The sequence below is a fragment of the Roseibium salinum genome (assembly GCF_026240905.1).
In the GTDB taxonomy this organism is placed as follows: domain Bacteria; phylum Pseudomonadota; class Alphaproteobacteria; order Rhizobiales; family Stappiaceae; genus Roseibium; species Roseibium salinum.
The window spans coordinates 3,751,128-3,863,557 of sequence record NZ_JAPEVI010000003.1 but is presented as its reverse complement, the minus strand read 5'-3'; the positions used below and the strand labels follow the sequence as shown (position 1 = coordinate 3,863,557).

Annotated in this window: 110 protein-coding genes, 1 tRNA gene and 5 pseudogenes (2 of these 116 cut by a window edge); 62 read left to right on the top strand and 54 right to left on the bottom strand. The window is 62.7% G+C overall.

Annotation, left to right across the window (positions count from 1 at the left end; translation table 11 throughout):
• The 4 genes from ON753_RS22525 to ON753_RS22510 all read left to right on the top strand — a co-directional run.
• Window positions 1-453: the 3' portion of a TetR/AcrR family transcriptional regulator gene (locus ON753_RS22525; RefSeq protein ID WP_265965656.1), read on the top strand. Its footprint begins 165 nt before the window's first position; 453 of the gene's 618 nt are visible here — the last part of the coding sequence; its start codon lies beyond the left edge, outside the window; its stop codon occupies window positions 451-453.
• Between the two features lie 45 nt (window positions 454-498).
• Complete coding sequence (locus ON753_RS22520; protein ID WP_265965654.1) at window positions 499-1,161, top strand: hypothetical protein; 663 nt, start codon at window positions 499-501, stop codon at window positions 1,159-1,161.
• A 243-nt stretch (window positions 1,162-1,404) separates the two neighbouring features.
• Window positions 1,405-2,625, top strand: a complete 1,221-nt coding sequence (locus tag ON753_RS22515) for an argininosuccinate synthase (RefSeq protein WP_265965652.1) — start codon at window positions 1,405-1,407, stop codon at window positions 2,623-2,625.
• A 28-nt stretch (window positions 2,626-2,653) separates the two neighbouring features.
• Window positions 2,654-3,310, top strand: coding sequence for a hypothetical protein (locus ON753_RS22510; protein WP_265965650.1), 657 nt, complete (start codon window positions 2,654-2,656; stop codon window positions 3,308-3,310).
• Between the two features lie 38 nt (window positions 3,311-3,348).
• Here ON753_RS22510 and ON753_RS22505 read toward each other — a convergent pair whose 3' ends face one another.
• The 3 genes from ON753_RS22505 to folP all read right to left on the bottom strand — a co-directional run bounded on the left by ON753_RS22505 (window position 3,349) and on the right by folP (window position 6,252).
• Entirely contained in the window at window positions 3,349-4,614 is a 1,266-nt protein-coding gene (locus ON753_RS22505; RefSeq protein WP_265965647.1) for a sulfatase-like hydrolase/transferase, read from the bottom strand.
• Between the two features lie 242 nt (window positions 4,615-4,856).
• Window positions 4,857-5,378, bottom strand: coding sequence for a 2-amino-4-hydroxy-6-hydroxymethyldihydropteridine diphosphokinase (folK, locus tag ON753_RS22500; RefSeq protein WP_265967240.1), 522 nt, complete (start codon window positions 5,376-5,378; stop codon window positions 4,857-4,859).
• A gap of 37 nt (window positions 5,379-5,415) precedes the next feature.
• Window positions 5,416-6,252, bottom strand: a complete 837-nt coding sequence (gene folP / locus ON753_RS22495; protein ID WP_265965645.1) for a dihydropteroate synthase — start codon at window positions 6,250-6,252, stop codon at window positions 5,416-5,418.
• Window positions 6,253-6,487: 235 nt separating this feature from the next.
• Here folP and ON753_RS22490 point away from each other — a divergent pair, with 235 nt between their 5' ends.
• Window positions 6,488-8,062: an alkaline phosphatase D family protein gene (locus ON753_RS22490; RefSeq protein WP_265965642.1), complete on the top strand. Its 1,575-nt coding sequence runs from the start codon at window positions 6,488-6,490 to the stop codon at window positions 8,060-8,062.
• Window positions 8,063-8,105: 43 nt separating this feature from the next.
• Here ON753_RS22490 and ON753_RS22485 read toward each other — a convergent pair whose 3' ends face one another.
• Both ON753_RS22485 and ON753_RS22480 read right to left on the bottom strand, forming a co-directional pair.
• A complete protein-coding gene (locus tag ON753_RS22485) occupies window positions 8,106-9,320 on the bottom strand; it encodes a multidrug effflux MFS transporter (protein ID WP_265965641.1) in 1,215 nt (404 codons plus the stop codon).
• A complete protein-coding gene (locus ON753_RS22480; RefSeq protein WP_265965639.1) occupies window positions 9,317-9,778 on the bottom strand; it encodes a MarR family winged helix-turn-helix transcriptional regulator in 462 nt (153 codons plus the stop codon). Before ON753_RS22480 ends, ON753_RS22485 begins: the two co-directional genes overlap by 4 nt.
• 204 nt (window positions 9,779-9,982) lie before the next feature.
• Here ON753_RS22480 and typA point away from each other — a divergent pair, with 204 nt between their 5' ends.
• Together typA and ON753_RS22470 are read left to right on the top strand one after the other, a co-directional pair.
• Window positions 9,983-11,806 (top strand): translational GTPase TypA, encoded by a 1,824-nt coding sequence (gene typA / locus ON753_RS22475; protein ID WP_265965637.1) that lies wholly within the window; start codon window positions 9,983-9,985, stop codon window positions 11,804-11,806.
• 336 nt (window positions 11,807-12,142) lie between these two features.
• Complete coding sequence (locus tag ON753_RS22470) at window positions 12,143-13,195, top strand: MaoC family dehydratase (RefSeq protein ID WP_265965634.1); 1,053 nt, start codon at window positions 12,143-12,145, stop codon at window positions 13,193-13,195.
• Window positions 13,196-13,279: 84 nt separating this feature from the next.
• Here ON753_RS22470 and ON753_RS22465 read toward each other — a convergent pair whose 3' ends face one another.
• The 3 genes from ON753_RS22465 to ON753_RS22455 all read right to left on the bottom strand — a co-directional run bounded on the left by ON753_RS22465 (window position 13,280) and on the right by ON753_RS22455 (window position 16,904).
• Window positions 13,280-14,548: a L,D-transpeptidase family protein gene (locus ON753_RS22465; protein ID WP_265965631.1), complete on the bottom strand. Its 1,269-nt coding sequence runs from the start codon at window positions 14,546-14,548 to the stop codon at window positions 13,280-13,282.
• Between the two features lie 327 nt (window positions 14,549-14,875).
• On the bottom strand, window positions 14,876-15,829 hold the full coding sequence (locus ON753_RS22460; RefSeq protein WP_265965628.1) for an acetyl-CoA carboxylase carboxyltransferase subunit alpha: 954 nt from the start codon (window positions 15,827-15,829) through the stop codon (window positions 14,876-14,878).
• Between the two features lie 232 nt (window positions 15,830-16,061).
• Complete coding sequence (locus ON753_RS22455) at window positions 16,062-16,904, bottom strand: DUF3108 domain-containing protein (protein ID WP_265965626.1); 843 nt, start codon at window positions 16,902-16,904, stop codon at window positions 16,062-16,064.
• 344 nt (window positions 16,905-17,248) lie between these two features.
• On the opposite strand from ON753_RS22455, the gene rpmB reads away from it, so the two are divergent.
• Complete coding sequence (gene rpmB / locus ON753_RS22450; RefSeq protein ID WP_265965624.1) at window positions 17,249-17,548, top strand: 50S ribosomal protein L28; 300 nt, start codon at window positions 17,249-17,251, stop codon at window positions 17,546-17,548.
• An 87-nt stretch (window positions 17,549-17,635) separates the two neighbouring features.
• Window positions 17,636-18,301, top strand: coding sequence for a queuosine precursor transporter (locus tag ON753_RS22445; protein WP_265965621.1), 666 nt, complete (start codon window positions 17,636-17,638; stop codon window positions 18,299-18,301).
• A 106-nt stretch (window positions 18,302-18,407) separates the two neighbouring features.
• Here ON753_RS22445 and ON753_RS22440 read toward each other — a convergent pair whose 3' ends face one another.
• From ON753_RS22440 to ON753_RS22420, 5 genes and pseudogenes are all read right to left on the bottom strand, one after another.
• Complete coding sequence (locus ON753_RS22440) at window positions 18,408-18,803, bottom strand: hypothetical protein (protein ID WP_265965619.1); 396 nt, start codon at window positions 18,801-18,803, stop codon at window positions 18,408-18,410.
• 78 nt (window positions 18,804-18,881) lie between these two features.
• Window positions 18,882-19,841, bottom strand: a complete 960-nt coding sequence (locus ON753_RS22435) for an esterase-like activity of phytase family protein (RefSeq protein WP_265965616.1) — start codon at window positions 19,839-19,841, stop codon at window positions 18,882-18,884.
• Window positions 19,842-19,931: 90 nt separating this feature from the next.
• The gene (cobT, locus tag ON753_RS22430; protein WP_265965614.1) at window positions 19,932-21,839 is read right to left on the bottom strand and encodes a cobaltochelatase subunit CobT; all 1,908 of its coding nucleotides are present in this window, start codon (window positions 21,837-21,839) and stop codon (window positions 19,932-19,934) included.
• A 7-nt stretch (window positions 21,840-21,846) separates the two neighbouring features.
• Window positions 21,847-22,832: pseudogene (cobS, locus tag ON753_RS22425) on the bottom strand (cobaltochelatase subunit CobS).
• Between the two features lie 67 nt (window positions 22,833-22,899).
• Window positions 22,900-23,490, bottom strand: a complete 591-nt coding sequence (locus ON753_RS22420; protein WP_265967239.1) for a DnaJ domain-containing protein — start codon at window positions 23,488-23,490, stop codon at window positions 22,900-22,902.
• Window positions 23,491-23,819: 329 nt separating this feature from the next.
• Between ON753_RS22420 and ON753_RS22415 the strand changes: the two genes are divergently transcribed.
• Window positions 23,820-24,116: a BolA family protein gene (locus ON753_RS22415; RefSeq protein ID WP_265965612.1), complete on the top strand. Its 297-nt coding sequence runs from the start codon at window positions 23,820-23,822 to the stop codon at window positions 24,114-24,116.
• Window positions 24,117-24,231: 115 nt separating this feature from the next.
• Here the strand turns inward: ON753_RS22415 and ON753_RS22410 are convergent, their stop codons facing one another.
• The 3 genes from ON753_RS22410 to ON753_RS22400 are packed head-to-tail and all read right to left on the bottom strand — an operon-like array spanning window position 24,232 to window position 27,322.
• Window positions 24,232-25,563, bottom strand: a complete 1,332-nt coding sequence (locus ON753_RS22410) for an HlyC/CorC family transporter (protein WP_265965609.1) — start codon at window positions 25,561-25,563, stop codon at window positions 24,232-24,234.
• The gene (aroB, locus tag ON753_RS22405; protein ID WP_265967238.1) at window positions 25,560-26,708 is read right to left on the bottom strand and encodes a 3-dehydroquinate synthase; all 1,149 of its coding nucleotides are present in this window, start codon (window positions 26,706-26,708) and stop codon (window positions 25,560-25,562) included. Before aroB ends, ON753_RS22410 begins: the two co-directional genes overlap by 4 nt.
• Window positions 26,709-26,725: 17 nt before the next feature.
• Window positions 26,726-27,322, bottom strand: coding sequence for a shikimate kinase (locus ON753_RS22400; RefSeq protein ID WP_265965607.1), 597 nt, complete (start codon window positions 27,320-27,322; stop codon window positions 26,726-26,728).
• A 257-nt stretch (window positions 27,323-27,579) separates the two neighbouring features.
• On the opposite strand from ON753_RS22400, the gene ON753_RS22395 reads away from it, so the two are divergent.
• The 3 genes and pseudogenes from ON753_RS22395 (at window position 27,580) to ON753_RS22380 (ending at window position 30,399) form a co-directional block, all read left to right on the top strand.
• The gene (locus ON753_RS22395) at window positions 27,580-27,753 is read left to right on the top strand and encodes a hypothetical protein (protein WP_265967292.1); all 174 of its coding nucleotides are present in this window, start codon (window positions 27,580-27,582) and stop codon (window positions 27,751-27,753) included.
• Window positions 27,753-28,674 (top strand): annotated as a pseudogene (xerD, locus tag ON753_RS26765) (site-specific tyrosine recombinase XerD). The gene ON753_RS22395 and the pseudogene xerD overlap by 1 nt, the downstream one beginning before the upstream one ends.
• 78 nt (window positions 28,675-28,752) lie before the next feature.
• Window positions 28,753-30,399, top strand: a complete 1,647-nt coding sequence (locus ON753_RS22380) for an AMP-binding protein (RefSeq protein ID WP_265965603.1) — start codon at window positions 28,753-28,755, stop codon at window positions 30,397-30,399.
• On the opposite strand, the gene ON753_RS22375 is transcribed toward ON753_RS22380, so the two are convergent.
• The 3 genes from ON753_RS22375 to ON753_RS22365 all read right to left on the bottom strand — a co-directional run bounded on the left by ON753_RS22375 (window position 30,389) and on the right by ON753_RS22365 (window position 33,623).
• Window positions 30,389-31,516 (bottom strand): GNAT family N-acetyltransferase, encoded by a 1,128-nt coding sequence (locus ON753_RS22375; RefSeq protein ID WP_265965601.1) that lies wholly within the window; start codon window positions 31,514-31,516, stop codon window positions 30,389-30,391. The two genes, ON753_RS22380 and ON753_RS22375, sit on opposite strands and share 11 nt — an antisense overlap.
• Entirely contained in the window at window positions 31,506-32,894 is a 1,389-nt protein-coding gene (locus ON753_RS22370; protein WP_265965600.1) for a lipopolysaccharide biosynthesis protein, read from the bottom strand. The genes ON753_RS22375 and ON753_RS22370 overlap by 11 nt, the downstream gene beginning before the upstream one ends.
• Window positions 32,895-33,224: 330 nt before the next feature.
• Entirely contained in the window at window positions 33,225-33,623 is a 399-nt protein-coding gene (locus ON753_RS22365; protein ID WP_265965597.1) for a YchJ family protein, read from the bottom strand.
• 95 nt (window positions 33,624-33,718) lie between these two features.
• On the opposite strand from ON753_RS22365, the gene ON753_RS22360 reads away from it, so the two are divergent.
• Window positions 33,719-34,687, top strand: a complete 969-nt coding sequence (locus ON753_RS22360; protein WP_265965595.1) for an endonuclease/exonuclease/phosphatase family protein — start codon at window positions 33,719-33,721, stop codon at window positions 34,685-34,687.
• Between the two features lie 314 nt (window positions 34,688-35,001).
• Here the strand turns inward: ON753_RS22360 and ON753_RS22355 are convergent, their stop codons facing one another.
• Window positions 35,002-35,382 (bottom strand): c-type cytochrome, encoded by a 381-nt coding sequence (locus tag ON753_RS22355; RefSeq protein WP_265965593.1) that lies wholly within the window; start codon window positions 35,380-35,382, stop codon window positions 35,002-35,004.
• 193 nt (window positions 35,383-35,575) lie between these two features.
• On the opposite strand from ON753_RS22355, the gene ggt reads away from it, so the two are divergent.
• The 3 genes from ggt (at window position 35,576) to ON753_RS22340 (ending at window position 39,587) form a co-directional block, all read left to right on the top strand.
• Window positions 35,576-37,321, top strand: a complete 1,746-nt coding sequence (ggt, locus tag ON753_RS22350) for a gamma-glutamyltransferase (RefSeq protein WP_265965591.1) — start codon at window positions 35,576-35,578, stop codon at window positions 37,319-37,321.
• Window positions 37,322-37,663: 342 nt separating this feature from the next.
• A complete protein-coding gene (locus ON753_RS22345) occupies window positions 37,664-38,449 on the top strand; it encodes a ThuA domain-containing protein (protein ID WP_265965589.1) in 786 nt (261 codons plus the stop codon).
• 64 nt (window positions 38,450-38,513) lie between these two features.
• Window positions 38,514-39,587, top strand: a complete 1,074-nt coding sequence (locus ON753_RS22340) for a Gfo/Idh/MocA family protein (protein ID WP_265965587.1) — start codon at window positions 38,514-38,516, stop codon at window positions 39,585-39,587.
• Window positions 39,588-39,984: 397 nt separating this feature from the next.
• Here ON753_RS22340 and ON753_RS22335 read toward each other — a convergent pair whose 3' ends face one another.
• From ON753_RS22335 to ON753_RS22310, 6 genes and pseudogenes are all read right to left on the bottom strand, one after another.
• The gene (locus ON753_RS22335; protein ID WP_265965585.1) at window positions 39,985-41,433 is read right to left on the bottom strand and encodes an aldehyde dehydrogenase; all 1,449 of its coding nucleotides are present in this window, start codon (window positions 41,431-41,433) and stop codon (window positions 39,985-39,987) included.
• A gap of 19 nt (window positions 41,434-41,452) precedes the next feature.
• A complete protein-coding gene (locus ON753_RS22330) occupies window positions 41,453-42,181 on the bottom strand; it encodes an ABC transporter ATP-binding protein (protein ID WP_265965583.1) in 729 nt (242 codons plus the stop codon).
• Window positions 42,174-42,896: an ABC transporter ATP-binding protein gene (locus tag ON753_RS22325; RefSeq protein ID WP_265967237.1), complete on the bottom strand. Its 723-nt coding sequence runs from the start codon at window positions 42,894-42,896 to the stop codon at window positions 42,174-42,176. Before ON753_RS22325 ends, ON753_RS22330 begins: the two co-directional genes overlap by 8 nt.
• Before the next feature lie 2 nt (window positions 42,897-42,898).
• Window positions 42,899-43,814: pseudogene (locus tag ON753_RS22320) on the bottom strand (branched-chain amino acid ABC transporter permease).
• Window positions 43,811-44,674: a branched-chain amino acid ABC transporter permease gene (locus ON753_RS22315; protein WP_265965581.1), complete on the bottom strand. Its 864-nt coding sequence runs from the start codon at window positions 44,672-44,674 to the stop codon at window positions 43,811-43,813. The pseudogene ON753_RS22320 and the gene ON753_RS22315 overlap by 4 nt, the downstream one beginning before the upstream one ends.
• A 115-nt stretch (window positions 44,675-44,789) precedes the next feature.
• Entirely contained in the window at window positions 44,790-46,010 is a 1,221-nt protein-coding gene (locus ON753_RS22310; protein WP_377047062.1) for an amino acid ABC transporter substrate-binding protein, read from the bottom strand.
• A gap of 134 nt (window positions 46,011-46,144) precedes the next feature.
• On the opposite strand from ON753_RS22310, the gene ON753_RS22305 reads away from it, so the two are divergent.
• The gene (locus tag ON753_RS22305) at window positions 46,145-47,053 is read left to right on the top strand and encodes a helix-turn-helix domain-containing protein (protein WP_265965579.1); all 909 of its coding nucleotides are present in this window, start codon (window positions 46,145-46,147) and stop codon (window positions 47,051-47,053) included.
• A 132-nt stretch (window positions 47,054-47,185) separates the two neighbouring features.
• Here the strand turns inward: ON753_RS22305 and ON753_RS22300 are convergent.
• Window positions 47,186-47,260, bottom strand: a tRNA-Gly gene (locus ON753_RS22300).
• A gap of 348 nt (window positions 47,261-47,608) precedes the next feature.
• On the opposite strand from ON753_RS22300, the gene ON753_RS22295 reads away from it, so the two are divergent.
• The 4 genes from ON753_RS22295 to ON753_RS22280 all read left to right on the top strand — a co-directional run bounded on the left by ON753_RS22295 (window position 47,609) and on the right by ON753_RS22280 (window position 50,260).
• A complete protein-coding gene (locus ON753_RS22295) occupies window positions 47,609-48,130 on the top strand; it encodes a prolyl-tRNA synthetase associated domain-containing protein (RefSeq protein ID WP_265965577.1) in 522 nt (173 codons plus the stop codon).
• A 194-nt stretch (window positions 48,131-48,324) separates the two neighbouring features.
• On the top strand, window positions 48,325-49,263 hold the full coding sequence (gene trxA, locus ON753_RS22290; RefSeq protein ID WP_377047082.1) for a thioredoxin: 939 nt from the start codon (window positions 48,325-48,327) through the stop codon (window positions 49,261-49,263).
• 104 nt (window positions 49,264-49,367) lie between these two features.
• A complete protein-coding gene (locus ON753_RS22285) occupies window positions 49,368-50,045 on the top strand; it encodes an LON peptidase substrate-binding domain-containing protein (protein WP_265965575.1) in 678 nt (225 codons plus the stop codon).
• A gap of 23 nt (window positions 50,046-50,068) precedes the next feature.
• The gene (locus ON753_RS22280; protein WP_265965573.1) at window positions 50,069-50,260 is read left to right on the top strand and encodes a Trm112 family protein; all 192 of its coding nucleotides are present in this window, start codon (window positions 50,069-50,071) and stop codon (window positions 50,258-50,260) included.
• Window positions 50,261-50,338: 78 nt separating this feature from the next.
• Here the strand turns inward: ON753_RS22280 and ON753_RS22275 are convergent, their stop codons facing one another.
• Entirely contained in the window at window positions 50,339-50,635 is a 297-nt protein-coding gene (locus tag ON753_RS22275) for a YggT family protein (RefSeq protein WP_265965571.1), read from the bottom strand.
• 241 nt (window positions 50,636-50,876) lie between these two features.
• On the opposite strand from ON753_RS22275, the gene ON753_RS22270 reads away from it, so the two are divergent.
• Window positions 50,877-51,680, top strand: a complete 804-nt coding sequence (locus ON753_RS22270) for a MipA/OmpV family protein (RefSeq protein WP_265965569.1) — start codon at window positions 50,877-50,879, stop codon at window positions 51,678-51,680.
• 135 nt (window positions 51,681-51,815) lie between these two features.
• On the opposite strand, the gene ON753_RS22265 is transcribed toward ON753_RS22270, so the two are convergent.
• From ON753_RS22265 to ON753_RS22250, 4 genes are all read right to left on the bottom strand, one after another.
• Entirely contained in the window at window positions 51,816-52,646 is an 831-nt protein-coding gene (locus ON753_RS22265) for a pentapeptide repeat-containing protein (protein WP_265965567.1), read from the bottom strand.
• Window positions 52,647-53,123: 477 nt separating this feature from the next.
• On the bottom strand, window positions 53,124-54,068 hold the full coding sequence (locus tag ON753_RS22260) for a patatin-like phospholipase family protein (protein WP_323054771.1): 945 nt from the start codon (window positions 54,066-54,068) through the stop codon (window positions 53,124-53,126).
• Between the two features lie 270 nt (window positions 54,069-54,338).
• Window positions 54,339-55,121, bottom strand: a complete 783-nt coding sequence (locus tag ON753_RS22255) for a 3-hydroxybutyrate dehydrogenase (RefSeq protein WP_265965566.1) — start codon at window positions 55,119-55,121, stop codon at window positions 54,339-54,341.
• Between the two features lie 112 nt (window positions 55,122-55,233).
• Window positions 55,234-56,187, bottom strand: coding sequence for a 4-hydroxy-3-methylbut-2-en-1-yl diphosphate synthase (locus tag ON753_RS22250; protein ID WP_265965564.1), 954 nt, complete (start codon window positions 56,185-56,187; stop codon window positions 55,234-55,236).
• A gap of 592 nt (window positions 56,188-56,779) precedes the next feature.
• Between ON753_RS22250 and ispG the strand changes: the two are divergent.
• The 8 genes and pseudogenes from ispG to queF all read left to right on the top strand — a co-directional run bounded on the left by ispG (window position 56,780) and on the right by queF (window position 63,157).
• Window positions 56,780-58,040, top strand: a pseudogene (ispG, locus tag ON753_RS22245) (flavodoxin-dependent (E)-4-hydroxy-3-methylbut-2-enyl-diphosphate synthase).
• A gap of 123 nt (window positions 58,041-58,163) precedes the next feature.
• On the top strand, window positions 58,164-59,066 hold the full coding sequence (pdxY, locus tag ON753_RS22240) for a pyridoxal kinase (RefSeq protein WP_377047058.1): 903 nt from the start codon (window positions 58,164-58,166) through the stop codon (window positions 59,064-59,066).
• Entirely contained in the window at window positions 59,059-59,790 is a 732-nt protein-coding gene (locus ON753_RS22235; RefSeq protein WP_265965562.1) for a DUF429 domain-containing protein, read from the top strand. The genes pdxY and ON753_RS22235 overlap by 8 nt, the downstream gene beginning before the upstream one ends.
• 54 nt (window positions 59,791-59,844) lie before the next feature.
• On the top strand, window positions 59,845-60,600 hold the full coding sequence (locus ON753_RS22230; protein ID WP_265965560.1) for a hypothetical protein: 756 nt from the start codon (window positions 59,845-59,847) through the stop codon (window positions 60,598-60,600).
• Window positions 60,601-60,744: 144 nt separating this feature from the next.
• Window positions 60,745-61,434 (top strand): 7-cyano-7-deazaguanine synthase QueC, encoded by a 690-nt coding sequence (queC, locus tag ON753_RS22225; RefSeq protein ID WP_265965558.1) that lies wholly within the window; start codon window positions 60,745-60,747, stop codon window positions 61,432-61,434.
• Entirely contained in the window at window positions 61,427-61,804 is a 378-nt protein-coding gene (locus tag ON753_RS22220; RefSeq protein WP_265965556.1) for a 6-pyruvoyl trahydropterin synthase family protein, read from the top strand. Before queC ends, ON753_RS22220 begins: the two co-directional genes overlap by 8 nt.
• Entirely contained in the window at window positions 61,801-62,529 is a 729-nt protein-coding gene (queE, locus tag ON753_RS22215; RefSeq protein ID WP_265965554.1) for a 7-carboxy-7-deazaguanine synthase QueE, read from the top strand. The genes ON753_RS22220 and queE overlap by 4 nt, the downstream gene beginning before the upstream one ends.
• Window positions 62,530-62,689: 160 nt before the next feature.
• On the top strand, window positions 62,690-63,157 hold the full coding sequence (gene queF / locus ON753_RS22210) for a preQ(1) synthase (RefSeq protein ID WP_265965552.1): 468 nt from the start codon (window positions 62,690-62,692) through the stop codon (window positions 63,155-63,157).
• A gap of 108 nt (window positions 63,158-63,265) precedes the next feature.
• Here queF and ON753_RS22205 read toward each other — a convergent pair whose 3' ends face one another.
• The 3 genes from ON753_RS22205 to acnA form a co-directional block, all read right to left on the bottom strand.
• Window positions 63,266-65,113: a DUF1963 domain-containing protein gene (locus ON753_RS22205; protein ID WP_265965550.1), complete on the bottom strand. Its 1,848-nt coding sequence runs from the start codon at window positions 65,111-65,113 to the stop codon at window positions 63,266-63,268.
• A 168-nt stretch (window positions 65,114-65,281) separates the two neighbouring features.
• Window positions 65,282-65,494 (bottom strand): hypothetical protein, encoded by a 213-nt coding sequence (locus tag ON753_RS22200; RefSeq protein WP_265965548.1) that lies wholly within the window; start codon window positions 65,492-65,494, stop codon window positions 65,282-65,284.
• Window positions 65,495-65,692: 198 nt separating this feature from the next.
• Window positions 65,693-68,368 carry an aconitate hydratase AcnA gene (gene acnA, locus ON753_RS22195; RefSeq protein WP_265965546.1) on the bottom strand — a complete coding sequence of 892 codons (2,676 nt, stop codon included), beginning with the start codon at window positions 68,366-68,368 and terminating at the stop codon, window positions 65,693-65,695.
• A gap of 730 nt (window positions 68,369-69,098) precedes the next feature.
• Between acnA and ON753_RS22190 the strand changes: the two genes are divergently transcribed.
• The 18 genes and pseudogenes from ON753_RS22190 to ON753_RS22105 all read left to right on the top strand — a co-directional run bounded on the left by ON753_RS22190 (window position 69,099) and on the right by ON753_RS22105 (window position 85,004).
• Complete coding sequence (locus ON753_RS22190; RefSeq protein ID WP_265965544.1) at window positions 69,099-69,395, top strand: GIY-YIG nuclease family protein; 297 nt, start codon at window positions 69,099-69,101, stop codon at window positions 69,393-69,395.
• Window positions 69,396-69,986: 591 nt separating this feature from the next.
• Entirely contained in the window at window positions 69,987-70,646 is a 660-nt protein-coding gene (locus ON753_RS22185) for a DUF4129 domain-containing protein (RefSeq protein WP_265965542.1), read from the top strand.
• Complete coding sequence (locus tag ON753_RS22180; protein ID WP_265965540.1) at window positions 70,643-71,965, top strand: hypothetical protein; 1,323 nt, start codon at window positions 70,643-70,645, stop codon at window positions 71,963-71,965. The genes ON753_RS22185 and ON753_RS22180 overlap by 4 nt, the downstream gene beginning before the upstream one ends.
• Window positions 71,955-72,904, top strand: a pseudogene (locus ON753_RS22175) (AAA family ATPase); the annotation flags it as partial. The gene ON753_RS22180 and the pseudogene ON753_RS22175, both read left to right, overlap by 11 nt.
• Window positions 72,905-72,962: 58 nt before the next feature.
• A complete protein-coding gene (locus ON753_RS22170; protein WP_265965538.1) occupies window positions 72,963-74,204 on the top strand; it encodes a DUF58 domain-containing protein in 1,242 nt (413 codons plus the stop codon).
• A 1-nt stretch (window position 74,205) separates the two neighbouring features.
• Window positions 74,206-75,213, top strand: a complete 1,008-nt coding sequence (locus ON753_RS22165; protein WP_265965536.1) for a stage II sporulation protein M — start codon at window positions 74,206-74,208, stop codon at window positions 75,211-75,213.
• A complete protein-coding gene (locus ON753_RS22160; RefSeq protein WP_265965534.1) occupies window positions 75,210-76,133 on the top strand; it encodes an RDD family protein in 924 nt (307 codons plus the stop codon). The genes ON753_RS22165 and ON753_RS22160 overlap by 4 nt, the downstream gene beginning before the upstream one ends.
• Window positions 76,134-76,221: 88 nt before the next feature.
• The gene (locus ON753_RS22155; RefSeq protein WP_265965532.1) at window positions 76,222-77,109 is read left to right on the top strand and encodes a hypothetical protein; all 888 of its coding nucleotides are present in this window, start codon (window positions 76,222-76,224) and stop codon (window positions 77,107-77,109) included.
• A 185-nt stretch (window positions 77,110-77,294) separates the two neighbouring features.
• Window positions 77,295-78,071 (top strand): hypothetical protein, encoded by a 777-nt coding sequence (locus ON753_RS22150; protein WP_265965530.1) that lies wholly within the window; start codon window positions 77,295-77,297, stop codon window positions 78,069-78,071.
• Window positions 78,072-78,273: 202 nt separating this feature from the next.
• On the top strand, window positions 78,274-78,933 hold the full coding sequence (ccmA, locus tag ON753_RS22145; RefSeq protein WP_265967234.1) for a heme ABC exporter ATP-binding protein CcmA: 660 nt from the start codon (window positions 78,274-78,276) through the stop codon (window positions 78,931-78,933).
• Complete coding sequence (ccmB, locus tag ON753_RS22140; protein ID WP_265965528.1) at window positions 78,930-79,601, top strand: heme exporter protein CcmB; 672 nt, start codon at window positions 78,930-78,932, stop codon at window positions 79,599-79,601. Before ccmA ends, ccmB begins: the two co-directional genes overlap by 4 nt.
• A 132-nt stretch (window positions 79,602-79,733) precedes the next feature.
• Window positions 79,734-80,501, top strand: coding sequence for a heme ABC transporter permease (locus tag ON753_RS22135; RefSeq protein ID WP_265965525.1), 768 nt, complete (start codon window positions 79,734-79,736; stop codon window positions 80,499-80,501).
• Between the two features lie 5 nt (window positions 80,502-80,506).
• The gene (gene ccmD / locus ON753_RS22130; protein ID WP_265965522.1) at window positions 80,507-80,680 is read left to right on the top strand and encodes a heme exporter protein CcmD; all 174 of its coding nucleotides are present in this window, start codon (window positions 80,507-80,509) and stop codon (window positions 80,678-80,680) included.
• Window positions 80,681-80,686: 6 nt separating this feature from the next.
• Window positions 80,687-81,298, top strand: coding sequence for a DsbE family thiol:disulfide interchange protein (locus ON753_RS22125; protein ID WP_265965521.1), 612 nt, complete (start codon window positions 80,687-80,689; stop codon window positions 81,296-81,298).
• Between the two features lie 242 nt (window positions 81,299-81,540).
• Window positions 81,541-82,326: a DUF1223 domain-containing protein gene (locus ON753_RS22120; RefSeq protein WP_265965519.1), complete on the top strand. Its 786-nt coding sequence runs from the start codon at window positions 81,541-81,543 to the stop codon at window positions 82,324-82,326.
• Between the two features lie 182 nt (window positions 82,327-82,508).
• Window positions 82,509-83,402 (top strand): cation diffusion facilitator family transporter, encoded by an 894-nt coding sequence (locus ON753_RS22115; RefSeq protein WP_265965518.1) that lies wholly within the window; start codon window positions 82,509-82,511, stop codon window positions 83,400-83,402.
• Window positions 83,403-83,467: 65 nt separating this feature from the next.
• Window positions 83,468-84,274: an ABC transporter permease subunit gene (locus ON753_RS22110; RefSeq protein WP_265965516.1), complete on the top strand. Its 807-nt coding sequence runs from the start codon at window positions 83,468-83,470 to the stop codon at window positions 84,272-84,274.
• 52 nt (window positions 84,275-84,326) lie between these two features.
• The gene (locus ON753_RS22105; protein ID WP_265965515.1) at window positions 84,327-85,004 is read left to right on the top strand and encodes an HAD family hydrolase; all 678 of its coding nucleotides are present in this window, start codon (window positions 84,327-84,329) and stop codon (window positions 85,002-85,004) included.
• A gap of 183 nt (window positions 85,005-85,187) precedes the next feature.
• Here ON753_RS22105 and ON753_RS22100 read toward each other — a convergent pair whose 3' ends face one another.
• The 4 genes from ON753_RS22100 to ON753_RS22085 form a co-directional block, all read right to left on the bottom strand.
• Window positions 85,188-86,525, bottom strand: a complete 1,338-nt coding sequence (locus tag ON753_RS22100) for an ammonium transporter (protein WP_265965513.1) — start codon at window positions 86,523-86,525, stop codon at window positions 85,188-85,190.
• 19 nt (window positions 86,526-86,544) lie between these two features.
• Window positions 86,545-86,883 carry a P-II family nitrogen regulator gene (locus tag ON753_RS22095; RefSeq protein WP_265965511.1) on the bottom strand — a complete coding sequence of 113 codons (339 nt, stop codon included), beginning with the start codon at window positions 86,881-86,883 and terminating at the stop codon, window positions 86,545-86,547.
• A gap of 435 nt (window positions 86,884-87,318) precedes the next feature.
• On the bottom strand, window positions 87,319-87,870 hold the full coding sequence (locus ON753_RS22090) for a DUF924 family protein (protein WP_265965509.1): 552 nt from the start codon (window positions 87,868-87,870) through the stop codon (window positions 87,319-87,321).
• Between the two features lie 49 nt (window positions 87,871-87,919).
• Window positions 87,920-88,732, bottom strand: a complete 813-nt coding sequence (locus ON753_RS22085; protein ID WP_265965507.1) for a substrate-binding periplasmic protein — start codon at window positions 88,730-88,732, stop codon at window positions 87,920-87,922.
• Window positions 88,733-89,022: 290 nt separating this feature from the next.
• Here ON753_RS22085 and ON753_RS22080 point away from each other — a divergent pair, with 290 nt between their 5' ends.
• Window positions 89,023-89,259, top strand: coding sequence for a sulfurtransferase TusA family protein (locus tag ON753_RS22080; RefSeq protein WP_265965506.1), 237 nt, complete (start codon window positions 89,023-89,025; stop codon window positions 89,257-89,259).
• A gap of 13 nt (window positions 89,260-89,272) precedes the next feature.
• On the opposite strand, the gene ON753_RS22075 is transcribed toward ON753_RS22080, so the two are convergent.
• A complete protein-coding gene (locus tag ON753_RS22075; protein WP_265965504.1) occupies window positions 89,273-89,569 on the bottom strand; it encodes a 4a-hydroxytetrahydrobiopterin dehydratase in 297 nt (98 codons plus the stop codon).
• Window positions 89,570-89,724: 155 nt separating this feature from the next.
• Between ON753_RS22075 and ON753_RS22070 the strand changes: the two genes are divergently transcribed.
• Together ON753_RS22070 and ON753_RS22065 are read left to right on the top strand one after the other, a co-directional pair.
• Window positions 89,725-90,186, top strand: a complete 462-nt coding sequence (locus ON753_RS22070) for a low molecular weight protein-tyrosine-phosphatase (RefSeq protein WP_265965502.1) — start codon at window positions 89,725-89,727, stop codon at window positions 90,184-90,186.
• Window positions 90,187-90,279: 93 nt separating this feature from the next.
• A complete protein-coding gene (locus tag ON753_RS22065) occupies window positions 90,280-90,540 on the top strand; it encodes a hypothetical protein (protein ID WP_265965500.1) in 261 nt (86 codons plus the stop codon).
• A 5-nt stretch (window positions 90,541-90,545) separates the two neighbouring features.
• Here the strand turns inward: ON753_RS22065 and ON753_RS22060 are convergent, their stop codons facing one another.
• On the bottom strand, window positions 90,546-91,403 hold the full coding sequence (locus ON753_RS22060) for a phosphatase PAP2 family protein (RefSeq protein WP_265965499.1): 858 nt from the start codon (window positions 91,401-91,403) through the stop codon (window positions 90,546-90,548).
• Window positions 91,404-91,608: 205 nt separating this feature from the next.
• On the opposite strand from ON753_RS22060, the gene ON753_RS22055 reads away from it, so the two are divergent.
• A complete protein-coding gene (locus ON753_RS22055; protein ID WP_265967233.1) occupies window positions 91,609-92,151 on the top strand; it encodes a 2-hydroxychromene-2-carboxylate isomerase in 543 nt (180 codons plus the stop codon).
• A 58-nt stretch (window positions 92,152-92,209) separates the two neighbouring features.
• Here ON753_RS22055 and ON753_RS22050 read toward each other — a convergent pair whose 3' ends face one another.
• The gene (locus ON753_RS22050; protein ID WP_265965498.1) at window positions 92,210-93,358 is read right to left on the bottom strand and encodes a hybrid sensor histidine kinase/response regulator; all 1,149 of its coding nucleotides are present in this window, start codon (window positions 93,356-93,358) and stop codon (window positions 92,210-92,212) included.
• Between the two features lie 216 nt (window positions 93,359-93,574).
• On the opposite strand from ON753_RS22050, the gene ON753_RS22045 reads away from it, so the two are divergent.
• Window positions 93,575-94,549: an AEC family transporter gene (locus ON753_RS22045; RefSeq protein ID WP_265965496.1), complete on the top strand. Its 975-nt coding sequence runs from the start codon at window positions 93,575-93,577 to the stop codon at window positions 94,547-94,549.
• A gap of 1 nt (window position 94,550) precedes the next feature.
• Here the strand turns inward: ON753_RS22045 and gluQRS are convergent, their stop codons facing one another.
• Window positions 94,551-95,435: a tRNA glutamyl-Q(34) synthetase GluQRS gene (gene gluQRS / locus ON753_RS22040; protein ID WP_265965494.1), complete on the bottom strand. Its 885-nt coding sequence runs from the start codon at window positions 95,433-95,435 to the stop codon at window positions 94,551-94,553.
• Between the two features lie 103 nt (window positions 95,436-95,538).
• Between gluQRS and ON753_RS22035 the strand changes: the two genes are divergently transcribed.
• Window positions 95,539-96,180: a DNA-3-methyladenine glycosylase family protein gene (locus ON753_RS22035; protein WP_265965492.1), complete on the top strand. Its 642-nt coding sequence runs from the start codon at window positions 95,539-95,541 to the stop codon at window positions 96,178-96,180.
• On the opposite strand, the gene ON753_RS22030 is transcribed toward ON753_RS22035, so the two are convergent.
• Window positions 96,177-96,950, bottom strand: a complete 774-nt coding sequence (locus ON753_RS22030) for an alpha/beta hydrolase (RefSeq protein ID WP_265965490.1) — start codon at window positions 96,948-96,950, stop codon at window positions 96,177-96,179. The genes ON753_RS22035 and ON753_RS22030 overlap by 4 nt on opposite strands.
• An 84-nt stretch (window positions 96,951-97,034) precedes the next feature.
• Here ON753_RS22030 and ON753_RS22025 point away from each other — a divergent pair, with 84 nt between their 5' ends.
• Complete coding sequence (locus ON753_RS22025) at window positions 97,035-98,225, top strand: glycosyltransferase family 4 protein (protein ID WP_265965488.1); 1,191 nt, start codon at window positions 97,035-97,037, stop codon at window positions 98,223-98,225.
• Window positions 98,226-98,315: 90 nt separating this feature from the next.
• On the opposite strand, the gene ON753_RS22020 is transcribed toward ON753_RS22025, so the two are convergent.
• The 4 genes from ON753_RS22020 to ON753_RS22005 form a co-directional block, all read right to left on the bottom strand.
• Window positions 98,316-99,056 carry a carbonic anhydrase gene (locus ON753_RS22020; RefSeq protein ID WP_265965486.1) on the bottom strand — a complete coding sequence of 247 codons (741 nt, stop codon included), beginning with the start codon at window positions 99,054-99,056 and terminating at the stop codon, window positions 98,316-98,318.
• A gap of 472 nt (window positions 99,057-99,528) precedes the next feature.
• The gene (gene thpR, locus ON753_RS22015; RefSeq protein ID WP_265965484.1) at window positions 99,529-100,065 is read right to left on the bottom strand and encodes an RNA 2',3'-cyclic phosphodiesterase; all 537 of its coding nucleotides are present in this window, start codon (window positions 100,063-100,065) and stop codon (window positions 99,529-99,531) included.
• A gap of 191 nt (window positions 100,066-100,256) precedes the next feature.
• Window positions 100,257-101,309, bottom strand: coding sequence for an NADP(H)-dependent aldo-keto reductase (locus ON753_RS22010; protein WP_265965482.1), 1,053 nt, complete (start codon window positions 101,307-101,309; stop codon window positions 100,257-100,259).
• Between the two features lie 64 nt (window positions 101,310-101,373).
• On the bottom strand, window positions 101,374-101,994 hold the full coding sequence (locus ON753_RS22005) for an arylesterase (protein WP_265967232.1): 621 nt from the start codon (window positions 101,992-101,994) through the stop codon (window positions 101,374-101,376).
• A gap of 132 nt (window positions 101,995-102,126) precedes the next feature.
• Here ON753_RS22005 and ON753_RS22000 point away from each other — a divergent pair, with 132 nt between their 5' ends.
• The 4 genes from ON753_RS22000 to ON753_RS21985 all read left to right on the top strand — a co-directional run bounded on the left by ON753_RS22000 (window position 102,127) and on the right by ON753_RS21985 (window position 108,010).
• Window positions 102,127-102,843: an ABC transporter ATP-binding protein gene (locus tag ON753_RS22000; RefSeq protein ID WP_265965480.1), complete on the top strand. Its 717-nt coding sequence runs from the start codon at window positions 102,127-102,129 to the stop codon at window positions 102,841-102,843.
• Entirely contained in the window at window positions 102,840-105,422 is a 2,583-nt protein-coding gene (locus ON753_RS21995) for an ABC transporter permease (RefSeq protein ID WP_265965478.1), read from the top strand. Before ON753_RS22000 ends, ON753_RS21995 begins: the two co-directional genes overlap by 4 nt.
• Window positions 105,423-105,753: 331 nt before the next feature.
• Window positions 105,754-106,536 (top strand): Bax inhibitor-1/YccA family protein, encoded by a 783-nt coding sequence (locus tag ON753_RS21990; protein ID WP_265965477.1) that lies wholly within the window; start codon window positions 105,754-105,756, stop codon window positions 106,534-106,536.
• Between the two features lie 102 nt (window positions 106,537-106,638).
• Window positions 106,639-108,010, top strand: a protein-coding gene (locus tag ON753_RS21985) for an IS1182 family transposase (RefSeq protein WP_264417572.1) whose coding sequence is annotated in 2 segments (ribosomal slippage) — window positions 106,639-107,076 and window positions 107,078-108,010 — 1,371 coding nt in all. Because the reading frame shifts where the segments join, the coding sequence is not laid out codon by codon here.
• Between the two features lie 319 nt (window positions 108,011-108,329).
• Here the strand turns inward: ON753_RS21985 and ON753_RS21980 are convergent.
• Window positions 108,330-108,719 carry a DUF2794 domain-containing protein gene (locus ON753_RS21980; RefSeq protein WP_265965476.1) on the bottom strand — a complete coding sequence of 130 codons (390 nt, stop codon included), beginning with the start codon at window positions 108,717-108,719 and terminating at the stop codon, window positions 108,330-108,332.
• 552 nt (window positions 108,720-109,271) lie between these two features.
• Here ON753_RS21980 and ON753_RS21975 point away from each other — a divergent pair.
• Window positions 109,272-109,790 carry a GNAT family N-acetyltransferase gene (locus ON753_RS21975; RefSeq protein ID WP_265965474.1) on the top strand — a complete coding sequence of 173 codons (519 nt, stop codon included), beginning with the start codon at window positions 109,272-109,274 and terminating at the stop codon, window positions 109,788-109,790.
• Between the two features lie 18 nt (window positions 109,791-109,808).
• Here the strand turns inward: ON753_RS21975 and ON753_RS21970 are convergent, their stop codons facing one another.
• Entirely contained in the window at window positions 109,809-110,087 is a 279-nt protein-coding gene (locus tag ON753_RS21970) for a hypothetical protein (protein WP_265965472.1), read from the bottom strand.
• Between the two features lie 108 nt (window positions 110,088-110,195).
• On the opposite strand from ON753_RS21970, the gene ppa reads away from it, so the two are divergent.
• Window positions 110,196-110,735 carry an inorganic diphosphatase gene (gene ppa / locus ON753_RS21965; RefSeq protein ID WP_265965470.1) on the top strand — a complete coding sequence of 180 codons (540 nt, stop codon included), beginning with the start codon at window positions 110,196-110,198 and terminating at the stop codon, window positions 110,733-110,735.
• Window positions 110,736-110,777: 42 nt separating this feature from the next.
• Here the strand turns inward: ppa and ON753_RS21960 are convergent, their stop codons facing one another.
• The 4 genes in view from ON753_RS21960 to ON753_RS21945 are tightly spaced (at most 35 nt apart) and all read right to left on the bottom strand, a layout consistent with a single transcriptional unit that may run on beyond the window.
• The gene (locus ON753_RS21960) at window positions 110,778-111,212 is read right to left on the bottom strand and encodes a metallopeptidase family protein (RefSeq protein WP_265965468.1); all 435 of its coding nucleotides are present in this window, start codon (window positions 111,210-111,212) and stop codon (window positions 110,778-110,780) included.
• 35 nt (window positions 111,213-111,247) lie between these two features.
• The gene (locus tag ON753_RS21955; protein WP_265965466.1) at window positions 111,248-111,505 is read right to left on the bottom strand and encodes a hypothetical protein; all 258 of its coding nucleotides are present in this window, start codon (window positions 111,503-111,505) and stop codon (window positions 111,248-111,250) included.
• Window positions 111,502-112,026 carry a disulfide bond formation protein B gene (locus ON753_RS21950; protein ID WP_265965465.1) on the bottom strand — a complete coding sequence of 175 codons (525 nt, stop codon included), beginning with the start codon at window positions 112,024-112,026 and terminating at the stop codon, window positions 111,502-111,504. The genes ON753_RS21955 and ON753_RS21950 overlap by 4 nt, the downstream gene beginning before the upstream one ends.
• Window positions 112,027-112,041: 15 nt before the next feature.
• Window positions 112,042-112,430, bottom strand: partial view of a YqaA family protein gene (locus tag ON753_RS21945; protein WP_265965464.1) — the 3' portion only. Its footprint extends 190 nt past the window's final position; the window shows 389 of its 579 coding nt (coding positions 191-579); its start codon lies beyond the right edge, outside the window; its stop codon occupies window positions 112,042-112,044.

Here is a 112,430-nt window from a genome sequence, read left to right as displayed (position 1 = left end):
GCGATAAACCAGTGCCTCGCCGACCAGGTGAATTCGGCGCTGGAGATCCCTTACGATCCTGACCTGCCGATCCGCGACGCGCTGCTGCGCCTCGGCTGGGCGGAGGGCGAGCTCATGGTCAATCCCTGTTTCATGGGTCTGGCCCGCATGGTGATGAGCGAAACCATCCGCGACCCGGAACTTGCAGACGACATGGACAAGCGGATGACCAAGCTCTCCGTCTTCACCGAATTCATGGACCGCGCGACCCGCGAGGGCAAACTGGCGGCAGAGGATCCGGCGGTCGCCGCGCAGCAGTTTCTCGGCCTGATCAAGGCGCGCTGTTTTTTCCCGAACATCCATATCGGCCGCGTGCCCGAACGCGAGGAAGTCGCGAAGATTATCGACGAAACCGTCGACATGTTCCTGGCACGGTATGGCGTCTCCGCTACAGCAAAGAACGCGGCCGAATAACGCCGCAAGGACAAACACCGTATCCGCAGGCCAGCCACGTTTCTCATGTCGTCCAAAGCACTTGTCCTCACGCCCGACACCGCCAAACTCCATGTCATCACATTCGGGTTGTCCGCATTTTTCTCGCTTGGAGCGGCAGTGGTGGCGTTCCTGCTTCTGCAGAACGTCGATCCTGGCCTGGCGGGGGTTTTATCCGTCGCCGCAGGCATCGGAACGGGCGCTGCCGTGTTTCTGGCCTGGGGCAAGCCGCAGCATGAAACGCATATCGAACTCGATCGCAACGGCCTCAAACTCGTCGATGGACCCCGACAGGACTTTTACGAATGGCGGCACCTGTCGCGTTTCACATTGATGGAAGTTGTCTCGAAAGGTCGGAACGACCACGAGTCGTTCTCCCACCAGCTGACCGCCCGCCTCCTGGACACGAATTCCGGGGGCGAAGGTCCGGACGCTCCGACAGATGAATTCAGCGCGGACATCATTGTTCCGATCGACAATTATATCGCGCATCACACCTTCTCCGATCGCACGAAGGAACAGCAAGCCGCCTGCAGCTCTCCCGAGGATTTTGCGGACACTGTGAACGCCTGGAGGGATTTCGCGCTTGGTGTCGAGACTGGATCCATACCGACACCCAAAGTCCGGACCGAAAGCGACGCTGCCGACCAGCTGATGATGGATGCCTATTCCAGGCTGCAGCGTTTGTAGATCCGTCAGCAGGCTGCCTGAACCGCCAGGAGCCAGGTTTGCGCTCCGTCATAACGCTCGAGCACATCGGCCACTGGTGTGCATCATCTACGCGCCATATGCGGAACTTCCCGCCCCAGTCGCGCAAGGGAATCCATTGACCGCTATCCGGGGCTTGCGCTGTTCATGGAACCGGCTAAATTGCCGCAAATTTTCAACTGTGCGGTTGACCCGCCAAGAACAGCAAATTGGACCTTCCCTAAAATGGCGCATGGTGACATCAAGAAAGTCGTGCTGGCCTATTCCGGCGGCCTGGACACATCCATCATTTTGAAGTGGCTGCAGACCGAGCTCGGCTGCGAGGTGGTGACATTCACCGCCGATCTCGGCCAGGGCGAGGAACTGGAGCCGGCGCGCAAGAAGGCCGAGATGCTCGGCATCAAGGAAATCTATGTAGATGACCTGCGCGAAGAGTTCATGACGGATTTCGTCTTTCCGATGTTCCGCGCCAACGCCGTGTATGAAGGGGTCTATCTGCTGGGCACCTCCATCGCCCGCCCGCTGATTTCCAAGCGCCTCATCGAGATCGCCGAAGAAACCGGCGCCGACGCGATTGCCCATGGCGCAACCGGCAAGGGCAACGACCAGGTGCGTTTCGAGCTGTCCGCCTATGCGCTGAACCCGGATATCAAGGTGATCGCGCCCTGGCGCGACTGGAGCTTCAAGTCGAGGACCGACCTGCTCGAATTCGCGGAAAAGCATCAGATCCCGGTGCCGAAGGACAAGCGCGGCGAAGCCCCGTTCTCCGTCGACGCCAACATGCTGCACTCCTCCTCGGAAGGGAAGGTCCTGGAAGATCCGGCCGAGGAAGCACCCGCCTATGTCTACCAGCGAACCGTCGATCCGACCGAAGCGCCGGATGAGGTCACCTATATCGAGATCGGCTTCGAAAAGGGCGACCCGGTGTCGCTCAATGGCGAGAAGCTGTCTCCGGCAACCCTGTTCGCAAAGCTCAACGACTATGGCCGCGACAACGGCATCGGCCGCCTCGACCTGGTCGAGAACCGCTTTGTCGGCATGAAGAGCCGCGGCGTCTACGAGACCCCGGGCGGCACGATCCTCCTGACGGCGCACCGGGCCATGGAGTCCATCACGCTCGATCGCGGCGCGGCTCACCTCAAGGACGAGTTGATGCCGCGTTACGCCGAGCTGATCTATAACGGCTTCTGGTTCTCGCCGGAGCGCGACATGCTGCAGGCCCTGATCGACAAGAGCCAGGAACATGTCACCGGCACGGTTCGGCTGAAGCTCTACAAGGGCAACGTTATCCTGGTCGGCCGCGCCTCGCCCTATTCGCTCTATTCCGAAGAGCTGGTCACATTCGAGGACGACCAGGGCGCCTATGACCAGAAGGATGCGGCCGGCTTCATCAAGCTGAACGCCCTGCGCCTGCGCACGCTTGCCAAGCGCAACCGCCTCGGCTGACATGAGCGAACCGGCGGCAGCGAAACTGATGGACGACCTCGCTGCCGCCGGCTTTCTTTACCTCGGCGGCTTTGCCGTGGAGGGAGACAGCACTGTGCCTCGCCTTTCCGGCGGCAAGGCACCCGGAGCCCTTTTCCTGATCGGCAGCACCGGCCCTTCCCTGTGGCCCCACCTTACGCGCAGCCCGGAATTTCGGGACGGCGCCCCCGATCCGCTCGACCGCTACACCAAACGCATTCTCTCAGCGTCCGCCATTGACTACGGCTTTGAAGCGCTGTTTCCCTTCGAGGGACCGCCCTATCATCCGTTCCAGCAATGGGCGCTGCGATGCGGCGGCTTTTCCAGGAGCCCGCTCGGCGTGCTGGCTCATGCGGAATATGGCCCCTGGGCCGGCTTCCGCGCCGCTTTCCTCTCCGCTGGCCGCCTGATCGATGCTGCACCGGCACCCGAAAAAGGCCCCTGCGAAAGCTGCGCGGACAAACCCTGCCTGACTGTCTGTCCGGTAGAAGCGATTTCCTTGGAGGAAGGCTACAGGGCCGGCGATTGCCGAAGCCATCTGGCTGAGCATCGCGACCATGACTGCTGGACCGGCTGCCTTGCCCGGCGGGCCTGCCCCTTCGGCCGCGACCATCGGCAGAGCGCCGGCACGGCAAGGTTTCACATGGACAGGTTCGTCGGACCTTGAAACGCTTCTGCGTTGACCTCGTCCGGGGTGCCCGTACCTTAGTTTTCCGGGCGCTGCGCTGATGACCGCACTGCCGCCGTCCGGGCTTCATCATCCATCTTCGGCTTCAGGTGCAGCCATGCCACTTTCCCTGGCTGAAACTGACGCCGTCCGCTGCGCGTGAACAACGGCGGGTGATGATCGCCGACCAGAACAATTTCCGTTGGCCTCAGATTCTCGTTCAGCGCGATTGCTTTCACCAGATGGGACACGTTCAGCCACTGCTCGGCCATACGGCACAACTCCACATCATCAAAGACGCCGCCATTGTCACATGAAAGCCGGGCCGGAACCTCTCCCGGCATCACAGGCTTGTGCGAGTTCAAGGTCAGCCAATACGCGAATTTCGGGGCTTCTTCCGGGCCCGAGAGAAAGGCCTCGACCGACTTTGCGACATCGGCATCGCACAAGCCCCTGAAGGCGACACCGCAATGGGGAAGCGGCTTGACCGGATTCAGGCCGGCGTTGTTTTCGATGAAATTGAGTTCCTGAAATCCTATCTTGGGATACCAATCGAACCGCTCGAAGAATTCACCCGTAAATCCATGAAACGCCGCCGTCCTGTATCCGGCTTCCACTGCGCGCTTCGGAAGACAGTCGGCGCTGTCGCGCTCGCGAAAATCCCGGTAGTCCGCCATCACGTTGCACAGCTCGCGGGCCTCACCGGATGTCGTGGTTCCGAAATAGACGGCAGTGCCGCTTTCAGCGTCATAGCTTTCCTTCACCTCTTCGCCCAAAAGCGGTCCCCAGACCAGTTTCTGGTGGTCTTGCGAGGCAAACGCACCAAGCCCCTCAACCATGACGATGAGAATATTCCGCTCCCCGGAGGACACAAGATGCTGGTCGAGACCCGCGTGCGCACTTGCTGCGTCCCGAACGGGAGAGAACCTGTCGGCGAAATTGCTTTGTGCGGCAAGCGCGTCCTGCGGCGGCACGTTCACCCACCAGTCGAAAGCGGCGAAAGTGAACAGCACAAACAGGAATGGAACGAAGCTGAGACGATCCAGCTTGGTTTTGGTTGCGAGGACGACATAGTAGGTCAGTCCAAGAGAAACGAGCAGCAGCAGCAGGCCCGCCAGATAGACCGCTGAATCCGCAATGCTCAGATTTCCGGCAAAGCGGAGCGAGTCGAACATCATCGGCAGCGGCATCTGAAAAAACAGCGAGAGCAGCGCCAGTGCATCCACGGCCATCACGGAAAGCAGCAGGATCAGGAAAACGTATCTGTTGATTAGCACGCCGAGAAAACAGATCGTCCCCAGCAAGACGACGAAAACCGTCCTATTCGGACAGTAGAAGAGGCTCAATATAATATAGAGTAAATTAGGCAGAAGAACTGCCAGTACCGCAAATGACAAAGTCTCTCTGGACCGGTGCCGCTTGTCCTGTAAATAGGTGATGAAATTCTTGAAAAACATGTCAGCGACCTGATCGATTAGCCACCGGGAGTGTCCACCAGAAGTCTTAAATTAGCGTGTTTCCGATGTGACGGACACCATCACACTGCTCAGAGCCCGCGATCTTCCAACTTGACCACGCCCTCCTGATCCGGACAGGTTTCCAGCGCCTCGATGGCGGTGCGTCCGTCTCCCAGCGGCGCATCCGGCCAGATTTCGGCAAGAGGGATCAGCACGAAGGCCCGGTCGCCCATGCGCGGATGCGGGATTTCCAGATCCGCCTCCACAACCCTTTGCAATCCATAGATCAGGACATCAATGTCAAGTGTCCGCGGGCCCCAGCGTACATCGCGGACCCGGCCCAACTCCCTTTCGATCCGAAGACAAAGGCCGAGCAGGTCCTGCGGCGTGAGGGTCGTATCGATGACGATGCAGCAATTGCGGTAATCGTCCTGCGGCACCGGCCCCCACGGCGGCGCCCGGTAGTCGGACGACCTCGCGACAAGGGTGACACCTTCCGTCTGCTCCAGTCTGGAAATGGCGGTGTCCAGAGTGGCCCTGGTATCACCGACATTTGCGCCAAGCCCCAGTGCACAGCGGGTCGGGGCACGGCGGGTGGGCGCGTCCGGCATCGCGCGGGTCGCCGGCGTCCGGCTGGATGATGTCATGTCAGGTCGGGTTCCGTTCCAGAAAGGTTGCTTCCAGCATCCGCGCAGCTTCGGCATGCGGGCGTACGTCGTGAGCCCGGACGATGGCCGCCCCCTTCACCATGGCGGTTACGTGAACCGTCAATGAGCCATAAAGGCGCTCGCCCGCTTCCGCGTTGTTGAGCACAGAGGCGATCATCCGCTTGCGGGAAGCTCCGGCCAGAAGCGGCAGGCCGTGCTTCTTCAGTGTCTCGAACCGGTTCAGGATAACGAAATTCTGCTCGATGGTCTTGCCGAAACCGAATCCCGGATCAAGGATCTGCCTGTCTCTCGCAATTCCGGCCCTGTCGGCAAGGTCCATCGACACTTCGAAGAACCGGTCGATGTCGCTCATGATGTCGAGATCCCGGTCGGCCGCCAGCCGGTTGTGCATCATCACCACGGGCACGCCGGCCTCGGCCACCGCATCGGCCATGGCCGGGTCTTTCTGCAGCCCCCAGACATCGTTGACGAGCGCCGCGCCGGCCCGGCAGGCGCGCCTGGCGATTTCCGCCTTGTAGGTATCGATCGAGACGGGGACGCCCATTGCGATGACCTTGCCGAGGACCGGATCGAGCCGGGACCACTCCATCTCGAGAGACACGGGTTCCGAGCCGGGCCGCGTGCTCTCGCCGCCCACATCGAGAATGTCGGCTCCTTCGGCGATCATCTGCCTGGCATGCGCCAGGGCAGCCTCGGCGGCATGGAATTGTCCGCCGTCCGAAAAGGAATCCGGCGTGACATTCAGAATTCCCATGACATGCGGGCGGGCGCGCTTGCCATCGAAGTGGGGCGGTTCATAAGGTATCCGGGTCGGCATCATCGCGTCCTTCAGGCGATTCAGGGTCAGGGCTCATGACCGGGACTGAAATGGGTCTCCCCTAAAACAGCCCTGTGTTTGGCGCGTCCCGCACGGCCGGTCAAGCAGCACGGGAGGTGTTGTCATGAAAATTTCAGGGAACGGTCGTGGAATGGACATCCGCATGTCATGGCGCGCGCGCTCTTGATGTTTTGCCAAGGAACCTGCAACCGCAATCCTCAGCCAAGGAGCCAAGATGTCTTCCATTTTTTCCCGACGCAGTTTTCTGAAATCCTCCGTGGCGTCCGGCCTCGTGCTGGCCTCGCCGCTCGCCATGCCAAACCTGTCGAGGGCCGCCTCGCGCCCGGTTGTCACCCATGGACTTCAATCCGGTGACGTTGACGCCAACTCGGGCATGATCTGGGCCCGGGCCGACCGTCCGGCGAAAATGCTGGTCGAAATCGACACCACCGGCTCCTTCGAAACGCCCGTGCGGCTTGCGCCGATCGACGCGCTGCCGGAGACGGATTTCACGGCCAAGCGCCTGCTGGAGAACCTGCCTTCGGACCAGGAGATCTTCTACCGGGTCGCCTTCGCCGATCTCAATGACGTCAATGCCGTCTCAGACCCGGTGACCGGCCGCTTCCGCACGGCTCCGGCCTCGCGCCGGAACATCCGGTTTGCCTGGTCCGGTGACACCGCCGGCCAGGGCTGGGGGATCGACACCGACCGCGGCGGCATGAAGACCTATGCCACCATGACCGGCCATCAGCCGGATTTCTTCATCCATTCCGGCGACACGATCTACGCCGACGGACCGCTCAAGGAGACTGTGGAACTTAAGGACGGCACGATCTGGAAAAACATCGTCACCGAAGAAAAGGCCAAGGTGGCCGAAACCCTGGACGAGTACCGCGGCCAGTGGAAATACAACCTGCTCGATGAAAATCTGCGCGCCTTCAATGCCGAGGTTCCGACCTTCTTCCAGTGGGACGACCACGAAGTCGTCAACAACTGGTCTTCTGCCAAGGACCTCCTCTCCGACGATCGCTACAGCGAAAAGAATGTCCATGTGCTCGCCGCGCGCGCGGGCCGTGCATTCCACGAACTGACCCCCATCCGCTATACGCCGGCCGAGCCCGGCCGCGTCTACCGCAAGATCGCCTACGGTCCGCTGCTCGATGTCTTCTTCCTGGATCTGCGGTCCTACCGCGGCCCCAACGGCGCCTCGATGGAAGACGGCATGACCCTCGATACGCGGATCCTCGGTGCGGAACAGCTCGCCTGGCTGAAACGCGAGCTCCTCAACTCGCGCGCCACCTGGAAAGTCATCGCCTGCGACATGCCGATCGGGCTGATCGTCTGGGACAATTTCTCCGAACAGGCGGGCGCTGAGGCCGTCGCGAACGGCGACCATGGGGCACCGAAAGGGCGCGAACTCGAATTCGCCGCCCTGCTGCGGTTCATCAAGTCGGCCGACATCGACAACATCGTCTGGCTGACGGCGGACGTGCACTACACGGCGGCGCACTACTACAACCCGGACAAGGCGCAGTTCCAGGACTTCAAGCCGTTCTGGGAATTCGTCTCCGGGCCGATCCACGCAGGCACCTTCGGTCCCAACGATCTCGACATGACCTTTGGCCCCGAGGTGAAGTTCGTCAAGGCGCCGACGGCCGAGCAGGGCGCGAACCTGCCGCCCTCGATGGGCCTTCAGTTCTTCGGCCTGGTAGACATCGACGGGCAGAGCGAACAGCTTACCGTGCGCCTGATGGACCGGGACGACACGGAGTTGCACAAGGTCACGCTCGACCCGGTTCGCCAGGGCTAGGGTGCGGATCAGGAGCGGGCGGGCCGGAGCGGCCTGCCCGTTTTCACTCCGCCGGCGCAGGCCTGCGCGGGCCGAAACGATTGAGCAACAGGTAGCAGACAATTCCGGCAATGGGCATGCCCGGCAGGATGAAAGCCATACCAAGGACCGGATCGCTGAGCGCTGCGATCGCAAGACTTGCGACAATGCCCCCGCCGAACTGCAGGAACCCGAGCATGGAGGATGCGGCCCCGGCAATATACGGAAAGGGCGCCATCGCCTCGGTGAAACTTGCCGGCAGCACCAGCGCAAGGGCAAAGACGAACAGCGCCACCGGCCCCATGACCGAAAAGATCGACGGCTCCTGGGTCAGCGCGCTGAAGCACATCAGCGCCGCTGCAACGACCCAGAGCGCCAGGCCGTAGGGCACCAGTTTCTGCGCATCGACGATGCGCAGCAGCCGGCCGGTGAGAATCGTGCCCGCGATGAAGGAACCGGACTGGATGATCATGGTCAGGCCGAAGGCTGAGGGCGACAGGCCGACCTCGTAGATCAGGATAAACGGCAGGACCGTTGCCAGCGCGTAAAGATTGCCGAGCCCTGCGCCCACGAGAAGGCTCGGCGCCAGGAAGCGCGGGTCCCTCAGGAGCGTACCGTAATTCCTGGCAAGCTGCCTCGGATTGAGATGATGCATTCCGGGCCCGGGATTGGTTTCGACCTGAAACACGGCGACTGCGGTCATCAGCGCCGCGCCGTAGATGATCATGCACCAGAACACCTCCCGCCAACCGAACAGTTCAAGGACGACGCCGCCGATGGTCGGCGAGACCGCCGGTCCGAGCGCCAGCATCATGGCGATGGTGTTCATGATCTTCGCCGAGGCCTGCCCGGTGAACTGGTCGCGGACGATGGCCCGGGACACGGCAATTCCAACTGCCGCGCCGACACCTTGAAGCGCGCGCGCGACCACCATGAATTCGACCGTCGGCGCAAAGGTCGCCAGCACGCTGGAGACGAGATAGAGGGTCAGAAAGGCCTGGGTCACGGGCTTGCGGCCGAAGGCATCCGTCAGCGGGCCGCAGAAGAGCTGGGTGAGCGCGAACCCGGCAAAATAGGCCGTCAGGGTCAGCTTGACGGCGGCATCCGTCGTCCCGAAGGCTTCGACAAGCGCGGGCATGGCGGGCGTGTAGAGCGCCATCGAAATGGGGCCGATGGCGACAAGCCCCGCCCCGAGCAACGATGTGCGCCGCGCGCTCATGATCGATCTGTCGCCGTTCATTTGTGTTTCCCTCTGGGAACCTCCTGCAGCAGGCTGTCCTTCATCGTCTGCAGAAGCGATTCCAGTGTTTTCCGTTGGTCGTTCGGGATCTCTTCAAGTGCTTTCGCGCGCACGGATTGAAGAGCAATGCCGATATTTTCAAGGAGCGGATCGGCCTTTGGCGTCAGCTGGACCAGCTTCGCCCGCCTGTCGCTCTCGTCGGGACAACGCTTGATCAGGCCGACCCTTTCGAGTGAATCCAGATAGCCGACAAGGGTCATCGGTTCGACGAACATGGCTTCAGCCAGCACGGACTGCCGCTGCCCCGGATAGCGCCACACGTAAAACAGCGTACGGGCCTCACCGGCCGTCAATCCCGTCTCCACCTCCAGAAGGGCCGCCTCGAAGCGCCGCCGGAGCAACCGCGCCAGGTCCACGACCAGCATGGTGACTCCGACATTCGGCGGAGGAAGTGACATTGTCGCTCCAATATAGTAAGGTTACCTTACGAAATACGCCTTCACGTTCATCCTGTCAATGCGCAGCGATGACAGTGCGTTGCACAATCGTCCCGTGCCGCGTATAAAGGCGCCAAATTCGGCGAGGCTGCCGATTTGTAGAAATCTCACATCCAGACATGATGCGGGCCGCAAAGGGCCCGTTCTGTCTTTTGGAGCCCACTCATGAACCTGCGTAATATTGCCATTATCGCACACGTTGACCATGGCAAAACCACACTCATCGACGTTCTTCTGAAGCAATCGGGGGCGTTCCGCGACAACCAGCGCACCGAAGAACGCATGATGGACTCCAACGACATCGAGCGCGAGCGCGGAATCACCATTCTTGCCAAGGTGACGTCGCTGGTCTGGAAAGACACCCGTATCAACATCGTCGACACGCCGGGCCACGCGGATTTTGGCGGCGAGGTCGAGCGTATCCTGCACATGGTCGACGGGGTGATCCTGCTGGTGGATGCCGCCGAAGGCCCGATGCCGCAGACGAAATTCGTGCTCGGCAAGGCGCTCAAGCTCGGCCTGAAGCCGATCGTCGCCATCAACAAGATCGACAAGCCGGAGCAGCGTGCCGAAGAAGTGCTCGACGAGGTCTTCGATCTCTTCGCGGCGCTTGATGCCAATGAAGACCAGCTGGATTTCCCGGTCCTTTACGGCTCGGCCAAGCAGGAATGGATGGCGCTCGACCCGAACGGACCGAAGGACAGGATGGATCCGCTGTTCGACATGGTCATCGACAAGGTCGCCCCGCCGGAAGCCGATCGCGGCGAATTCCGGATGCTGGCGACCACCATTGAATCCGACCCGTTCCTGGGCCGTATCCTGACCGGCCGGATCGTTTCCGGCACGGCTCTCCCGAACATGGCCATCAAGGCGCTTTCCCGGGACGGCACCGTGGTCGAGACCGGCCGCATCTCCAAGCTCCTCGCCTTCCGCGGCCTCGAGCGCCAGCCGATCGAGCAGGGCGAGGCAGGCGACATCATCTCGATCGCCGGCCTCACCAGGGCGACGGTTGCCGACACGCTGTGCGCGCCGTCCGTGAGCGAACCGCTGCAGGCCCAGCCGATCGACCCGCCGACCCTATCCATGACGTTCCGCGTCAACGACAGTCCGCTGGCGGGCACCGAAGGCTCCAAGGTTCAGTCCCGCGTCATCCGCGAACGGCTGATGAAGGAGGCCGAAGGCAACGTCGCGCTGAAAATCGAGGACACGGCCGAAGCCGATGCCTTCGTGGTTTCCGGCCGCGGGGAACTGCTGCTGGCGATCCTGATCGAAAACATGCGCCGCGAGGGCTTCGAACTCGGCGTCGGCCGGCCCCGCGTCGTCTATCAGTACGACGCCGCGAACAACCGGCTGGAGCCGATCGAGGAAATCATCATCGACGTCGATGAGGAGCATTCCGGCGTGGTCGTCCAGAAACTGCAGGAACGCAAGGCCGATCTCCTGGAGATGAAGCCGTCCGGCGGCGGGCGCACCCGCCTGGTGTTCCATGCTCCGACGCGCGGCCTGATCGGTTACCAGTCCGAACTGCTGTCCGACACCCGCGGCACGGCGATCTTCAACCGCCTGTTCCACGGCTACGAGCCCTACAAGGGCCCGATCCAGGGCCGCCACACCGGCGTGCTGCTGTCGAACGGCATGGGCGAAGCGGTCGCCTACGCGCTCTTCAACCTGGAAGACCGCGGCCCGATGATGATCGACCCGGGGACCAAGGTCTATCCGGGCATGATCGTCGGCGAACACACCCGGGGCAACGACCTGGAAGTGAACGTCCTGAAAGGCAAGCAGCTTACCAACGTCCGCGCCTCCGGCAAGGACGATGCGGTGAAGCTCACCACGCCGAAAAAACTCACCCTGGAAGCGGCCCTGTCCTACATTGCCGATGACGAGCTGGTGGAAGTGACGCCCAAGTCCATCCGCCTGCGCAAGGCGATCCTGGACCCGCACGAGCGCAAGCGCCTCGACCGCGCGGCCAACAAGGCATCGGCGTAACCGAACGACGTATCAGCATCAGAAAGCCCGGGCATCGTCCCGGGCTTTTTGTATTTGGGGAGTGAAACGCCCAAAAACGTCATTCCAGACAAGTGCAGTGTAGCTGCACGCAGATCTGGAATCCAGAAATCAGCGTGAGCAGAGCGAACTCAAAAACTTCTTTAAAAAGGCTGCGCTTTCAGCGCGATATATGTCTGGTTTCCGGATCAGCGCTCGGTGTCGCCTCGTCCGTCTGGAATGACGGCCGGTTCATCACACTCCTCTAAAGGTTGATCTTGCTTGTGTGCGCTGCAATAGGCTTAACTCCTTTCCACAGACAGGAACCGGGAGGCAGTGGTGAGCAAGACCAGTCGCGGCAATTTCTTTGAGGATTTCGAGATCGGCCAGGTGATCCGTCACGCGACGCCGCGCACGGTCACCAGCGGCGACCATGGGCTCTACACCGCCCTTTACGGCTCCCGCTTCGCACTTCAGTCTTCCGACGCCTTTGCAAGGTCGCTCGGCTATGCCCACGCGCCGATCGACGACCTGCTCACCTTCCACATCGTCTTCGGCAAGACCGTGCCGGACATATCTCTCAATGCGGTGGCCAATCTCGGTTATGCCGGCGGGCGCTTTCTGGCGCCGGTCTTCCCGGGCGACACGCTCTCGACCGTATCGGAAGTGATCGGCAAGAAGGAGAATTCCAACGGCAAGACGGGCGTCGTCTATGTCCGCTCGACCGGCTATACCGATAGCGGCACCGAGGTTCTGGACTATGTCCGCTGGGTGATGGTCAACAAGCGCGATGCCGCCAGTCCGCCCCCCGAGCCGGTGGTGCCGGACCTGCCTGCCGCGCTGGACCCGCAATCCCTGGGCTCTGCGGTGCCCCTGCTCGACACCAGCAACTGGGATGATGATCTTGCCGGATCGCAGTTCCGCTTCGCCGATTACGCGGTCGGCGAGAAGATCGACCATGTCGATGGCATGACCGTGGAGGAGGCCGAGCACCAGATGGCGACACGGCTCTATCAGAACACGGCCAGGGTTCACTTCAACCAGCACACGCAGGCGCACAGCCGTTTCGGACATCGGCTGGTCTATGGCGGACACGTGATCTCGATTGCCCGCGCGCTTTCCTTCAACGGCCTCGGAAATGCCTTCCACATCGCCGGGATCAACGGCGGACGCCATGTGGGACCACTGGCAGCGGGGGACACCGTCTATGCCTGGTCGGAGGTTCTGGACAAGGTGGAAATGGAGGGGCGCACGGATGTCGGCGCCCTGCGCCTGCGCCTGACTGCAACCCGGAACCTGCCCTGCGCCGATTTCCCGTTGAAGGACGGCGAAGGCAAATACCTGGACGGGATCATCCTGGATTTCGACTACTGGGCCCTGATGCCGACATAGCGGACAGAACGACGGAAACGCTACCGGCCGCCCCGACCGGCGAAAGGTCCGCCCCAAGATAGGAGAGTGGTACGCCGCCGCAGATTACGGCTTGAGCTCCGGCACGACATCGGTGGTAATCGGAGCGCTGGCAGGCTCCTCGGCCGTGGCTTTCGACCCGAATGGCACCCAGCGTTTGAAGAAGCTGCCGACGGCGCCGCTGCCGCCTGCTTCATCCTGAGGGGCAAAGGCCGTTTCCACTGCGGTTTCCGGACGTTGCTGCGGAGCGGCTTCGGGCGCCGCGGCCGCGGCTGTCTGCTGCGGCTGATCCACCGGGCTTTGCGTGGTCGTTTCAGTGGTTGCGGTAATAGCTACGGCCTCCGCCGCATCCTCGCCACCGACAGGCGCCGTGGCGAAGAGGGTCGAACGGCTTTCCCAACGCTTCTGCCGCTCGTCGCGGGCTTCGAAACGCGCGGCCAGCTGCTGGAATTTTTCGTCGTCCTTGCGCTGCTTGGACGATACGGCGGACGCAATGCGCGGATTGACCTCGTAGGCCGGGCACTGCGCACTGGCGCGGAACGGAATGCCTTCCACCAGCGGCACCGCGTCAAAGACATATTTCTTCTCGCAGACCGAGATCTGCGGCGGGGTCTTGGCGATCTCGAAGTGATCATACCCGGTTTTCAGCATCTTCCAGAATTCCATATGCTCGCTGTCGCGGTGGCGCGCCATGTTTTCCGGGGTCATGCGAAACGGGAAAGCCTGGACCTGAAACGACCGCTGGCCGCCCTTGAAACTGTCGCGGGCAAGCGCATAGATGTCCTGGACCTGCTGGTCGGTCATTGCGTAGCAGCCGCGCGACGAGCACGCGCCATGGACCATCAGATGCGAGCCGGTACGCCCGTGGGCTTGATCGTAGTTGTTCGGGTACCCCAGATTGAAGGCCAGGTGATAACTGGAATTCGGGTTCATCAGCCCTGGCGTGATCTCATAGAAGCCTTCCGGGGCCTGACGGTCGCCTTCCTTGAATTTCGGTCCGAGCTCGCCGGACCATTTGCAGATCTCGAATTCCTCCAGGAGCGCGTATTTGCCCGTACGGGTTTGCTTCCACACTTCCAGCGCCGACTCTTCCTTGAAGATCCGGATCATGATCGGCGAGGTGACGCTCATATTGAGGTCGGTTATCTTGCGCTTGATGGAAGCGCTGACCGGGCGCTGGTGTTTGGGACCGTATCCGTATTCGTCCGCCTGACAGCCCACGAGAAGTCCAGCGGCAATGAAAACGGCACCCAGCTTTGCGGATCGGCGGACGCCCTGGCGTTTCAAACTCCGCACGAGACCGGCCTGCATCTGCAATAAGCGCCGAAAGACCATGATATTATCCCAAACTGATCGGAATGCGAGGCGCTGCTGTCCCGTGCCCGCACGGTCGGCCCGCATTTCCTGCGTCACGCCCCCTGCGCTAGGCTAGGGAATGATGGTTGACGATAAGTTACTGAAACCTGATCAATCTTACGATCAAATTTCCGGAGATAAGAACAAATTGTTGGATTGCCCGCTTCCATACCTCTCCCACAATCGCCTGAATGAGGGCAAATTCTGGCCAGACGATGGCAAAGGGGCCCTATTTGCTGTAACCCCCGCGTATTTCGGCAGTTTTTGCGGAGAAGTGACCTAGAGTACGACCACTGGGTCCGTACCCTAGAGGGTCCGGCCGATGGCGATGAACTTGTCACGCCGCTGCTTGCGCAGCTCCTCTGGGGTGAGGCCCTCCAGCTCCGTGAAGGCGGATTCGATCGCCTTTCCGGCGTTGTCGATCACGATCTCGCGGGCGCGGTGCGCCCCGCCCACCGGCTCCTCGATGATCGTGTCGATCACGCCGAGCTGTTTCAGATCCTGGGCAGTGATCTTCAGGGCGGTCGCTGCGTCCTGCGCCTTGGTGCTGTCGCGCCACAGGATCGAGGCGGCGCCTTCCGGCGAGATCACGGAATAGATCGCGTGCTCCATCATCATCACCTTGTTGGCGGTCGCGATGGCAATCGCACCGCCGGAGCCGCCCTCGCCGATGACGATGGAGACAGACGGCGTGCCAAGCCCAAGGCCGGCATCTGTGGACCGCGCAATGGCTTCCGACTGCCCGCGCTCCTCGGCGCCGCGGCCGGGATAGGCTCCGGACGTGTCGACAAAGCTGATCAGGGGCAGGCCGAAACGCTCCGCCATTTCCATGATCCGCACGGCCTTGCGGTAGCCTTCCGGACGGACCATGCCGAAATTGTGCTTCAGCCGCGTTTCGGTGTTGTGGCCCTTCTCCTGGGCGAGAATGGCGACGGACCGGCCGCGGAACCGGCCGATGCCGGCGATCATGGCATGGTCTTCGGCAAATTTCCGGTCGCCGGCAAGCGGCGTGAATTCGTCGACGAGGCCGGCAATGTAGTCCACTGCGTGCGGCCGGTCCGGATGACGGGCGACGAGCGTTTTCTGCCAGGGCGTCAGCTTGGAATAGAGTTCCAGCAGCGTTTGGGAGGATTTCGCTTTCAGCCGTTCGATCTCGTCATCGACATTGACGGCTTCTCCATCAGCGGCGAGCGCCCGCAGCTCCTGGATCTTACCTTCGATTTCCGCGACGGCCTTCTCGAATTCCAAATAGCTGTGCATTTACTCGGTTACCTGAAACAAGCCGGCACCGCCGGCGAAACAGCAGGGGCTCCGGAATGGAGTTACGTGGGCACGACCGTGCCCGAACGGCATAACGTGGAGGGCTGTATCAAGAGACGCAAGGAGGCGCAAGCCTCGGCTTCGTTCCGCCGGCCCCATTTCGGCCGCTTGGAGCATAAGGCGATAAACAGAGGCCGCAACACGCTTTTCCGCGACGGGACCTGAGAGGGCTTCAGCGGGAGGCCTGATCGCTTCCCCCGCCATCGATGTTGAGCTTTGAGGCCTCCACGACGAGGCGGCCGCTCTGCGTGGCGATCGAAATACGATACGGGATGAGCACGTTTTCACGGCCCATCGGCGCGATCCAGACCTCCATGTCGGCCTTGGCCATGTATTTGACCGAGTCCTTGGACGGCCTGTGTCCCGCCACCGGGACCCAGCGCGCCTTGCACACGACCACGGGCCCGTCATAGCCCCGGCCGGAGACTTCCTTGGTCCCCTCGTAGGTCAGTTTGATGTCGAACCGGGTCCAGCCGTCAAAGACCGGCAGATCGCGGGCGCAGGCCTTCGGCCCCAGCGTGTCACTCGACCGGCCGACGGGCATGAGCGCGGCACTCAGCGGATCGATCGCGTTGCGCGTATGACGGTTGGTGACCTTGATACGTTCCTCGTTCGGTTTGAACTTCGGCGCGACTTCCATGCTCCGGATACTGCCGGAGCCCTGAGCCAGGTTGACGTAGAAATCCAGGTTGGCCGCATGGGAAGCCATCCGGTACTTGGATGGCACCACCCGGGAGCCGATCAGCCAGCCGGAAGCCTCCGCACCGCCCTTGCCGGTGGAGAACAGTGTGCCGATTCCCGCCGGTTCCAGGCTCACTTTCGCAGAATAGGCATTGCCCTGCATGACAAGGGACAGCGTCCCCCGCCCGACCTTGAAGCCGGCAACGGAGATCGAATAAAGGCCGCCAACGTTGCTCTTCCCTGCTTCAGCCGGGGTCATCAGCAAAGCCACGGCAAGCATCGGCAGGGCGACCAGCCGCCCGAGCCCGGACCCAAGAGACGTCAAACCAAACACTTCAAACCTCCGCACTGCCGGACCGGCAGCGAACTGCGCCCCCGCGCCGTAAAGTGTTCCGCAACGAAAACAGTAGCATGAATTTCGCCCGCTGAACGCCCCCAATCATTCTAAATTATGGTAACTCAGTGGTTAACGCACCGCGCCTGGGCGAATAAAATCACAGAATCTTGACGAACGGGACGAGACGTCTTGACGTTGGCGCGTGCTGCCATTATAGCGGGGCAACTTTTTTCCGATAAATGCCGGAGGCGATGTCGCCGGGCCCAAGGTCCGCGCCGGTTCCGGTTTGGACTTGCTGGGTTTCAGGTAACGGCCCAGCCACGAAAACAAAAGGTGATATCATGGCACGCCGTTGCGAACTCTCCGGCAAAGATGTGATGACGGGCAACAACGTCTCTCACGCGAACAACAGATCCCGCCGCCGGTTCCTGCCGAACCTGTGCAACGTGTCCCTGATCAGCGACACGCTCGGCGAAACCTTCAAGCTGCGTGTGTGCGCACATGCGCTGCGCTCGGTCGAGCACCGTGGCGGCCTTGACGCGTATCTGCTGAAATCCGCTGACGGCGACCTTTCCGACGCCGCCCGGAAAATCAAGGTCAGCGTCAAGCGCAAGCAGGCCGAAGCCGCCGCTGCTGCCTGACCTGCCGGCGCGCTGCTCCGGTAACCGGTCAACCTTTCTGCATTCCTGCGGATCCGCAGGAATGCGGGCTGATCCAGGGTAACAAGCATGACAGAGACCCGGAGTTTCTCCGAGGGCCATCACGCCATCGCGATCCTCGCGATGGCGATTGTCGTCATGGCCTCCAATTACCTGGTTCAGTTTCCGGTTCAGCATTCCATCGCGGGAGTGAACCTGGCCGACACCCTCACCTGGGGCGCCTTCACCTATCCGATCGCATTTCTGGTCACGGATCTCACCAACCGGCGCTTCGGCCCGGCCGCCGCCCGCAAGGTGGTGATCGCCGGCTTCGTCATCGCCGTCGCCCTGTCGACCTGGCTGGCCAGCCCGCGCATCGCCATTGCCTCCGGCACCGCTTTTCTGGTCGCCCAGCTTCTCGACGTCACCATCTTCGACCGCCTGCGCCAGGCCACCTGGTGGAAGGCGCCCATCGTTTCCTCGCTGATCGGATCGGTGATCGACACGATCCTGTTCTTCGGCATCGCCTTTTCCGCAAGCTTTGCCTTTATCGATGCAATTTTCGGCATGGAAGACAGCTCGCTGGCTTTCCCGGTGCCCCTGCTGGGCATCGCAGAGAGCCTTGACGTACAGCTGTGGGTCTCGCTTGCCGCCGGCGATTTCCTGGTGAAGATCCTCGTCGCCATCGCCCTGCTGGCCCCCTACCGGATCGTCCTCAGCCTCTTCCGGCCGGCCGCCAACGGATCGGCGGCGTGACAAAGAGCGCCCGGAAGCAAGGCATCTGCTTCATTCGGCACCTTGTCCAGGTTCTCTTTAGGCATCACCAAATCTCCGGCGAGATCTGAACCGCTGTCCGACAACCCTAGCCGGCGAAAGTGCATACCCCGACGTCGCGCGGACGAACCCGACCCGCCTTCAGGTCGCTCATTTGCGGCGCGTCCGTTTTGCTGACCCCTTGATGCTTGTGATAAGTGGCACGGTCGACCTCAATAAGTCGTCCGGACGAGGTAAATATGCCCATCCCGGTCTCGCCGATATAGACCACGCCGACGTTCAACAGGCAGAAGTATTTCTTGCCTTCACCGGTCAGATACCATCCCATGGATCCAGAAGGACTTCTGGTGAGCTTGCTTATCTTGTAACCTTTGGAAGCCAAATTCTTGTAGCTTGCAGCCCAGGCTGTTTGGCCGGATACGCCTGTGAAAACAGCAAGGCTCAGGCTCAACAAGGCGAACCTTTTCAGAAATTCATTCTTCATGAACACTCCTCGGCAGTATTAACAGGGGAGCATCTAACACGAGAAAATTTTCGATAGCACCAGATTCTATTGGACGAACTACCGATCCAGCCGGAACCGCAGAAAAACCGTTCGCTGCAACAGCGACCGGTTGTCGTCCGACACGAGCGTCAGGATGGTTTCGCCGCCGGCGTTCCGGTGCACCGCCAGCGCTTCCATATTGTCGATCTGATAGCCGAAATCGGCCTCCAGGAGCAGTTCCCCGTCCAGTACCGCTCCTGGCGCAATCAAGCCGCCCGAAAAGCGGCGCAGGCGCAGGCCGATCAGGTCGCGCAGGTTGAACCGGCGCTCCATCAGCACAAGATCGCCATCGGGCAGAAACGCCGCATCCGTGGCGTCGAAGCGGTCGGTGCGGCGGATGCTGAAACGTTCGGAGCGGTTTTCGCCGATGATGTAGCCGGCCAGGTCGTGAGCGTCGCTCGGCGAGGATTCGCTCACCGCCACCAGCTTTCCGGCAAGTGCACCCTCTTCCGGCCCGCCGGCCAGGGATTCAAGGCCGGTGTTGCGGGGCAGCGCGCGGATTTCCTCAGGCAGGGACAACGCGCCGATCATCGGTTCCATGCCGGTTTCGAGCGGCCAGGGAAAACGGTAGATCGCATTTCGGGTTTCGGCCGTCACATAAAGGCCCGAGGGCGTCAAGGCCAACGCCTCGGTATCGTGTCCCCAGCGCGCCTTGAGGGTCTTGCCGTCGCTCCCGCGCAGCGGCGCATATCTGACCTCTGTGATGTCGAGCGGCGCCCCCTCGTCCGACTGCCCCACACTGCCGGCGACCCAGTTGCCATTGTCGGTGACCGCCAGGAACCGGCTGCCGCCGTCGAGGCTGAGAAGGCCCGACAGACCGCCAATGTTGCGGTCGGATGCCAGCAGTTCCAGTCCGCCGAGAAAGGTCAGCTTGCCGAACTGCCCCTCGTCATGGCCGATGCGGAAGAAGCCGATCGGCTTGGTCCGGACGGTGACCGGTTCTCCCCGGCTCAGAAGCTCCTGCGCGAGGCTGGGCACTGGCCACAGAAGCCCTGCGGCCATAACCGCCAGGACGACCGCGGCCCCGCACGCTCCCCGAAACCGCTGAGGTCTCACGAGCCGCGGCGCCTACCGGCGCCCGGCACGGCGCCGGCCGCGCGTCTGGAACGCGAACCCGGCTTCGTCATCGAAGAGATCGGCCAGCTGATCCGTCATGGCGCCGGCCAGTTCCTCCGCATCGACGATCGTCACGGCGCGGCGGTAGTAGCGGGTCACGTCATGGCCGATGCCGATGGCGATCAGTTCGACCGGCGACCTGGTCTCGATTTCCTCGATCACGTAGCGCAGATGACGTTCCAGATAGTTGCCCGGATTGACGGACAGCGTCGTGTCGTCCACCGGCGCGCCATCGGAAATCATCATCAGGATGCGCCGCTGTTCCGGCCGGGCCATCAGCCGGTCGTGGGCCCACAGCAGCGCTTCGCCGTCGATGTTCTCCTTCAGGAGGCCTTCGCGCATCATCAGGCCGAGATTGCGACGAGCCCGCCGCCAGGGCGCGTCCGCGGATTTGTAGATGATGTGGCGCAGATCGTTCAGCCGCCCCGGCGCCGGGGGCTTGCCGGCGCCGATCCAAGCCTCGCGCGACTGCCCGCCCTTCCAGGCCTTGGTCGTGAAGCCGAGAATCTCGACCTTCACGCCGCAGCGCTCCAGCGTGCGGGCCAGAATGTCGGCGCAGGTCGCCGCGACCGTGATGGGGCGTCCGCGCATGGAGCCGGAATTGTCGAGCAGCAGCGTGACGACCGTGTCGCGGAAATTGGTGTCCCGCTCCTGCTTGAAGGCCAGCGGCGCCATCGGGTCGGTGACGGCCCGGGTCAGCCGTGCCGTATCCAGAATGCCTTCCTCCAGGTCGAAGTCCCAGGCCCGGTTCTGCTGCGCCATCAGCTTGCGCTGCAGCCGGTTGGCGAGCCGGCCGACAGCGCCCTGCAGATGGGTAAGCTGCTTGTCCAGGAAGCCCCGCAGACGGTCGAGCTCGGCCATGTCGCACAGATCTTCCGCCGAGGTCGTCTCATCGAACTGATAGGTGAAGACGCGATAATCGGACTCCGGACGGTTGGTGAAGGGCGTGTTCCGGCGGTCGCTTTCCCCGGGCTCCTCGGTGTCCTCTGCCATGTCCTGGTCGGCAAAGTCTTCCATGTCCGCCTCGGCGGCCTCGGTCTCGCCGCTGTCCTGCTCTTCGCCGGAAAGCTCCATCTCCTGGGGAGCGGTTTCCTGCTCGCCGGTATCCTCCTGGCCGTCGTCGCCGGTTTCCGCTTCGTCGTTGTTGCCCTCGTCCTCGTTCTGGTCCGGATCCATGTCCTGGTCGTGGTCGCCGAGTTCATCGGCCATGTCCAGGGATTTCAGAACCTCCCGGAGCTGACGGCCGAACAGGTTCTGGTCCTCGACCTCCGCTTCCAGCTTGTCGAGCTCGCCTCCCGCCTTGTCCTCGATCCAGTCTCGCCACATGTCGACGAGCTTGGTCGCGCTTTCCGGCGGCCTTGCGCCGGTCAGGCGTTCGCGCACGATCAGCGACAGGGCGTCCTGGAGCGGGGCGTCCTCACGGCTGGTAATCTCGGCTGCACCGGATTTGCGGAACCGGTCGTCCAGCATGACCGCCAGGTTGTCGGCGACACCCTGCATGCGCCGCGCCCCCACCGCCTCGCAGCGCGCCTGTTCGAGGGCCTCGAATATGACCTTTGCTTCCGCACCCTGCGGCACGTTCCTGGCGTGCAGCGCCTTGTCGTGGCAGGCAAGGCGCAAGGCCATGGCATCCGACAGGCCGCGGGTCACCGAGATCTCGTGAATATTCACCTTGCGGGAAGGTTCCGGCAGACGGGCGGTCAGGCCGGACAGGCCCGGCCGGTCGCCGGAGAAGATCACCTCCAGTTCCGCTTCGCCGGCAATCGCCCGCATGGCGCCGCTCACCGATTGCTTGAACGGTTCGGTGCTCGGTGCGGGTTTGTTACCCGGAAGGGAATTGCTGCCTGGGCGTGGAGCCATGCTTACCTCAGCTCATCACGACATTGACGGAGGATTCCGGCAGGTCTTCTCCAAAGCAACGCTGGTAGAACTCGGCCACGAGGGACTGCTCCATGTCGTCACACTTGTTGAGGAAGGTCAGGCGGAAGGCGAAACCGATATCGCCGAAGATCTGCGTGTTTTCCCCCAGGTGATCACCGTACGCGGGCTCATGACCGTCGACAGGTCGCCGTTGATGAAGGCGTTCCGGGTCATGTCGGCCAGGCGCACCATCTTGGAGACGATGTTGCGGCCCTCGTCCGTCTGGAAATGCTTGACCTTGGCCAGGACGATGTCGACCTCGTTGTCATGGGGCAGGTAGTTCAGCGTGGTAACGATCGACCAGCGGTCCATCTGGGCCTGGTTGATCTGCTGCGTACCGTGATAGAGGCCGGACGTGTCGCCGAGACCGACGGTGTTCGCCGTCGCAAACAGCCGGAACGCCGGGTGCGGCCGGATGACGCGGCTCTGGTCGAGCAGGGTCAGGCGCCCGGAGGATTCCAGGATACGCTGGATCACGAACATCACGTCGGGACGGCCCGCGTCATATTCATCGAACACCAGCGCGACATTGTGCTGGTACGCCCAGGGCAGGATGCCGTCGCGGAATTCGGTCACCTGCTGGCCTTCGCGCAGCACGATCGCATCCTTGCCGACCAGGTCGATACGGGAAATGTGGCTGTCCAGGTTGACACGGACACAGGGCCAGTTGAGCCGGGAGGCAACCTGCTCGATATGGGTCGATTTGCCCGTACCGTGATAGCCGGTCACCATCACGCGCCGGTTATGCGCGAAACCGGCGAGGATCGCCAGCGTGGTCGCTTTATCGAACAGATAGTCGTCGTCCCGGTCGGGCACATGCTCGGACGGCGCGGAAAATGCTGGAACCTTGAGGCTGGACTTGAAGCCAAAAACCTCTTCAACGGAAATCTCAGTGTCCGGCATGGCCATAGCCGCAGTCGTCGTCTCAGTCATCAGTCCTCCGCAATCCCGGCAATCTCGGGAAGGGTCATTTGGGAAAAGCCGGCAGATGCCTGCAGGCTTAAAGGAAACCGGCTTTTTTCAGGACATTGTAGGCCTGAATGATCTCCCGCAGGCGGTCTTCAGAAGATCTGTCACCGCCATTGGCGTCCGGATGGTTCAATTTCACCAGCTCCTTATAGCGCGCTTTTATTTCCGCGCCACGGGCTGAGTAGGGCAGATTGAGCACATCCAGCGAACGTTTTTCAAGCGCCAGCAGCTTTCTTTCGCGCGGACGCCGAGCCTGCGCCGCCCGCCGCTGCGCATTTTCGCGCATGCCGGCGCGGGCATCATACCCGTCCGGACCGGCAGCCGCCTGCTTGTTCACGCCCATTTTCCAGGTTGGACGGTGGCCGGTCAGGCTGTCCTTCTGGTACGTGCGCACGTCGTCGTCGCCCATGCCGACGAAGTAATTGTAGGTCTTGTTGTATTCGCGCACGTGATCAATGCAGAAATGGAAGTACTGCCCTTCCCGGTCACGCCCTTTCGGCGCCCGGTGCATCCCCGGCCGCTTACACCCCGGATGCTCACAGGCAGGATGACGGTCCTGCTCGGTCCGCTCCTTGTCCGGCTTCACGCGGATGCTGTCGAAAAGTTTTGAGTCCAGTTTCATGCGGCTGAATATCAAGATCCATCATGCTGCGGACAAGCCGCAGGTCGTTGTAATGATCCGGTTTCCAAAGCTAAGTTGCGTGTTCCGGTTCCCGGAAGTGGAACAGCCCATCACTCTATCAGGCACGGTCATGTCAGCAAAGACTTGAACTTTTAAAACAGTGCATACACGTTAGCCCCGGGACTCGTTAACATGAGTGAAACGGTGCAAACGACGACGCGCTGCGGGGAGCGGCCCCGCGGTCCGGTCCTGGGGCTTTCACGCGGCAGTTCAAAGCCGTTTGCCCACTCTATTCCAACCGGTTTTGTGAATTTGCGGGCCAAAAGACCATGAACACCAGACAGACGATCGCCGACAAGCTCAGCGCGGCCTTTTCACCCTCGTTCCTGAATGTGATAGACGAGTCCGACAAGCACAAGGGCCACGGCGGCTGGCGCGAGGGCGGCCAGACCCATTTTCGGGTGCAAATTGCCGCAGCGGCCTTTGAAGGCATGAACCGTGTCGCCCGACACCGGGCCGTGAATGACGTGCTGGCACACGAGCTGGCAAACGGCGTTCACGCCCTCGCCCTGGAAATCCGCGCCGACAGCGAACCCGACCCCCGCGCCATCAAGGTGGCGGAATAGGTCGCCGGCATCGGGGCCAAGCCACCTCAGACTGACTGTTCGCACACATACTTCATTTCGGACATGCGTGGCGCAGGCTGCGCCCGCCCTTGCTGGCGCCTGAGGTCTGCGGCAGTTACGAAGAAGAAGGCGCCGCGGACGTCACGCGTTGCACCTCGCCGCCCGACAGCGGGCGGACCTGGCCAAGCGGCATGATTCTCAGCCGCGTGATCCGGTTCCTCTCCCGCCGGAGGACGGTGAACCGGAAACCGTGAAACGTGAAGATCTGCCGCTCTTCCGGGATCATGCGCGCTTCGTGGATCACGAGGCCGGCGATGGTCGTTGCCTCGTCATCGGGCAGGTTCCAGTCGGCCGCACGGTTGAGATCGCGAATCGGGACCGACCCGTCGACGATCACCGAACCGTCCGCCTGCGGACGCAGGCCTTCCAGTTCCACGTCATGCTCGTCCGCGATCTCGCCGACGATTTCCTCCAGGATGTCCTCCAGCGTCACGAGGCCCATCACTTCGCCATACTCGTCCACCACGAGGGCAAAATGGGATTTGTGGCGCAGAAAGGCGTTGAGCTGGTCCTGCAGGCTGGTGGTATCGGGCACGAACCAGGCCGGCGCCGCAATTTCCAGGATGTTGATCTTCGCCGCATCGCCGCCGGCCGCATGCAGCGCGCGCAACAGGTCCTTGGCGTGAAGCACGCCGACGAAATTGTCGCTCTCTCCCTGCCACAGCGGCAGGCGCGTATAGGGCGAGCCGAGCGCCGCATTGACCAGATTGCCCGGATCGTCATCGGCGTTCAGCGCAAGCATGTTGGTGCGGTGAACCATGACATCGGAGACTTCGAGTTCGGCCAGGTCGAGCAGACCGCCAAGCCGGTCGCGCTCGCCTTTTTCGAGGCCGCCTTCGATATGCTGCAGATCGACCGCGCCGCGCAGTTCCTCATGCGCGGACAGGATGAACGTGTCATCCCTGACGTTGACGCCGACAACCCGCAGGATGTTGCGGACGATCCATTCCACGCCGATCACGATCGGCGCGAATACCGCGACCACGATGCGCAAGGTCGGGGAAACGGCAATCGCGAAACGCTCCGGGGCGGAGATTGCCCAGGTCTTCGGCAGCACTTCTGAAAACACCAGCACAAGCGCCGTCATCACCAGGGTTGCGAGCGCAACGCCCGCTTCGCCGAAAACGGACAGGAACACGCTCGTTGCCAGAGCCGATGCCATGATGTTGACGAGGTTGTTGCCAAGCAGAAGCGCACCGATCAGCCGCTCGCGCGACGCAATCAGCCGGCTCGCCACCCCCGCGCGCCAGTCACCGTTCTTTTCGATCTGATGCAGCCGGGCGCGCGACGCTGCGGTGAGCGCCGTTTCCGAACCGGAAAAAAAGCCCGATAGCATCAGGAGCACCAGGATGGCCGCGAGCGCCAGCCAGAGAGCTGTTACCGTCATGCCTCAAGTTTCTCCTTCAGGAAGTCTGCAACGAGAGCCGGATCGACGCCTTTCTCGACGAAAGCCTCACCGATCCCCCGGGTGAGAATGAATGTCAGAGCGCCGCGGCTCACCTTCTTGTCCTGCGCAATGATGTCCAGGAACGTCTCTGCCGGCGGCAGTTGCCCGGGAATATCCCGCACACGAACCGGCAGGCCGACATCCGTCAGGTGCCTGCGAACGCGCAAGACCGTGTCTTCGCCGGTAAGGCCGAGCCGCTCGGAAAACTCATGGGCGAGCATCATGCCGATGGCGACACCTTCGCCGTGGACCAGACGCTCCGTCTCGTAGGACACGGCCGCTTCCAGAGCGTGACCGAAAGTGTGGCCCAGGTTGAGCAGTGCCCGCCGGCCCGATTCCAGTTCGTCCGCGGCGACCACCTCGGCCTTTGCCTGACAGGAGCGGGCCACGGCCTCGTCCCGTTCCGGCCCGCCCGCGAAAACCGCCTGCCAGTTGTCTTCAAGCCAGGCGAAGAACTCCGCATCGCCCAGAAGCCCGTATTTGGCGACTTCCGCGTAGCCGGAACGGAAATCGCGCGGGGCAAGCGTGTCCAGAACGGCCGTATCGGCCAGCACGAGGACGGGCTGGTGAAACGCGCCGATCAGGTTCTTGCCGTGCCTGGAATTGATGCCGGTCTTGCCGCCGACGGAGCTGTCCACCTGGGCCAGCAATGTCGTCGGCACCTGGATGAAGGCCATGCCCCGGCGCACGGCCGAAGCGGCAAAGCCGGTCAGGTCGCCGACCACTCCGCCGCCAAGCGCGACGACCGCATCGCCGCGCTCCAGGCGGGCGGCGAGGATTTCATCGCACAGCCGCTCGAATTCCCGGAAACACTTGGTGCTTTCTCCGGCGGGAACCGTAATTGCCCTATGGTCCAGCCCCGCCGCCGTCAGGCTTTGCGAAAAGGCCTTCAGATGCAGGCGTGCGACGGTCTCGTCGGCAACGACTGCCAGACGCGCTCCGGGCAGCACGGCGGCAATCTCCGCCCCCGCGCTCGCCAGCAGACCGCGCCCGATCCTGATGTCGTAACCGCGCGTGCCCAGGTCCACCCGGACCACATTCGCGTCCCCTCCGGATCCGTTTTCCGCCACTGCCGTCTCTGCCATGTTGCACGCTTCGAATGTCATGTTGAACTCTGCGGGACGTTGCCGTCCTCGCCCTGGAACAGGTGGTCCGCCAGCGCATCGATGATCTGGTTCACCACCGCTTCATGCGGAACGTCCCGCGATGTCACCGTCAGGGACGCTCTGGCATAGACCGGTTCACGCTCCGACAGAAGATTGCGCATCGTGCCTTCGGGATCGGGATTTTGCAGGAGCGGACGGGTCGCGCGCCGGCGCACCCTGGCCATGACGGTGTCGAAATCCACCTTCAGCCATATGGACACACCGTGTTCGGCAATTTCCTCGCGGGTTGCCGCACTCATGAAAGCACCGCCGCCGGTGGCCAGAACCTGGGGCCCTTCCCGCAACAGCCTGGCAATCACCCGCTCCTCGCCGCTGCGGAAATAGCGTTCGCCGTGCTCCGCGAAAATCTCGGATACCGTCATGTTGGCGGCCCGTTCGATTTCCGAATCCGCATCGACGAACTCAAGGCCGAGCCGATGCGCGAGGCGTTTTCCGACCGTCGACTTGCCGCAACCCATGATGCCGACGAGCACGATCGACCGGCTCCCGAGGACTTCCACCAGGCGGCCCAGGTCGACGGTTTTCGCTGTCATGTCCGCGTCGCCTGCATCCGGGCGCCGCATCTTGTCGTAGTCCTTCATGGCGGCGTTTTAGCATATTCGTCGAAAAAGACACGGGGGAAGTCATGCCGGGACTGCTTGAATATCAGCTGCCCCAGCCTTGCGCCCGCCCCGCGCTTGCTGGAACAATCCAACATCCGATCTCGCCGGAGCATCTTGCGTTCGGATCAACGCAAGATGCTCCGGAACTTTGAGCGATCAACTTTCTGCCTTCAGGAAGCTTAACCTGAATGCAGGTTGATCTAGTCTGGAGACCCGACGTGCCGACCCTGACCCGCCTGCTGCTTGTGCTTTTGTTGCTGGGCGCTCTCGGCTACGGCGCGATCTACGCTCTGGCGAATTTTGTCGACCCGCGTGAACGGGAGATCACGGTGCGGGTGAAGAAGGACGGGTTCGGCCGCTGATGGCAACTGGCTTCGACCTGGAGAATTTCCTGGAAATGCTCGCGGCGGAACGCGGCGCGGCCGACAACACGCTTGCCGGCTACCGGCGGGACCTGGAGGACTTTGCCGGTTTTCTGGGACGCAAGACGCTGGCCGCCGCCCAGCCGGAAGACATCTCCGCCTATATGGGCGACCTGACGCGGCGCGGCTTTGCGAAAAGCTCGCAGGCCAGGCGCCTCTCCGCCCTGAAGCAGTTCTACAAGTTTCTTTATGCCGAAGGCAGCCGGGAGGACGACCCGACCCGCACCCTCTCGGCGCCGAAAAAAGCGGCAGCCTGCCCAAGGTGCTGTCGATCGAAGAGGTCGACACGCTGATCGAAACGGCGCGGGCCGAGAGCGAAAAACCGCAAAAGAGTGCCGCGGCCCGGCTGCGTGCCCAGCGCATGTACACGCTGATCGAGGTGCTCTATGCCACCGGCCTGCGCGTTTCCGAACTCGTCGCCCTTCCGGTCACGGCGGCGTTGCGCGATGCCCGGCTCATCGAGATCAAGGGTAAGGGCGGCAAGGAGCGCCTGGTGCCGCTCTCCCGGGCCGCGCAGGCGGCCATGAAGGACTATGTCGGCCTGCGCGCCGCGGAAGGCGCTTATGAAAAAGCCCCTGGCTTTTCCCGTCCCGTGGCGACAGCGGCCATCTGACCCGACAGCATTTTGCGCGCGACCTGAAAGACCTGGCCATATCCGCCGGCCTCGACGCCTCGAAGGTTTCGCCGCACGTCCTGCGTCACGCCTTTGCCTCTCACCTTCTGCAGAACGGTGCCGACCTGCGCGTGGTCCAGCAACTGCTCGGCCATGCCGACATTTCCACCACGCAGATCTATACCCACGTTCTGGACGAACGCCTGCGCGAACTGGTGGAAACGGCGCATCCGCTCGCCAAGAGATGAAATCCGGGGCTCTATTGCGCTGCAGCAATTCACACCCTAAACTCCGCTGCCTAAATTTTTCGCACCGGAACCGTCCCTATGCTGCACCCTGCCAGCGACTATGACACGCTGAAAGCCCGCTTCGAGTGGTCCGTGCCGAATATCTACAACATGGCAGGCGCGGTCAGCGACCGGTGGGCGGTCCAGGATCCGGACCGCCTTGCCATCCGGCATGTGCTGGCCGACGGGTCCCATCGGGACTGGAGCCACAAGGCCCTCAACGACGCCGCCAACCGGTTCGCCAACGTCCTGTGCGCCAAGGGCGTGCAGCAAGGCGACAGGGTCGCCCTGCTGCTGCCGCAGATCCCGCAGACGGCGATCGCCCATCTCGGCGCCTACAAGATGGGCGCCGTCGCCGTGCCGCTCGCGGCGCTTTTCGGCCTGGACGCCCTGCGCTACCGGCTGTCGGATTCGGGAGCCAGGGTTCTTGTGACGGATACGGCAGGCCTTTCGAAACTCGCGGAGATCCGTAACGACCTTGCCGATCTGGAATTGCTGATCTCGGTCGACGGCCCGGAAACCGGGACGGAATCCTTTGACAGGCTCTTGTCCGGAGCCTCGGGCCGTTTCGAGACGCTGAAGACGTCGCCGGACGATCCGGCCCTGATGATCTACACGTCCGGAACGACCGGCCAGCCCAAGGGTGTCCTGCACGGGCACCGGGTCCTGCCCGGTCACATGCCGGGCATTTCGCTGTCGCAGAATTTTCTCGGCCGGGACGGCGACATGCTGTGGACGCCGGCCGACTGGGCCTGGGCGGGCGGGCTCTTGAACGCGCTGTTTCCCGCGCTCGCGCTCGGCGTCCCCGTGGTCTCCCATGCCTTCAGGAAATTCGACCCGGAATTCGCCTTTCATCTGCTGGAGCGCCAGGAGATCCGCAACGCCTTTATTCCGCCGACCGCCCTCAAGATGCTGCGGGCGGTCGAGCGGCCGGGCAAGCGGTTCAGGCTCAACTGGCGCAGCGTCGGTTCGGCGGGCGAATCCCTCGGGCGCGAAACCTATGACTGGTTCGCCGACGAGTTCGGCTTTCCGGTGAACGAGTTCTACGGCCAGACCGAATGCAACGCCGTCCTCGGCTCAGCCGCGGAAATCGGCGTCACCCGGTCCGGCGCCATCGGCAAGGCCATTCCCGGTCATGAGGTCGCCATCATCGACGCTGCCGGCAATCCCCTGCCTGCGGAATCGCTCGGGCAGATCGCCATCCGCCGGCCCGATCCGGTCATGTTCCTGAGGTACTGGAACAAGCCGGAGGCGACAGAAGAAAAATTCATCGGCGAATGGATGGTCACCGGCGACCAGGGCGTGATCGACGAGGACGGCTATATCCATTTCATCGGCCGCGACGACGACATCATTACCTCCGCCAGCTACCGCATCGGTCCGGGCGAAATCGAGGATTGCCTGATCAGGCACCCCGCCGTGGCCCTGTCAGCGGCCGTCGGCAAACCCGACCCGCTGCGCACGGAAGTCGTCAAGGCCTATGTGGTCCTGAAGTCCGGGCAGGAGCCCGGCAAGGCGCTGGAAGACGACATACGAACCTTTGTCCGCGAGCGCCTGTCGGCACACGAATACCCGCGCGAGATCGAGTTCGTGGAGTCGCTGCCCATGACCACGACCGGCAAGGTCATCCGCCGTAAACTGCGCGAGCTGGCGCGCGAAGAAGCCTCGCGCGGCTCTACCTCTTGAGCCTTTGCCTTACCGAGCGGGCCAGCCGCCGCAGGGCCTGTTCGGCGGCAAGATCCGCGGTCGCCAGACGCAGCTTCAGGCTGCCGGCGGCGCCTTGGGCAAGGACCATCGTGCCGGTCTCCAACCGTCCGCGCCACAGCGGTTCGATCATCGAATGGCCCGGAACGGCGAGGGAATCGGCGCCCATGAAGCCGGGCAGCGCCAGGTTCTGCCGGAAGGTGTAGAGCGCGATCTGCGCGCCGGGCGAATAGCGCCCGTAAGCCTCGTCGAAGGCGATCTTCCAGGAGAACACCTGCCCGCCCGCCTCTATCAGCACAAGCGAGGCGATGAGCCTGTCACCGGACCAGAACTGATCGATACGCACACGGCCAAGACGGGCGAGACCGGCGATCGCCTCGAGGGAAAAAGCCGCCGTTTGCGGCTTGCTGATCAGCGCCGTGCCCGACCGGCCCTTCCACCCGGAGGCTTCCAGGGCCAGAAATTCCTCAAAACCGCGGGATGCATCGGACTCCGTGAGGCTCTCGAACCGGCTCGCGCCATCTTCATCCAGGCGGCGGAGAAGGCGGCGCATTTCCTTGCGCCGCTTGCCGCTGAAGGCAGCCTCGAGTTGCGCCTCACCCGCAGCGCCGGCATCGTGACCGGCACGCTTCTCCCGGGCCGCAATGGCAAGCGGCCCGATATCGGCGCCGGTGAGCCGGCTCGCCGTCTGCGAGGCCAGCGGCAAATAGGGAATGGCAAGCAGCCCGCCGGGGCCGGCCGCGCCGTCAAAAAAGCAGCGCACGACCTCCGCATCCGTGCCCGGATGCATCAGCGGTGTGCCGAGCGGGGAATAATCGGTTGCCCAGAGGGTCGCAACCGGCACGGCGAGGCCGATGCGACGCCTCGCCACCGGCGCTGCCATCAGCCAGGTTCCTGTGTCCCGCTCCCGTACCACTGCGAGGCGGACAGCCGCTCCGGCCATGTTCTTCACATAAGGGCGCAGAAAAGCCGGGCCGAAAAAGGGATTGGGGTCGAGAGCGCCGTCGCACAATTGCTGCCAGTCGCCTGCGGCAGGCAGATCGCCCAGCGGGTCGAGGTCGGCAAACTCCAGGCGGGAGGAGACGTTCTCACTGATCAACCGGCCGGTCCTTCCGTGCAAGAAGCAATGGCAGAACGAACGTGGTGATATTGAGCTTCTGTTTCGCGACAAGGGCGAGCGCCGTTGCCTCGAACAGGATGGCGCAGCTCGTGGCAATGGCTGCTCCGGCGAGGCCCAGCAGCGGGATCAGGATGAGATTGAAGGCGACATTCAGCATGAATGTCGTGGCATAAATGCCCGCACAGGCATTCTGGTGTCCCGTCATGGACAAGAGCGCATCGGCCGGTCCGACCGAGGCCCGGGCGAGAACGCCGATCATCAGCAGGGCGATCAGCACGTAGCCGCTTTCAAATCCGCTCCCGAAGAGCCTCAGCAGCAAGGGTGCGATCACCAACAGGCCCGCCCCGGCCAGAAGCGACGGCCAGAACGTCCAATGGGTCATCCGGCGCATGTAATCGGCAAGTCCGGCTTCATCCCGGCTGTGGGTGAAGCTTGAGATCCGGTGGGCCGAAGCGGCCCGAACGGCAAAATAGACGAAGTGGACGAGCGCCAGCGTCTTGGAGGCGGCGAAATAGACCGCGACCTCATCCGGGTTCCGGAAAAAGCTGACCATGATGACGTCCGCGCTGGTGATCAGCTGCAGGAACCCTTCCACCAGAAGCATCGGCATGGAAACCGCCAGCCACGACGTCATTTCGATCCGGTACGGCCCGGCGGGGATCTGCGGCGCCAGCCGCCTGCTCAGATGAACATACTGGTAGAGCGCGACGATCATGGTGGCCGCGACCGCCACGGCCGCCGTCGTCCGCGCGTCCGTCTGGCCACCTGCGAGCGCCACCGCGACCAGAAGGACGAGGATCGCCAGCGGCCGCCAGATATAGGTCGGCAGCATGGCAAGGGAAGACCAGTCGTAGCTGCGGGCGATACCGTCCTGGATCAGGGCGAAGGCGAAGAACGGCAGGGCGAGGAGTGCGATCAGGAGGGGAGCAACGTAATACGGCTCGATGACCGGTCCGAGCAGGTAGATCACCGCGCTCGCCGCCGCGGCTGCCGCCGCGCCGATCAGGAACGCGGTCCAGCGTGCCGCACGCATGAAGCCGCGCAGCCGTTCGTAATCCCGGGCCTGCAGATACTGAGGAACGAACCGGGTGGCCGACGTCGAAAAGCCGCCACAGGACATGGCGCCGAGAACGATCACCACGGTCCAGGCGACCGAATAGATCCCGTAGTCATGCGCGCCCATGAGGCGCGCCAGGACGATTTGTGACAGATAGGCAAGCGCCGCGCCCGCGATGCGGACGAAGAACGTGGAGATGGCCATCCGGCCGGACGCTTCCTCAAGGATCTGCGCGCCCAATGCCTGAACCCGGGCCGGGCTGAGAAAACGCCTTGTGCGGGAAACAGCGGAAAATCGCACGAACGGGCCCCTTTATGAACACCACTCGGCATTTGTGACATGAGGGACTTAATATTCCGTCGCCGTGCTCCCGCTTCCGCAGCGCCACCCGCGCAAATTAGGGCTTGACCGGAATCACGGTCTCGGTCACAAGTAGGAACATAACGGGAACACATTCGCATCGATACCGAATTTGTTCCCGTTCCCGACGACAACGGAAAGCCTGTTCCATGTGCCGGTTGTCGTCCCCTTGTTGCGGATGTTGAGGGCTGCCTCCCTTCGCTCCGCAGTTTGGTCCGGTCCCTGCTATCGCCGCCATCCGCAGGGGCCGGACACCCCCTTTTCGCTCCGCTATTCCTCGATCGCTTCGACGTAGTACCAGCGCCCGGCCTTTTTGCGGAAACGGCTGAGCTCCCGGTGCGTGGTCAGCCGGCCGCCGGACAGATACTTCGCCTCGAACAGCACCGTCCCTTCCCGCTCGCCCTCACCGCCCTTTTCGGTTTTCAGCACGGTCAGGCCGGCCCAGTGGTTTTCCGCCGCCCACCGGGCGGTGGCCGCCGGGTCGAAACCGTCCTGATGTTTCGGCCAGAGCGTGTCTTTCAGATAGGAAATCCGCTGACGGACATAGGCGGAATAACGCGAGCGCATCAGCGCCTCGGCCGTTTCCGGCACGGCCAGTCCGTCGAGAAAAGGACCGCAGCACTGGTCGAACGTCCTGCCGCTGCCGCAGCAACAAAGATCCGCCGCCATCTTCATCTCCTCAAATCAAACGTCCCGGCTGTCTACCACTTGGCCTTTCGCGCCGCTATGGTGCCGGGACATTCGCCGCCAACGGGCCCCCTGCAATGAAGCTTGCAACCTTCAACCTGGAATCCTTCGGCTCCAACCGTTTCGAGACGGACGAGCTGAAACCGCGCCTGGAGGCGTTGCGGCCGAAGATCCTGGAACTCGACGCCGATATTCTCTGTCTTCAGGAGGTAAACGCACAGAAGATCAAAGGCGCTCCGCACAGGCAGTTCAAGGCGCTCGACTTATTGCTGCGCGGCACCCCCTATGCCGACTATCACCGCGCATTCAGCGAAAGGGCCCCGGGCAAGGGACCGGGCCAGAGGCACAACCTGGTGGTCCTGTCCCGCTACCCGGTCCTCTCCTCCGGCAGTCTCTTCCAGACCCACTCGCATCCCCCCTACTGGAACCCGAAAACGGCGGTGCCGCCCTACGACGAGCCGCAGAAGGTGGTGTTCGAAAGACCCATCCTGACGGCGGTGATCGACATCGGCACGGAGCGGCCGCTGCATCTCTTCGTGGTGCACCTGCGCGCCCCGATTGCCGCTGCGATCCGCGGCGGCAAGTCAGATGCCGGCACCTGGAAAGGCGTCGCAACCTGGGCGGAAGGTTATCAGCTCTCGGTGCTGAAACAGGCCGCCCAGGCCCTGGAGCTGCGCCTTGCGGTCGAGGAAGTGTTTGACGGCGATGAGCAGGCGCAGATCATTCTGGCAGGCGATTTCAACGCGACAAGCGAAACCGGAACCCTGCGCATGCTGCTGGCCGACCCGGACGACACCGGCGCGCCCGACCTTGTCTCGCGCAGGCTATACCTGCTCGACGCCGCCCTGCCGCGGACCCAGCGGCAAACAGTCCTGCACAAGGGCAGGGGCCAGGCCCTCGATCATATCCTCGCAAGCGCGGAAATGACCGGCCGGACCACCGATGTGAGGGTCTACAACGCCAACCTTCTCGACGAGGTCTTCGATGCCGGCAACGAATTCGCCGGCTCGTTTCACGCCGCCATGCGCGCCGAGTTCGAGCTTTAGAACACATCGGGCCGAGGTTCAGGGGCCGGTGATGACAACGGTGCCCTCGGGCCGTTACGACGTTTGCCGGCAGTTTCCAATCTGTACGTGGCGATGACAAGAGCAGTGGGGCCCTTCCCCGAAGCGGCATCCCCGACTCGATCGGGGCTCTATTGGCTTCTCAACAGGTTATGAAATCGCAGCTGGATCGCTGTCTGTGCAGCACGAGCCAGTTCGAACGCAGCCCCTCTGGACATGATTAGATCCCCGATCAAGTCGGGGACGACTTCAGAGTGAGAGGCCCGCGAAGGCGCTGCTCAGAGCAGGCGGACCGACTATTTGCTGTCGCCGTCACCCTCAGGCGAAAGCGAGGTGATATAGGCGGCAAGATTGGCGATTTCGACGTTGCGCAGGCTCATGTCCGGCATTTTTGGATGCGGGTCCACAAGGAAAGTCGCCAGCGCTTCTTCCGTCCAACCCGGACTTTCCGCGATGTCATAGAAGCTCGGCAGGGCAACCAGCGCTACCCTTTCCTGGTCTTCGGCAACAAGGTGACAGGCAGCGCACCAGCGCAGTGCCAGTACCTTGCCCGCGGCAGGATCGCCCGCGTGGGCCGCAGCCGTTCCGGCAGCAAGATACAGTCCGGCAACGGCGACCTGAAGGCGGAGCATCTTCCACCCCGGGGCGGTATTCACTTTGCTGGGCACGCTGTTCATGGAACCTTTCCCCCGGAACTCCCGGCTCACCTGGATCAGCTTACGACAATTCTCAGAGATTTACGCATCCGCGCTCCCTCCGCCTTGCGTTGGATCAAGCCCCGCGCGGAAACGCAACCTTTAGGCGATTTCCTGTTGCCTCTCCCGCGAGGCTTTTGCAAACTCCAGGTTCAATCAGATCCCGGAGAGAAAGATGGCCCGCACCCTGAAGTTCGTTCTTTGCGCCGTTTCCGTTGCAGTAGCGCTGATTGTCCCTCCGGGGCAGTCTCCGCAGGCGCAGGAATCTCCCATCTATTCGCTTCGCGACCGCTTCCAGCCGGTAACGGCTGAAAACGGCATGGTCGCAAGCCAGGAGGCGGTGGCGACCGGGGTCGGCGTCGACATCCTGCAAAAGGGCGGCAATGCGGTCGATGCCGCAATCGCGACGGGATTCGCTCTCGCCGTCACCTTGCCCCGGGCCGGCAATCTCGGCGGCGGCGGTTTCATGCTCATCCATATGGCCGAAAGCGGCGAGACCAAAGCGCTGGATTACCGCGAAAAGGCGCCGGCAGCCGCCTTCAAGGACATGTTCCTCGGAGAGGATGGCCAACCGGACACGGAAAAATCGCGCTTTTCGGGCCTCGCCATCGGCGTTCCGGGTACGGTTGCCGGATTTGGGGAAGCCTTCGACAAGTACGGCAGCGGCAACCTGACCTGGGAGGAGCTGGTTGCCCCGGCAATCGAGCTGGCGGAATCCGGCATCACCGTCACGCCGGGCCTTTCCGCGGCGCTGACCGCGGCAGCGCCGCGCCTGACCAAGGATCCGGCAAGCGCGGCCATTTTCTACAAGGAGAATTCCGTTGCCTATGAACCGGGCGAAACCCTCAGACAGACCGATCTCGCCGGAACCCTGCAGTTGATCGCCGAACAGGGCCCGGAAGGCTTCTACCAGGGCGCGGTGGCGGAATACATCGCCGCCAAGGTCCAGGCGGCCGGCGGCGGCATGACCGTTGAGGACCTGGCCGCCTATCAGCCGGTCTGGCGCGACCCGGTCACCGGCTCTTATCGCGGCTACGAAATCGCCTCCATGCCGCCGCCCTCGTCCGGCGGCGTGCACATCGTTGAAATCCTCAACATGCTGGAAGCCTATCCGGTCAGTGAATACGGCCCGAACTCCGCCGATACCATCCACGTCATGGCCGAGGCCATGCGCCGGGCCTATGCGGACCGGTCGAAATATCTGGGCGATCCGGACTTTGTCAGCGTTCCCGTCAAGGGCCTGACCTCTCCCGCTTACGCAGCCGAACTGATCAAGACCATCAAGATGGATGCGGCGACCTCCTCCGCCGATGTGAAGCCGGGCGACCCGTTCCCGTATGAAAGCAACGAGACCACCCATTTTTCGGTCGTCGACAAGGACGGCAACGCGGTGTCCAACACCTACACGCTGAACTTTTCCTACGGCGTCGGCCTCACCGCCGACGGCACCGGCGTTCTCCTCAACAACGAGCTCGACGACTTTTCCGCCAAGCCCGGCGTTCCCAACGCCTACGGCCTGATCGGCGGCACGGCCAACGCGGTCGAGGGTGAAAAGCGGCCGCTGTCTTCCATGAGCCCGACGCTGGTGTTCAAGGACGGGGACCTTTATCTGGCGACCGGCTCGCCGGGTGGCAGCCGCATCATCACCACGACGCTGCAGATCATCATGAACGTCATCGATCATGAGATGAACATCGCCGAAGCCACGGCGGCGCCGCGCATCCACCATCAGTGGCTGCCGGACGAAATCCGCATCGAGGAAGGCCTGTCGCCGGACACGATCCGGCTTCTGGAAGCGCGCGGCCACCAGGTGGAGGTCAAGAACGCCATGGGCTCCACTCAATCGATCATGAAGGCGGACGGCGTCCTTGCCGGGGCCTCCGACCCGCGGCGCGTGGGAGCGCTGACCGCGGGCTACTGAGAGCCACGCACCGCGATTGGTCGGATGATACGTCCCTTGCACGCACGGGGATGACCACCGGGGGCTCCTGCTCTGCTCCCCGACAACAAGCGCACATGTTGCTTGATGTGCCACCGTTCCCGCGGTGGCACGTCCAACGGCCTCGGATCTGCTGCATTGCAATAGCCGCCGCCAAACGGAAGGCGTCGCCGGAGTTCCCGGGGAAGCACCGCGGCCGTGCACCGTAAAGCCACGCGATTGACAGTCTCGCGGACCGGTGATAGCGCTAATCCAAAGCGCTTTGGGAAAACCGACCCCTTACATCAATCCACACGGAAATCCGCGAAACCGAAGGAGTCTGTCATGGCAATCAGAACCGTTGTCTGGGGCGAGAATGTCCATGAGCATCACAACGAGATCGTTGCCGGTCTCTATCCCGACGGCATGCATCAGTGCATCGCGGACACGCTGAACACCGACCCGGAAATCAGCGCGACGACGGCAACGCTTCAGGAACCCGAGCATGGCCTGACGGAGAAACGGCTTGCGGAAACGGATGTGCTGGTCTGGTGGGGCCATGCCGCCCATGGCGATGTTGCCGATGAGGTCGTGGAGCGGGTCTGCGATGCCGTCTGGTCCGGCATGGGCATGGTCTTCCTCCATTCGGCCCATTTTGCCAAGCCGTTCAAGCGACTGATGGGCGCCCCCTGCAATCTCACATGGCGCGAGGCCGGGGAACGCGAGCGGCTCTGGATCACCAGCCGCAACCATCCGATCACCCGGGGACTGCCGGACAGTTTCGAACTGGAAATGGAAGAAATGTACGGCGAACCCTTTGGCGTGCCGGAACCGCTTGAAACCGTGTTCATCAGCTGGTTCCAGGGCGGCGAGGTCTTCCGCTCCGGCCTCACCTACAAGCGCGGTGCCGGCAATGTCTTTTATTTCCGCCCCGGCCACGAGACCTATCCGACCTATCACAATGTCAACGTGCAGACCGTCCTGAAGAACGGCGTCAAATGGGCCTTCAACCCGATGGAGCGCGTTGCCAATCCCGGCGCCGCGCCCAACATGCCGGTGGACGCCGCCCACGAGCAGTTAGAGGAACGCGGACCGAAGCTTCACACGGCCGGTGAAGAAGGCTACCGCTGACCTTCCTGCCTTTGGTTCGGAATGCCGTCCCGCGTGACAAGCCTTCCGTGAATGGAGAAAGACCATGACTGCAGCCGCAAATCCCGTCCGGATCCTGATCCTTGGCACCGGCAACATGGCCGCCAGCCACGTCGCCGCCTATCAGAAGATCCCCGGCGTCCAGGTCGTTGCAGGCGTCGACCGGCGCACCGACATTCTCGCCGGCTTCTGCGGGAAGTTCGGCATTCCCGACACGTTCGCAACGCTGGAAGAGGCCGTTGCCTGGGGTGAATTCGACGCGATTTCGAATGTCACCCCCGATGCCGCCCACCATCCCACAACGCTGCTGCTCTTGAACGCCGGCAAGCATGTCCTGTGCGAAAAGCCGCTTGCCACCAATGCCGCCGACGCCCTTGAAATGGCGGAGCTCGCGCGGGCAAAGGGCCTGATCGGCATGGTCAATCTGACCTACCGCAATGTCGCGGTGCTGCAGAAGGCTGCCGAACTGGTGGAGGAAGGCGCGATCGGCGCCCTGAAGCACTTCGAAGCCTCGTATCTGCAAAGCTGGCTCAGCCAGCCGGCCTGGGGAGACTGGCGCACGGAAAGCCAGTGGCTCTGGCGCCTGTCGAGCCAGCACGGCTCCAAGGGCGTTCTTGGCGATGTCGGCATCCACATCCTGGATTTCGTCACCTTCGCCGCCCGCAGCGAGGTGGGCGGCCTGTCCTGCCGGCTGAAAACCTTCGACAAGGCGGAAGGCGGCCGGATCGGCGAGTACACGCTGGACGCCAACGACAGTTTCACGCTTCAGGCCGAACTTGAAAACGGCGCCCTCGGTACGATCAGCGCCACCAGATATGCCTCGGGCCACCTCAACGACCTGCGCCTGCGTCTTTATGGCGACAACGGCGGCCTGGAAGTGATCTTCGAAAAGCAGGTGGAACGCTTGCGGATCTGCCGAGATCCCGACCTGGAGGCGGCCGAGTGGCGCGAGGTGACCGCGGAGCCTGTGCCCACGGTCTATGAGCGGTTCGTGAATTCAGTCCGCGAAGGCACGCCCACCGAACCGGGATTTGACCATGGCGCCAGGCTGCAGCAGGCCCTCGATGCCGCGGAACGGTCCAACGCCGACCAAAGCCGGTTTCTCAATGTCGGCCCGTGAGCCTGGCGGTTGTTGATTGCGCCGACCGGCGCGGGGACGATGACGCGCGCCTTCGCGCCGCCGCAGCGGGCAGCTGAACGGGTGCCTTCAGAGCGATACCCGGAGCTGCAGCGGAGCCCGAGGGCTCCGCTGCAGTAGTGGGTACTTGAGGCAATGCAAGGGACGGATGAAACCGGTCTCCGGCGCCACCCGCCCGTTTGCCCAATCACACTACTCTAGGTCTTCCTGACGCTTCGTTCAGCACACCGAACGGGTTTTCGTTAATTTTTAGACGATGCGGGTTTTATCGCGCGCAAACGGCACAAACGCGGGAGAAACGTGCGGACAAAAACTGCCCCCGCATGTGCCGTCTGCCGTCGATAACGCGCATGTGCTCGGTACCGCCTCGGCGGCGATCTCAGATCGGATAGTGCAGCGCACCGTCCTGCAGGGTGATCCAGCGCAACTCGGTGAATTCCGCAATGCCCCAGTTTCCGCCGAAACGCCCGTAGCCCGATGCCTTCACGCCGCCGAAGGGCATCTGTGCCTCGTCATGGACGGTCGGTCCGTTGACGTGGCAGATGCCTGCTTCGATGCGGCGGGCCACCGACATGGCACGCATGACATCCCGGCCGAAGACCGCCGAGGAGAGACCGAACTCGCTGTCATTGGCGATGCGGACGGCTTCATCGATCGACCCGGCCCGGATGACGACCGAAACCGGCCCGAAGCTCTCTTCCCGGTAGAGCCGCATGTCCGGCGTCACATGATCGAGCGCGGCGGCGTTCATGATCGTCTCGTCGCCGCCTCCGCCGATCAGCCGCGCGCCCTTGGAGACGGCGTCGGAGACCAGTTCCCGGACCCGGTCGGCGGCAGCGGGATTGACCAGCGACCCGAGCGGCGCGGCCCCCTTGCGCGGGTCGCCCGCGGTCAGGGAGGCGACCTTTTGCGCATAGGCTTCGACGAAGGCATCGCCGACCTCGCCGACCGTGATGATCCGCTCAGTCGACATGCAGATCTGGCCCTGGTTCATGTAGGCACCGAAACCGGCGGCCGCGACGGCCGCCTCGATATCGGCATCCTCCAGCACGATCATCGGCGCCTTGCCGCCGAGTTCCAGCAGCGCGGGCTTCAGGTTGCGTCCGGCAATCTCGCCGATCACCTTTCCGACGCGCGTCGACCCGGTAAAGTTCACGCGGCGGACGGCGGGCGCCTCGATGAGGGCTTCCACCAGCTTCGGTGCGTCGTCGGGATGGTTGGAAATGGTGTTCAGAACGCCGTCCGGAAAGCCGCCTTTGGCGACCGCCTCAACGACCAGCGCGTGCGTTCGCGGGCACAGTTCGGATGTCTTCATGACCACCGTGTTGCCGCAGGCAAGCGGCGTGGCGATCGACCGCACGCCGAGGATCACCGGCGCATTCCAGGGCGCCATGGCCAGCACGACGCCCGCCGGCTGACGGATGGCGAAGGCGGTGGTGCCGGGACGGTTGGAAGGGATGATCTCGCCCTTGATCTGGGTGGTGAGCGAAGCCGCTTCCACCAGCATGTCGGCGGCCAGCATGACGTTGAAGCGGCCCCAGCCTTCCGTCGCGCCGATTTCGTCCTTCATTGCCTGAACGATGTCGTCAGCGCTGGCGCGAAGTGATTCCGCCGCATCGAGAAGCGCCTTGCGCCGCGCACCCGGGCTCGTTTCCGACCATGCGGGGAAGGCCTGCGCCGCCGCATCGACCGCCTTTTGCGCATCATTGATCGAAGCAGCCGCGGCCCGGGTCACGGTTTCGCCGGTGACCGGGTTTTCGCGCAGGAACGTGCGTCCGTCTTCTGCCGGAACGTGCTTTCCGCCGATATAGAGATCGAGGCTTTGCATGGTGTCTTCCTTGTCCTGACTATGTGTTCGTCTCTCGGGCGCTCGCGCCACCCAGGAATGCGTTAATCACGGCCGGATCGTCGCGCAGGTCGGCCGCGCGGCCGCTCCCGGCGATCCGGCCCGCCTCGATGAGGTAGGCCCGGTCCGCGATGGCGAGCGTTGCGCGGGCGTTCTGTTCCACCAGCATGATCGTCAGTCCGCCGGCGCGAATGCCTTCAAGCGCGCGGAAGACATCCTGTGCGACGATGGGCGCAAGGCCGAGCGAGGGTTCGTCCAGGAGCAGCACGGCCGGATTGGACATCAACGCCCGCGCGATGGCGACCATCTGCTGTTCCCCGCCGGACATGGTGCCGGCGATCTGGCGACTGCGCTCGGTGAGCCTGGGGAACAGCGCATGGACCTTGTCGCGCTGTGCCTTGGCGCCGACTCTTGCACGCGCCGGCAACGCGCCAAGGGCAAGGTTTTCCTCCACCGACAGCCGCGGAAAGATGCCGCGGCCCTCCGGCACGAGAGCCAGGCCGCGTTCGACCAGTTCATGCTGGGGAACATTCGCAAGATCCTGCCCGGCGAAGACCACCCTGCCGGACGCCGGCTTCACCCGGCCGGCAATGGCATTGAGCAGCGAGGACTTTCCCGCGCCGTTGGCCCCCAGGATGGCGACCATCTTTCCTTCCCCGACCGACAGGTTCGCGTTTTCCAGCGCGGCATGTTTGCCATAGGCGACGGACAGGCCGATGACCTCAAGCATCTTCGACCTCACCAAGGTAAGCGGCGATGACGTGCGGATCGGCAAGCACCTCCCCGGTCGGACCGTCGGCGATCAATGCGCCGGAATTCATGACGAGGCACCGCGGGCAGAGCGCGCGCACCGCCTCCATGATGTGCTCGACCATGAGGATTGTGATGCCGGTTTCCGAGAAGCTGCGGATCAGGGCAATGCCCTCCTTGAGCTCCGTCGGGTTCAGCCCCGCCAGCCATTCGTCGAGCAGCAGCAGTTTCGGCTCGGCAGCCAGCGCCCGGGCAAGCTCGAGGCGTTTCTGATCCAGATAGGTGAGGTCTCCCGCCGCCCGGGCATGGTGCCCGTCCAGGCCGACACGGGCGAGGGCGGCGCGCGCGATCTCCCGTGCCTTTTCGCCCCAGTGGGGAACAGCCCCGAAGACCGCCGACACCATGACATTCTCTTCCGGAGTGAGCGAGGGCAGGATCCGCACGAGCTGGAACGTGCGCGCAACGCCCGCCCGCGCGATCAGGTCGGCGCGCTTACCGGTCATGTCCCTGCCGGCGATGAGGATCCGCCCGCCCGAGGGCGGCAGGGCGCCGGAGACGAGATTCAGGAGGGTCGTCTTGCCCGATCCGTTCGGCCCCAGCAGACCGGCGACTTCGCCCTGCTGAATGCTGAAGGAGACGCGGTCGACGGCAGCGAGGCCCCCGAATGTCTTCGTCGCATTGCGGATCTCCAGCATGCTCATGCCGGCACCTTTTTCGTTGACCGGCGCCACTTGTCGAGCGTGCCCAGCATGCCATCCGGCAGGAGAAACACGACGCCGATGAAGAGCAGGCCAAGAAGCACCGGATAGGTGTCGGGAAAGCTGACGGACAGCCATTCGAACAGCAGGAACAACGGCACGGCGCCCATCATCGGGCCCCAGACCCGATCTCGCCCCGCCAAGCAGCGCCATGATCACGGTCAGGAAGCTGACGGTCGGGTTGAAGACGATGACGGGTTCCACATAGGTCCAGCGCGGCGATGCGATCGCCCCGGCGAGCGTGATGATCGTTGCCGACAGCGTGAAGGCGACGAGTTTGGTGCGGGCGAGATTGATGCCTGAATGGGCGGCGACCGTCTCGTCATCGCCGATCACCTTCAGCGCCAGGCCCAGCCGGTGCCGTCGGATGAAGGCCGTGAGTGCGATCGTGACGGCGGCGAGCGCCAGCATCTGCCAATAGATGCCTCGGGCCGTGATATCCAGGAAGATGTAGCGGCCGAGCGTGCCGGTGATGTTCACCTCGTACCAGGTGATCACCTGCCGGACGAGCTCGGCCAGACCGAAGGTGAAAATGACGAAATAGATGCCGGCGAGGCGGAGCGTCGACAGGCCGACGACAAGCGCCAGGCCCGCACCGATCGCCGCGGCACAGGTGAGCACGGCCGGATAGGGCATCATTTCGTTCAGGACCGCGACCGTGTAGGCCCCCGTTCCGTAGAAGGCGACGGTCGCCAGCGAAATGTAGCGCGTGTGGCCGGAAAACAGCGCCCAGGCGGAAGCGAGCGTGACGTAGCCTGTCATGCCGATCATCAGGCCGAGACTGTAGTCGGAGACGAAGAACGGCAAGGCGGCCAGCCCGGCGGCGACCGCTGCCGCAATGGCGGGGCCGATCATGCGCGCCTCCCGAACAGCCCCTGCGGCCGCCACAGCAGCACCGCCAGAAAGATCGCAAAGGTCGCGGCGAGCGTGAGCCCCGGATCGATCATCACGGAAACGAAGGTTTCCACGAGGCCGAGCGCGAAACCTGCGGCCAGGGCGCCGGGCACGTTGCCGACACCGCCCATGATGACGATGACGAGCGCCTTCATCGTGAAGACGACGCCATCGGTTGCCGAAAATGTCTGGTACATGGCAACGCTCGTGCCGCCGACGGCCGCCAGCGCGGAGCCGAGCGCGAAGGCCTGGCGCGCAACCTTGTTGACGTCGATGCCGACCAGGGGCGCCGAGCCGGGCGTCAGCGCGACCGCGCGCATGATCAGCCCCCATCGGCTTGCCGACAGCGCCAGCGCCAGCCCGCCGCCGGCCACGACGCAGATTGCGAACGCGATCAGGCGGTTGAGCGCGATGGTGACACCGAAGACGGGAATGCCGCGGTCGAGATAGGAGATCGAGGTGAAATTGGCGCCGAAGACCAGCAGCATGACACCCTGGAGCACGAACAGCAGCCCGAACGTCGCCAGGATCGAGTCGACCTCAAGCTTGCCGGGATTTGCCGCCCGGTCGACGAGCGGGCGCATCATCACCGTGTAGAGGACCCAGCCGAGCAGATAGCCGGCCGGAGCCACGAGCAGGATGGAGACCAGCGGCGGCAGGCCCAGCTTCTGGAAGAGAAAGACCAGGCAGAACGCGCTGACCAGGGTCATCTCGCCATAGGCGAGGTTCATGATCCGCGCGATGCCGTACTGGATCGTAAGTCCCAGCGCCAGCAGCGCGTAAGTTCCTCCGAGCACGAGACCCAGAACGAGCGTCGTCATCGATTTCCTCCGGCTTGGAATGCCCGCATGAAAAATGCCTGGCGACCGTCTGCGGCCGTGCCGGAGGACATACCGTCCGGCACGTGCCTTTGACCAAGACAGGTCTCGCTTCAGCTCACCATTCTGGCTTCGGAATGATCGGTTCGGCCGCGCCATCCTTGCCCGCTGGATCGATGCCGCGGAAGGAACCGTCCTGCCACTGGCCGACCCACCAGAGATCGCGAAGCTGATTGTCCTCCAACTTCACCTCACCGATCAGCGTGTCGAATGTCCCGCTCGACAGTTCTCCGGCCAGCTTCTCATGATCGAGACCGACGCGTTCGACCGCCTGCTCCAGCATCTGCAGGGAAACGTAGGTGATGGCCGAGGCCCAGCTGTCCGGCGGTGCACCGGCGCTTTCCATGTGACGCTCGAAATAGGCCTGGATTTCCGGGGATGCGGCGTTCACGCCGCCGATCGACATCACGCCCGCCGGCTTGTCGTTGGCAATGCCCGGATAGATCGGAAAGGCCCCGCCGACGCCAATATAGAAGACTTTCGGATTGTATCCGGCCGACTGCGCCGTCTTGGTCATGCCGAAGGAACCGGGCGGATAGGAAAAGGCGACGAAGCTGTCCGCGCCGGTTTCCTTCGCCTCGTTCATCAGGGCGGCGAAATCGGACGTGCCGAGCGGATAGGACTTGTCGTAGGCGATCTCGAAGCCGGCTTCCTCGAAGGCGGGGCGGGCGCCGTTGACCAGGTCGATGCCAAAGCCGTCCGCGACGGAAACCATGGCGATCTTGCCGTTGATGTGCCCGGCATCGCGCGCACTCTTCAGGACGGCCGCAAGGCCCTCGGCATAATCATGCCCACCCCCGAGCATCCAGAAGCTGCGCTTCCAGCGGGCGGCGAATTCCGGGGCCTTGTCCGTTACCGCGGTGACCGCGAGCTGAGGATATCCGAACCGGTCCATCAGCGGCGCAATGGCAAGGTTCGGGCCCGTCCCCCAGGGCGGCAGGATGAGGTCCACCTCGTCCTGGGTCGCAAGCCGTTCGATGGCCCGCACGAGGTCCTCGTTCGACGACCGGTCGTCATATTCGATGACCTCGATCATGCGTTTCGAGCCGTCCGGCAGGGACAGGCCGCCGGCGGCATTCACCTCTTCGACCCACATCTTGTAATTCGGAAGGGTGGTTATGCCGGCCCCCGTGGCATTGGGTCCGGTCTTGGCAATCGCGTAACCGATCTTGACCGTCTGCTCCTGAGCCCAGGACACGGATGCGGCGGCCAGCGTCAGGCTTGCAGCCGTGGCGGCGAGCAGCGCTCCCATCGCCCGGCGGCGTGTGAATGCTATCATGATTTCCTCCCATCGGCCCGCCTCCCCGCGGGCCGTCCACTGCGGCCGGAACCGTTCCCCTAGCCGGCCTGGACAATGAGGATAGCAGCGGCCTGGCGGCTGAAAATGGACTATTGCGGCCAAGAATTGCACTTTTGCTTGAAGTTGCCCGGAAATTCCTGAAGATCCTTGCCATGCAGCAGGCAACCTCGCAGCACTACAGTCCGCTCTCGCTTCAGCGCGTCCTGAGCCCCCTGGTCCGGTCCGGTTACGGCATTCCGGCACAGGACGCCGTGCTCATGATCCTGCTGACGGGCACGGTCCTGATGGTCCCGCGGGACAGGTCCGGCGAAATGACGGAAATCCGGGGACCGCGCCTCGTCTGGCTGCCGCCGGGAGAAACCGGAGAAATCAAGGCAGGCGCCGGCACCCGCGCCGAGCTGTTGTTCCTGCGCGGCACCACGATGATGAACTATCTGCCCGCCAGTCCGCTCGGCGAACAGATCCACCGGTCACTGGAAAAGCCGATGTCCCTGCCGCTCGAGCGGCCCGCCCCGTTCATCGCGCTGCTCGAGGGCCTTGCCGGGGAACGGCAAAACACGCCCCCCGGCAGCGAACTTGCACAGGTTCATTACGTCGGCCTGCTGCTGCTGCAGGTCTGGCGCGTGCTGCGTCTGGACCTGATCGCCCACGGCCGGGCGCCGCAGGGTCTGGCCGAGCGGTTCATCGCCCTTGCCGGCCAGCATGTGCGCGAGCATTGGTCCGTCGGCAGATACGCGGGCGCGTTGCGCGTGACCCGTGACCGCCTGGGCTCGGCGGTCCGGCGGGCGACGGGCCTTTCCCCACAGGCCTATCTGCACCAGGGGCTGATACGCGAGGCCTGCGAACTGCTTGCCAATACCGGAATGCCGGTCGCACAGGTCGCCTTTCGGCTGGGCTTCTCGGATGCGGCCTATTTCAACCGCTTCTTTTCGGCCAAGACCGGACACTCGCCGGGCCGCTACCGCCGCCAGGCCCGCGAACGCCGGCTGAAAGGCGATACATCCTATGCGGCCTGGCCTTAAGATTCGGCACGTTGCTGCGAGCCGGAGCAAAGCTTTGGGCCGGGCATCGGCTCGGCTGGACGTCAGCATGATGAGAGTGTCTTGCGCAAACGAAAAAGGGCCCAAGATTTCTCCTGGACCCTTTTTGAATTCTGGAGCGGGCGAAGGGATTCGAACCCTCGACCCCAACCTTGGCAAGGTTGTGCTCTACCCCTGAGCTACACCCGCATAGTGTCCCGAGCACCCGGCGATGGCCGCCCCGGCGTCGGTGGCGCTGTATATGAACCATGCTGAGACGGATTGCAACAAGGAATTTTCAGAAATTATTCTGAGCCCGCTTCTGTGGATTTCCTGTGCAGACTGTTCTGGAAAACCGAGGAAAACAGCGGCATTTTCACATAAGTTTTCCCTTGTGATCACCGGCCAAAACACGCTAGATCAAGCTGCTTGCATGTGAAATCGCATGAAAGCGGAAAACTGATCGATTCTAATGCGTTAGAGCAAACGGCCCGTATCGTGACGCATGCGGGCAGGATGTTCTCACCAGCACCACTGCTGGAAAACACGGGAAAAGACATGCCGGCGAGCCGCGACGACCTGATGGCCTTTTTCAAGGATCTCGACATCGAAACCACGACGTTCGACCACGAACCGGTCTTCACCGTCGCGCAATCCGGCGATCTGCACGAGCGCATTCCCGGCGGCCACACGAAGAACCTCTTCGTGAAGGACAAGAAGGGCCGCCTCTTTCTGATCGTGGCCCTTCATGATGCGGAGATCGACCTGAAGAAGGTGCATCAGGTCATCGGCGCGCAAGGGCGGGTTTCCTTCGGCAACGCGGATCTGCTGATGGAGGTTCTGGGGGTCGAGCCCGGCTCGGTAACGCCCTTTTCCCTGATCAACGACCGGGACGCGCAGCGGGTCACGCCCGTGTTTGACGCGGCCATGATGCGGCACGATGTATTGAACTATCATCCGTTGAAAAACGATGCGACGACGTCCATTGGCGCGGACGACCTGATGAAATTCGCCAGGGCCTGCGGCCACGAGCCGCAAATCCTGGCGGTCAGCGAAGAGGCGGACGGCGCGGGCTCCTGAAACCGGAGACCCGATGTTTGTAATTCCGGGGCTGCGGCGCCATGTTAGGGGCCGAATCGACCAGAGGGTCCGGACCCTGGGTAAGGAAAACACGAGGCCGGATCAGCGCGTACCGGCCGGAAAAGACGAGGCGGTACATGAGCAACGGCAACTTCAGCGTGGGCGGCCAGGTTGGCGGCGGCTTCGGCGCCAGCATGGGCGGCGGCTACGGCGGTCAGAGCGGCGGTTTCGGCGGAGATGGCGGCGGAGACGGCCCATCCGGCGGCGATCTGATCTTTGACGTCACGACGCAGACCTTCATGGCGGATGTCATGGAGGCTTCGCGTCATCAGCCGGTGCTCGTCGATTTCTGGGCTCCCTGGTGCGGCCCCTGCAAGCAGCTGACGCCGATCATCGAGGCCGCGGTGAAGGCCGCCGGCGGCCGGGTCAAGCTCGCCAAGATGAATATCGACGAACATCCCGAAGTTGCCGGCCAGATGGGCATCCAGTCCATCCCGGCGGTCGTCGCCTTCAAGGACGGCCAGCCGGTTGACGGTTTCATGGGCGCGCAGCAGGAAAGCCAGGTCAAGGCTTTCATCGAAAAGCTCGCCGGGCCCGCCCCGGTAAGCCAGACGGACACGTTCCTGGAACAGGCCGAGGAACTTCTCGCCGCCAAGGACTACGGCCAGGCGGCGCAGCTTTACGGCGGTGTCCTGCAGATGGAACCGGACAATGTGAAGGCCATTGCTGGCCTGGCCCAGTGTTACCTGGGGGCGGACGACCTCGAGCGTGCCAGGCAGGCGCTCGAACTCGTGCCGGAGGACAAGCACTCCGACGAGGCATACGCCGCGGCCAAGGCGGCGCTTGACCTGGCGGAGCAGGCCGCATCTCTCGGCGATCTCACCGAGCTTCAGGAACGGGTCGAGAAGGACCCGCTCGATCACCAGGCCCGCTTCGACCTGGCTCTGGGACTGAACGGCAGGGGCGACAAGAACGGCGCCGTCGACCAGCTCATCGAAATCATCCGCCGGGACCGGGAATGGAACGAGGACGGGGCCCGCAAGCAGCTGCTGCAGTTCTTCGAGGCCTGGGGCTTCAAGGACCCGGCAAGTGCCTATGGGCGCCGGAAGTTGTCGTCGGTTCTGTTTTCTTGACGAAAGCAAGTTCTGACACACATTAAACTGGAGACTTTGGAACGTTTTCACGCGGTTTGCTCTGCGTGAAAACGGGCCCGATAAAAAAACCAGGCAGGCCGGAAATGCAGGCAGGAAATGCCATCTACGAAACGATCGCGGATCTGCCGCCGGTTCTGCCCGTTTTCCCTTTGTCCGGCGCCCTTCTCCTGCCCCGCACCCAGTTGCCGCTGAACATCTTCGAGCAGCGCTATATCGACATGGTGGACGCCGCCCTTTCGGGCAACCGGCTGATCGGCATGGTGCAGCCGTCCCCGGACAGGATCTCCGACGATCCGGATCATCCTGTCTTGGCGAGCGTGGGATGCGTCGGGCGGCTGACCAGCTTCCAGGAGACCGGTGACGGCCGCTACCTGATCACCCTGCAGGGCATCACGCGCTTCGCCCTGGCGCGGGAAGTGACCCCGTTCGCGGAATTCCGCCAGGTGGAATGCGATTTCGCCGCCTTCGCCCATGATCTCAAATGCGGCAACGGCGAAGACGACGTGGACCGGAACGGGCTTTTGAAGACGCTGCGGGCCTACCTAGACGCCAACAACCTGGAAGCCGACTGGCAAAGCGTCTCGGAAGCCGAGACGGAAGTGCTCGTCAACGCTCTTTGCATGATGTGCCCCTACGGGCCGCAGGAAAAGCAGGCGCTGCTGGAGGCCCGCGATTTGAAAACCCGCGCGGAAACGCTTATCGCCATTACCGAGATGGATCTCGCCAGATCCCAGAACGATGGCGGCACCACGCTGCAATGATCCCAGGACGGAAAGACGACATCATGAGTGAACCCGCGGAACGTCCGGTCGACCGCAAGCTTCTGGAGTTGCTTGTGTGCCCGCTCACCAAGGCAACGCTTGAATATGACGCGCAGGCCCATGAGCTGATTTCCCGCAGCGCCAAGCTCGCCTACCCGATCCGCAATGGCATCCCGATCATGCTGCCCGAAGAGGCGCGCAAGCTGGAAGACTGACCCGGCCGGACGACAGAAAACCAGAAGCCCGGGCGGTGCGCGCCCGGGCTTCTGGTTTCATCGCCAGTCGAAGCGAGTTCAGTATCCCCTGAACATCGGCATCAGGTTGATGATGATGATCTGGCGGAGGAAGATGATGGCGAGCAGCAGGATCACCGGGGAGATGTCGATCCCGCCGAGGTCGGGCATGAACCGCCGGATGGGCCGCAAGGCGGGCTCCGTGAGATTGTACAGGACACGGCCGATCGTGTTGATGAACTCATTGTTCGAATTGACGATGTTGAAGGCAAAGAGCCAGGAGAAAATCGCGCTGGCAATGATCACGTATGTGTAAAGTTCCAGTGCGATAAGAATGACGTTGAAAAGTGCGGTCATGGTCTGGTCCGTTGCCCTTCTAACTCTGTCCCGGTCCTCATGTAGCTTTCTGACGGAGAAGCTGCAAGGCGGCACATGTTTTTTGATCGAATTGCCTGCCCGGAACGATCGTTGGCCGCTGCGACGAGGCGGCTCAGATGCTCAAATGCAACACTTCCCCAAAACCCGGTTTCCTTAGGCTTTGAGTAAGGCTTACTCGTGCTATCTTCGCGCAACGAGATTCCCTCATGGATTGATTTTTATGAACAAGCTGTTGTCGCGTGCCGTACTCGCCCTCGCCCTGGGCACTGTCTCCGGAGCTGCTCTTGCGGAAAGCGGTCGGATTTCCAACCAGGACGCCAGCCGGCAGTTCGTGGTCGATCTCGGCGTCGGGGCGGTCCTCAAGCCGCGCTATGAAGCCGCCGATTCCTACCTGGTCTATCCCTTCCCGATCGTGTCGGTCGGGCGTTTCTATCTGCCGGGCCTGGGCCAGGTGGTGGAAGGCAATCGCCGCTCCGGCGTGTTCTTCTATCCCTCCTTCAATTTCATCGGTGAACGCAAGGCCAGCGACAGCACGGACCTGACAGGAACGGAAACCATCGACTGGGCATTCGAGCTCGGCCTTGGCGGCGGGTTCCGGACGCATCATTTCCGCACGTTTGCGGAAGTGCGCCAGGGCTTCAACGGTCACACCGGCCAGGTCGGCCAGATCGGCATCGACGGCATCGTCTATCCGCATGAAAAATGGGAACTCAGCTTCGGGCCGCGCGCCGATTTCGCCACGGACGAATACATGGACACCTATTTCGGCGTCACGGCGTCGGAAGCGGCCAATAGCGGCGGACGTCTTGCCGCTTACGATCCGAGCGGCGGTTTCAAGAGCATCGGTGTCGCCGCGCGGGCGAGCTATGACTGGAACGACGACTTCCGCCTGCACATCCAGGGCGACTACGACCGGCTCATCGGCGAGGCGGCCGACAGCCCGATCGCCAACGACGGCGGCAAGAACCAGTTCAGCGTCGGCGTCGGCGTCACCTACCGCTTCGCGTTCGACCTGTTCAACTGACGCTTTGGCGCGCCTGGTGCCCAGGCACCGGGCCTCGTCGTAAACGCGCAGGCGCAGAGCCCGCTCACCACTTCGGCAGTTCTGTCGGAACAGACGGCAAAAGCCCCCCTGTCCTCGTGGCGCTTCCGGTCGCCCTCAGTCGTCACATTTGCCCAGCCTGATGCCCTTCGGCAGCTTCGTGGTCTCGTCGCCGCAGGCGCCGAGGATGCGGCTCTGGTCCATGTTGCGGGCGCCCGTCAGGTCGGCGCCGACAAGGCGGGTCCGGCGCAGCAGCGCGCCGTCGAAATCGACATCGGTCAGGTTGGCGCCGGTCAGGTCCGCGCTGACCAGCCGCACGCCGCTGAGGTCGGCCCCGGCGAAATTGGCATTATGCGCCGCAATCCTGTCCAGCTTGCCCTGCCGGAGGCGGGCATTGCGGAAATCCGCGCCCTTGAGATCCATCCGCTCCAGGTTGGCCGCGTCCATTTTGGCATCCCGGAACGAAGCGTTGTCCGCTACGGCGCGTACCAGCAGCGCGTTTCTGAGATCGGTGTCCGCGAAATTCGCGCCCGTGGCGATCACCCCATTGAGATCGGCTTCCCGAAGGTCGGCACCCTGGAAGTTGGCTTTGGTCAGATCCGATTTCTCCAAGTCGACCGATCGCATGCTGGAATAGGAGAAATCACCGCCGGAAAAATCGGCTCGTTCGGCTTCCGTGCGCCGGAAATCGGACTTCTGAAAACGGCCGTTCGGCAAAACGGCTTCCTTCAGATCCACTTCGCGCAGTTTTGCCCCTTTGAAATCGGCATTCTCGAGCTTGAGGGCCCTCAATTCGGCGAGTTCCAGATCGCAGCCGGGGCATCCGCCGTTTTTGGTGATCTCTGCCATACGCCCTTTGTCGCTGCCCGCACCGGCACCGCCGGCCAGGACAAGGACCGTGAAGGCGCCGAAGCAGCCTGCCAAAAACCGGGTGAAGCCATCGCTCATCGCACATTCCTTTTGAGGTAAGTCTCTATCCAAAAGATAGGGCACCAAAACGGCTCTTTAACGACCGTTACCACCCGGCGGTTCGAAATTGTATGAAAAAAGCGTGAGGGCGGCTGCGCAGCAAAACGGGACTGGCCGCTGACGGAAAGTGGAGGGAAGAAGCAGGCGGGGTCGCGATTGCCGGCTTCTTCCTCCATTCAAGCGCTGACGACGCACTACCTGACAATCAGCGTGCCAATTCAATCGCAAAAGCCTTGCCAATTTGTTTTCGGCGGAATTTCTCCAGATGTGGGCTTTCTGGAAGCCGAAGCCACAACATGCTGATTTTGTTTAGAAAAATTTAACCTCTCCTGCATTGCAATCTGCAATGCCACTTGCGAGCATGGCTAAGAAAAGGTTAACGGGAAAGGAGGGCGCCGGCCGCCATCCGCCGGGACGTCTTCGCCCTTTGCGGGCGAGTGGGGAAAGCCGTCGAACTCACAAGAACTCCTCCCTGAGATCGATCGTCGACCGGTTGCCGATGTCCTCAAAGCGCGTGTCGAGCCACGCCTCGGCGGTTCTGCGGCCGATGTCGCGCAGCTCCGTCAGGAAACTCCATTCCGCATTCATCTTGGAAGAGGCCTGCAGCGGCACCAGTTCGGCGGCGGAGATCCGGTGCATATGCACCTTCATGTAATCCTGCCGCGACAGCTTTCCCTCTTCGATCAGCCGGCTGACGAAGTCGATGGCTCTCAGCTCCCGCATCAGCGTGGAATTGAAAGTGATTTCATTCATGCGATTGAGGATTTCCCGCGCCGTCTTCGGCACGACCCTGCGCTCCAGCGGATTGATCTGGATGAGGACGACATCGGGCGTGTCGGTCTCGTAGAAGAGCGGATAGAGCGGCGGATTGCCCATGTATCCTCCGTCCCAGTACGGCTCGCCGTCGATTTCGACGGCCTGGTGGAGCTGCGGCAGGCAGGCGGAGGCCATGACGGCATCCAGCGTCACTTCCTTGTTGCTGAACACCCGGATCTTGCCGGTGAAGACGTTGGTTGCGGCGACGAAGAGCTTTATGCAGTCGCAGGCATGAACCTTTTCGAAGTCGACGGCCCGCTCGACCGCATCGCGCAACGGGTTGATGTTCAGCGGGTTGAACTCGTACGGCGAGGCGAAGCGCGACACCACGTCGAAATAGAGATAGCTCAGCGAGTTGTCGAGGCTCCACCGGCCCAGAAGCACATCGAGCGGCGAGCGCCTGATCGGGCTGTAACGCGCGTGATCGCTGACACTGCGCCAGAAGTCCTCCAGCTGCCGGCGGGCGCCTTTTTCGCCGTCCGCCTCCATGCCGCTGGCAAGAACCACCGCGTTCATGGCCCCCGCGGAGGTTCCCGTGATGGCATCGATCTTGAGCCGTTTGTCTTCCAGGAACCGGTCCAGCACCCCCAGGTGAAGGCGCCATGGGCGCCGCCACCCTGAAGGGCGAGGTTTATCTTCTTGGGGTCCGCCACTGCGGCCCTCCTTCCTGGTTGGTGTGAAGGCCGCAGAAAGACCAGGGTGCGGACCCACAAATGAGGACGAAATGGCATGAGAAATGGCGAAACGCCGTTAGAAAGGGTGCGCAGAGCGGGCCGTGTGCCCGGTCAAGCGCGCTGACGAAGCGGGGTGAAGCCATTTCTCATGCCATTTCGTCCTCATTTGTGGGTCCGTACCCTAGTGCGCGGTCCAGCCGCCGTCGATGGGCAGGATCGATCCGGTGATCGAGGCCGCCGTGTCGGAGCACAGGAACACGGCATATCCGGCGACCTGTTCGATGGTGACGAATTTCTTGGTCGGCTGCGCGGCCAGCATGACGTCGTTCTTGACCTGCTCCTCGGTCATGTTGCGCGCCTTCATCGTGTCGGGGATCTGCGCTTCCACCAGCGGCGTCCAGACATAGCCCGGGCAGATCGCGTTGACGGTGATGCCCTGTTGAGCCACCTCCAGCGCCACCGTCTTGGTGAGGCCCGCAATGCCGTGCTTGGCCGCCACGTAGGCGGATTTGTAGGGTGAGGCGACCAGCGCGTGCGCCGAGGCGGTGTTGACGATCCGGCCCCAGCCCCGTTTTTTCATGCCCGGCAGCACGGCCCGGATGGCATGGAAGGCGGAGGTGAGGTTGATCGCGATGATGGCATCCCACTTGTCGATCGGAAACTCGTCGACCGGAGAGACGAACTGGATGCCGGCATTGTTGACCAGGATGTCGACGGCGCCGAATTCCTTTTCGGCATCGGCGATCATGCCGGCGATCTCCTCGCCGTTCAGCATGTTGGCGGGCGAATAGATGCAGCGGACGCCGAAATCCGCCTCGATGGCCACCCGGGTCTTTTCGATCTCGTCCGCATCGCCCAGGCCGTTGATGACGACGTTGGCGCCTTTTTCCGCAAAGGCACGGGCGCAGCCGAGCCCGATCCCGGAGGTGGACCCGGTGATGACGGCGGTCTTGTTGGCAAGCATGAACGATCTCCCGATGACTGAACCAAATTCCGGCCCATCATTTCACCAGTTCTCGCCGCACCGCAACATCGGATTGATTAAATCCAGGACAGGTTCCGCTGCACGGGAGCGATCAGCGGCGGTTCAGGCGCTGCGCCCCGTGCAGCGCCTTGAGGGCACGCGCCCTTGCGGCCGTCCGCCGTTCGTCGGCCTTCGCATAGTCAGAAGAGCGCAAACCCAGTTGCCGCGCGAAACGTTCCCGGATGAGGCCGTAGAAGGTCGCGTGCAGGCTGGCGAAAATCCAGGTCAGGATCAGCATGGTCCCCATCGGCAGGACCGCCGAGTGGATCTGCTGCCAGAGATCGTTTGCCGGCAGCAGGCGGTCGCTGATGTTCAGCGTGACCACCCAGACCAACACGAGAAATCCCGCAAGCAGGCTCATCACCAGCGCAGAGAAGGCCATGGCCCAGCCGAGACCGGACGTCGCCCGCCAGCTTTCCTTCAAACCCAGCGGATCGTCGACCGCGGCCGCGGGCAGAATGACCGAGAAGCGCTGGACCACCATCAGCGCGATGAACGGGGCCAGGACGAAAAGCAGCAGGCCGACACCCGCCGTCATGGCCGCAACGATCAGCGCCACGATCGCCAGCGGCACCAGGGACAGGGCACCGATCAGGGCGAGGATCACCTGGTTGAGGATCACCCTGAGAGTGCGGGTTTCGAAAGTCAGCGGAAAGTCGCGGGCATCGATCAGGATCCTCCGCACATAGGCGATGGCGATCGAAAAGCCGACCAGCAGATTGGCGATGATCGCCAGCCCCCGCAGTGCCCCTTCATCAACGGCCGCGACGGGCTCGGTCATGTAGGACACCGTCGTGAAGCCGCTTTCCGGCATCATCGCCGCGCCGATCGCGAAATTCAGCGCAATGAGCACCAGGATATAGGCCCAGCCGGTCCGCAGCAGCGTGCCGATATTGTGCTGCGCAAGCGACAGCGAGCGTTCCAGAACGGTGATGAACATGTGCTGCTCCAGGGGTTTCGATCCCGCGTCCGGCAGGATACCGATTTGACGGTACGATGCCAGCATCCCCTCTTGCCCATCAACTCTGCTCTGCGAGCCCGGGGCTGCGGCGATACCTCCGCGAGACGATGTACCGACCGACTGCCGCCCCTGCCCGCAGCCATCCTGCCACAACCGAAACACACAGGGATCCAGATATCAGGGCGAGCGGCCGCGAGCACTTCTTCCAATCATAGCCCGGCAAACCTGCATGAGAACAAGTTCGCCTCTTAAAGGCCTCGTTTCCTTAAGCCAGATGAGAAAGCCGCGCCTGCGACGCGAAATATGTCTGGATTCCGGATCTGCGCGCAGCTGACGCTGCACTTGTCCAGGATAACGGGCAGGTGCGGCACGCTGCGTACCAGCATATCACCTCGGGCGAAGGTAGTCAGCGGAGCCATAATTGACACGTCGGGCATGAGTTTCCTCGCAGGAGGCGGTCATGCCGTGGCAGGAGACGTCGACCATGTGAAAGAGGTCCGCAATTTGACCGCCGAATGTGTCCGGCCACGCCCGCCCCATTGCCCTTTTCGCCCGCAACCCCTAATCATGCGCTGGAAAGTCGGCCCAAGATCCCTCATATGGGGGTCATACGCTCAAAGACCTGCTGGTTCCTGTGATGATTGATGATTTTGCAAAAGCCCTGCCCCGCCGCAAATCCGTCGGCGTGAGGGTCGGCAATGTGCTGGTCGGCGGCGACGCCCCGGTCGTCGTGCAATCCATGACCAACACGGACACCGCCGACGCCGACGCAACCGTTGCGCAGGTCGCCGCGCTGGCCCGCGCGGGTTCCGAAATCGTGCGCATCACCGTGGACCGTCCGGAGGCGGCCGCCGAGGTGCCCCGGATCCGGGAACGGCTGGACCGTATCGGCGTCACCGTGCCGCTGGTCGGTGACTTCCACTATATCGGCCACAAGCTCTTGAGCGACTATCCCGACTGCGCGGCCGCCCTCGACAAATACCGCATCAACCCGGGCAATGTCGGCTTCAAGGCCAAGCGCGACACACAGTTCTCGCAGATCATCGACATCGCGCTGAAGCACGACAAGCCGGTCCGCATCGGCGTCAACTGGGGCTCGCTCGACCAGGAACTGCTGACGAAACTGATGGACGAGAACGCGGCAAGCGCCAATCCGGTCTCCGCCGCCGCCGTGATGCGCGAAGCGATCATCCAGTCGGGCCTCCTGTCGGCCGAGCGCGCCGAAGCCCTCGGCATGGGACGGGACAAGATCATCCTGTCGGCCAAGGTCAGCCAGGTTCAGGACCTGATCGCCGTCTATGCCGACCTCGCCCGCCGCTGCGACTACGCGCTGCATCTGGGCCTGACGGAAGCCGGCATGGGCACCAAGGGGATCGTCTCCTCAGCCGCATCCATGGGCATCCTGCTGCAGCAGGGCATCGGCGACACCATCCGCGTCTCGCTGACGCCGGAGCCGGGCGGCGACCGCACGCGGGAGGTGCAGGTGGCGCAGGAACTCCTGCAGGTGATGGGCTTCCGCGCCTTCATTCCCATCGTTGCCGCCTGCCCGGGCTGCGGCCGGACCACCTCGACCGTTTTCCAGGAGCTGGCCGGCGATATCCAGGACCATATCCGCGAGTCCATGCCCAAATGGCGGGAACAGTATCCGGGCGTCGAGAACCTCAACGTCGCGGTGATGGGCTGCATCGTCAACGGGCCGGGCGAGATCCAAGCATGCCGATATCGGCATTTCCCTGCCCGGCACGGGCGAAACCCCGTCCGCGCCGGTGTTCGTCGACGGCGAAAAGGTCGCGACGCTGCGTGGGCCGGGCATTGCCGACGAATTCAAGCGGATGGTTCTGAACTATATTGAAAAGCGTTACGGCACAGGCGCAAAATCCTCTTCCGATGCCGCCTAGAGCAACCTTCGTCCGGTCGGACGAAGACAAGTTGCTCTAGCACTTTAAAGGCGATCAACTTTTCTGCATTCACGTCGATCCACCTGAATGCAGGTTGATCTGATCCAACAAGGATTTAGTCACATGATGCAGCCGCCGGGGGCGCCCGCGCCACACAAGAATCCGATCCTGGTGATCACGTCCCAGGTGGTGAAGGGTGGCATCAGCGGGCGCGGACTGACCTTTGCCCTGGAACGGCTTGGCCATGAGGTCTGGTTCCTGCCGACCATCCTGCTGCCCTGGCATCCGGGCCACGGCATGGGCACGCGCATCGTGCCGCCATCGGAAAGCTTCGCGGCGATTGCGGAGGAACTGGCGGGGACGCCCCACCTGAACCGGATCGGCGCGGTCGTCTCCGGCTATCTCGGCAGCACCAAACAGGCCGGCGCCATCGCGGGCATCGTCAAGGCGGTCAAGAAGGCCAATCCGCAGGCCCTTTACCTGTGCGATCCGATCATCGGCGATTATCCGAGTGGCGGTCACGGCGGGCTCTATGTGCCCGAAGAAACGGCAGAGGCGATCCGCGACCAGCTCGTGCCGCTTGCCGATATCGTGACGCCCAACTGCTTCGAGCTCGGCTGGCTGACGGGCAGCACCATCGAAACCGAAACGCAGGCCCTGTCGGCCGCGCGCTTCCTCGGCAACGAGCGGGTTCTGGTGACCTCGTCCCCCGCCCTGCGCCGCAATGCGATCGCCAATCTCCTTGCCGGGCCGCGCGGCGCCGTTGCCGCCGAACACGCCGTCATCACCGATCCGCCGAAAGGCACGGGCGACCTGATCGCGGGGCTGTTCCTGGCCAATCTGCTCGCCGGGCTCGACGACGAGGAAGCCCTGAAACGGGCGTCCGCCTCGGTTTTCGAACTGGTGGCCAGGAGTGTCAAGAAAGGCGCGGACGAGCTGCTGTTTGCGGAGGAGCAGCAATCGGTGGTCCGGGCCATGGCGCTGGTGACCTCCCGGCGCGTTCTGGAAGCAAAGGCCCGTGCCTGACGGGCCCGACATCCGGGTTGCCGGCGTCGATGGCTGCAAGGCGGGCTGGGTCGCCGTCCTGCGAAATCTCAACAGGCCGCAGGACCTGCGGCTCGAAATCTTCCCGGCCTTCGCCGCCCTTGTGAAATCCACCGCGGCCGTCATCGCCGTCGATATGCCGATCGGCCTGCCAGACCGGATCCTTGCCGGCGGCCGCGGCCCGGAAAAAGCCGCCCGCAGGCATCTGGGCATGCGGCAGTCCTCCGTCTTCACCGTGCCCTCCCGGGCAGCGGTTTACGAGGACGACTACCTTGCCGCCTGCGAAACGGCGCTGAAGACGTCGGAGCCGCCGAAGAAGGTCTCCAAACAGTGCTTCCACCTCTTCCCGAAAATCCGGGAAATAGACGCGCTGATGACGCCGGAACTGGAAGCCCGCGTCTTCGAAGTCCATCCGGAACTCGCCTTCTGGCGCCTCAACGGCGAGAAGGAGATGAGCCTGCCGAAAAAGATCAAAAGCCGCGCCAACGCGGAAGGCCTGGATCAGCGCCGGGATCTTCTCGTCTCCCTTGGCCTTCCAAAGAACTTCCTGGATCAGGCACCACCGCGCGGCTGCGGGCGGGACGATCTCCTGGATGCTGCGGCAAACAGCGTGATTGCCGAGCGGATCCACCTGGGACGAGCCGAACCGTTCCCGAAGGATTTCCGCCGGGACGGCAGGGGCTTACGGATGGCGATCTGGGCTTAGCTCGACCGTAGGACGACGGCCGGGTTGCTTTAAGGGAAATCGGGGGATTGGTCGTTGAACCGTTTCGTGAAAATTGTGCTGCATGGATCTTTGATCGTCTTTCTCACGCTGTTGACGCAAATCGGTGGGCTGGCTTGGATGGTCGCGTTGTTCTCCAGGTGGCGCACCCTTACATTTTTCGCCGTTTACATTTGCCTGAGTGTTTCGGCAATTTGGCTGGCACCATCCATAAGCGGCAGAGTCGCCCTGTCTTGTTTTGCCGATGAAACTTTGAAGGTTCAGTCGTGGCTCTATTGCGGCCTTAACCGAAATTACGTCTCTCGGGAGCTTAAAGCGGTCCTGGATGACCTAGCGGCAGAAACGAGTGAGGCGTTCCCCGAAACCCAAACGCTCGTCCTCGATGGAAGCTTTCCCTTCCTCGATGGTTTCCCTTTGCTTCCGCACTTGTCCCATGACGACGGCGACAAGGCGGACTTGGCGCTGTACTATATGGACGGCTCCGGTTACCTCCCGGGCGCGACGCGATCGCCCATCGGTTACTTCGCATTCGAGCAAGGGCCGACGGACTGCCCACAAAACATCCTAACATTGCGATGGGACTTCGAACTGTTGCAGCCCTGGTGGCGTGATCTGAAGCTCGAACCCGCAAGATCACGGTTTGTCTTGAATTGGCTGGCATCAAACGCGCGTGTCGGAAAGATATTTCTGGAACCACACCTGAAATCCCGTCTCGGGACAACGGGATCTAAAATACGCTTCCAGGGCTGCCGGGCCGCGCGCCACGACGATCATATTCATTTCCAGCTCTGACGAAGGCGATCTGGGCGTAAATGAACCGGAAAATCCGGGCTTCCCTTCCCTTTTTTCCAATTTCTGCTAAAAGGCCCGCGTTCCCGATAAGGGGACCACCGGTCGCAGCCTACCCGGTGCCAGCGAAAACAAGGGACCAAATCGTTGAAAACACTCGTCATCTGTTCCGGCGGAATGGATTCCGTCACGCTTGCGCACAAGGTTGCGCGCGAGCATGAACTGATCGGCCTCGTTTCTTTCGACTATGGGCAGCGCCACAAGAAGGAGCTGGACTTTGCGAAAGCGTGCGCCGATGAGCTCAACACCGAACATATCCTGATCGACATTTCCAATATCGGCCGCCAGCTGACCGGCTCGGCGCTGACCGATGACGTGGACGTGCCGGACGGGCACTATGCCGAAGACACCATGAAGATCACCGTTGTGCCGAACCGCAACGCGATCATGCTGACCATCGCCTACGGCATTGCCGCAGCGCGCGGCGCACAGGCCGTTGCGACGGCCGTTCATGGCGGCGACCACTTCATCTATCCGGACTGCCGCCCGGCCTTTACCGAAAGCTTCGAGACCATGCAGCGCCATGCGCTGGAAGGCCTGGGCGAGATCAGCCTCTTCACGCCCTATGTCCGCACGTCCAAGGCGGATATCGCGGCGGAGGGTCTGGGCCTCGGTGTCGACTATCGCAGGACCTGGTCCTGCTACAAGGGCGGCGAAGTCCATTGCGGGCGCTGCGGCACCTGCGTGGAACGGCGCGAGGCCTTTCACCTGGCCGGCGGCAGCGACCCGACCGAATACGCGGACCCGGAGTTCTGGAAGGCGGCCTGCCATGTTTAGGATCACCAAGGAATTTCACTTCTCCGCCAGCCATCGGATCCTGGGACTTGGCGAGGATCACCCCTGCGCCCGCCTGCACGGCCACAATTACGTAGTCGAGGTGGAGCTGATGTCGGATGTGCTGAATTCGATCGGCTTCGTGCGCGACTACCGTGAACTGGGCGAATTCAAGCGCTATCTCGACGAGACGCTGGACCACCGTCACCTGAACGACGTCCTGGGCGACGACTGCGTGACCGCCGAGACCCTTGCACGGTTCTTTTTTGACTGGTGCAGGCAGCGCTGGCCGGAAACCTCGGCCGTGCGCGTCAAGGAAACCCCGAAAACCTGCGCCGAATACCGGCCACATCCCGGAGTGAAGGCGGCATGAGCGGCGACCTGATCCGGGTCAGCGAGATTTTCGGCCCCACCATCCAGGGCGAAGGCGCCCTGATCGGCCAGCCGACCGTGTTCGTGCGCACCGGCGGCTGCGATTACCGCTGCAAGTGGTGCGACACGCTGCATGCTGTCGACAGCGCCTACCGGGACCAATGGTGCCCGATGACGCCGGAAGCGGTCATGATGCAGGTGGAAATCCTCTCCGGCGGCCAACCTCTGACGGTTTCCCTGTCCGGCGGCAATCCGGCGATCCAGCCGCTTGGCGACCTGATCGACCTAGGCCACGCGGAAGGCTACCGCTTCGCGCTGGAAACCCAGGGCAGCATCGCCAGGGACTGGTTTTCCACGCTCGACGTCCTGACGCTCAGCCCGAAGCCGCCCTCCAGCGGCATGGCAATCGACTGGCAGAAACTCGCCGAATGTGTCGAGGCGGCCGGCCCGGGCACGCAGGTGGTGCTGAAGGTGGTGATCTTCGATGAGGCCGACTACGCCTTCGCCCGCGACGCTGCCGCCCGCTATCCGGACCTGATGCTCTATCTCCAGCCCGGCAACCACACGCCGCCCGCGCCCGAGGACGCCAACGGCGCCATCGACATGGCCGGCATCATGGACCGCATGCGCTGGCTGGTGGACAAGGTCAGCTCCGACCGCTGGTACACCGCCACGGTCCTGCCCCAGCTGCACACGCTGATCTGGGGCAATCTGAGAGGCGTTTAGCAGGTATCTGGCCGAGCCTCGCAACACTCAACAGCCTCATCCTGAGGAGCGAGCCTGCTCGCGTCTCGAAGGATGGCGGCACACGAAAGAGCAAGCGGCCCATCCTTCGAGACGGACCTGACGGTCCTCCTCAGGATGAGGTCTGTTTGAGGAAAACCTCATGACCGACAAGAGCATTTACGAAAACCTGACCCAGCTCGGCGCATCGACCGAGCTGCCGGACGATCCGGAAAAAGCCGTCCTGGAAAAGGTGCCGAACCCGCAGGCGGGGACAAAATACATGGTCCGCTTCGTCGCCCCGGAATTCACCTCGCTCTGCCCGATCACCGGCCAGCCGGACTTCGCCCATCTGGTGATCGACTACGTGCCGAAGGATTTCCTGGTGGAAAGCAAATCGCTGAAACTCTTCCTCGGCGCCTTCCGCAACCACGGCGCGTTCCACGAGGACTGCACGGTCTCCATCGCGAAACGCCTGGTCGACCTGCTCGACCCGGAGTGGCTGCGCATCGGCGGCTACTGGTACCCGCGCGGCGGCATCCCGATCGACGTCTTCTACCAGACCGGCCCGGCCCCTGAGGGCGTCTGGATCCCGGACCAGGGTGTGGCGCCGTACAGAGGGCGCGGGTGAGGGCTGGTGCCGGCCCGGCAAAGCTGGCGTTCGAACCCTGCGTCGGCCTCACGCAATTCCCGAGAGTGGACAAGCCACAAACGAGAGCCATGCAATGTCAAAGCTTCGTCAGTGACATTCCAGAATCGCAATAGCCTTATCAAACCGTCCTTCAGCGAGGTTTTTCGTGGTTAATTCAAAATAGACGATCCCGGAATCGCCCCATGCCCAATTCATGGCATTGTCGGATGCCAGATGGAGCAGCGTCAGACTACCCGTAGGCCCTATGCGCGGCGTGGACTGGAGGGCATCGAACTCTCCTCCCACGCGGTGGGGCCGATTGTCATAGAGTTGCCGCCACCAGGGTTCGAATTGCGCCAGAACTGCCGCCGGAATGAGAGATCGGCGATGCGGGTCGACATAATAATCCGACACAAATTCATGCAGTCCAATCGCTTTCGCGTCGTATAGCGACAACAATGAAACTTCGCGCTCATGGCCTGCGAAACGCCTGGAAATATCCTTCGCCTCTCCCCGGAAAGTGAAGTCGAAATAGCTGGTTCGCGTCCGTTTCAGCCAAGCTTCCACACGGTCCCATTCGCCTACGGGCAGCTGAGTATCCGGGTCCTGCGCAAGATATCCATCAAGCATATCCTGCAGTTTTTGAAGAGCTTCGGCCCGCCATCGTGCATTGGCATGAATTATGTCACGTCGATAGTCTTCTAGCGCAGCACCTGAGGGATAGCGCCCCAGCAGAGCTGAGAGGCGAGTTTGGGAGTCAAGGTATTTCTCTGTCTTGCTGAGACGGTGCGATATTTTTTGGGCTTCATCGCTTTGAGTATCTTCAATTGCCTCTGCTTCCCTGCGCCGATCTTCAGCCCGCTGCTTCAGCGCCCTGAGGTCTGGAATAAGCGAGATAAATGCATCCGGATCGTTCAGGCCTTGCAAGACACTGTCCGGCAACTCCGGGCCTATCGTCTGCCGCTTTAAGCGACGTGCGATATGGCTGAGTGCAGCAATAGCCATGGTCGAGGTAAAAGGATTGACCGGCTGAAAACGATCGTCGGACACTTCCTGGCCGCGGTAGAGCTCTGATGCAAAGTTCGCTGGCGCAACTGTAAGCAAGCCATCGACGTCATTAACCTTATTGGCAACGGTCACAAGTTCGACCGGCCAACGGCGCCAAGATTTCGGAACTTCACCAACATCTTCGACATAGTCATAGCTCGGCCCTGCATAAACGCCGTCATGCACAGGCCCGATTTCGGCGGGCGGCTGCCTCTCCACACCAGGCTCGAGTGTGTGCAGGACCTTGCAGCCTTCGTCTCCGGTTGGTTCACACGTGTTCGGATCTATGAAGAACAGCAGCCAACCTACCCGTGGGCCAAGGCCACCCCACACTTCTTCCGGAAGATCCGCACAGCAGATCTGGGCGAGGAAATGCAATGGCATCGGGTCCCTGCCCGGATAATCGCGCGAGGTCGACTTGGGCCAGGACACGTTCTCGGGCATCATCGGCAGGCCACCCAGCCATGAGCGTGGCGGCTCGTCGTCCCGGATCGGCACCTGCCGGCGCAGGATCACAGAAATCGTTTCCTGCACTGTATCCGGAACTTCCGTCCGACCGGCGGCGATTTCGAACGGGTCGGCGCGAGCGTCCGCCGCGTTGTTGCGCCGCCCAAAGGAACCGCTGGCTTCGTGCAGAACGGATGAAGGTGAAGGATCATGATAGGCCGGTTCTGGCCGAGACTGCTCGCCATGCCGATTGGCCCGATTGCCAATCTCCTCCAGGACCTGATGCACGCGGTCGATGTCGATCGTCGCCGCATCAGCCTGCTTCGCCCTTCTTTGTTTTCCTCGAAAGATCGAGAAAACAAGCTTTATTAGCATCCCGATCATTAGCAGCATGATGATCAGGAAAAGCGTTGTCCCGGCTATGAATACGATGACGGCTTCGCTGAAAATTGCTTCAAACATTCCAGACCCCGAAAAAGCCAATGACGGCTTGCCACCATTGTCTAGCACCGGCCTCCTAATTGCAGGTGAACACTGCCTGAAGAAGCAACCCTGGCGAGAACGGAAGACGGGCCCGGCAGGGATACTGTAAATCTTCGGCTGTTAGCTGAGCGTGCCCGCTGAAGCGTCTCAAACGCGCGGCTGATCCGGTGAGGCCGCTCTCCTCGAGCGATTCCGCATGGAAAAATCGGCCTTCGGGGCAAGGATCTTCTGCTGGCGCTCCTCGGACACGGACAGCTTCCTGACCTTTGTCTGCGTCCACATGGAATTTCGCCAGGAAATTGCGGCCAGGACGAGAGCTCCGAACACGGCGAGGCCGGTGAGTGTCAACAGCATAAACATGGTGCCAAGGTCCCCGACTGACTCAATCATCTGAAAACCGGGGCGGTTCGCGCGCCCCTGAAGGGAGGTTTTACAAGCAGGGTTGGCATATTCCGGTAAAGAACCGGGTAAGAATTTCGAGACAATTGTCGGAACCGGATCCACAAAAAACGGGCCCCGAAGGGCCCGCTCATTCAACTCAAATCCGGCTGACCGAAATCAGCTCGTCACCAGGTTCCTGAGCACGTAGTGCAGGATGCCGCCGGCCTTGATGTATTCCAGCTCGTCCAGCGTATCGACGCGGCACAGGCACTCGATGGTCTTCGTTGTGCCGTCCTCGTAGGTGACCTCCACATCCATCATCTGGCGCGGCTGGATGTCGGCGATGCCCTTGATGGTCACGCGTTCCTTGCCGGTGATGTTGTGGGACTGCCAGCTTTCGCCTTCCTTGAAGGTGAGCGGGACAACGCCCATGCCGACCAGGTTGGAGCGGTGGATGCGCTCGAAGGACTGGGCGATCACGGCGCGCACGCCGAGGAGGTTGGTGCCCTTGGCGGCCCAGTCACGGGAGGAACCGGTGCCGTATTCCTTGCCCGCAAAGACGACCAGCGGCACACCGGCTTCCTTGTACTCCATGCAGGCGTCGTAGATCCACTTGGTCTCCCCGTCCTTCTGGGTCACGCCGCCCTCGACACCCGGAACCATCTGGTTCTTGATGCGGATATTGGCAAACGTGCCGCGCATCATGACCTGGTGGTTGCCGCGGCGCGCGCCGTAGGAGTTGAAGTCCTTCTGGGCGACCTGATGCTCGGACAGGTACTTGCCTGCCGGGCTGTCCAGCTTGATGTTGCCGGCCGGGGAGATGTGGTCGGTGGTGATCGAGTCCAGGAACAGACCCATGACCGCCGCATTCTCGATGTCCTGGAGCGGTTTCGGCTCCATTGTCATGCCTTCGAAATAGGGCGGGTTCTGGACGTAGGTGGAGGAGACCGGCCAGGAGTAGGTCAGGCCGCCTTCCACCTTGATCGCCTGCCAGTGCTCGTCGCCCTTGAAGACGTCCGAATAGCGCTCGCGGAACATTTCCTCGTTGATGGAGGAGCGGATGAGGTCGGTGATCTCTTCCGTGGTCGGCCAGATGTCCTTGAGGTAGACCGGATTGCCGTCCTGGTCTTCACCCAGCGGGTCTTCGGTGATGTTGACGTTCAGGTTGCCGGCCAGCGCATAGGCGACGACCAGCGGCGGCGAAGCCAGGTAGTTGGCGCGCACATCGGGGTTCACGCGGCCTTCGAAGTTGCGGTTGCCGGAGAGCACCGAGCAGGCGACCAGGTCGTTGTCGCTGATCGCCTTGGAAATTGCCGTGTCGAGAGGACCGGAATTGCCGATACAGGTCGTGCAGCCGTAACCGGCCAGCGTGAAGCCGAGGGCGTCGAGATCGTCCTGAACACCGGCCTTTTCCAGATAGTCGGTCACGACCTGGGAGCCGGGCGCCAGTGAGGTCTTCACCCACGGCTTGACCTTCAGGCCCTTCTTCAGAGCGTTGCGGGCGACAAGACCGGCGCCGATCAGGACCGTCGGGTTGGACGTGTTGGTGCACGAGGTGATCGCGGCGATGACCACGTCACCGTGTCCGAGATCGTAATCCTTGCCGTCGACGGCAACGCGCCTGGACACATCGCCTGCCATCTTGAACTCGTCCGCCATGGTCTTGGCGAAGCCGGTGGCGGCATCGGAAAGGTTGATGCGGTCCTGCGGGCGCTTCGGACCGGAGATGGCCGGGACGACGGTGGAGATGTCGAGCTCCAGCGTGTCGGTGAACACCGGCTCTTCGGTTCCCAGGCGGAACATGCCCTGGGCCTTGGCGTATTCCTCGACGAGGGCGACGCGGCCCTTGTCGCGGCCGGTGGCCTCCAGGTATTTCAGCGTGTCGGCATCGACCGGGAAGAAGCCGCAGGTCGCACCATATTCCGGCGCCATGTTGGCGATGGTGGCCGCGTCTTCCAGGGTCAGGTTGTCGAGGCCGGGGCCGTAGAATTCGACGAACTTGCCGACAACGCCCTTCTGGCGGAGCATTTCGACGACGCGCAGAACCAGGTCGGTCGCGGTGATGCCCTCGTTCAGCTTGCCCGTCAGCTTGAAGCCGACGACTTCCGGGATCAGCATGGAAATCGGCTGGCCGAGCATGGCCGCCTCCGCCTCGATGCCGCCGACGCCCCAGCCCAGAACCGCAAGGCCGTTGACCATGGTCGTGTGGCTGTCGGTGCCCACCAGCGTGTCCGGATAGGCGACGGTTTCGCCATCCTCTTCCTTGGACCAGACGGTCTGGGCCAGGTATTCCAGGTTCACCTGGTGGCAGATGCCGGTTCCGGGAGGCACGGCGCGGAAATTGTCAAACGCGGACTGGCCCCAGCGCAGGAACTCGTAGCGCTCCTTGTTGCGCTCATATTCCAGTTCGACGTTCTGCTTGAAGGAGTCCCTGGTGCCGAAATAGTCCACCATCACCGAGTGGTCGATAACGAGATCGACCGGCACCAGCGGGTTGACCTTTTTCGGGTCGCCTCCGAGCTTCACGGCCGCATCGCGCATGGCGGCAAGATCGACAACGGCGGGAACGCCGGTGAAATCCTGCATCAGGACGCGCGCCGGACGGTAGGAAATCTCGTGGGAGGACTTGCGGGTCTTCAGCCATTCGGCGCAGGCGAGAATATCTTCCTTCGTCACCGTGCGCCCGTCTTCGAAGCGCAGCAGGTTTTCCAGGACGACCTTGAGCGAAAACGGCAGCCTGGATACACCTTCCAGGCCGTTTTTCTCCGCTTCGGGAATGGAGAAGTAGGTGTAGGTCTTGCCGCCGGCGGTCAGCGTCTTCTTGCATTTGAAACTATCGAGGGACTGGGTCACGACGTGCGATCTCCTTAAAGGTCCGTGGCAGCCGTGCCGCGTCTGACTGGCTGCCGGTCATAAATCTCTGGCGGGTTCCGATGGAACCGAACATGCCCTTTTGGGCTTATTTCGCGCTGCATCTCTCACCGGCAAGGGGGCCGGACAGGAAAGCACAGCACTGCTTCGCCGCCCCTATACAAAACTTTGGCCGCGATCACCAGCAGTCAGGCGCGGAAGACTTCACTCCCGCAAGCCTCATCCGATGCCGAAATGTGACCGGCGCAAAGCCCGATGGGGCCGCTGGCGCGTTTTATATACAAGCGTATACAAAAATAAAGCCCCTCTTTTGGTGAGTTCCGAATATTGGGGAGGGGCGAGGGGCCACGACCTGCGAACTTCCTCCCGATGAACGCGAAACCGGTCTTGCAGGTCGTGTCGCTTGTTCCGAATATGCCGCCCATGCTTCGAGACGGGCCTAATGGCCCTCGTCAGCATGAGGGAGGGGGAGGCAAGTCAGTGGTTGTTCACCGAGCGGCGGAGGTGAGATTTGCAAGCCTGTCTCCAAGTACGACCTCTTCCTGACGAGCGAGCTTGCTCGCGTCTCGAAGGATCGGCCCTTGCTCGGAGTATGTCGCTCACGCTTCGAGACAGGCCTAACGGCACTCCTCAGCATGAGGGAGCGGGTGGCAGGAAACGGGGAAGATGTGTCCCGCATGACAACATGACCTTCTCCTGCTAGAGGACGTTCATGGGGGCAACAGTCTACATTCTCAGGTGCTCAAACGGCAGGTATTACACGGGGATCCCCCGGAAGGATCTGGAAACCCGTGTGAGCGCACACCAGCAAGGCATCCTTGGCGGGTATACGGCGCGCTACAGGCCGGTCACGCTCGTATTCGATTGCCACTTCGACCGGATAACCGACGCAATCGCGTGCGAACGGCAGATCAAAGGCTGGAGACGGGAAAAGAAAGAAGCCCTTATTCGCGGGGATTTTGAAATGCTTCCCGCTCTTTCCGGACGTGGAACGAAAGCCTCCAAATAGCCGCACAGAGGACCCGGGCGAGGCGCGATGCCACGTCCCGGTCTGCTCGCGGCACTTTCCGAACAAGTGGCACATCCTTCGAGACAGCGCTTCGCGCTTCCTCAGGATGAGGACTCAGAACGGGGACGGACTTGTGCTTGGGCACCGAGAAGTTCACCGCCGCCCCTTGCTCAACAACCACAGACTTGTCTCCTCTCTCCCTCATGCTGAGGAGGGCCGTAAGGCCCGTCTCGAAGCATGGGCGGCATACTCCGAGCAAGCGGCGCATCCTTCGAGACAGCGCTTCGCGCTTCCTCAGGATGAGGACTCAGAACGGGGGACGGACTTGTGCTTGGGCACCGAGAAGTTCACCGCCGCCCCTTGCTCAACAACCACAGACTTACCTTCCCCTCCCTCATGCTGAGGAGGGCCGTAAGGCCCGTCTCGAAGCGTGGGCGGCATACTCCTCGCTCTTCAGGATGAGGATGTGCCTCCAGACGCGCTTGCAAGGAGCAACAGCTGTCTATTGCACCACCTCGGGCTTGCCAGTAATAAATCGGTATGCATCGGTTTTTGTTAAGTCTTGTTTTGTTGATTTTATCCGCATCTTTCATGCCGCCGCATGCGCAGGAGGCCGTGCGGGCGCCTGTGGAGATCGGCGAAGCCGGCCGGGAGTATCTGCGCTCGACCCGTCTGCGCGGCATCGACCCGGAAGTTGCCTATTTCGATCCGTCCGCGCCCGCGCCGGACCTGGACACGCGGCAGGAGCCGGAACGCCCGGCCGCCCGGGAAGAACCGGACGGCAGCACCGAGGAAAAGTGGCTCATAGGCCTGATTGCCGGCGGCATACTGGCCGCGATCGCCTATGCTTTCCTGCGTTTCGGCGGCGGTCTGGCCGTCTCGCTGAAGGACAACGCGGTCAATCCGGGCAGCAGACGCCTGAAGGGCCAGCCCAACGCCCCTGCCTGGGCCGAAAAGCTCGGCACGTTCGAGGAAATCCTGCGCATGAAGGACCGGCGTCGGGCGCTCGTCCTGATGACGCAGAAGGTGCTGACGACGATCGTGGCCGCGAACGGCATATTGATGCAGCGAAGCTGGACCGCGCGCGACACCCTGCGCCACATCCCGGACAGGCAGGGGCAGCTCGACACCTTGCGCAACCTGGTCATGGCAAGCGAACGCGTGCAGTTCGGCGGGCGTGACGTCAGCGAGGAACAGTTCCAGTCGCACGTTGCCACCGTCCGGCGATTGCTGGGGGCCGGCACATCATGAGCGAAACGGCAGCGACATCGGCCCCGCGCCCGCTGCGTCCGGAGACGGTCGTCATCGCGCTCGTCTGCGCGATCGTGCTGGCCGCCGGCTGGTACGTCATGTCCCAGCGCCAACAGGCGCTGCGCAGCTCGCCCGCCGGGCTCGACGGATTGCAGGTCTGGCTGACCTCGAAAGGCGTCAGCGCGCAGAACTTTGCCGGCGGCTGGCTGATGGACCAGACCTCGATCGGGCTCCTGGTCCTGCCGGTCTATGACACCGCGCTGGACGAGGAGCGCGAGCGGCCGACGACCAAGGAAGAGCTTCTGCTGCAGCAGGACGAATATGATCTGAATTTCCCGACTGTCGCCGACAAGGCGCTGCGGGTGCCGACCCTGGTGGTCCTGCCGAAATGGCGCAGCGGCATGCGTCTGACCGGGCTTGCCCATCCCATTCTGAACGTGGAGCAGGAGCGGCTGCAGGCGACCTTGCGCAAAGTGACCGGAGACCGCACGGCCGCGCCCGTCCTTGCCGAAACCGCCTTCACCGACTTATCCTATCGCTCGTCGGACGGGCAAGACCTGCGCGCCACCATCTATGCCGCCCAGATGTTCGCGAGCGACGCCTGCACGCCGATCATCGGACGCGAAGATGCCATGCTGCTTGCCGATTGCTCCCTTGGCGTGTCTGACAAAGGCAGCGGCGGACGGGTTCTGGTGCTCTCCGATCCGGATCTTCTCAACAATCACGGCCTGCGCCTCGGCGACAACGCGACGATCGCGCTGGACTTCATTCGCTCGAGAGCCGAAGACCGCAATGTGGTGATCGACTACAGCCGCTCCACATGGCTGCGCAATCCCGAGACCGACCCCGTCCGCGAGCGGACCTGGGCCGATCTCGCGCGGTTTTTCGGCCCGCCTTTCCTGACGCTTTGGCTCGGCGCTGCATTGACCCTGGCGCTGTTCTTGTGGCGTGCGGCGCTCAGATACGGGCCGGCCCTGCCGGATCTGGCCGCGCCGGGCGCCAGCAAGCTGCTCGCGGTGCGCGCAAGAGCGCGGCTGATGCGGCTTTCCGGCCAGGACGGCGCCCTGGTCCACGACTATGCGGCCGCACGCATCGCGGCAACGGCCGCCGCGCTCTTCGGCCCCGCCCACGCGCGCCATTATGCCGGCGAAGGGGCCTTCCTGAACTACACCGAGCGCCGGCATCCGGCCGAGGCCCCGCGCCTGCGCGGGGTGCTGGGTAGAATCCGGCAACTTCCCGCCCGCCTGCCGGCAGCGGCAGCCATCCAGCTTATCGACGAATTGGAACAGGTTTTGGAGAACATAATCAATGACGCTTGAAGCCCTGCGCGAACGTACGGACGCCTTGAGGGCGGAGATCGGGCGCACCGTTCTCGGCCAGGACGAAGTCATCGAACTGCTGCTGGTCGCGCTGCTCGCGCGCGGCCACATCCTGCTCGAAGGCCCCCCGGAACCGCCAAGACTCTGCTCGCCCGCAGCTTTGCCGCCGCGCTGGAGCTTGACTTCGGCCGCATTCAGTTCACGCCTGACCTCATGCCCGGCGACGTCCTCGGCACGTCGATCTTCGACTTCCGCACCAACGCCTTCGTGCTGACCAAGGGCCCGGTCTTCTCCCAGGTCCTGCTGGCCGACGAAATCAACCGGGCGCCGCCCAAGACCCAGGCGGCCCTCCTGCAGGCCATGAGCGAGCGGATGGTCACCATCGACGGGACCGACCATGCGCTTGGCAAGGAATTTCTCGTGGTGGCGACCCAGAACCCGATCGAGCAGCAGGGCACCTATCCTCTGCCCGAGGCGCAGCTCGACCGGTTCCTGTTCAAGCTGGTGATCGATTTCCCGCCGGAGGATATCGAAATGGCGATCCTCAGCCAGCATGCCGCCAAACCGCTGGAAGCCGGCATGGAAACGGCGGCACTCTCCAAGGTGCTGGACGCCGCCGCCCTGGCGGAAACCCGTGAGCTGGTCGACAGCATCATCCTCAAGGACGACATTCTGGCCTATGTTCTGCGCCTGGTGCGGGCCACGCGGCAGAGCTCGGAGATCGCTTTCGGCGCCTCCACCCGCGCCGCCGACGCGCTTGCTAGCGCGGCGCGGGCGATGGCGGCCCTGAACGGGCGGGACTTCGCGATCCCCGACGATGTCAAGCGGTTGTTCATCCCGGCGATGCGCCACCGGATCGTGCTGGGCCCGGCGGCAGAGATCGAGGGACGCAGTCCCGAGCAGGTCCTGGAGAACATTCTCAACCAGATCGAGGCCCCCGCTGATCCGGCCATCCAAACGACTGCTCGCACTCGGCGCGGGTGCGCTTGTCATCTCGGTGATCGCGGTCGTCGCCGGCGGCGCCCTGCGTGATATCGCGTGGCTGCCCTGGGCGGTTCTTGCCCTGCTGACCGTCATCGACCTGGCGCTCTCTTTCGGGCGGCCGAAGGCGGTGGCCTTTGAAGCGCCGCCGGAGGTCTTCGTCGGCGAGACCGCCACCTTGCGCCTGACCATCGACCGTGCGCCGCACCGCCTCATGGCGAAGCTCGACTGGCCGGACGGACTGGCCGGCGGCGGCGAAATCCCGTTTCAGCCCGGCCCCGGCGGATCCGCCACGGCCGAGGTCCGTTGCCGGGCCGTGCGCCGGGGCATCTGGCGCTTCGAGCACCCGTGGCTCTTGTGGATGTCGCAGCTCAAGCTGCTGGAGTTCGTGCCGCGCCTCGCTCTGGGAGCCGAGCTCCGCGTGGTGCCGAATATCCGGCTCGTGCAGTCCGGCCAGATCACCACGACGGTGCTCTCCACCCTTTACGGCGTCAAGGAAAACCGCGCCATTGGCGAAGGCTCGGAATTTCAGCAGCTGCGCGACTTCGTTCCCGGCATGGACATCAAGACCATCGACTGGAAACGCTCCGCGCGCCGCCGCTCGCTGGTGGCCAAGGAATTGAGGGCCGAGCGCAATCACCACGTCATCGTCGCGCTCGACAACGGCTACCTGATGCGCGAGGAGATCGGCGGCCTGCCGAAGATCGACCATGCCGTCACGGCGGCGCTCGCCACCGCCTGGGCGGCGGCCATCGGCGGAGACCTGGTCGGGTATTATTCCTATGACGTGCGACCGCGCACCTTCGCCGCCCCGGCCGCCGGCCGCAACGCCTTTGCGCGGCTGCGCAACTGGACGGCGGAACTCTCCTATGTCAGCCGCGAGACCAACCACACCCTGGCGCTGACCGAACTGAACGCCCGGACGCCGAAGCGCAGCCTGATCATCATCTTCACCGATTTCGTGGACACGACCTCCGCCGAACTGCTGATCGAGAATATCGGCATTCTCGCCAAGCGCCACCTGCTGATCTTCGTGACCATCCGCGATCCCGACCTGGAAACCCTCGTTGAAACCGCCCCCGGCGACCTGGACGGCGCGGCCGCGCTGGTCGCCGCCAACCAGGCGATCAACGAACGGCGACTGGTCCTCGAACGGCTCACCCGCATGGGCGTCACGATTGTCGATGCCAAACCGAATGCGGTGACCGCGCGGCTCATTTCAGCCTATCTTGAAATCAAGGCAAGGGAGCTGATCTAGCATGGCGCTTGTGGACGGACAGGACCTGATGCGCTCCGCGCGGTTCCGCAAGGAGCGGGAGGCGGACTGGCGGCATCTGGAACAGCTGGTGCTGCTGGCGGAAAGCCGGGGCCTGCAGCGCATGGATTTCGCCCAGGCGCGCGACCTGGCGTCCCTCTACCGGCAGGCCACCACATCGCTGGCCATCGCCCGGGAAATCTCCCTCGACAAGGCGCTCCTGGGATATCTGGAGGCCCTGACCGCCCGCGCCTATCTGTGTGTCTATGCCCCGCAGCAGCGGCTCGGCGGACTGGTGAGCCGGTTCCTGACCCATGGCGCACCGCGGGCCATGCGCCGGTCCTGGCCGTTTCTCCTGCTGGGTTTCCTGTGCCTGGCGCTCGGCGTGCTGACGGGCTACCTGCTCTACCTTGAAAACAGCGACTGGTACTACGTGCTGATGCCGACGGAGCTGGCCGGCGGCCGCGGGCCGGACGCGACGACCGAGTCCCTGCGCGAAGTGATCTATGGACACGACACGGGCAGCCACGGGCTTGGCGCGTTCGCGTCCTATCTCTTTTCGCACAACACGCGGATCGCGATCTTCGTTTTCGGGCTCGGCGTCTTCGCCTGCGCGCCGGCCATCCTGCTGACCTTCTACAACGGCCTGTCGCTCGGCGCCTTCTACGCACTCCACGTCGACCGGGGTCTGGGGCTGGATCTCGGCGGCTGGCTGTCGATACACGGCGTGACCGAGCTTTCGGCGATCTGCGTCGCCTGCGCCGGCGGGCTGAAGCTTGGAACGGCGGTGCTCTTTCCCGGCGATAGAACGCGGGTCGGCGCCCTGCGCCATGCGGGTCGTGACGCGGTCAAGCTCGCCATCGTGGCGGCGATCATGCTCGTTGCCGCCGCCGTCCTGGAAGCTTTCGGCCGGCAACTGGTCCAGGACCGTTCCCTGCGCTTCATCATCGGCTGGGGCGCAGGCGCCCTGTGGCTTGCCTGGTTCACGCTCGGCGGACGGGGGCGGCGATGATCCTGCGGCGCTGGAAAAACCGCAGGCGGGCGGGGCCCTCGCCCGATACGCTCATGCCGCCGGAAGGCGTGGCGCTGACCCTGCCCATTGCCGGGGTAGGTGTCCGCCTCGCCGCGCAAATCACCGACATTCTCCTGACCACCATCGCGACGGTCTGCCTTATCGTCCTGCTGGCGGTCCTTGACCTCACCGACCCGAACACGCTGTTCGCCATCGCCGTGCTGCTGTTCTTCTTCATCCGCGTTCCCTATTACGTGCTCGCCGAACTCGTCTGGAACGGCCAGACCCTGGGCAAGCGGATGATGAAGATCAAGGTCGTCTCCCATGACGGCGGGCCGCTGACGGCGCATGCGCTGGTGCTGCGCAACCTGATGAAGGAGGCGGAGGTGTTCCTGCCCGCCACGCTCCTCCTCATGCTGGATTCGGCCTCGCCCCTTGCCTCCCTGGCCGCGCTTGCGTGGATCATCATGGGACTGCTGGTGCCGTTCTTCGACCGTTACCGCCGCCGCCTCGGCGACATGATGGCGGGCACGCACGTGATCCACCTGCCCGTGCCGATCCTGCTGAAGGACCTGGCAAGCGAAGCACCGGTCCTGGGAGCCAACCGCAAACAGTTCGTATTCCTGTCGCACCAGCTCGACCATTACGGTGCCTTCGAGCTGCAGACACTGGAAGCCCTGCTGCGCGGGCAGAGCCTGCCTGCATCGGACAATTCGGCCCGGCAGAGAAACGAGACGATCCAGGTCATCGTCGAGAAAATCCGCAAGAAGATCGGCTATGCCGACCCGATTCCACCGGCGGATCGCCTGCGCTTCCTGCAGGCGTTCTACAACGCGCAGCGCAAGCATCTGGAGCAACGCCAGTTGTTCGGCGACAGGCGCGAGGACAAGTTTTATGCGCAGGCCGATCAGGAGACGTGAGCCCGCACAGCGCAGAGATTGCAGCGGCGAACCCCGCTGGCTATAGTCAAAGTCATTGAGACCAATCATTTTATTTGAGAGAAGACATTTGCAGCATCAGGAAACCGCCACGCTTCAGAACAACCCGATCGAGCCCGGCGAAACCGGGTATGCCCCTTCGGAACGTCATCCCAGACTGCCGCTTGGCGTCGGCTCGATTATCGGCGGCAGCTTTTCGATCTTATTCAAGCACATTATCGCCGTGCTCCTCATCGGGCTGATCCCGGTCCTGTTCGGGCAGGTAGCCCCCGCCCTTGTTCTCGGAATGGCGACCAACTTCGACTTTTCCGCCCCGCTGTCGATCGGTGCGAGCATGTTCGCCGGCGCCGCTGTGCTGGCGATCGTGCAACTTGCCGCCTATTCGGTGACAACGGCCCTGATTGTGCAACTGGCCTATGATGCCAAACTCCGGCGCCGGGTCCATATCGGCCGCTATCTGCGCCCCGCCCTCACCGCCTTGCCGCCGATCCTGATCTTGAGCTTCGCCGTCGGGGCGCTGATTGTCGGTCTATTCTTCCTGCTGGGGCTCTTCGGCGCCGTATCGCGAATTCTTGCCCTTGCCGCCACACCGGTCCAGATTGTTCTTTCCCTTTGGATCCTGGCGGTGTTTTCCGTCATGGCTCCTGCCGTCGTTATCGAGCGCGCCGGATACAGCGCCCTGGCACGAAGCGCGGCACTTACCCGGGACTACCGCTGGCCGATCATGGGAACATTTTTCCTGACGGCGGCCATCGCATTGATCATGCTCATCATCGGGGTGTTTGTGATCGGGTTCTTCGGAACCTTGGGCGCATCATTAATCGCGGGAATCCTTATCGCCGCCCTGTCCTCATCCGCCTTGAGCATTCTCGCGATAGCGGCTTCCCTCATCTACGCCCGGCTGCGCGAGATCAAGGAGGGCGTCAGCGTCGACCAGGTCGCGACCGTGTTCGACTGACGGGGCACCCGGCCCCTGGGGGCATGGAACGACCCGGTTTTCCAAGTCTTGCTTGCGTCTTGTGAGCATCGGAAAAAAGACTTATGGTCACTATTCACGGAGCATTTCGTGCAAACCTGGAAATACTACTGGGAAATACAACACATCCCGCGCTTTTGAAATAGTTTTAAAGATGGAGGAATTGCATGTCTGACATCACCATGGGTCAGCCCAAAGTCGCGCTCGGGGTCGGCTCGCTTATTGGCGACAGTTTTTCGATCCTTTTCAGCAAGTTCATTCAGGTCGTCGCTGTCGCCTTCGTTCCCAGTTTGATCGGCTATCTGCTGTCGGGCGCGCTGATTGGCTTTGACGTCGCAATCGGCGTGGAAGAGCCGCAGTTCACCAGCGCGGGCAGCGGTTTCGCTTTTGCGCTCTCGGCGATCGTGAACATGGTGGTCTATTCCTTCGCCACCGCCCTTCTGGTGCAACTGGCCTATGATGCCAAGCTCGGCCGGCCGGTGCAGATCGGCCGCTATTTCGCCCCGGCGCTGAGCGCCCTGGTGCCGCTCGGGATCCTGAGTATTGTCGTGAGCATCATCGTCGGCCTCGGATTTGCCCTGTTTATCGTTCCCGGCCTGTGGCTCTACGCGGTGTTCTCCGTCATGGCGCCGGCCGTGGTCATCGAACGTGTCGGTTTCGGCGGCATGGGCCGCAGCGCAACGCTCACGAAGGAATACCGTTGGCCCATCGCCGGGGCACTCCTGCTCGGGATCCTCTGCGTCGTGGTCATCAATCTCGTCGCCGGACTGCTGATGGGGGTCATCGTTGCCGTCGGCGGCACCTTCCTGGGACTGATCATCTTCGCAGCGGTTTCCACCGTCGGTGCCGGCTTTGTCAGCATCGTGATCGCGCTGATCTACGCACGGCTGCGCGAGATCAAGGAAGGCGTCAGCGTCGACCAGATCGCGTCGGTCTTCGACTGAGCACACAAGAACATCCTGCGTTCATCAGAACGCAGGATGCGCTGGCCAAGGCATTGTTTCTGCGAGCCGGATTTCGGGGCCGGCACGAGCGGCTCTCCCAAAGTGGACGCATTTGACAAAGGTTAAGGCAGGGAATTTTCCTTGCATGATAACTGCCGCGCCAACTAACAAAGCGGACGTCCACGTCCACGGGAGCCTTGCCCTGAAACTGATTGCCGAAAACCTCACCATCGACCGCGGCGGACGCCGGGTGTTTCAGGATCTGTCCTTTTCGCTGGAAAGCGGCACCGCGCTGGTGGTCACCGGGCCGAACGGCATCGGCAAGTCGTCCCTGCTGCGCACGCTTGCCGGACTGGTTCCCCCCGCGAAAGGCGTGATCCGGCTGGAAGGCGGAGAAGACGAGAAGCACGTCTTCGAGCAAGCACATTACTTTGGCCATCAGGACGCGGTGAAACCCGCCCTCACGGTGCTGGAGAACCTGCAATTCTGGCAAAGTTTCAACGCACCTGCCCGGACCCCCGATTTCTCCGCAGCATCGAAGCCGCCGCTCGGCGCCCTTGAGACCCTCGGCATCGGCCACACCGCTCATCTGCCGGCGGCCTATCTTTCCGCAGGGCAGAAGCGGCGGCTGTCGCTGTCGCGTCTTCTGGTCACGCCCCGGCCGATCTGGCTGATGGACGAGCCCACCTCGGCACTCGACAGGACGTCCGAAAGGCAGCTTCTGGACCTCATGAACGCGCATCTGGCGGCCGGCGGACTGATCGTCACGGCGACGCATACGGACCTAGCGCTCGCCCGGGCCACGATCCTGCATATGGAGGCGGCCCGGACAGCGCCGCTGCAGGACGCGGTGCTCTCATGAGTTCTTGGGCGCTCACGCTTTTCCAGCGCGACCTGCGCCTTTCCATGCGCGTCGGCGGCAGCGCGATGGTCGGCGTGCTGTTCTTCCTCGCCGTTGTCACCGTCATTCCCTTCGGTGTCGGGCCGGATCTCAACCTCCTGGCGCGTATCGGTCCCGCCATCTTGTGGATCGGTGCTCTGCTCGCCACGCTGCTCGGGCTCGACCGGCTGTTTCAGGCCGACCGGGACGATGGCACGCTCGACCTGATGCTGATGGCCGGACGGCCGCTGGAACTGGTGGTGCTGATCAAGTGCCTCGCCCACTGGGTGGCGACCGGCCTGCCCCTGGTCGTTGCAGCGCCGCTGCTGGCAATCTTTCTCAATCTCGATCCCGTCGCCATGGGCGCCGTCACCGTGACGCTGCTGGTGGGCACGCCGGCCCTGACGCTGATCGGGGCGATTGGTGCTTCGCTCACCGTCTCGCTGCGCCGGGGCGGGCTGCTGCTTGCCGTGCTGGTCATCCCTCTGGCCATTCCGGTGCTGATCTTCGGCGTCAGCGCCGCCGATGCCGCCATTCATGACCCGGTGCCTTTCCTGACGCCGTTCCTGATCCTGTGCGCCCTGTCGCTGATCGCAGCGGTCATCGGGCCGGTCGCCTCCGCCGCCGCGCTCCGCTTCGCCGCGGACTAGGGTAGTGTGAGAAATGCGGGCTAGCCATTTGAAGCGCCCCGCCCCACATTGTGCACACTTGACAGAACGCAATGCGGGACTGCGACCCTTCGATAGATTGAAGGCTGCCGGAGACTGAAGTAAAAGGCGCATATGGCAATCTGGGACTATGCAAATCCGACGCGGTTCTTGAGGCTGGTGCAGGTGATCCTGCCCTGGCTGACGGGCCTGTGCGTGATCTTTTTCGCGGCCGGGCTCTATCTGAGCTTCTTCGTGGCGCCGGAGGACTACCAGCAGGGCGATACCGTGCGGATCATGTATATTCACGTGCCCGCCGCCTGGCTTTCCATGATGTGTTATTCGATCATGGCCGTCTCCTCCCTCGGCACGCTGGTCTGGAAGCACCCGCTGGCCGATGTTTCCGCCAAGAGCGCGGCGCCCATCGGAGCGGCCTTCACGTTCATGGCGCTGGTGACCGGCTCGCTGTGGGGCAAGCCCATGTGGGGCACCTATTGGGTCTGGGACGCCAGACTGACATCGGTGCTCGTGCTGCTGATCATGTATCTGGGCCTGATGACCCTGTGGCGCACCATGGAAGACCCCATCAAGGCCGGCAAGGCGGCGGCGGTTCTGACGCTTGTCGGCGCTCTCAACCTGCCGGTGATCAAGTTTTCGGTCGACTGGTGGAACACGCTGCATCAGCCGGCAAGCGTCATCCGGATGGATGGACCGACCATTCATCCCGACATTCTCTGGCCGCTCCTGGTCATGGCGCTGGCCTTCACCTTGCTGTTCTTCTTGTTGCATCTGATGGCCATGCGCAATGAAATCCTGCGCCGCCGGATCCGTGCCCTGCGCCAGAGGGCGGCAAACGCCTCCCATTCCGGATCGGCCACCGCAACCGCCCAGCCTGCGGAGTGAACCCAATGGATCTCGGACCCCACGCCGGCTTCATCATCGCCTCCTACGGGCTTTGTCTTCTGACCGTGCTCGGCCTCATCGCCTGGGTGCGGATCGACAAGGCCATTCAGGAAAGAGCCCTCAAGGAACTGGCCGAGCAGGGGATCTCCCGCGCGCGGCCGGACAGGAACGGTCGCTAAGCCCCGATGAGCACTCCTGAGACAAACGCCGGCGACGAGCCGCAGACCAGGAAGCGCGGCTTTCCGGTCCTGGTCCTGCTGCCCCTGGTGGTTTTTGCCGCGCTTGCCGGACTGTTCGCCTTTCAGCTGACGCTCGGCGGCGATCCCCAGCAGATCCCCTCGGCGCTGATCAACAAACCGGCGCCCGAATTCGCCCTCAATCCCGTCGACGGCGTGCTGAAGGACGGTGTGCAGGTCCCCGGCTTCTCGCGGCAGGACCTGATGGGCAAGGTGTCGGTGGTAAACGTGTTCGCCTCCTGGTGCGTGCCCTGCCGCCAGGAACATCCGCTTCTGGAAGAGCTGGCGAAGGTGGACGGCATTCAGTTGCTTGGCATCAACTACAAGGACAAGCCGGAGAACGCCCGCCGCTTTCTCGGCAGCCTCGGCAACCCCTATGATCGCATCGGCGCCGACGATGCCGGCCGCGCGGCCATCGAATGGGGCGTCTACGGCGTGCCGGAAACCTACATCGTCGACCCTGAGGGCACGATCCGCTACAAGTTCATCGGCCCGCTGGCACCGGCCTCCTACCGCGACACCTTCCTGCCCGAACTGCAAAAGGTCACGAATGGCGGCTGAGCCGGCGTCAGCCGCTATCACGTTTGCGCGAATTCAGGGAGTACCGGCCGATCGGATCTTCCGAACGGTCAAGAACCGCATATGAAGAAAGCTGATCGCTATCAGTGAATTAGAAGGTCCTGTTCGCGATCCGACATACGTGGCAAGGCCGGGCCACCCCCTTGCCGGTCACCGGCTCGTGACTCGCGATTGACAGGCCGATTGCCTAGTTTATGCAGCGATCGAACAAGGAACTGAGCCAGATGGTGGGTGAACATTCCCGCAGTGCTGCCGGAACAGGCAATCGGGCTTTCCGGAAAAACCTGATCGTCTTCGCCGCAATGGCGGCGATGATGATCCCCGGAGCGAGCCGTGCGGCAGAGCCGCAAAAGGTCGTGGAACTCTTCACCAGCCAGGGCTGTTCGTCCTGCCCGCCCGCCGATCGCCTGGCAGAGCGTCTGGTTGAGGAAGACAACGGCGTTCTCACGCTGGTGATGCCAGTGGACTACTGGGACTATCTCGGCTGGAGGGACACCCTCGCCAGCCCGGCCCACTCCCAGCGCCAGCGCGCCTATTCGGCCCGCCGGGGCGACCGGTCGGTCTATACGCCGCAAATGGTCATCAACGGCGATGAACATGTGGTAGGCAGCCGCGAGAACGAGGTTCGCGCAGCTCTCGGCCGCAGCGATCCGTTCACGGCGACGGTCGATCTCAACATCTCCGACATGGTGGTGGAGGCCACGGTGGACGGCAGCCTGCCCAAGGGCGCAAGAATGGCCACCGTCTATTTTCTGCGCATAAAGGACCGGGCAACCGTCAACATCGGCCGCGGCGAAAACGCCGGACGAAAGATCACATATGTCAATGTCGTCCGGGACCTTCAACCGATCGGAATGTGGTCCGGCGGACCGGAAACCTTCCGAATGCCGAAATCGAAACTGATGCTGAAGGGCGATGTCACATGCGCCGTTCTGATCCAGGTGGAAGACCGGGACGGGCCCGGCGCCATCGTCGGCGCTGCGGTCCTCCACCGGCGCGGCGGATTCTAGAAAGCCATACGCCAAAGCGCGGCCCAATTGTGGAATGAGACCGTTTCCCGCCTTGTAACCCGCACAAAAGCTGCTACCCCTTGCCCTGACCCGACCTTCAGGCGAGAGCGGTCCGGATTCGAGCGAATGCGGATGTGAGCCTTTCACCTGTCTTCCGCACGAATTGGTACCAGGGAAACGGCATGGATCTTAAGCGCAGGCTGTGGATTGCCTTTGCAAGCATCATTGTCGGCCTTGTGGTGTTCGCACTCAAACTCGGCGCCTATTGGCTGACCGGATCCGTGGCGCTGTTCTCTGACGCGCTGGAAACCACAGTCAACATCGCCTCGTCGATCGCCACCCTTGCCGCCGTCTGGTTTGCCGCCAAGCCCGCCGACAGCAATCATCCCTATGGCCACGACAAAGCCGAATATTTCGCGGCCGTTCTGGTCGGCGTGATGATCGTCCTTGCCGCCCTCTCCATCTTCCGCGCCGCCTGGATGGGCTTCATCTCCGGCGACAGCCCGCACTATTCGCCCGCCGGGATTGCGATGAACGTGGCTTCCGCCGTCATCATTGGCGTATGGGCAAGATACCTGATCTGGCACGGCAAAAAGGACCGCTCGCCCGCGCTCACCGCCGACGGCAAGCATCTGATGACGGATGTCGTCAGCTCCGTCGGCGTGCTTGGCGGCGTGGTTCTGGTGCTGATAACCGGCTGGACAATCCTGGACCCCGCCCTTGCCGTTCTTGTCGGCCTCACGGTGTTGTGGTCGGGCTGGGAACTCGTCAAGGAATCGGTCGGCGGCCTGATGGATGAAGCCGCCTCGGCCGAAGTCCTTGAGAAGATCCGGCTGCAGATCGCCGAGCAGGGCGAAGGGGCCCTGGAGGCCCACGACCTGAGGACCCGGATCGCGGGTAAGTCGACCTTCGTCGATTTCCATCTCGTGGTCCCGGGCAGCATGCCGGTGGAAACCGCCCACGAAATCTGCGACCGGATCGAAGCAGCCATTGCACAAGACGTGCCGGGTGCCAGAATAACCATTCACGTCGAGCCCGAGCACAAGGCCAAGCATTCGGGCATCGTCGTGCTCTGAAGGCAAGGCCCATCATTTGTTTTGAACTCAGGACTGTTCACACATGCCGAACTGGCAGCGATTTCATGCCCAGCTTGTCGACCACATCGTCTCTGATCGCCGGTGCGCTGGTCATGGCGCTGCCGGTCTATTCCATCTTCGCGGCAACGACGCATGCGCCCGGCAGCCCGATGATGCCGCGACTTGATCCCGGCGGTAGTCTTCTTGAGAACTACGGAACTTTCCTGGCGTCGGGATCAGGGTTTTCCGGCAAGGTGACTGCGATCGGCATGCTCTGGAACTCGTTCCTGCTTGGCGCGGGTTTTGCCGGCCTAAAAACGATCCTGTCCCTCCTGACCGCCTATGCGCTGATCTATTTCCGCGTCAGGTTCGCCAGCGCCATCTTTGCCGTTCTCCTGCTCACGCTCCTGCTGCCGCTGGAATCGCGGTTCCTGCCGACCTACGACGTGGTCGCCGGCCTCGGGCTGGTGAACACCCGCGCCGGCCTCATCCTGCCTCTGGTGGCGTCCGGACTGGGAACGCTGTTCTTCCGCCAGTTCCTTCTGACCGTGCCGGAATCCCTGCTCGAATCGGCGCAGCTGGACGGCGCTGGCCCGTTCAAGTTCTTCAGGGACATCCTGCTGCCGCTTTCCCTGCCGACGGCAGGGGCCCTGTTTCTGGTGCTGTTCGTCACCGGATGGAACCAGTATCTGTGGCCCGTCATAGTAACGTCGGAAGAAAGCAGTTACACGGTGGTCCGGGGCATGCAGCTGTTCGGCCGCACCAGCCTTCCCGGGCTGATGCTGGCAATCCTGGCAATCCTGCCCCCGGCCCTGCTTGTCATCCTGTTTCAAAGACAGGTGGTAAAGGGCCTGTTCGACGGCTCGCACTAGGTGAAATTGAAGGCGACCGGCCTTTCCGCCGGTCCGGGAGAACGAGAAGCAGATGGCATTTGAAGCGATCCTGTTCGATTGCGACGGCGTTCTGGTCGATTCGGAAAAGATCTATGTGGAAGTGGAGCGGGAGCATCTGGCCCGGATCGGACTGCACTACGAGCTGAAGGACTACATGGACCGGTTCCAGGGCCTTGTCGCCAACGACTTCTGGGCCGCGCTGGACCTGGACCATCAGGCGCTCGGCAAAGGAGCGCTGCCCGAAACATTCGGCCCGGAGCTCGACGCGGCGACCCTCGAGCGCATCACGCGCGAACTTGCCGCGATTGCCGGGATCAAGGAACTCCTGGATGCCCATAGCGGACCGCGGGCCGTGGCCTCCTCCTCGCGGCTGGAGCGGCTGATCCAGAAGCTGCAGCACACCGGCCTGCATTCCTATTTCGAGCCGCACATCTATTCCGGCGAGCAGGTGGACAAGGGCAAGCCGGCGCCGGACCTGTTTCTCTTTGCCGCGGACAATCTCGGCGTAACCCCTGCGGCAACGCTTGTCGTCGAAGACAGCGTCAACGGCGTCAGGGCCGGTCTTGCGGCGGGCATGACGGTTTGGGGATTTGTCGGCGGCGGCCATTGCCACGCGGGACATGCCGACCAGCTGCTTGCCGCCGGCGCCCACAGGGTTGTCGACAGCCATGACGATCTGGCGGCGCTTCTGCTGCACCAACCGGCCTGATCGAGCCCGTCATCTCCCGAACAAAAAAGAAGCCCGGAGCAACTCCGGGCTTTCCAAGTTTGCGGTCCGAGCCAATAGACCGCTTGGGAGATTCGTGCCGGAGCGGCCAAAACGCTCCGACACCTTTAAGTCGATCAACTTTCCCGCATTCAGGTGTTTCCACCTGAATGCGGTCTGATCTGGTCAGAGGCGCTGAGAGCCGGTGCCGAATTCCGGATAGGCTTCGACGCCGATTTCGACCTTGTCGAGACCGAGTGCTTCTTCTTCCGCGGTGACGCGGATGCCCATTGCTGCTTTCAGGATGAACCAGACGATTGCCGAGGCAACCATCGTGAACACGCCGTAAGCGGCGATGCCGAGGATCTGGGTGCCCCAGGAGGCGCCGTCGTTGGACAGCGGCACGATCAGGGTGCCCCAGATACCTGCCAGCAGGTGAACCGGAATGGCGCCGACGACGTCGTCGATTTTCAGCTTGTCGAGCATCGGCACGGCGAAGACGACAATCGCGCCGCCGACAGCACCGATGAACACGGACTGCACGACGCTCGGAGCCAGGGGCTCGGCGGTGATGGACACCAGACCGGCCAGCGCACCGTTCAGAGCCATGGTCACGTCGACCTTCTTGTAGAGCACCTGGGTCAGGATGATTGCGACCACGACACCTGCGCAGGCAGCCATGTTGGTGTTGGCGAAGATGCGGGAGATGTCGCTCACGTCGTTGATGGTGCCCATCGCCAGCTGCGAAGCGCCGTTGAAGCCGAACCAGCCGAGCCACAGGATGAAGGTTCCGAGCGTTGCCAGCGGCATGGAGGAACCCGGGAACGGGTGCACGGAACCGTCGGCACCGTATTTGCCTTTACGGGCACCGAGGATGATCGCGCCGGAAAGAGCCGCCCAGCCACCGACGGAGTGAACCAGCGTCGAACCGGCGAAGTCGGAAAAGCCCCGTTCGGACAACCAGCCCGCGCCCCACTGCCAGGAGCCGGCAATCGGGTAGATGAAGCCCGTCAGGACGACGGTGAAGATCAGGAACGGCCACAGCTTGATGCGCTCGGCCAGCGTGCCGGAGACGATGGATGCGGTGGTCGCGCAGAACACCATCTGGAAGAACCAGTCGGAGGCCGTGGAATAGCCGGTGTCGAGCGCATTGCCGCCGACCGGATCGAAGGCATACGGACCGATCGAGCCGATGAAACCGCCGTCAACGCCGGTATACATCAGGTTATAGCCGGTGATCCAGAACATCAGGCCCGCGATCGAGTAGAGCGCGATGTTTTTCAGGCACTGCATGGAGACGTTCTTGGAACGGACGAGGCCGGCTTCCAGCATGGCAAAGCCGGCAGCCATCCACATGACCAGGAAACCGCCGATCAGGAACAGCAGCGTATTGAAGATGTAGGCGACTTCCGGAGAAACGGCCGGAGCTTCGGCAGCGGCGGCAGTGTCCTGAGCAAGCACCGGCAGCGCCGAAAGGCTCAGCAAGGCCAGCGAAGTCGCGCCCTTGGCGACGAGTTTTTTCATGATAGTTTCCTTACCTGAATCACAGAGCTTCGGCGTCGGTTTCGCCGGTGCGGATACGGACGGCCTGATCGATCGAGTAGACGAAGATCTTGCCGTCGCCGATCTGGCCCGTCTTCGCGGCGCCCGAGATCACTTCCACAACCTTGTCGACGGAGGCACTGTCGACAGCGACTTCGATTTTCAGCTTCGGCAGGAAGCTGACCGCATATTCGGTGCCGCGGTAGATTTCGGTGTGACCTTTCTGGCGGCCATAGCCTTTGACTTCAGTCACCGTGAGCCCCTGGATGCCGATGCCGGTGAGAGCATCACGCACTTCGTCGAGCTTGAACGGCTTGATGATGGCCATTACTATTTTCATTGCTCGCTCATTCCCCTTTTTGTCGCCCCTTCCCGTCGAAGAAGCTCGGCTGACCACCCCGGATATCGCGCCTGTTTCGAACCCTTGTGAGAAAAGGTCCCCAGGTCTTTGCCTTTGCCGCGACGAGCAGCCCGGGCCGGTGTCCGCCCTTTCTAATCAAGGACCGTGCCAACTTCCGAATTTCGGTCGATTTTTCGCGGAAACCCGCGGAATAGCTGGCGCCAATGCTGCCTAAAGGACGCGCTGAGGAAAGGGAGATGATTGTTTTGGAGGCAGACAAACAGCCTGTTTTCTAGGCACTCTGCTGGAGAATGGTAAAAAATCGTGCACGAAACACTTGCGTCCGGCAGCCGCATAAAAAAGTGGCAGCCGGTTCAGGAGGGCTGGCTTTGCCGTCAGCGACGGCAAAGCCGTGATCGTTTTCAAGGGACCAGATCAGGCGGAAAAGCCGCCGTCATCCAGATAGGCCTGTTCTTGCGGTGTCGTTTCCCGGCCAAGCGCCGCGTTGCGATGAGGAAAGCGGCCGAACCGGCGGATGGTGTCAAGGTGGACCAGCGCGTAGTAGGAAAACTCCATGCTGCCAAGAGCCCGGTGGAGATCCACCGACCTTTCCTGATGCGCCATGTCTTCCGAGTGCTCGAACGGAAGATAGAAGAATGCCCGGACCTCCTTGGGGAATGCGCGGTCAAAGCCGCGTTCCAGGGCATGTTCCGCCACCAACAGCGCCTTGCCGTCGCCCTTGAATGCGCCGGCCGTTCCCCGGAACACGTTGCGCGGCATCTGGTCCAGCAGCAGAAGCAGCGCGAGCGCCCCGTCCGCCGTTTCCATCCAGTGATCGAGTTCCCCGGCAACCGCCTTTTCGATGGCGGCCAGAAAGAGGTTCCGGCAACTGCGGTCGAACTTGTCGTCTCTCGCGAACCATTTCGCGGCTCCGGCCTGCCACCAGAAATCGAGCACATCAACGGGCGTCGTCGGCTGATCGGTCATATCGGTCTTCCTGAATCAATTGCGGTCGAATTGTCGGTTATAGCAATTGTCATCGCTTGCCGCAGGCCCGTTTTCGCCAGCGCTCGACATGTTCGGACCTTTCCCGGTCAAGAAAGCCGGTCTCTTTCAGAACAGCCATTTCCCGGGTGAAAGCCGTGACGAGGCTGGCGTCGGTATCCTTGCTGAAGACGGCCCATAATGGCTGCGCCAGTGCCTCGATGAAAACCACCGGCTCCAGTTGCCCACCGTCAAATCCCTGTTTGCAGGCCGCCGCTTCGGCCAAGGCGCCGGACAATGGAATCAGGTCGACCCGACCGCGGAACAACATTTCAATTTCCTGATGGTAGTCGGTGACGGGCACCAGATTGCCGCTGCCTTCAAAGCCGAGCTGTTTCAGATAGGCGTGCAGATTGCTGCCGTCCTGCACCCCGATCTTCACATCGAGATTGCGCAGGTCATCGATGCTTTGCGCACCGATGTCCGGGCCGCCGGCAAGCCGATAGAAATACTGGCCGTAAGGCGAGACTTCGCCGAGCCAGTGAAACATGTCTTCCCGTTCCCGGGTGCGCGAGATCGAAAAGAAGAGAACATTGGGCTCGTTTTCCGCCGTCAGCAGCGCCCTTTTCCAGGGCAGAAACTCGAAACTGCTGACATAAACCGGCAGACCTTTGCTGACACGGTCCAGAACAGACTGGATATACTCGGTCACATAACCATCCGGCCGCCGGTCATTCTCCCATTGCAGCGGAGCAAAGCTCTGGACGACGATCCGGACCGGTATCGATTCGGCCTGGGCGGCTGCACACTGGAGCCCCAGAACCACACCGACGATCCTGACGACATTGCAGAGCTGTGACCGCATTCTTCCCCCTGTACCCGCACCCGGGGAAGCACCTACTCTGCATCACATGAACAGAGGTCTCGCCAGGCCGATTGCATCACCCCCGGCGAAGGTGCCGGCGCGACCAGTGCATTCGATTTGTCAGGTCCTTATCCTAAGATTGAACTGCTAATCCCAGGTGAATATCCGCAGCACCCATGAGACTCCGGAGCAATAACGCTCACTGTTTCAATTTGCCCGGGAAACGCTCTAATATGCCGGCCCGCAGCACGACCACTTGTCGTCGACGATGACCCGCACAATGCCAGGAAATGCGATCCGTGAGCGAAACGACACTCGATCTGAAGGGCCTGAAGTGCCCACTGCCGGTTTTGAAAACGCGCAAGGCATTGACGCGCCTTTCCACGGGCGACCGGTTGACCGTACTGACCACGGATCCCATGGCCGAGATCGACATTCCGCATTTCTGCGCGGAGAACGGCCATACGCTGCTGGCGGCCGAACGCACGGAAACCGGGCATACGTTCCGGCTCGCCAAGGGCGGCTGACGGCGCATGCCGCTCAATTCCGGTTTGCGATCTTGTCTATCTTCGCCGCAAGTTCCAGATCCAGCTTGCTCAGGCCGTCCACGTCATGGGTGGACAGGGTGATGTCCACGCTGCGGTAGACATTCGACCATTCCGGATGGTGATTCATCTTTTCCGCGACAAGCGCGACCTCTGTCATGAACGCGAATGCCTCGCGGAAATTGCGGAACCTGAAGGACTTCGAAATGGCGTCCCGCCCTTCGCACGCATGCCAGCCGGCCAGTGCCGAAAGTCCGGCGGCGCGGTCTTCCGGTTTCAACCGTTCTACCATCTGATCCTCCTCCGTATCTGTTGTGCCCCAGAACTGTTGTGCCCCGGGCCCACCCTAACGGCATGTCTGCGTGAAAGCGATGGGCGCCCGGCCACTGGTTTGCATTGCCGGGCCCGCGGCGGCAGGTTAGATGGGTCCCACCCGCAAAAGACGCCATGGAGATCCGCTTGCGCCATTCCGTCCTCTTCGTCTGCCTTGGCAACATCTGCCGCTCGCCGCTTGCCGAGGGCGTCTTCCGCGCGCTGGCGGAGGAGGCCGGTGTTGCGGACCGGTTGCTGATCGATTCCGCCGGTACGGGCGCCTGGCATGCCGGCAATCCGCCGGATCCGCGTTCCATCGCGATTGCCGCCACGTATGGCATCGACCTGTCCGCACAGCGTGCCAGGCAGGTCCGGGCGGACGATTTCAGTGCATTCGATACGATCGTGGCGATGGACGGAAGCAACCTGAGCACGCTCAAGTCCAGGACCGGGGCCGGCACCGCGAGGATCCGCCTGCTGCTGGACAATCCGGCAAGGGACGTTCCCGATCCCTATTACGGCGGGCCGGATGGATTTGAGCAGGTCTACCGGCTCGTGCGGGACGGCTGCGAGGATTTTCTCGGCACGGTGATCTGAACCGGCCGGACTTTCGGCGATGCAGGACGTTCATAATCCCGTTTCACGCTCTGCTGTATGAATGCCTGTCCCGCGTGTGATTCCGGCTTCGAAATGAAACTTCTGTGGTGGTCCCTGGCTGCTGTTTTCATCCTGCTCGGTCTGGCGACGCTCTGGCTGCCCGTGCCCACAGGGGTCCCGCTGCTGGCACTCGGCATGATCATCATTGTCGGTACGAGCCGCGGCGCGACGCGGATGCTGCGCATGCGCCGCAGACACCTGCCCCGTCTCAACGACGCGATCACCTGGGTGGAAGACAGATCCCCGCTCCGCTTCGCCCGGATCCTGAAACGCACGCGGCCGCGCAAGAAATAGAGCGCTCAATGCTCGGAGAAGATCCGGACCACCCCGCGCCAGCCCTGCCGGATCCACACCGAGACGCGCTGAAAAGCATCCTGCAGCCTGCGGCCGCTGACGGTGAACCACGCATCGAGCTGCCTGTCGCTCACAAGCGGCGGGTCCTTCACGTAGAGAAGCCGGTAAACCACCAGGACGAGCAAAAGGGTCAGTCCCCAGGACAGCAGCGTGTCGGACAGGAAGTGCCCGCCGAACGCAATCCGGTTGACCGACAGGATGAGACAGAGCGGCAGGACGAATGCCAGAACGGCCTTGCGCCAGGTTGGCGGGACCAGAAACGCCACGGACACCAGCCACATGCTGGCCGAGGCTTCGCCGGACACGAAGGAACAGTTGCTGTCGCAATGATCGGTGATCTTCCAGACCGGCTGAAACGGCAGGTCGCCGCCGAATTCCTCGACCGAACGCGGACGCGGACGGCCCCAGTTGTCCTTGAGGATCGAGTTCACCAGGATGCCCGGCCCCAGAATGAGGGTTGTCAGCAGGAACACCGGCATGCGCAGCGGCATCAGCGGCCCCCTCTCCGGAACCAGCAGCTTCGCTAAGAGCACCGCAAGGCAGGTGATCGCGATCACCCGCACGAGAAACGGCCCCAGATGCCTGACGTCGCGCAGGAACGGCACGTTCTCGGCGGCAAAACCGCTGGCGGCCGAGTGGAACAGCCCGCTGGCCCAGAAATCGACCCGGGGAAACGCCAGGAAGAACAGCGACACCACACAGATATAAAGGCTTACCGCTGTGATCGGATGATCAATGCACCAAACGGCGACCTTGCGCGGCGCGGACTTCACACTATTCTGGCTGGATCGGGCTTCGCTCATGGCTGCTCTTTAACGCATCCGGAAAGCCTGTCCAATCCCTTCTTGCCGGCCTGCCCGGCACAGGCGTTCGCGAGGTCGTCACGTGGCAGAAAACAATCCGCCAGCGCAGTCATCGGATGGGACCAATGCTTCATTGGGGCCGGAAACCGCACCTGCCCTCGAGTTCTGGTACGAGTTCGCCTCCACCTACAGCTATCTCTCCGCCATGCGGATCGAGGCCGTCTCCCGCGATCTCGGCGTTTCGATCGTCTGGCGGCCCTTTCTCCTGGGTCCTATTTTCAAGAAGCAGGGCTGGTCGACCTCGCCCTTCAATTTCTATCCGGCAAAGGGCCGCTACATGGTGCGCGACATGGAGCGCCAGTGCGAACGCTACGGTCTGCCCTTCACCTTGCCCGAGCCCTTTCCCCAGCAGAGCCTTCTCGCTGCCCGCATTGCCTGCAGGGGCCGGAACGAGGCCTGGGTCGGCGCCTTCACCCGCGCCGTCTTCATGGCGGAATTCGGACAGGGCCTCGATATTTCCGATGAGGGCCTGCTGGCCGCAATTCTTCTGGAAGTCGGCGCTCCCGCAAAGCAGGTCCTCGCCGAGGCGCATGCCCCGGCCGCCAAGGACGACCTGCGGGCCGCAGTGGCGGAAGCCGAAGAACGCGGCATATTCGGAGCGCCGAGTTTTGTTGCGCCGAACGGCGAGCTGTTCTGGGGCGACGACCGGCTGGAAATTGCCCTGGAAGCCGTGTCGGAAACGGTGTGACGCCCGAAAAATGCGGGTTGGTTAAAGCCAGACGTGCCGGACATTACCTGCTGGAGGCCTAACGCTCGTCCTGATCTTCGCGCCGGCGTCTTGCCTGGCGGGCGACTTCGAGCGCCTCGAAAAGCGCGGCGGGCGAAAGCGGCTTCGTCAGAACATCCTGAAAACCCACCTGCCGCAGGCGCTCGTCGGAGACCGATTCCGCAGCCGCCGTCACGGCGATAAGCGGAAGATCGGCTTCTGAACGCAGATGCCTCAATTCTTCCGCGGTCTCGACCCCGCTCATGCCGGGCATATGCAGGTCCAGGAGCGCCGCGTCGAATGAGCCCTTGCCGACCATCTCGATCGCCTGCTCGCCCGAATTGGCGATTTGCGAGGTGATGCCGAAGGATTCCAGCAGCGCTTCCAGCAAGCGGCAGTTGGTGTCGTTGTCGTCCACGATGAGGACATGGGCCGGATGCGGCAAGGCGGCCGGTCTTCGTGTCGCGGTGGCGGGAGCGGCGTCCCCGGTCCCTTGTCCTTCGCACGGGACCTCCACCTCGAAACGGCTGCCGCCGGTCTCGCTCCGGGTAAGCTGCAGCGCGCCGCCGATCTCGCGCACCAGGTGCTCGGTTCCCCAGAGCCCCAGCCCCGTCCCCGGCCCGGTTTCCCGGCCGTGGCGGCCGCGAACGAAAGGCCGGAAGAGCCGCGCCCGTTCTGCCGCGTCGATGCCCGGCCCGCTGTCGGCGACCGCAACACTGACCCAGGCTCTCCCGGCATCGTCAGGCGCCAGAGCCCTGATCTCGACCCTTACGCCGCCTTCGGGCGTGTATTTCACCGCATTGTCCACCAGCGTCGCCAACACGCGGCGCAAGGCGCCGCCATGGCGGGTCAGGCAATCGCGGGCCGCGTCCTCGACGGAGGTCTCCAGCAAGAGGTTCTTTGCGCCGGCCGCGGCCTGGAAGAGGCCGGCAACATCCGACACGATGTCGGCAATGCGCACTGGCGCGGATTCCGGGCTGGTTCCCGGCTCCGCCGCCTTGATGAGTTCGCCGGTCATCTGGGTGAGCGCGTCGATGGAGCGGACGAGAATCGCAAGCTGCTCCGTCTGGGCCTTGTTGAGGGGGGCGTTGCCGATCAGTTCGGCGGTCAGGCGCATGGCCGCAAGCGGTGTTCTCAGATCATGGGCCAGGAGCGCGAGTTCGACGCTGTCGTCGTCATGATCTGCCATGAGGCCCGGCCCTTTCTTCCACGATGGCTGTCAACAGGGCTTGCCAGACGGCCGGCAAAAAGCCACTTTGACCAATGCTGTGCGCTTCTTGCAGCCGCACGGTTGGTATTACCTTGGCACCCTGCCTCTGTCCATCCAGTCCCGCAACGTCGCGCTCATCCGCCGGTTGCGTCCCGCCCTGTCCGTTATTTGAAAAGCCGCTCCGGTCGAAACGAGATGCTTGCACAAACATTCCTGATCGTCGCCCCCGTTTTCGTTCTGATCGGGATCGGCTACGCCCTGGCGCGGTTCCGGATCCTCAAACAGGCGGTCAGCGACGCGCTCGGCCAGTTCGTCTACGTGGTGGCGATCCCCGTGCTGATGTTCCGGACGCTGATCAACGCGGACCTGTCTGCCGGCGTGCCACTGGCGCTCTGGGCGAGCTACTTCCTGGGCGTCGGCGTTGCCTGGACGCTCGGCACGCTGGTCATCCGCATGGGCTTTGGCCGCGATGCGCGCGCCGGCGCAATCGGCGGCATCTCGTCCGCCTTCGCAAATACCATTCTGGTGGGCTTGCCGCTCGTCGCGGCCGTCTACGGCGATGACGGGCTGGTTCCGCTGCTGCTGATCATTTCCATCCACCTGGCGACCATGACGGTCGTCATGTCCGTCGTCATGGAACGGGCGGCCGCCGTCGACGGCGGCACGACCACCCCGCCGCTTGGCCGGTTGACGGTCAACGCCGGCCGCAGCCTTCTGACCAATCCACTGATCCTGACGATCATTGCCGCCTTTCTGTGGCGATTGACCGGCCTTGAGCCGCACCAGGTCGCGCAGGACGTCCTGAACCGCATCGGCGCGACGGCCCTGCCGCTGGCGCTGATGTCGCTTGGAATGAGTCTCGTGCAATACGGCATACGCGGCAATGTGGTGCCGGGCCTGCTGCTCAGCTTGATCAAGGTGATGCTCATGCCCGCCGCCGTTTTCGCTGCAAGCTCGTTCCTGTTCAACCTGCCGCCGCTGTGGACCGCGGTGGCGACCCTGACCGCCGCCTGCCCGACCGGCGTCAACGCCTATATTTTCGCCAACCGCTACGGAACCGGCCACGCCATGTCGGCCAACGCGATCACCACCACCACGCTGATCGCCATCGTGACCACCAGCCTGTGGGTCTGGTTCCTGGACAGCTGGTTCGGGCTGAGTTTGCGTTAAGTTAAAACCCGATCTTCCGGCGCAGTTCGGTATGGGTCATGCCCGCTGCGCGCAGGGACCTGAGACTGGTGTCCTGGCTGGACTTCGACAGTTTGCGGCCGTCCTCGCCCAGAATGAGCCGGTGATGCCGGTAACGCGGAGCGGGCAGGCCGAGCAGTTCCTGCAGGACGCGGTGCACGCTTGTGGCGTGGTAGAGGTCCAGGCCGCGCAGGACGTCGGTGATTCCCTGGCGGGCATCGTCGACCACAACGGCAAGGTGATAGCTTGTCGGCGTATCCTTGCGGGCAAGAACCACGTCGCCCCAGGCGGCCGCGTCGACGGGCGCCTTTTTGCCCGGCGCGAACAGCGCCGGTCCTTCGGCGCCGGTCTCCTCCCAGAACAGCGGCCCGCCGAGGCGCGCAAGCGCCCGGGTCATGTCGAGGCGCAAGGCGAAGGGGGCGTCACTGTCCGCCCGCGCGCTGAGTTCTGCTTGCGAAATCACCACCTCGTCACGCGGATAGACCGGCGCCCCGTCCGGATCGCGCGGCCAGGGCTTGCCCTCCGCCTCATGAGCGCTCACGTAGCTCCTGACTTCGGCACGGGTCAGATAGGCCGGATAGACCAGCCCCATATCCTGCAGCCGCTCCAGGGCTTCGCGGTATTGGGGAAAGCAGTCCGACTGGCGCAGCACCGGTTCTTCCCATTGAAGGCCGAGCCAGGCGAGATCCTCGAGCATCTCGCGTTCCAGCTCGGGCGTGCAGCGAGTCCGGTCGATGTCTTCCAGCCGCACCAGGAGCCGTCCGCTGAGCGCCACTGCCGCCCGGGCATTCAACAGCGCCGACAGGGCATGGCCGAGATGCAGATGCCCGTTCGGGGAGGGAGCAAAACGGAAGACGGGTTCTGGCATAGGGCAGGCGGAACCGGGTTGACGGACTGGAGAACTTCAATTCAAGTCACTACCTATCACCCCCGGCGGTCTTCGCAAACGTCCACAGCCCCGATCCTTCCCGATGATACCGATTGCCACAGAAGAAGACATCCGTTCCGGCCTGGCCGGGCTCCTGCGTCTCGACCCGCGCCTGGAGGAGATTTCGCAAACCGCCGGCGCCCTTCCCTTGCGCCGCCGGAGCGCAGATTTCGAGGGGCTTGCGCAGATCGTCACCGGCCAACAGGTATCCGTTGCCAGCGCCTCGGCGATCTTCGCCCGTTTCCGGGCGCTGGTTTCGCCCCTCACCGCCGAGCATCTGAACACATTCCCGGATGAAGCGCTTGCGGGCTGCGGTCTTTCCCGCCCCAAGATCAGAACCCTGCGGGCGGTCGCGCTGGCCTGCGGGGACGGCCTGGATCTTGCCCGCCTGGCGGACGCGCCGGCCGACGAGGCCCATGCCCGGCTGTGCGCCATCAAGGGGATCGGCCGCTGGACGGCGGACATCTTTCTGCTCTTCTGCGCCGGACATTCCGACGTTTTCCCAAGCGGCGACCTTGCCCTCCAGATCGCCGTCCGCGATGCGCTGGGGCTCGCCGACAGGCCGGCGCCCAGGGTTCTGGACGAACTCGCCGAGAACTGGTCGCCGCATCGCGCCATCGCCGCGCGCCTCTTCTGGGCCTGGTACCGGGTGCAGAAACAGGGACGCGAAACGCTGCCGGTTTAGGGTGCCGACATTTCCGCAACCGCCCGCAGCAGCAGTTCGATATCCTCTGGCCGGGACAGCCTGTGATCCCCATCCGGCACCAGGGAAAAGGTGACATCGTCCTGGGGCAGGGCTTCGACCAGCCGCCGGGCGTGGCTTGCCGGAACGTCCGGGTCCTCACCGCCCTGTAGGATCGTGACCGGAGCGCCGATATGGAGCGGCTTGCCGAACAGGAGATGCTTGCGCCCGTCCTCGATCAGCTTGCGCGTGATCACGTAAGGCTCATCGCCGTAGGCGGAGGGCTGCGCCCACCGGCCCTCTGACAGGAGAGTGCTGCGGACCTCGTCGCTGAACCGCCCGTTCCACATCAGCTCCTCGGTGAAATCGACCGCCGGGGCGATCAGGACGAGGCCCTTGATCCTGCCGGAGGCCTTGCGCCTCAGGGCCAGCAGCAGGGAGATCCATCCGCCCATGGACGACCCGACCAGGACCGTCTCGCCCGTACAGAACCGGTCGAAGACGGTTTCGGCCTCTTCCAGCCAGTCGGAGACGCAGGCCTCCTCGAAGTCGCCGCCGGAGCGTCCGTGGCCGGAATAATCGAACCGGACCACCTCCTGGCCGCGCGCCGTGCCGAACTCGGCAAGGGCCGCCGCCTTGGTGCCGCTCATGTCCGATTTGAATCCGGAGAACCACATAAGGCCAGGCCCATTGCCCGGGGTGTGCTGCACGGCGATCCGGCGCTCGGCACCGTTTTTTCCCGCCGTGATGAATTGCGGTTCGCTTGCACCCATATTATGGCTCTCATTCCATTGTTTGATTTATATACTGCCTTTGGCACAGCCGACCCGCCTTGAAAAGATTACCGGAGGACCGACTTGGTTCAATTGCCCCCCGCAACCACCGTTCTGCAAGTGATCCCGGACCTCAATTCCGGGGGCGCGGAGCGCACGACCCTGGATGTGGCCCGGTCGATCGTGGACGCCGGCGGGACGGCACTGGTGGTCAGCCAGGGCGGCCAGCTGGTGGGCGGGCTGAAAGAGGCCGGCGCCGAACACATCGTCCTGCCGGTGAAATCGAAGAACCCGCTGACCCTTTGGCAAAACGCCGCCCGCCTGACCGGCATCATTCAGGAACGCAATGTCAGCATCATCCATGCCAGAAGCCGCGCCCCGGCCTGGTCGTCGCTGTGGGCGGCGCGGCGCGCGAAAGTCCCCTTCGTGACAACCTATCACGGCACCTATAACCAGTCGGGCGCCCTGAAGGCCTTCTACAATTCGGTGATGGCGCGCGGCGACGCCGTGATTGCCAATTCAAACTTCATTGCAGATCTCATCGGCGAGCGCCACGCCTTCGCCGCCGACCGCATTACCGTGATCGAGCGCGGATCGGACCTCAAGGCGCTGGCCCGGGAGAATGTCAGCGCCTTGCGCCAGCAAGCGCTGAAGGACGGTTGGGGCGTTCCCAGCGGCCGGCCGATGATCCTGAACATGGCGCGCCTGACTGCATGGAAGGGGCAGAAGGTGGTGATCGAGGCCATGGCGCTCTTGAAGGAGGCCGGCCTCACCGGGCCGATTGCCATCCTGGCCGGTGACGCCCAGGGCCGCGACGGCTACACGGGCGAGCTCAAGAAGATGATCGCGGACCGCGGGCTGCACGACAGCGTGCGGCTGGTCGGCCATTGCGCCGACGTTCCCGCGGCGCTTGCCCTGGCGGATATTTCCGTGGTTGCCTCCGTTGAACCGGAGGCCTTCGGCCGCGCGGCGGTGGAAGCCCAGGCGGCCGGCGTCCCGGTCATCGTTTCGGATCTGGGCGCGGTCAAGGAAACCGTGCTTGCCCCGCCCCAGGCGCGCGAGGACGAACGCACGGGCTGGCGCGTTCCGCCGGGCGATCCGCAGGCGCTTGCCGATGCGATCCGCATGGTGCTTGACCTGGATCCGGCCACCCGAAACCAGGTAACCGACCGGGCACTTTCCCATGTCCGCCGCAACTTCTCCGTGGAAACCATGTGCGCCAAGACCCTGGAGGTCTACACGAAGCTTCTGAGCGAGCCCTTCGCCGCCGCCTGATACACAGAAGGCCGGGATTTCCGTCCGCTAATTGCGTGACGATGGGCAGATGCCGCCCATCGTCCGTCATTCGGCCGCTAGCGGCAGCAATCAGTCTTCGAGAATATAGCGGCGGCCGGGCTCCTGCAGGGGGCGGGCATTCATGGCGTAGATGTCCTGGAACTCTTCGATGGCTGCGTCCGAGACGGCAACCGGCTCCTTCAGGATCGTCCACACCACGGTTTCCGAGCATGGCGGCGTGGTGAGAGAGCCCTGGTAACGATAGAAATGCTGCGACGCCGGCAGCAGTCTGGACGGATCGGCCTTGCCGATTTCCACTTCTTCGCCGCCCTTGCGGGGAGCTGCGTCCATGAGAGCCTGGAACAGGTCGTTCTCACCGCCGCCTTTGATCATCACGGCCAGAACGGCGAGGTTGCCGTCCTCGGCCCTGTGAACGAAATGGGCTTCCATGGGCAGGCGCTCGCCATCGAGGGCGTGCTCGGACGGTGCATGGAAATGGAACTGCAGAAGCTCGTATTCCTTGCCGGCGAGCGTGATGTAGCCGCCATTCTTGGAATTGTTCTGGATGCTGTGGCCGTTATTCGCTTCGCTCCAGTCCGCCTCGGGATTCCAGTGCAGTTCGATCTTGGCCGGTTCTGCCTTGACGGCATTGGCGATATCGACGGGCGACTGCTCGTCGCCGGCTTCGCAGGTTGCGAAATCGTGCGAGAGTTCGCCCCAATGCGCGGGACCTTCCGATCCTTCATAGGTCCAGTGCTGTGTATCCGCCGCCATTGCGGACGTGGCCAGAAAGACTCCCGTGGTGGCGGTCAGTACGATGCGAGATATCATGATTGTCTCCGTTTTTCTCGTTTGGCATGCGGGAGGAAGTTGCATGCCCTTGGTTGGGACGGGAAAGTTGATACACCCGCGCCGGACGGAGACAAACTTAATTACATGTAATTTTTGCAATCTAAAAGAAACGAAGGCAAAAAGGAAGGATAACAAGAAATACGTTTACAGTAAGACAGTCAAAATAGTTCGGACGATACCAATAAAATTCTATAAGACGTACAAGTAAATTCCGAACTTCTTCATTCTTCTCGACGGCCTGACGACCCTCCCGTAGATCGCACCCCGGCCCGGACACGATCCCGGGCCCCCCGCAGTTTTTCCATGGTTCTTCCGCTACGGCGCGCAAAGCAACCTTAGGGTTTTCCCAAGGCCGTGCAACGCCTTAAGAATGGCGAACGGTTGCAGAAACCGAGCCGAATCCGAAGCCCGGACAGCAAGTCTCACACACTGCGGTCATTGACGGTGCGCGTCACGCTGCCAGCGGATAAGCCTCTTCCACCAGATAGGGCCCGCCACCGATGCTGGATCTGGCGGAGAACAGCACGAAGCGACCGGCAACGAAAGGTTCCGCCTGGAAATCGCCGCGCTCGCTCAGCCACTTGGCCACCTCTTCGTTGGTCGAGGACTTGCAGCGGGCAAGCGTCACATGGGGCGTGTATTTGCGCCGTTCCGGCGGCAGGTTCAGGCGCTGGATGAGGCGCTCCTGCTCCGCCTGCAACTCGGCAAGCTGTGCCGTCGGTTCCACCCGGGCCCACACGGCATGCGGCTTGCCGTTGCCGAACGATCCCAGCCCGTTCAGCCGGACCTCCACCGGGTCACGGCGGATCTTGTCGAGCGCGGCCGCCACTTCATAGGCGGCGCGGTCGTCGATGTCGCCGATGAAGCGCAAGGTGATGTGGTAATTCTCGGGATCGATCCAACGGGCGCCCTTGAGGCCGCCCCGGAGCATTGAAAGCATGAGCGCCGTCTGTGACGGAATCTCAAGACCTGTAAATAGGCGCGGCATGGGTTTTCCCTCCGCTGTCGTTGATAATCCCATGAGGAATCAACTTCATGAATTTCGCAAGACAAAATTCTAACTGACTGCGATCGAAACCAAATTCCGTGTGGACAGACCGGAAACGCCGGGCCGGTTGTGAACAGGCTCGGCAATTCCATCCTCGTGATTCTCTGAAGGCAGGCGTGCGCAGATCCGCCTTACGGAGCCGGGTTGCCGAACTCCTGATGAAGGGCGTCGATCCTCTCCAGAACGTCCGCGCTCAACTCGAGATCGGCTGCTGCAATGTCCGTTTCCAGCTGATCCATCCTGGTGGCGCCGAGGATCACCGAGGTCATGAAACTGCGGGACTTTGCAAAGGCGAGCGCCATCTGCGCGGGGTCGAGCCCGGCTTGCGCGGCGAGATCGAGATAGGCATTGGTCGCTTCGATCGCGCGCGGGTGCTCGTAGCGCTGCAGGCGGTCGAAGAGGGTCTTTCGTGCGCCCGGCGGCAGTGCGCCGTCCCGGTACTTGCCAGTGAGATAGCCCTGCGCCAGGGCGGAATAGCCCAGCAGGCCGACATCTTCCCGGCGGGCGACCTCGGCGAGGCCCGTCTCGAATGTGCGGTTGATCAGCGAATAGGCGTTCTGGATCGACACCAGCCGCGGCAGGCCGAGACGTTCGGCCGCCGCGATAAACCGCATCGTCCCCCAGGCGCTCTCGTTGGAAACGCCGATATGACGGATCTTGCCCGCCTTCACCTGATCGGCCAGGATCTCCAGCGTCGATTCGATGCTGTGCTCGTCATCGGCCGGATCCACGTCGACCCAGCGTGTCGGGTTGGAGCCGAAGCGGGAGGTGTTCCGGTCGGGCCAGTGGAGCTGGTAGAGATCGACGTAATCGGTCTGCAGGTTCCTCAGGCTCCTGTCGAGCGCGAATTCGATCTGCTTGCGCGTCAGCCTGCCGAGCTCGCCGTTTTCGCGGAACCAGTCCATCCCGGTCCGGCCGACAGCTTTGGTCGCCATGATCACCTTGTCGCGCTTGCCGGTTTTCTTGAACCAGGTCCCGATGATCCGCTCCGTCCGCCCCTGCGTCTCCTTCTTCGGCGGGATGGGATAGAGCTCGGCGGCGTCGAAAAAATTGATGCCTTTTTCAAAGGCGAAATCCATTTGAGCATGGCCTTCGGCTTCGGAATTCTGCTCGCCGAAAGTCATGGTTCCAAGACAAAGAGCACTTACCTGCACATCGGTGCGGCCAAGACGGCGCTGTTCCATCAGGCTTTCCTTCTGATTTGCATGAACGGGCGCTCAGGAAGGCGGGGAGCCTCCGCTTTCACCCTCAAGAAGACTGGGCTTTGGCCAAAAGCTCTTCCACTTTCGGCATAATGTTTTCGACAATGACAGCAATCCCTTCCGCATTGGGATGCATGCCGTCGGGAAGATTGAGGTCCGGATCAAGGGCGACGCCCTCGAGGAAGAAAGGATAAAGCAGACTATCATGGGCCTTGGCAATATCGGGGTAGATCGGATCGAAGGCCTTGGAATACTCCTGCCCCAGATTCCGCGGCGCCAGCATGCCCGCCAGCAGCACCTCGACCCCGCGCTCCTTGAGGCGCCTGGTGATTTCGGCAATGTTCTTGCGCGTGATTTCAGGCGCGATACCCCTCAGCGCATCATTTGCGCCCAGTTCGACGATCACCGCATCGGCATCCTCGCCCACGGACCACTCCAGCCGGGACAGGCCGCCGCTGGAGGTGTCACCGGAGACGCCTGCATTCACCACCTCGACGGAATACCCGCGCTCGCTCAGCGCTCGTTGAAGCTGTTCCGGGAACCCCTCCTCGGGGGCAAGCTCGTAGCCGGCCGACAGGCTGTCGCCCAGAACCACGAGTTTCAGACCCTCCGCGGAAGCTGCGGCCGGAAGGAGGCAGAAGAAGAGAACGCTTAAAAGCTTGATAATTCTGGTCACGCTAACATTCTTTCAGGACTGGAAGACGCGTCGCTTCAGGCCCATATGGTCGCAGAGCGTCAGATTGTCGAGGGCATCTTGCTGCCAGGAAGACGATCGCACCCCTGTTGTAAAGGCCCGATAATGACAAAACCGCCCGCGATTGCCTTGAAAAACGTCCATTTGACTCTCGGCGAGGGCGCGGGCCGGGTCCATATTCTCAAAGGCATCGACCTGGAGATCGAAAAAGGCTCGTCCACCGGGCTTGTCGGCCCCTCCGGGTCGGGCAAGTCGACGCTGCTGATGGTCATGGCCGGTCTCGAGCGCGCCGACGAGGGCTCCGTTCAGGTGGCCGGCTCCGACCTCGGACCGCTTTCGGAGGACCAACTGGCACGGTTCCGGGGCCGCAATGTGGGCATCATCTTCCAGTCCTTTCATCTCGTGCCCAATATGACCGCGCTCGAAAACGTCGCCGTTCCGCTGGAGCTGGCAGGCGATCCGGAGGCTTTCGATAAGGCGAAGGCCGAACTCGAAGCGGTCGGCCTCGGCGGCCGGCTGCAGCATTACCCGGCGCAGATGTCCGGCGGAGAGCAACAGCGGGTTGCCGTCGCACGGGCCCTGGTCGTCGAGCCGGAAATCCTCATCGCCGACGAACCCACGGGCAACCTGGATGACGACACGGGCACCCAGATCGTCGACCTGATGTTCGCGGTCCAGCAGGAGCGCGGAACGACACTTGTCCTCGTGACCCACGACCCGAACCTTGCCGCCAGATGCGACCGCATGATCCGCGTGCGATCCGGGGAGATCGAGGAAACCGGCGCGCAGGCCCAGGCGGCGCAGGCAGAGGCCTCCGCATGAGCGGCTTTGTTTCCGGGCGCATGCGGGCGGGCAATCAGACCATCCGCCTTGCCACCCGCTTCGCCCTGCGGGAACTGCGCGGCGGCCTGAAGGGATTTTACATCTTCATCGCCTGCATCGCGCTTGGTGTTGCGGCGATCGCCGGGGTCACATCAGTGTCCCGCGCTCTGACCGAAGGCATTTCCCGGGAAGGCCAGGCCATTTTGGGCGGCGATCTGTCCTTTTCGCTCATCCACCGGGAGGCCGATCCCGAACAGATCGCCTATGTTGAATCGCTCGGGGAGACGTCCCGCGCCGCCACCTTGCGGGCCATGGCCCGGCGCAGCGACACGGGCGACCAGGCGCTTGTCGAGTTGAAGGCGGTCGACGATGCCTACCCGCTCTACGGGTCGCTGGACCTTGCGTCCGGCCAGCCGCTCGGTGCCGCCCTGTCGAAACAGGACGGCGTCTGGGGCGCGGTGGCCGATATTTCGCTGCTGGCCCGGCTTGATGTCGAGGTCGGCGAGACGCTGTCTCTCGGCCATGCCACGTTGCGCGTTACCGATTTCATCCAAAACGAACCAGACAAACTGTCGGGCGGGTTGGAATTCGGCCCGCGGCTGATGATTTCGGATGCCGCCATTGCCGATACCGGCCTGATCCAGCCCGGCAGTCTCGTGCGCTGGCATTACCGCGTTCGCATGGACCCCTCGCCGCGCATCGAGGCGCTGGATGGAATAGTAACGCAAGCGAAGTCCGCGCAGCCCGACGCCGGCTGGCGGATCCGCTCCCGCGCCAATGCCTCACCCGGCCTGCAACGCAGCATCAGCCGCTTTGCGCAATTCCTGACCCTCGTCGGCCTGACGGCCCTGATCGTCGGCGGCGTCGGCGTCGCGAATGCCATCCGCGCCTATCTGGAAACCAAGCGCGAAGTGATCGCCAGTTTCAAGTGCCTCGGCGCCACCGGCGGGTTCGTCTTTCAGATCTATCTGGTCCAGATGCTGATGCTTGCCCTGATCGGCATCGGCATCGGCCTCGTGATCGGGGCGCTGATCCCCTTTGCCGCCGGGGCAGCTCTCGCCGGCGTTCTTCCGATCGAGCTTGCCGCGAGCATCTATCCGGCGGAACTGGGACTTGGCCTCTTGTACGGCCTGCTCACGGCCCTTGCCTTCGCGCTCTGGCCGCTCGGCCGCGCTCATGACGTGCCGCCGACCGCGCTTTTCCGGGATATAGTCACCGGCGGCTCCAAGTTGCCGCGCAAGCGCTATCTGTTTGCCACGCTTGTCACCGTCCTCGCGCTGGCGGCCATTGCCATTCTGCTCTCCCAGGACAAGGAGATGGCAAGCATTTACCTTGCCGCCTCGGCCGGTGCCTTCGCCCTTCTGGTGGCGGTGGCAAGGCTCATCATGATCGCGGCCAGGCGCGTGCCCAGCGTCCGCTCGACGGAACTGCGGCTGGCCATCGCCAATATCCACCGGCCCGGCGCGCTGACACCCTCGGTCGTTCTTTCCCTCGGACTCGGCCTCTCCCTGCTAGTGGCGCTTGCCCTGATCGACGGAAACCTGCGCCGCGAGCTGACCGCCACCATCGCCGATCAGGCGCCGAGTTTCTTCTTCGTCGACATCCAGAGCCACGAGCGCGACGCTTTCGAGACGCTGCTCAAAGACGAGGCGCCCGGCGCCACCATCCAGAGCGTGCCCATGCTGCGGGGACGGATCGTCAGCCTGAACGGCATCCCGGCGGACCGGTTCGTGCCGGCGCGGGACGGCTCCAACTGGGTCCTGCGCGGAGACCGCGGCATCACCTATGAAGAGAGCATTCCGGAAAACTCCAAACTCGCCGAAGGCGCCTGGTGGCCGGAAGACTATTCAGGCGCCCCGCTTGTCTCGTTTGACCTGGAAGCGGCCACGGACCTGGGCCTCGATATCGGCGACGAGATAACCGTCAATGTGCTCGGGCGTGAAATCACTGCGGAAATCGCAAATTTCCGGGAAGTGGAATGGCAGTCACTGGCCATCAACTTCGTCATGGTGTTTTCGCCCAATACATTCGCAGGCGCCCCGCATGCCCATCTGATGACCCTCGGCTGGGACCAGCCCATGCCGACCGAAACCGAACTGGCGCTCCTGAAGACCGTCTCCAACGCCTTCCCCACCGTAACCGCGGTGCGCGTCAGGGACGCCATATCCCAGGTGAACGATCTGGTCGAACAGCTGGCCTGGGCCGTTCGCGGCGCCAGTTCGATCACCCTGATTGCCAGCGTGCTGGTGCTGGCCGGAGCGCTCGCGGCCGGCCACCGCAGCCGGATATACGATGCCGTCATCCTGAAAACCCTGGGCGCGACCAGAAACCGGCTGATTGTCGCCTATGGCCTGGAATACGCCATCCTGGGCCTGGCGACCGCGGTGTTCGCGGTGATCGCCGGCGCCATCGCGGCGTGGTACGTCACTACGCAGATCATGGGCGGATCGTTTGTCATGATGCCGGTTACCGCCGCGGGCGCCGCACTGATCGCCCTGGTGCTGACGGTCGGCTTCGGCCTCATCGGCACCTGGCGGATCCTGGGGGAAAAACCGGCGCCGGTTTTGCGGAATCTCTAGGGTGCGAACCCGAGACAGCTAGGCGTGGCCCAAGCCGGACTTAAGGGCGAGGTTCAGAATTCTGCAACTTATACTGACTATTTTCGTCACCAGCGGCGGCACTGACACCGGCAGATCGCTTCGGCTGAAGCCAGAAAACGGTGTCCAGGCACGTGCCGACCGCGGCTGGAATTAAACATATGGGCGGATTATTCGGGCTGACGCGAGGGGATTGCGAAATTTTCGGAAATTCTATCTTGTGCTGATGTCCACATTTTCCCATATGTTGAGGGAGTTGTGCTACATGTAATGTCACATGAGCACATCGTTCTAAAAGGGGATTAACACGACCATGTCGACCTTTGACCGTCAATCTCAAGGCGCCTACACGGGTGCCGGCACACGCGCCGAGGCCGGCATCGATCAGGGCCTGCGCAGCTATATGCTAGGCGTCTACAACTACATGACGCTCGGCCTTGCGCTGACCGGCTTCCTGGCGCTGGCAACATCGATGCTGGCAACGACCACGGATCCGAGCGCTGCTGTCGCAAGCCTCGGCAACGGACAGATGCTGACGCAGCTTGGCGTTACACTTTACGGCAGCCCGCTGAAATGGGTCGTCATGCTGGCTCCGCTCGGCATGGTGATGTGGCTGTCCTTCCGGATTCAGTCGATGAGCGCTTCGTCCGCGCGCACGCTGTTCCTGGTGTATTCGGCCGTGATGGGCATCTCCCTGTCGTCGATCTTCCTGGTCTATACCGGAAACTCGATCGCGCGGGTGTTCTTCATCACCGCAGCTTCCTTCGGTGCGCTGAGTCTGTTCGGCTACACGACCAAGAAAGACCTGTCCGGTTGGGGCTCGTTCCTGATGATGGGCCTGATCGGCATCATCATCGCATCGCTGGTGAACATCTTCCTGGCATCTTCCGCCATGCAGTTCGCGATCTCCGTGATCGGCGTCCTGGTGTTTGCAGGCCTTACCGCCTACGACACCCAGCAGATCAAGGAAATGTACTTTGAAGGTGACAGCAGCGAAGTCGCCACCAAGAAGTCTGTGATGGGCGCCCTGCGTCTCTACCTCGACTTCATCAACCTGTTCCTGATGCTGCTGCAGCTGTTCGGCAACCGCGAATAACTGCCGCTGCATCCTGAAACGAAAAAAGCCCGGCCAAGCGCCGGGCTTCAGACTGCTGACAAACCCCTGGCATTGTCCAGGGGTTTTTGATTCACTGTTTAGATGTTGAAGAAGCCCGGCCCCGATCAGACAGCGCTCGAGATGGTTACACTCGAGCAGCTTGTTCCCGCCGATCACCTTTTGCGCAAGATTGACGCGGTGATCGACTTTTCGTTCGTCCATGACCGTGTCTCGGCGCTCTACTGCGCAGACAACGGCCGTCCACCGCTGGATCCGACGTTGATGTTCAAGGCGTTGTTCATCGGTTACCTGTTCGGCATCCGCTCGGAGCGCCAGTTGGTGCGCGAGATCGAGGTGAATGTCGCCTACCGCTGGTTCTTGCGGCTGAAGCTGACGGACAAGGTGTTCGACGCCTCGACACTGAGCCAGAACCGGCGGCGTCGCTACAACGACGCGTCTGTCGCCCAGGATATCTTCGACCACATTGTCGAGCAGGCGATCGCTCATGGCCTTGTAGACGGCACGGTGCTTTATACGGATCTCGACACATCTGAAGGCGAATGCCAACAAAGGCAAATACGATCTGGCTCAAATCGAGAAGTCACGGGCCGATTATTGGGCGGACCTGGACCGGGCGGTTGAGGCGGAACGCAGGCTGCATGGCCAGAAGCCGCTAAAGGAGCAGGAGCGCTCTCCTGAGGTCAAGCAAACCAAGGTGAGCCGCACGGATCCGGACAGCGGCTACATGGTGCGTGAGGGCAAGCCAAAGGGCTTCTTCTATCTGGACCACCGCACGGTGGACGGTAAATTGGGGATCGTCACGGACACCTTCACCACACCGGCCAATGTCCATGACAGCATTGTTTATCTGAACCGGCTGGACCGTCAGGCACACCGCTTCAGCTTCCAGGTCAAGGCGGTTGGTCTTGATGCGGGCTATGCCACTTCAGCGATAGCCCGGGGACTGGAGGAGCGGGATATTCTGGGGGTGACCGGATACCGCCGCCCGTCTGCCCCAAAGCCCGGCATGATGCGCAAATCAAGCTTCGCTTACGAGGAGCAAACCGATGGCTACCGTTGTCCCGAAGGCCGGCTGCTGACCTATGCAACGACGGACAGGAACGGCTACAAACACTACCGCTCCGACCCTGCCATCTGCAAAAAGTGTCCGCTTCTGGCCTCCTGCACCTCCAATGCCAGGGCTGAGCGCACCATCACCCGCCATGTCTGGCAGGAGAGCAGGGAGCGAAGCGATACATATCGCCTGACACCCTGGGGCAAGGCTGTTTACAAGCGTCGAAAGGAAACCGTGGAGCGTTCGTTTGCCGATGCCAAACAGCTCCATGGCCACAGATACGCCAGGTTCCGAAGTCTGGTGCGCGTCCAGATGCAGTGCCTCCTCGCCGCCGCCGCCCAGAACATCAAGAAGATCGCGATGGCCCTCACCAAACCACCCAAACAAGTACGGGCCTGACAGGCAAAAAGCCCGACCACGCTAAATTCAAAACCCAGAAATAACGGCAAAACAAATCTCAAAAAACAAACCCGCCGAAATCGGCGGGTTTGTCAGCAGTCTGAAGCCCGGCCAAGCGCCGGGCTTTTTGTTTGGCCAAGGTGTTGTCGCCTGCGTGTGTCCAGGGGATTTCATAAGCCGGAACAGGGCGTTTCCGCCCACGGCTCGCGGCGGTCCGTCCACCCTTATTGGCACGACGGCACGGAACAGCCGCGCTGCAGCGCGAGGCGGCGGTCTCAGGATCCACCAGGCACGATCCGCCAGACAAGACCCGGTGCGGTCAGGCCTCGACCACGCTCAGATGCTTCTTCTTTTCCAGCACCCGCAGGACCTGGCCGAGGTCATGGCCGCGCTTCAGGATCATGCCGCCGGCGGCAATGACGGAATAGGCCCCCTGGCGCCGGGCAAGCTTCGGATCCTTCTCGATCCGGTAGAGCGGCATTTCGGAAGATCTGCGGAATACGGAGAAGACGGCCCTGTCCTTCAGAAGGTCGATGGCATAGTCCCGCCACTCGCCGTCGGAGACCATGCGTCCGTAGAGACGAAGGATGGTATCGAGTTCGCGCCGGTTGAAGGCAACGACGGGTTTGGGAGAGGGGGCCGGGTGGCCTTGCGGCAGCGGGCTCAGCCCCCTGCCGCGCTGAAACGCGCTATCGTCGGCTTCGCTCATTCCGCCTCCATTTCGCTCGCGGTTTCGCTGCTGACCGGGAATCATCACTCTGGATATTCCCGTCACCCGAATGTCATGATGCGTTGGCTTTGGGGTGTATGGCAAGCCCGCAATGCCAGAAAGCGCTTTCCGGCTGCCGGATCCGGCAACCCCGGCAGGCGAAATTCCGGGGAGATACGGAAAAAACGGCCCCTTTGCGTTTTGCCCAAAAAGAATGCGCAAATTTTCATGTTTTTGCCGCATTCCAGCCCTTGGCCAGCCACTTTGACTATCCATATTCCAAATATACCCTGATGGGTATGGCCAGTAGGGACCGCGGAATGCATTAGCCCCCCAGCCCCCCGAGGTTGCTACCGGCCTGCCAGATTTAGTGAGTCAAACATCAGGGCAACTGAAGGGCCGGCTATATGCCGGCCCTTTTCATTTTTCCGACCACCGCCTCCGAATATCGTCATATCTGTCAAGCCGCTCCACGGGGCGGCAGCGACTTTTCGGTTGCCGGGCCGCGATTGCCTCTTTTCCATTCCGCCTGTTGCTGTATCCTTTTGAACGATGACCACTGACCTGATCGATCTGCGCGCGGCGACGACCGCGGATTGCGAGGCCCTTGCCGGAATTCATTGCGAAGCCTGGCTCGGTGCCTACCGCGGCGTTTTGCATGGCGTCGACCTGCAGAAGATGATTTCCCGCAGGGGGCTCGGCTGGTGGCGGGGCGCCCTTGCCCGCGGCGTCGACATCAAGATCCTCAGCATTGCCGACATTCCGGCCGGTTACGCCACTTACGGGTCCTGCCGGCTGCGCAATACCGGCATGGACGGCGAGATCTACGAGCTCTATCTGAAACCGGAATACCAGGGCCTCGGCTTCGGGCGTGTGCTGTTCGACAATGTCAGGGAAACCCTGGCGGCAAAGAACCTCGCCGGCCTTGCGGTGCAGGTTCTCAGCGACAATGAGCCGGCCCGCGCCTTCTACAAGGCGCTTGGCGGCCGGCTGGCGGCAAAATCCGGCTACAGGCTGGGCGGCAAGAGGCTGGAACTGTCGATCTACACCTGGCCTGTGACGGGAGCCTGACGTCTGGCGCTGGCGCGATCACACGGGAATGCCAGCCTCAGCCAAGATATTGCCGATCGTGACGGGTTCCCGGGACCAGTCGAAACGCCCGGTCGTCTTGTCCGCCGCCTGCCTGGCCGGCTCATTGGCGGTCTTGTTCGATTTCGTAACGATGCGGGTGATCTTGCAGGTACCGCCGCCGGGCCCGATCTGCGTGAACCGGCGCCATCCTGCCGTTTTCACTTTCCGGTGCGCGCGCAAACATACCTGCCTGCAGCTCTTCGCCCCTGGGTGCGCCATTTCGTTCATGCCGATCAATCCGACCTTTTGCGGCCACGTTCATCAATTAGGTGCAATGCAAAATAAGGGCTTGAACTTCGTTCAAGGGATTGCGATAGACGCAGCGACGATCAACAGGAGTTTGCAATGCGTATTGACGCCGTGCCGATTGGCAACAACCCGCCGGAAGACATCAATGTCATCATTGAGGTCTCCGTTGGTGGTGAGCCGATCAAATACGAGATGGATAAGGACGCGGGCGCAATGTATGTCGACCGTTTCCTCTATACCCCGATGCGCTACCCGGGCAACTACGGCTTCGTTCCGCACACGCTCTGCGGCGACGGCGATCCGATCGACGTGGTCGTGGTCAACCAGCGGCCGGTCGTTCCCGGTGCGATCATGAACTGCCGGCCGATCGGCGTCCTGCTGATGGAAGACGAGTCCGGCCAGGACGAAAAGATCATCGCGGTGCCGAGCCACAAGCTGACCAAGCGCTACGACGACATCAACGATATTTCGGATCTCCCGGACATCACCATGGCGCAGGTCAAGCACTTCTTCGAGCACTACAAGGACCTGGAACCCGGCAAATGGGTGAAGGTGACCGGCGTCGAGGGTATCGATGGGGCCAAGCGGCTGATCACCGAATCCATCGCCCGCGCCCGGAAGGAAGCAGCCGAATAAGCTGCCGTTTCGCGGAAAATCATCCGGGGCCGTAGCCGACGCTTACCGTTCGGCTGCGGCCTCGATGCGTTCCATGTCATGGTCCGAAAGGCCGAAGTGGTGGCCGATTTCGTGGATCAGGACATGAGCGACGACATCGCCCAGCGTTTCGTCCATGGCTGCCCAGTAATCCAGGATGGGCCTGCGGAACAGCCAGATCCGGTTGGGCATCCGGCCGGTGGCGAACAGATCGCCGCCTTCGGCCAGCCCGCTGCCCTCAAACAACCCCAGAAGATCATGCGGATCCTCGATCGACAGCGCGTCGAGCACTTCGTCGGGCGCATATTCCGCAAGGCTGATTTGCAGATGTCCGCAGCGCAGCAACAGATCGTCCGGGAGGCCGGCCAGCGTTTCACTCGCCATGGCCTCGAAATCGGCAAGGTCGGGAGCTCTCAGCTCCGACCAGTCACTGCGGCTGACGGGATGGATTGACGCCATTCTCATTCCTTTGGCCGCTTAAGTCGTTTTTCTTGTCACAACAGGTAGGTGACAACGAGATAAATCGCCAGTCCTATGGCAAACACAAGACCGAGACTGCGGCCGATGCGGGTGCCCCATACCTCGATCCGGTCGTCGTCGTCCTTGTCGCCGGCGCTCATGTGGCTTTTGGCCCGTTCGGCCATGCGCACGAAGGTGGACCCACCAATGGTCTCGCTGTCGGCCTGAATCCGGTCGAGAGTCCGGAGCGCTTCCTCGCGCCGTTCGTCCTTCGGGTGTCTTGGTCCGCTCATGATCCTAAATCTACAGCGTTCCGCCGCCGTTTCAACAGCGCGGCGGAAATGAGCGCGAGCCCTGCGAGCCCGGCCGAGGCGACGGCGTTCCAGCCTGCAAAGGAAAGGCCCAGCATGCGCCAACTCGCCTCCGTGCAGCTGACCACGCGGGTCGACTGCAATGCCTGCAGCATGTTTGTCGCCGAAGACGGCGCCGCGCTGCCGCCGCCGCAATCGTTCGGACCGTCCCAGAACTGCCATTCGGCCCCTGCCTGGTAGACACCAAGGCCCGCGCCGTAAGCGAATAAGGCGGCGACCACCAGAAGAACGGCCATGGCAAATCCCGTCCGCCTCAAGGCAATCAGCACCAGAGCCAGTGCCGTCAGCGGCAGGCCGGCATAATAGGGGATGCGCTGTTCGAGGCAGAGCTTGCAGGGAACATAGCCGCCGATCAGCTGAAAGCCCCAGGCGGCCGCGATGACCGCCAGGCCGCCGAGCAACAGCAGGCCGGTCAGATTTCTCGCCATTGTGTCATTAGCCATTACACCCTCGTCCGATCACACGTAGCGAAGCAGAACAAATCCGCCGACCAGCAGCACCACGAACACCGTGAACATGAGGCCGAGGCGCTTCTCGATGAAATCCCTGATAGGCGGTCCGAACAGGTAGAGCAACCCGGAGACGATGAAGAACCGCAGCCCCCTCGAGACGATGCTGGCCGCGACAAAGACCGGCAGGCTGAGACCGAGGGCACCCGATGCGATCGTGATCACCTTGTAGGGAAAGGGCGTCAGGCCGGCAATGAAGACGAACCACCAGCCATATTGGTGATAGATCTCCTTGAACTCCTCCACGAATCCCATCTTGCCGTAGAAGGTCAGTATCGGCACGGCGAGCTGTTCGAACAGGAACATGCCGATCACATAGCCCAGGATGCCGCCCGCCA

Excerpts from the sequence above, each read along its gene's own strand:
- ON753_RS22315 (WP_265965581.1), bottom strand. The coding sequence starts at position 44,674 with ATGACGACGCTCGTTCTGGGTCTCGTGCTCGGAGGAACTTACGCGCTG.
- ON753_RS22445 (WP_265965621.1), top strand. The coding sequence starts at position 17,636 with ATGACAGAGACCCGGAGTTTCTCCGAGGGCCATCACGCCATCGCGATC.
- ON753_RS21995 (WP_265965478.1), top strand. The coding sequence starts at position 102,840 with ATGAGCGGCTTTGTTTCCGGGCGCATGCGGGCGGGCAATCAGACCATC.
- ON753_RS22200 (WP_265965548.1), bottom strand. The coding sequence starts at position 65,494 with ATGTTTATGCTGTTGACACTCACCGGCCTCGCCGTGTTCGGAGCTCTC.
- ON753_RS22485 (WP_265965641.1), bottom strand. The coding sequence starts at position 9,320 with ATGAACGGCGACAGATCGATCATGAGCGCGCGGCGCACATCGTTGCTC.
- ON753_RS22110 (WP_265965516.1), top strand. The coding sequence starts at position 83,468 with ATGCCCAGCTTGTCGACCACATCGTCTCTGATCGCCGGTGCGCTGGTC.
- ON753_RS22325 (WP_265967237.1), bottom strand. The coding sequence starts at position 42,896 with ATGCTGGAGATCCGCAATGCGACGAAGACATTCGGGGGCCTCGCTGCC.
- cobT (WP_265965614.1), bottom strand. The coding sequence starts at position 21,839 with ATGGCTCCACGCCCAGGCAGCAATTCCCTTCCGGGTAACAAACCCGCA.
- ON753_RS21950 (WP_265965465.1), bottom strand. The coding sequence starts at position 112,026 with ATGGCTAATGACACAATGGCGAGAAATCTGACCGGCCTGCTGTTGCTC.
- ON753_RS22010 (WP_265965482.1), bottom strand. The coding sequence starts at position 101,309 with ATGGAACAGCGCCGTCTTGGCCGCACCGATGTGCAGGTAAGTGCTCTT.
- ON753_RS22050 (WP_265965498.1), bottom strand. The coding sequence starts at position 93,358 with ATGGCAGATCATGACGACGACAGCGTCGAACTCGCGCTCCTGGCCCAT.
- ON753_RS22365 (WP_265965597.1), bottom strand. The coding sequence starts at position 33,623 with ATGGCGGCGGATCTTTGTTGCTGCGGCAGCGGCAGGACGTTCGACCAG.
- ON753_RS22275 (WP_265965571.1), bottom strand. The coding sequence starts at position 50,635 with ATGACCGCACTTTTCAACGTCATTCTTATCGCACTGGAACTTTACACA.
- ON753_RS22125 (WP_265965521.1), top strand. The coding sequence starts at position 80,687 with ATGAGCACTCCTGAGACAAACGCCGGCGACGAGCCGCAGACCAGGAAG.
- ON753_RS22400 (WP_265965607.1), bottom strand. The coding sequence starts at position 27,322 with ATGACAGCGAAAACCGTCGACCTGGGCCGCCTGGTGGAAGTCCTCGGG.
- ON753_RS22065 (WP_265965500.1), top strand. The coding sequence starts at position 90,280 with ATGAAACTTCTGTGGTGGTCCCTGGCTGCTGTTTTCATCCTGCTCGGT.
- ON753_RS22105 (WP_265965515.1), top strand. The coding sequence starts at position 84,327 with ATGGCATTTGAAGCGATCCTGTTCGATTGCGACGGCGTTCTGGTCGAT.
- ON753_RS22100 (WP_265965513.1), bottom strand. The coding sequence starts at position 86,525 with ATGAAAAAACTCGTCGCCAAGGGCGCGACTTCGCTGGCCTTGCTGAGC.
- ON753_RS22190 (WP_265965544.1), top strand. The coding sequence starts at position 69,099 with ATGGGGGCAACAGTCTACATTCTCAGGTGCTCAAACGGCAGGTATTAC.
- ON753_RS22250 (WP_265965564.1), bottom strand. The coding sequence starts at position 56,187 with ATGCTGGCATCGTACCGTCAAATCGGTATCCTGCCGGACGCGGGATCG.
- ON753_RS22055 (WP_265967233.1), top strand. The coding sequence starts at position 91,609 with ATGCGGATCGAGGCCGTCTCCCGCGATCTCGGCGTTTCGATCGTCTGG.
- ON753_RS22030 (WP_265965490.1), bottom strand. The coding sequence starts at position 96,950 with ATGGGTGCAAGCGAACCGCAATTCATCACGGCGGGAAAAAACGGTGCC.
- ON753_RS22115 (WP_265965518.1), top strand. The coding sequence starts at position 82,509 with ATGGATCTTAAGCGCAGGCTGTGGATTGCCTTTGCAAGCATCATTGTC.
- ON753_RS22285 (WP_265965575.1), top strand. The coding sequence starts at position 49,368 with ATGCAGGCAGGAAATGCCATCTACGAAACGATCGCGGATCTGCCGCCG.
- typA (WP_265965637.1), top strand. The coding sequence starts at position 9,983 with ATGAACCTGCGTAATATTGCCATTATCGCACACGTTGACCATGGCAAA.
- ON753_RS22380 (WP_265965603.1), top strand. The coding sequence starts at position 28,753 with ATGCTGCACCCTGCCAGCGACTATGACACGCTGAAAGCCCGCTTCGAG.
- ON753_RS22180 (WP_265965540.1), top strand. The coding sequence starts at position 70,643 with ATGAGCGAAACGGCAGCGACATCGGCCCCGCGCCCGCTGCGTCCGGAG.
- ON753_RS22090 (WP_265965509.1), bottom strand. The coding sequence starts at position 87,870 with ATGACCGATCAGCCGACGACGCCCGTTGATGTGCTCGATTTCTGGTGG.
- ON753_RS22150 (WP_265965530.1), top strand. The coding sequence starts at position 77,295 with ATGTCTGACATCACCATGGGTCAGCCCAAAGTCGCGCTCGGGGTCGGC.
- ON753_RS22335 (WP_265965585.1), bottom strand. The coding sequence starts at position 41,433 with ATGCAAAGCCTCGATCTCTATATCGGCGGAAAGCACGTTCCGGCAGAA.
- ON753_RS22095 (WP_265965511.1), bottom strand. The coding sequence starts at position 86,883 with ATGAAAATAGTAATGGCCATCATCAAGCCGTTCAAGCTCGACGAAGTG.
- ON753_RS22490 (WP_265965642.1), top strand. The coding sequence starts at position 6,488 with ATGTCTTCCATTTTTTCCCGACGCAGTTTTCTGAAATCCTCCGTGGCG.
- ON753_RS22480 (WP_265965639.1), bottom strand. The coding sequence starts at position 9,778 with ATGTCACTTCCTCCGCCGAATGTCGGAGTCACCATGCTGGTCGTGGAC.
- ON753_RS22310 (WP_377047062.1), bottom strand. The coding sequence starts at position 46,010 with ATGATAGCATTCACACGCCGCCGGGCGATGGGAGCGCTGCTCGCCGCC.
- ON753_RS22165 (WP_265965536.1), top strand. The coding sequence starts at position 74,206 with ATGGCGCTTGTGGACGGACAGGACCTGATGCGCTCCGCGCGGTTCCGC.
- ON753_RS22295 (WP_265965577.1), top strand. The coding sequence starts at position 47,609 with ATGCCGGCGAGCCGCGACGACCTGATGGCCTTTTTCAAGGATCTCGAC.
- ON753_RS22410 (WP_265965609.1), bottom strand. The coding sequence starts at position 25,563 with ATGACGGTAACAGCTCTCTGGCTGGCGCTCGCGGCCATCCTGGTGCTC.
- ON753_RS22270 (WP_265965569.1), top strand. The coding sequence starts at position 50,877 with ATGAACAAGCTGTTGTCGCGTGCCGTACTCGCCCTCGCCCTGGGCACT.
- ON753_RS22345 (WP_265965589.1), top strand. The coding sequence starts at position 37,664 with ATGGCAATCAGAACCGTTGTCTGGGGCGAGAATGTCCATGAGCATCAC.
- ON753_RS22360 (WP_265965595.1), top strand. The coding sequence starts at position 33,719 with ATGAAGCTTGCAACCTTCAACCTGGAATCCTTCGGCTCCAACCGTTTC.
- ON753_RS22340 (WP_265965587.1), top strand. The coding sequence starts at position 38,514 with ATGACTGCAGCCGCAAATCCCGTCCGGATCCTGATCCTTGGCACCGGC.
- ON753_RS21980 (WP_265965476.1), bottom strand. The coding sequence starts at position 108,719 with ATGAGCGAAGCCGACGATAGCGCGTTTCAGCGCGGCAGGGGGCTGAGC.
- folK (WP_265967240.1), bottom strand. The coding sequence starts at position 5,378 with ATGCCGGACGCGCCCACCCGCCGTGCCCCGACCCGCTGTGCACTGGGG.
- pdxY (WP_377047058.1), top strand. The coding sequence starts at position 58,164 with ATGATGCAGCCGCCGGGGGCGCCCGCGCCACACAAGAATCCGATCCTG.
- ON753_RS22045 (WP_265965496.1), top strand. The coding sequence starts at position 93,575 with ATGCTTGCACAAACATTCCTGATCGTCGCCCCCGTTTTCGTTCTGATC.
- ccmB (WP_265965528.1), top strand. The coding sequence starts at position 78,930 with ATGAGTTCTTGGGCGCTCACGCTTTTCCAGCGCGACCTGCGCCTTTCC.
- ON753_RS22420 (WP_265967239.1), bottom strand. The coding sequence starts at position 23,490 with ATGAAACTGGACTCAAAACTTTTCGACAGCATCCGCGTGAAGCCGGAC.
- ON753_RS22160 (WP_265965534.1), top strand. The coding sequence starts at position 75,210 with ATGATCCTGCGGCGCTGGAAAAACCGCAGGCGGGCGGGGCCCTCGCCC.
- ON753_RS22080 (WP_265965506.1), top strand. The coding sequence starts at position 89,023 with ATGCGATCCGTGAGCGAAACGACACTCGATCTGAAGGGCCTGAAGTGC.
- trxA (WP_377047082.1), top strand. The coding sequence starts at position 48,325 with ATGGGCGGCGGCTACGGCGGTCAGAGCGGCGGTTTCGGCGGAGATGGC.
- ON753_RS22135 (WP_265965525.1), top strand. The coding sequence starts at position 79,734 with ATGGCAATCTGGGACTATGCAAATCCGACGCGGTTCTTGAGGCTGGTG.
- ON753_RS22070 (WP_265965502.1), top strand. The coding sequence starts at position 89,725 with ATGGAGATCCGCTTGCGCCATTCCGTCCTCTTCGTCTGCCTTGGCAAC.
- ON753_RS22060 (WP_265965499.1), bottom strand. The coding sequence starts at position 91,403 with ATGAGCGAAGCCCGATCCAGCCAGAATAGTGTGAAGTCCGCGCCGCGC.
- ON753_RS21975 (WP_265965474.1), top strand. The coding sequence starts at position 109,272 with ATGACCACTGACCTGATCGATCTGCGCGCGGCGACGACCGCGGATTGC.
- ON753_RS22255 (WP_265965566.1), bottom strand. The coding sequence starts at position 55,121 with ATGCTTGCCAACAAGACCGCCGTCATCACCGGGTCCACCTCCGGGATC.
- ON753_RS22415 (WP_265965612.1), top strand. The coding sequence starts at position 23,820 with ATGAACACCAGACAGACGATCGCCGACAAGCTCAGCGCGGCCTTTTCA.
- ON753_RS22515 (WP_265965652.1), top strand. The coding sequence starts at position 1,405 with ATGGCGCATGGTGACATCAAGAAAGTCGTGCTGGCCTATTCCGGCGGC.
- gluQRS (WP_265965494.1), bottom strand. The coding sequence starts at position 95,435 with ATGCCAGAACCCGTCTTCCGTTTTGCTCCCTCCCCGAACGGGCATCTG.
- ON753_RS22000 (WP_265965480.1), top strand. The coding sequence starts at position 102,127 with ATGACAAAACCGCCCGCGATTGCCTTGAAAAACGTCCATTTGACTCTC.
- rpmB (WP_265965624.1), top strand. The coding sequence starts at position 17,249 with ATGGCACGCCGTTGCGAACTCTCCGGCAAAGATGTGATGACGGGCAAC.
- ON753_RS22330 (WP_265965583.1), bottom strand. The coding sequence starts at position 42,181 with ATGCTTGAGGTCATCGGCCTGTCCGTCGCCTATGGCAAACATGCCGCG.
- ON753_RS22460 (WP_265965628.1), bottom strand. The coding sequence starts at position 15,829 with ATGCACAGCTATTTGGAATTCGAGAAGGCCGTCGCGGAAATCGAAGGT.
- ON753_RS22205 (WP_265965550.1), bottom strand. The coding sequence starts at position 65,113 with ATGTTTGAAGCAATTTTCAGCGAAGCCGTCATCGTATTCATAGCCGGG.
- ON753_RS22355 (WP_265965593.1), bottom strand. The coding sequence starts at position 35,382 with ATGAACAGCGTGCCCAGCAAAGTGAATACCGCCCCGGGGTGGAAGATG.
- ON753_RS21955 (WP_265965466.1), bottom strand. The coding sequence starts at position 111,505 with ATGAGCGGACCAAGACACCCGAAGGACGAACGGCGCGAGGAAGCGCTC.
- ON753_RS22020 (WP_265965486.1), bottom strand. The coding sequence starts at position 99,056 with ATGATATCTCGCATCGTACTGACCGCCACCACGGGAGTCTTTCTGGCC.
- ON753_RS22220 (WP_265965556.1), top strand. The coding sequence starts at position 61,427 with ATGTTTAGGATCACCAAGGAATTTCACTTCTCCGCCAGCCATCGGATC.
- ON753_RS21960 (WP_265965468.1), bottom strand. The coding sequence starts at position 111,212 with ATGGCGTCAATCCATCCCGTCAGCCGCAGTGACTGGTCGGAGCTGAGA.
- queF (WP_265965552.1), top strand. The coding sequence starts at position 62,690 with ATGACCGACAAGAGCATTTACGAAAACCTGACCCAGCTCGGCGCATCG.
- ON753_RS22075 (WP_265965504.1), bottom strand. The coding sequence starts at position 89,569 with ATGGTAGAACGGTTGAAACCGGAAGACCGCGCCGCCGGACTTTCGGCA.
- ON753_RS22510 (WP_265965650.1), top strand. The coding sequence starts at position 2,654 with ATGGACGACCTCGCTGCCGCCGGCTTTCTTTACCTCGGCGGCTTTGCC.
- ppa (WP_265965470.1), top strand. The coding sequence starts at position 110,196 with ATGCGTATTGACGCCGTGCCGATTGGCAACAACCCGCCGGAAGACATC.
- ON753_RS22085 (WP_265965507.1), bottom strand. The coding sequence starts at position 88,732 with ATGCGGTCACAGCTCTGCAATGTCGTCAGGATCGTCGGTGTGGTTCTG.
- ON753_RS22520 (WP_265965654.1), top strand. The coding sequence starts at position 499 with ATGTCGTCCAAAGCACTTGTCCTCACGCCCGACACCGCCAAACTCCAT.
- ON753_RS22395 (WP_265967292.1), top strand. The coding sequence starts at position 27,580 with ATGCAGGTTGATCTAGTCTGGAGACCCGACGTGCCGACCCTGACCCGC.
- ON753_RS22465 (WP_265965631.1), bottom strand. The coding sequence starts at position 14,548 with ATGGTCTTTCGGCGCTTATTGCAGATGCAGGCCGGTCTCGTGCGGAGT.
- ON753_RS22120 (WP_265965519.1), top strand. The coding sequence starts at position 81,541 with ATGGTGGGTGAACATTCCCGCAGTGCTGCCGGAACAGGCAATCGGGCT.
- ccmD (WP_265965522.1), top strand. The coding sequence starts at position 80,507 with ATGGATCTCGGACCCCACGCCGGCTTCATCATCGCCTCCTACGGGCTT.
- ON753_RS22185 (WP_265965542.1), top strand. The coding sequence starts at position 69,987 with ATGCCGCCGCATGCGCAGGAGGCCGTGCGGGCGCCTGTGGAGATCGGC.
- ON753_RS22265 (WP_265965567.1), bottom strand. The coding sequence starts at position 52,646 with ATGAGCGATGGCTTCACCCGGTTTTTGGCAGGCTGCTTCGGCGCCTTC.
- ggt (WP_265965591.1), top strand. The coding sequence starts at position 35,576 with ATGGCCCGCACCCTGAAGTTCGTTCTTTGCGCCGTTTCCGTTGCAGTA.
- thpR (WP_265965484.1), bottom strand. The coding sequence starts at position 100,065 with ATGCCGCGCCTATTTACAGGTCTTGAGATTCCGTCACAGACGGCGCTC.
- folP (WP_265965645.1), bottom strand. The coding sequence starts at position 6,252 with ATGCCGACCCGGATACCTTATGAACCGCCCCACTTCGATGGCAAGCGC.
- ON753_RS22440 (WP_265965619.1), bottom strand. The coding sequence starts at position 18,803 with ATGAAGAATGAATTTCTGAAAAGGTTCGCCTTGTTGAGCCTGAGCCTT.
- queE (WP_265965554.1), top strand. The coding sequence starts at position 61,801 with ATGAGCGGCGACCTGATCCGGGTCAGCGAGATTTTCGGCCCCACCATC.
- aroB (WP_265967238.1), bottom strand. The coding sequence starts at position 26,708 with ATGGCAGAGACGGCAGTGGCGGAAAACGGATCCGGAGGGGACGCGAAT.
- ON753_RS21990 (WP_265965477.1), top strand. The coding sequence starts at position 105,754 with ATGTCGACCTTTGACCGTCAATCTCAAGGCGCCTACACGGGTGCCGGC.
- ON753_RS22035 (WP_265965492.1), top strand. The coding sequence starts at position 95,539 with ATGATACCGATTGCCACAGAAGAAGACATCCGTTCCGGCCTGGCCGGG.
- ON753_RS22280 (WP_265965573.1), top strand. The coding sequence starts at position 50,069 with ATGAGTGAACCCGCGGAACGTCCGGTCGACCGCAAGCTTCTGGAGTTG.